The organism is Mycobacterium sp. ML4 (assembly GCF_054515735.1).
The window spans coordinates 172,320-287,662 of the sequence record NZ_JBTNSY010000004.1 but is presented as its reverse complement, the minus strand read 5'-3'; the positions used below and the strand labels follow the sequence as shown (position 1 = coordinate 287,662).

84 protein-coding genes, 3 tRNA genes and 2 pseudogenes (2 of these 89 cut by a window edge) are annotated in these 115,343 nt (G+C 66.5%); 66 read left to right on the top strand and 23 right to left on the bottom strand.

Annotated features, from left to right (window positions below; genetic code table 11):
* The 5 genes from ACX9NE_RS06415 to ACX9NE_RS06395 form a co-directional block, all read left to right on the top strand.
* On the top strand, positions 1-109 hold the 3' portion of the coding sequence (locus ACX9NE_RS06415) for an acetyl/propionyl/methylcrotonyl-CoA carboxylase subunit alpha (protein ID WP_459360646.1). The gene continues 1,886 nt to the left of window position 1, outside the view; only the last 109 of its 1,995 coding nucleotides appear in the window; the start codon falls outside the window, past its left edge; the stop codon is at positions 107-109.
* A gap of 6 nt (positions 110-115) precedes the next feature.
* Entirely contained in the window at positions 116-1,282 is a 1,167-nt protein-coding gene (locus ACX9NE_RS06410; protein ID WP_459360647.1) for an acyl-CoA dehydrogenase family protein, read from the top strand.
* A complete protein-coding gene (locus tag ACX9NE_RS06405) occupies positions 1,279-1,842 on the top strand; it encodes a MaoC family dehydratase (protein ID WP_459360648.1) in 564 nt (187 codons plus the stop codon). Before ACX9NE_RS06410 ends, ACX9NE_RS06405 begins: the two co-directional genes overlap by 4 nt.
* Entirely contained in the window at positions 1,839-2,666 is an 828-nt protein-coding gene (locus tag ACX9NE_RS06400; RefSeq protein WP_459360649.1) for an HpcH/HpaI aldolase/citrate lyase family protein, read from the top strand. The genes ACX9NE_RS06405 and ACX9NE_RS06400 overlap by 4 nt, the downstream gene beginning before the upstream one ends.
* A 144-nt stretch (positions 2,667-2,810) precedes the next feature.
* Positions 2,811-4,697, top strand: coding sequence for a PE family protein (locus tag ACX9NE_RS06395; RefSeq protein WP_459360650.1), 1,887 nt, complete (start codon positions 2,811-2,813; stop codon positions 4,695-4,697).
* A 66-nt stretch (positions 4,698-4,763) separates the two neighbouring features.
* On the opposite strand, the gene ACX9NE_RS06390 is transcribed toward ACX9NE_RS06395, so the two are convergent.
* Positions 4,764-5,924: a hypothetical protein gene (locus ACX9NE_RS06390; RefSeq protein ID WP_459360651.1), complete on the bottom strand. Its 1,161-nt coding sequence runs from the start codon at positions 5,922-5,924 to the stop codon at positions 4,764-4,766.
* A 270-nt stretch (positions 5,925-6,194) separates the two neighbouring features.
* On the bottom strand, positions 6,195-7,421 hold the full coding sequence (locus ACX9NE_RS06385; RefSeq protein WP_459360652.1) for a PucR family transcriptional regulator: 1,227 nt from the start codon (positions 7,419-7,421) through the stop codon (positions 6,195-6,197).
* A gap of 130 nt (positions 7,422-7,551) precedes the next feature.
* On the opposite strand from ACX9NE_RS06385, the gene ACX9NE_RS06380 reads away from it, so the two are divergent.
* The 7 genes from ACX9NE_RS06380 (at position 7,552) to ACX9NE_RS06350 (ending at position 16,989) form a co-directional block, all read left to right on the top strand.
* Complete coding sequence (locus ACX9NE_RS06380) at positions 7,552-9,063, top strand: flavin-containing monooxygenase (protein ID WP_459360653.1); 1,512 nt, start codon at positions 7,552-7,554, stop codon at positions 9,061-9,063.
* 76 nt (positions 9,064-9,139) lie between these two features.
* Complete coding sequence (locus ACX9NE_RS06375) at positions 9,140-9,715, top strand: DoxX family protein (RefSeq protein WP_459360654.1); 576 nt, start codon at positions 9,140-9,142, stop codon at positions 9,713-9,715.
* Positions 9,716-10,352: 637 nt separating this feature from the next.
* A complete protein-coding gene (locus ACX9NE_RS06370) occupies positions 10,353-11,108 on the top strand; it encodes a hypothetical protein (RefSeq protein ID WP_459360655.1) in 756 nt (251 codons plus the stop codon).
* Complete coding sequence (locus ACX9NE_RS06365) at positions 11,105-13,258, top strand: Rv1355c family protein (RefSeq protein ID WP_459360656.1); 2,154 nt, start codon at positions 11,105-11,107, stop codon at positions 13,256-13,258. The genes ACX9NE_RS06370 and ACX9NE_RS06365 overlap by 4 nt, the downstream gene beginning before the upstream one ends.
* A 213-nt stretch (positions 13,259-13,471) precedes the next feature.
* On the top strand, positions 13,472-14,200 hold the full coding sequence (locus ACX9NE_RS06360) for a ZIP family metal transporter (RefSeq protein ID WP_459360657.1): 729 nt from the start codon (positions 13,472-13,474) through the stop codon (positions 14,198-14,200).
* 144 nt (positions 14,201-14,344) lie between these two features.
* Positions 14,345-15,817, top strand: a complete 1,473-nt coding sequence (locus tag ACX9NE_RS06355) for a biotin carboxylase (RefSeq protein WP_459360856.1) — start codon at positions 14,345-14,347, stop codon at positions 15,815-15,817.
* The gene (locus ACX9NE_RS06350; protein ID WP_459360658.1) at positions 15,814-16,989 is read left to right on the top strand and encodes a serine hydrolase domain-containing protein; all 1,176 of its coding nucleotides are present in this window, start codon (positions 15,814-15,816) and stop codon (positions 16,987-16,989) included. Before ACX9NE_RS06355 ends, ACX9NE_RS06350 begins: the two co-directional genes overlap by 4 nt.
* A gap of 213 nt (positions 16,990-17,202) precedes the next feature.
* Here the strand turns inward: ACX9NE_RS06350 and ACX9NE_RS06345 are convergent.
* Positions 17,203-17,276, bottom strand: a tRNA-Arg gene (locus ACX9NE_RS06345).
* Positions 17,277-17,463: 187 nt separating this feature from the next.
* On the opposite strand from ACX9NE_RS06345, the gene lipQ reads away from it, so the two are divergent.
* From lipQ to ACX9NE_RS06300, 9 genes are all read left to right on the top strand, one after another.
* Positions 17,464-18,723 carry an esterase LipQ gene (gene lipQ, locus ACX9NE_RS06340; protein ID WP_459360659.1) on the top strand — a complete coding sequence of 420 codons (1,260 nt, stop codon included), beginning with the start codon at positions 17,464-17,466 and terminating at the stop codon, positions 18,721-18,723.
* A 176-nt stretch (positions 18,724-18,899) separates the two neighbouring features.
* Positions 18,900-20,366 carry a WS/DGAT/MGAT family O-acyltransferase gene (locus ACX9NE_RS06335; RefSeq protein WP_459360660.1) on the top strand — a complete coding sequence of 489 codons (1,467 nt, stop codon included), beginning with the start codon at positions 18,900-18,902 and terminating at the stop codon, positions 20,364-20,366.
* A 77-nt stretch (positions 20,367-20,443) separates the two neighbouring features.
* A complete protein-coding gene (locus ACX9NE_RS06330; protein ID WP_459360857.1) occupies positions 20,444-22,171 on the top strand; it encodes an HAD-IB family hydrolase in 1,728 nt (575 codons plus the stop codon).
* 8 nt (positions 22,172-22,179) lie between these two features.
* Entirely contained in the window at positions 22,180-24,531 is a 2,352-nt protein-coding gene (locus tag ACX9NE_RS06325; protein ID WP_459360661.1) for a glycerol-3-phosphate 1-O-acyltransferase, read from the top strand.
* 128 nt (positions 24,532-24,659) lie between these two features.
* A complete protein-coding gene (locus ACX9NE_RS06320; RefSeq protein WP_459360662.1) occupies positions 24,660-25,136 on the top strand; it encodes a single-stranded DNA-binding protein in 477 nt (158 codons plus the stop codon).
* 64 nt (positions 25,137-25,200) lie between these two features.
* A complete protein-coding gene (gene ettA / locus ACX9NE_RS06315; RefSeq protein ID WP_459360663.1) occupies positions 25,201-26,877 on the top strand; it encodes an energy-dependent translational throttle protein EttA in 1,677 nt (558 codons plus the stop codon).
* Positions 26,878-27,027: 150 nt separating this feature from the next.
* A complete protein-coding gene (locus ACX9NE_RS06310) occupies positions 27,028-31,878 on the top strand; it encodes an NAD-glutamate dehydrogenase (RefSeq protein ID WP_459360664.1) in 4,851 nt (1,616 codons plus the stop codon).
* Positions 31,875-32,288, top strand: coding sequence for an acyl-CoA thioesterase (locus ACX9NE_RS06305; RefSeq protein ID WP_459360665.1), 414 nt, complete (start codon positions 31,875-31,877; stop codon positions 32,286-32,288). The genes ACX9NE_RS06310 and ACX9NE_RS06305 overlap by 4 nt, the downstream gene beginning before the upstream one ends.
* Complete coding sequence (locus tag ACX9NE_RS06300) at positions 32,276-32,938, top strand: hypothetical protein (RefSeq protein ID WP_459360666.1); 663 nt, start codon at positions 32,276-32,278, stop codon at positions 32,936-32,938. The genes ACX9NE_RS06305 and ACX9NE_RS06300 overlap by 13 nt, the downstream gene beginning before the upstream one ends.
* A gap of 22 nt (positions 32,939-32,960) precedes the next feature.
* Here the strand turns inward: ACX9NE_RS06300 and ACX9NE_RS06295 are convergent, their stop codons facing one another.
* The 3 genes from ACX9NE_RS06295 to ACX9NE_RS06285 form a co-directional block, all read right to left on the bottom strand.
* Positions 32,961-33,977 carry an NAD(P)/FAD-dependent oxidoreductase gene (locus ACX9NE_RS06295; RefSeq protein WP_459360858.1) on the bottom strand — a complete coding sequence of 339 codons (1,017 nt, stop codon included), beginning with the start codon at positions 33,975-33,977 and terminating at the stop codon, positions 32,961-32,963.
* A 65-nt stretch (positions 33,978-34,042) separates the two neighbouring features.
* Positions 34,043-35,614, bottom strand: coding sequence for a glycoside hydrolase family 13 protein (locus tag ACX9NE_RS06290; protein WP_459360667.1), 1,572 nt, complete (start codon positions 35,612-35,614; stop codon positions 34,043-34,045).
* Entirely contained in the window at positions 35,614-36,009 is a 396-nt protein-coding gene (locus ACX9NE_RS06285) for a globin (protein WP_459360668.1), read from the bottom strand. Before ACX9NE_RS06285 ends, ACX9NE_RS06290 begins: the two co-directional genes overlap by 1 nt.
* A 131-nt stretch (positions 36,010-36,140) precedes the next feature.
* Here ACX9NE_RS06285 and ACX9NE_RS06280 point away from each other — a divergent pair, with 131 nt between their 5' ends.
* From ACX9NE_RS06280 to ACX9NE_RS06265, 4 genes are all read left to right on the top strand, one after another.
* Positions 36,141-36,788 carry an HNH endonuclease gene (locus ACX9NE_RS06280; protein WP_459360669.1) on the top strand — a complete coding sequence of 216 codons (648 nt, stop codon included), beginning with the start codon at positions 36,141-36,143 and terminating at the stop codon, positions 36,786-36,788.
* Positions 36,789-36,851: 63 nt separating this feature from the next.
* Complete coding sequence (gene ctaJ / locus ACX9NE_RS06275) at positions 36,852-37,076, top strand: aa3-type cytochrome oxidase subunit CtaJ (RefSeq protein WP_459360859.1); 225 nt, start codon at positions 36,852-36,854, stop codon at positions 37,074-37,076.
* Positions 37,063-37,530 carry a DUF5130 domain-containing protein gene (locus ACX9NE_RS06270; protein WP_459360670.1) on the top strand — a complete coding sequence of 156 codons (468 nt, stop codon included), beginning with the start codon at positions 37,063-37,065 and terminating at the stop codon, positions 37,528-37,530. Before ctaJ ends, ACX9NE_RS06270 begins: the two co-directional genes overlap by 14 nt.
* A 160-nt stretch (positions 37,531-37,690) precedes the next feature.
* Positions 37,691-38,413: a hypothetical protein gene (locus ACX9NE_RS06265; RefSeq protein ID WP_459360860.1), complete on the top strand. Its 723-nt coding sequence runs from the start codon at positions 37,691-37,693 to the stop codon at positions 38,411-38,413.
* On the opposite strand, the gene pepN is transcribed toward ACX9NE_RS06265, so the two are convergent.
* A complete protein-coding gene (gene pepN, locus ACX9NE_RS06260) occupies positions 38,404-40,980 on the bottom strand; it encodes an aminopeptidase N (RefSeq protein WP_459360671.1) in 2,577 nt (858 codons plus the stop codon). The genes ACX9NE_RS06265 and pepN overlap by 10 nt on opposite strands.
* Positions 40,981-41,100: 120 nt before the next feature.
* Here pepN and ACX9NE_RS06255 point away from each other — a divergent pair, with 120 nt between their 5' ends.
* The 3 genes from ACX9NE_RS06255 to ACX9NE_RS06245 all read left to right on the top strand — a co-directional run bounded on the left by ACX9NE_RS06255 (position 41,101) and on the right by ACX9NE_RS06245 (position 43,118).
* Positions 41,101-41,724, top strand: coding sequence for an Rv2466c family mycothiol-dependent reductase (locus ACX9NE_RS06255; protein WP_459360672.1), 624 nt, complete (start codon positions 41,101-41,103; stop codon positions 41,722-41,724).
* A 110-nt stretch (positions 41,725-41,834) separates the two neighbouring features.
* Complete coding sequence (locus tag ACX9NE_RS06250; RefSeq protein ID WP_459360673.1) at positions 41,835-42,314, top strand: ribose-5-phosphate isomerase; 480 nt, start codon at positions 41,835-41,837, stop codon at positions 42,312-42,314.
* A gap of 6 nt (positions 42,315-42,320) precedes the next feature.
* On the top strand, positions 42,321-43,118 hold the full coding sequence (locus ACX9NE_RS06245; RefSeq protein ID WP_459360674.1) for an Fpg/Nei family DNA glycosylase: 798 nt from the start codon (positions 42,321-42,323) through the stop codon (positions 43,116-43,118).
* A gap of 91 nt (positions 43,119-43,209) precedes the next feature.
* On the opposite strand, the gene ACX9NE_RS06240 is transcribed toward ACX9NE_RS06245, so the two are convergent.
* Together ACX9NE_RS06240 and ACX9NE_RS06235 are read right to left on the bottom strand one after the other, a co-directional pair.
* Entirely contained in the window at positions 43,210-44,403 is a 1,194-nt protein-coding gene (locus ACX9NE_RS06240) for a serine hydrolase domain-containing protein (protein WP_459360675.1), read from the bottom strand.
* 34 nt (positions 44,404-44,437) lie between these two features.
* Positions 44,438-44,508, bottom strand: a tRNA-Gly gene (locus tag ACX9NE_RS06235).
* Between the two features lie 142 nt (positions 44,509-44,650).
* Here ACX9NE_RS06235 and ACX9NE_RS06230 point away from each other — a divergent pair.
* The 21 genes from ACX9NE_RS06230 to proB all read left to right on the top strand — a co-directional run bounded on the left by ACX9NE_RS06230 (position 44,651) and on the right by proB (position 69,374).
* Positions 44,651-44,727, top strand: a tRNA-Pro gene (locus ACX9NE_RS06230).
* Positions 44,728-44,778: 51 nt separating this feature from the next.
* Positions 44,779-46,287 carry a trigger factor gene (gene tig / locus ACX9NE_RS06225; protein ID WP_459360676.1) on the top strand — a complete coding sequence of 503 codons (1,509 nt, stop codon included), beginning with the start codon at positions 44,779-44,781 and terminating at the stop codon, positions 46,285-46,287.
* 98 nt (positions 46,288-46,385) lie between these two features.
* On the top strand, positions 46,386-46,985 hold the full coding sequence (clpP1, locus tag ACX9NE_RS06220) for an ATP-dependent CLP protease proteolytic subunit ClpP1 (RefSeq protein ID WP_459360677.1): 600 nt from the start codon (positions 46,386-46,388) through the stop codon (positions 46,983-46,985).
* Positions 46,982-47,626 carry an ATP-dependent CLP protease proteolytic subunit ClpP2 gene (gene clpP2 / locus ACX9NE_RS06215; RefSeq protein WP_459360678.1) on the top strand — a complete coding sequence of 215 codons (645 nt, stop codon included), beginning with the start codon at positions 46,982-46,984 and terminating at the stop codon, positions 47,624-47,626. Before clpP1 ends, clpP2 begins: the two co-directional genes overlap by 4 nt.
* Before the next feature lie 343 nt (positions 47,627-47,969).
* Complete coding sequence (gene clpX / locus ACX9NE_RS06210) at positions 47,970-49,250, top strand: ATP-dependent Clp protease ATP-binding subunit ClpX (RefSeq protein WP_459360679.1); 1,281 nt, start codon at positions 47,970-47,972, stop codon at positions 49,248-49,250.
* A gap of 359 nt (positions 49,251-49,609) precedes the next feature.
* Positions 49,610-51,556: a 2-oxoacid:acceptor oxidoreductase subunit alpha gene (locus ACX9NE_RS06205; protein WP_459360680.1), complete on the top strand. Its 1,947-nt coding sequence runs from the start codon at positions 49,610-49,612 to the stop codon at positions 51,554-51,556.
* Between the two features lie 30 nt (positions 51,557-51,586).
* Positions 51,587-52,675: a 2-oxoacid:ferredoxin oxidoreductase subunit beta gene (locus tag ACX9NE_RS06200; protein ID WP_459360681.1), complete on the top strand. Its 1,089-nt coding sequence runs from the start codon at positions 51,587-51,589 to the stop codon at positions 52,673-52,675.
* Positions 52,672-53,277: a molybdenum cofactor guanylyltransferase gene (gene mobA, locus ACX9NE_RS06195; protein ID WP_459360861.1), complete on the top strand. Its 606-nt coding sequence runs from the start codon at positions 52,672-52,674 to the stop codon at positions 53,275-53,277. Before ACX9NE_RS06200 ends, mobA begins: the two co-directional genes overlap by 4 nt.
* Positions 53,278-54,214: 937 nt before the next feature.
* Complete coding sequence (locus tag ACX9NE_RS06190) at positions 54,215-54,787, top strand: transglycosylase family protein (RefSeq protein ID WP_459360682.1); 573 nt, start codon at positions 54,215-54,217, stop codon at positions 54,785-54,787.
* Positions 54,788-54,906: 119 nt separating this feature from the next.
* On the top strand, positions 54,907-56,163 hold the full coding sequence (locus tag ACX9NE_RS06185) for a saccharopine dehydrogenase family protein (protein WP_459360683.1): 1,257 nt from the start codon (positions 54,907-54,909) through the stop codon (positions 56,161-56,163).
* Between the two features lie 101 nt (positions 56,164-56,264).
* Positions 56,265-56,852 (top strand): DUF937 domain-containing protein, encoded by a 588-nt coding sequence (locus tag ACX9NE_RS06180; RefSeq protein WP_459360684.1) that lies wholly within the window; start codon positions 56,265-56,267, stop codon positions 56,850-56,852.
* A gap of 104 nt (positions 56,853-56,956) precedes the next feature.
* A complete protein-coding gene (locus tag ACX9NE_RS06175) occupies positions 56,957-57,598 on the top strand; it encodes a LysM peptidoglycan-binding domain-containing protein (RefSeq protein WP_459360685.1) in 642 nt (213 codons plus the stop codon).
* A 71-nt stretch (positions 57,599-57,669) separates the two neighbouring features.
* Positions 57,670-60,321 (top strand): valine--tRNA ligase, encoded by a 2,652-nt coding sequence (locus ACX9NE_RS06170; RefSeq protein WP_459360686.1) that lies wholly within the window; start codon positions 57,670-57,672, stop codon positions 60,319-60,321.
* Complete coding sequence (gene folC, locus ACX9NE_RS06165) at positions 60,318-61,751, top strand: bifunctional tetrahydrofolate synthase/dihydrofolate synthase (protein WP_459360687.1); 1,434 nt, start codon at positions 60,318-60,320, stop codon at positions 61,749-61,751. Before ACX9NE_RS06170 ends, folC begins: the two co-directional genes overlap by 4 nt.
* Positions 61,748-62,122 carry a DUF4233 domain-containing protein gene (locus tag ACX9NE_RS06160; RefSeq protein ID WP_459360688.1) on the top strand — a complete coding sequence of 125 codons (375 nt, stop codon included), beginning with the start codon at positions 61,748-61,750 and terminating at the stop codon, positions 62,120-62,122. The genes folC and ACX9NE_RS06160 overlap by 4 nt, the downstream gene beginning before the upstream one ends.
* Before the next feature lie 126 nt (positions 62,123-62,248).
* Positions 62,249-62,659, top strand: coding sequence for a nucleoside-diphosphate kinase (gene ndk, locus ACX9NE_RS06155; protein ID WP_459360689.1), 411 nt, complete (start codon positions 62,249-62,251; stop codon positions 62,657-62,659).
* A gap of 317 nt (positions 62,660-62,976) precedes the next feature.
* Positions 62,977-65,973: a ribonuclease E gene (rne, locus tag ACX9NE_RS06150; RefSeq protein WP_459360690.1), complete on the top strand. Its 2,997-nt coding sequence runs from the start codon at positions 62,977-62,979 to the stop codon at positions 65,971-65,973.
* A 192-nt stretch (positions 65,974-66,165) separates the two neighbouring features.
* A complete protein-coding gene (gene rplU / locus ACX9NE_RS06145) occupies positions 66,166-66,477 on the top strand; it encodes a 50S ribosomal protein L21 (protein WP_459360691.1) in 312 nt (103 codons plus the stop codon).
* A 15-nt stretch (positions 66,478-66,492) separates the two neighbouring features.
* Positions 66,493-66,759, top strand: a complete 267-nt coding sequence (gene rpmA, locus ACX9NE_RS06140; protein ID WP_459360692.1) for a 50S ribosomal protein L27 — start codon at positions 66,493-66,495, stop codon at positions 66,757-66,759.
* Positions 66,760-66,810: 51 nt separating this feature from the next.
* Complete coding sequence (gene obgE, locus ACX9NE_RS06135) at positions 66,811-68,268, top strand: GTPase ObgE (protein ID WP_459360693.1); 1,458 nt, start codon at positions 66,811-66,813, stop codon at positions 68,266-68,268.
* Entirely contained in the window at positions 68,268-69,374 is a 1,107-nt protein-coding gene (gene proB, locus ACX9NE_RS06130; RefSeq protein WP_459360694.1) for a glutamate 5-kinase, read from the top strand. Before obgE ends, proB begins: the two co-directional genes overlap by 1 nt.
* On the opposite strand, the gene ACX9NE_RS06125 is transcribed toward proB, so the two are convergent.
* Positions 69,371-70,009, bottom strand: a complete 639-nt coding sequence (locus ACX9NE_RS06125; RefSeq protein ID WP_459360695.1) for a TetR/AcrR family transcriptional regulator — start codon at positions 70,007-70,009, stop codon at positions 69,371-69,373. The genes proB and ACX9NE_RS06125 overlap by 4 nt on opposite strands.
* Positions 70,010-70,104: 95 nt before the next feature.
* On the opposite strand from ACX9NE_RS06125, the gene ACX9NE_RS06120 reads away from it, so the two are divergent.
* Both ACX9NE_RS06120 and ACX9NE_RS06115 read left to right on the top strand, forming a co-directional pair.
* Positions 70,105-71,364, top strand: a complete 1,260-nt coding sequence (locus ACX9NE_RS06120; RefSeq protein WP_459360696.1) for a cytochrome P450 — start codon at positions 70,105-70,107, stop codon at positions 71,362-71,364.
* Between the two features lie 165 nt (positions 71,365-71,529).
* Complete coding sequence (locus ACX9NE_RS06115) at positions 71,530-71,694, top strand: hypothetical protein (protein WP_459360697.1); 165 nt, start codon at positions 71,530-71,532, stop codon at positions 71,692-71,694.
* A 3-nt stretch (positions 71,695-71,697) separates the two neighbouring features.
* Here the strand turns inward: ACX9NE_RS06115 and ACX9NE_RS06110 are convergent, their stop codons facing one another.
* The gene (locus ACX9NE_RS06110; RefSeq protein ID WP_459360698.1) at positions 71,698-73,494 is read right to left on the bottom strand and encodes a PE family protein; all 1,797 of its coding nucleotides are present in this window, start codon (positions 73,492-73,494) and stop codon (positions 71,698-71,700) included.
* A 118-nt stretch (positions 73,495-73,612) separates the two neighbouring features.
* Positions 73,613-74,473, bottom strand: coding sequence for a Sir2 family NAD-dependent protein deacetylase (locus ACX9NE_RS06105; RefSeq protein WP_459360699.1), 861 nt, complete (start codon positions 74,471-74,473; stop codon positions 73,613-73,615).
* 83 nt (positions 74,474-74,556) lie between these two features.
* Here ACX9NE_RS06105 and ACX9NE_RS06100 point away from each other — a divergent pair, with 83 nt between their 5' ends.
* The gene (locus tag ACX9NE_RS06100; RefSeq protein WP_459360700.1) at positions 74,557-76,599 is read left to right on the top strand and encodes an NAD(+) synthase; all 2,043 of its coding nucleotides are present in this window, start codon (positions 74,557-74,559) and stop codon (positions 76,597-76,599) included.
* 10 nt (positions 76,600-76,609) lie between these two features.
* Here ACX9NE_RS06100 and ACX9NE_RS06095 read toward each other — a convergent pair.
* Both ACX9NE_RS06095 and ACX9NE_RS06090 read right to left on the bottom strand, forming a co-directional pair.
* Positions 76,610-77,985, bottom strand: a pseudogene (locus tag ACX9NE_RS06095) (13E12 repeat family protein).
* A gap of 221 nt (positions 77,986-78,206) precedes the next feature.
* Positions 78,207-79,082, bottom strand: a complete 876-nt coding sequence (locus tag ACX9NE_RS06090) for a ribokinase (RefSeq protein ID WP_459360701.1) — start codon at positions 79,080-79,082, stop codon at positions 78,207-78,209.
* A 14-nt stretch (positions 79,083-79,096) separates the two neighbouring features.
* Here ACX9NE_RS06090 and ACX9NE_RS06085 point away from each other — a divergent pair, with 14 nt between their 5' ends.
* The 6 genes from ACX9NE_RS06085 (at position 79,097) to ACX9NE_RS06060 (ending at position 86,859) form a co-directional block, all read left to right on the top strand.
* Positions 79,097-79,411 carry a hypothetical protein gene (locus tag ACX9NE_RS06085; RefSeq protein WP_459360702.1) on the top strand — a complete coding sequence of 105 codons (315 nt, stop codon included), beginning with the start codon at positions 79,097-79,099 and terminating at the stop codon, positions 79,409-79,411.
* 195 nt (positions 79,412-79,606) lie between these two features.
* Positions 79,607-81,787, top strand: a complete 2,181-nt coding sequence (locus ACX9NE_RS06080; protein ID WP_459360703.1) for an adenylate/guanylate cyclase domain-containing protein — start codon at positions 79,607-79,609, stop codon at positions 81,785-81,787.
* Entirely contained in the window at positions 81,787-83,214 is a 1,428-nt protein-coding gene (locus ACX9NE_RS06075; RefSeq protein WP_459360704.1) for a mechanosensitive ion channel family protein, read from the top strand. The genes ACX9NE_RS06080 and ACX9NE_RS06075 overlap by 1 nt, the downstream gene beginning before the upstream one ends.
* A 19-nt stretch (positions 83,215-83,233) precedes the next feature.
* Positions 83,234-84,514, top strand: coding sequence for a glutamate-5-semialdehyde dehydrogenase (locus tag ACX9NE_RS06070; RefSeq protein ID WP_459360705.1), 1,281 nt, complete (start codon positions 83,234-83,236; stop codon positions 84,512-84,514).
* A 24-nt stretch (positions 84,515-84,538) separates the two neighbouring features.
* Positions 84,539-85,414: an AAA family ATPase gene (locus tag ACX9NE_RS06065; protein ID WP_459360706.1), complete on the top strand. Its 876-nt coding sequence runs from the start codon at positions 84,539-84,541 to the stop codon at positions 85,412-85,414.
* Positions 85,414-86,859, top strand: coding sequence for a vWA domain-containing protein (locus ACX9NE_RS06060; RefSeq protein WP_459360707.1), 1,446 nt, complete (start codon positions 85,414-85,416; stop codon positions 86,857-86,859). The genes ACX9NE_RS06065 and ACX9NE_RS06060 overlap by 1 nt, the downstream gene beginning before the upstream one ends.
* Before the next feature lie 74 nt (positions 86,860-86,933).
* On the opposite strand, the gene ACX9NE_RS06055 is transcribed toward ACX9NE_RS06060, so the two are convergent.
* Positions 86,934-87,926, bottom strand: coding sequence for a class I SAM-dependent methyltransferase (locus ACX9NE_RS06055; RefSeq protein ID WP_459360708.1), 993 nt, complete (start codon positions 87,924-87,926; stop codon positions 86,934-86,936).
* 349 nt (positions 87,927-88,275) lie between these two features.
* Between ACX9NE_RS06055 and nadD the strand changes: the two genes are divergently transcribed.
* The 5 genes from nadD to ACX9NE_RS06030 all read left to right on the top strand — a co-directional run bounded on the left by nadD (position 88,276) and on the right by ACX9NE_RS06030 (position 91,679).
* Positions 88,276-88,941 carry a nicotinate-nucleotide adenylyltransferase gene (gene nadD, locus ACX9NE_RS06050; protein ID WP_459360709.1) on the top strand — a complete coding sequence of 222 codons (666 nt, stop codon included), beginning with the start codon at positions 88,276-88,278 and terminating at the stop codon, positions 88,939-88,941.
* On the top strand, positions 88,938-89,321 hold the full coding sequence (gene rsfS, locus ACX9NE_RS06045) for a ribosome silencing factor (RefSeq protein ID WP_459360710.1): 384 nt from the start codon (positions 88,938-88,940) through the stop codon (positions 89,319-89,321). The genes nadD and rsfS overlap by 4 nt, the downstream gene beginning before the upstream one ends.
* Complete coding sequence (gene gpgP, locus ACX9NE_RS06040; RefSeq protein WP_459360711.1) at positions 89,318-89,992, top strand: glucosyl-3-phosphoglycerate phosphatase; 675 nt, start codon at positions 89,318-89,320, stop codon at positions 89,990-89,992. The genes rsfS and gpgP overlap by 4 nt, the downstream gene beginning before the upstream one ends.
* Positions 89,979-90,722, top strand: a complete 744-nt coding sequence (gene octT / locus ACX9NE_RS06035) for a diglucosylglycerate octanoyltransferase (protein ID WP_459360712.1) — start codon at positions 89,979-89,981, stop codon at positions 90,720-90,722. The genes gpgP and octT overlap by 14 nt, the downstream gene beginning before the upstream one ends.
* A gap of 126 nt (positions 90,723-90,848) precedes the next feature.
* Positions 90,849-91,679 (top strand): DegV family protein, encoded by an 831-nt coding sequence (locus ACX9NE_RS06030; protein WP_459360862.1) that lies wholly within the window; start codon positions 90,849-90,851, stop codon positions 91,677-91,679.
* Positions 91,680-91,689: 10 nt separating this feature from the next.
* On the opposite strand, the gene ACX9NE_RS06025 is transcribed toward ACX9NE_RS06030, so the two are convergent.
* The 6 genes from ACX9NE_RS06025 to ACX9NE_RS06000 all read right to left on the bottom strand — a co-directional run bounded on the left by ACX9NE_RS06025 (position 91,690) and on the right by ACX9NE_RS06000 (position 100,443).
* Positions 91,690-93,213: a PecA family PE domain-processing aspartic protease gene (locus tag ACX9NE_RS06025; RefSeq protein ID WP_459360713.1), complete on the bottom strand. Its 1,524-nt coding sequence runs from the start codon at positions 93,211-93,213 to the stop codon at positions 91,690-91,692.
* Between the two features lie 293 nt (positions 93,214-93,506).
* Positions 93,507-93,650 (bottom strand): hypothetical protein, encoded by a 144-nt coding sequence (locus ACX9NE_RS06020; protein WP_459360714.1) that lies wholly within the window; start codon positions 93,648-93,650, stop codon positions 93,507-93,509.
* Positions 93,651-93,708: 58 nt separating this feature from the next.
* The gene (locus ACX9NE_RS06015; RefSeq protein WP_459360715.1) at positions 93,709-94,767 is read right to left on the bottom strand and encodes an NAD(P)H-dependent amine dehydrogenase family protein; all 1,059 of its coding nucleotides are present in this window, start codon (positions 94,765-94,767) and stop codon (positions 93,709-93,711) included.
* 63 nt (positions 94,768-94,830) lie between these two features.
* On the bottom strand, positions 94,831-95,931 hold the full coding sequence (gene pe / locus ACX9NE_RS06010; protein ID WP_459360716.1) for an acyltransferase PE: 1,101 nt from the start codon (positions 95,929-95,931) through the stop codon (positions 94,831-94,833).
* 2 nt (positions 95,932-95,933) lie between these two features.
* Positions 95,934-98,930: an MMPL/RND family transporter gene (locus tag ACX9NE_RS06005; protein WP_459360717.1), complete on the bottom strand. Its 2,997-nt coding sequence runs from the start codon at positions 98,928-98,930 to the stop codon at positions 95,934-95,936.
* 91 nt (positions 98,931-99,021) lie between these two features.
* On the bottom strand, positions 99,022-100,443 hold the full coding sequence (locus ACX9NE_RS06000; RefSeq protein WP_459360718.1) for a condensation domain-containing protein: 1,422 nt from the start codon (positions 100,441-100,443) through the stop codon (positions 99,022-99,024).
* A 243-nt stretch (positions 100,444-100,686) separates the two neighbouring features.
* On the opposite strand from ACX9NE_RS06000, the gene ACX9NE_RS05995 reads away from it, so the two are divergent.
* From ACX9NE_RS05995 to ACX9NE_RS05985, 3 genes and pseudogenes are all read left to right on the top strand, one after another.
* Positions 100,687-111,441: a type I polyketide synthase gene (locus ACX9NE_RS05995; protein ID WP_459370701.1), complete on the top strand. Its 10,755-nt coding sequence runs from the start codon at positions 100,687-100,689 to the stop codon at positions 111,439-111,441.
* Positions 111,442-111,462: 21 nt separating this feature from the next.
* Positions 111,463-111,672 (top strand): annotated as a pseudogene (locus tag ACX9NE_RS05990) (acyl carrier protein); the annotation flags it as partial.
* 174 nt (positions 111,673-111,846) lie between these two features.
* Positions 111,847-113,076 carry a GNAT family N-acetyltransferase gene (locus ACX9NE_RS05985; protein ID WP_459360719.1) on the top strand — a complete coding sequence of 410 codons (1,230 nt, stop codon included), beginning with the start codon at positions 111,847-111,849 and terminating at the stop codon, positions 113,074-113,076.
* 54 nt (positions 113,077-113,130) lie between these two features.
* Here the strand turns inward: ACX9NE_RS05985 and ACX9NE_RS05980 are convergent, their stop codons facing one another.
* Both ACX9NE_RS05980 and ACX9NE_RS05975 read right to left on the bottom strand, forming a co-directional pair.
* Entirely contained in the window at positions 113,131-114,237 is a 1,107-nt protein-coding gene (locus ACX9NE_RS05980) for an acyl-CoA dehydrogenase family protein (protein ID WP_459360720.1), read from the bottom strand.
* 7 nt (positions 114,238-114,244) lie between these two features.
* A protein-coding gene (locus ACX9NE_RS05975; RefSeq protein WP_459360721.1) for an acyl-CoA dehydrogenase family protein crosses the window boundary here: on the bottom strand, positions 114,245-115,343 show its 3' portion. Its footprint extends 59 nt past the window's final position; 1,099 of the gene's 1,158 nt are visible here — the last part of the coding sequence; its start codon lies beyond the right edge, outside the window — the gene reads right to left on this strand; the stop codon is at positions 114,245-114,247.

Genomic DNA, 115,343 nt, shown 5'->3' with positions numbered 1-115,343 from the left:
CTCCGGTCAGGTGGAGGTATTGGTGTCGGTGGGTGACCAGGTGACCGTCGACCAGGTGTTGGCGCGCCTGGTCCCGGACGCCGAAGAAGCAACGGAAAGCAAGGACTAGCAGATCATGACGACAACGATCACAGCAGGGACGCTGCCGAAGGAATACGAGGATCTCCGCGATACGGTTGCCGACTTCGCGCGCAGCGTCGTGGCACCGGTGTCGGCCAAACACGATGAGGAGCACAGCTTCCCGTACGAGGTCGTCGGCAAAATGGGCGAGATGGGGCTGTTCGGCCTGCCGTTCCCGGAGGAGTACGGCGGCATGGGTGGCGACTATTTCGCTCTGGCTCTGGCGCTGGAAGAACTCGGCAAGGTGGACCAGTCGGTGGCCATCACCCTGGAAGCCGCGGTGGGCTTGGGTGCCATGCCGATATTCCGCTTCGGCACCGAAGAACAGAAGCAGCACTGGCTGCCGGACCTGCTGGCCGGGCGTGCACTGGCCGGCTTCGGGCTCACCGAGCCGGGCGCGGGTTCCGATGCCGGCAGCACCCGCACCACTGCCCGCTTCGAGGGCGGCGAATGGATCGTCAACGGCAGCAAGCAATTCATCACCAACTCCGGAACCGACATCACCTCCCTGGTCACCGTGACCGCCGTCACCGGGAGCATCGCCGACGGTAAGAAGGAGATCTCGACCATCATCGTGCCCAACGGCACACCGGGGTTCATCGTCGAACCGGCCTACAGCAAGGTCGGCTGGAACGCGTCGGACACCCACCCGCTGACCTTCGACGACGCTCGGGTCCCGCAGGAGAACCTGCTGGGCACCCGGGGCAAGGGCTACGCCAACTTCCTCTCCATTCTCGACGAGGGCCGCATCGCGATCGCGGCATTGGCGACGGGTGCGGCACAAGGCTGCGTCGACGCGAGCGTCAAGTACGCCAAGGAGCGCCAGTCATTCGGGCAGCCGATCGGCTCCTACCAGGCAATCAGCTTCAAGATCGCACGGATGGAGGCCCGCGCGCACGTGGCCCGCACGGCGTATTACGAAGCTGCGGCAAAGATGTTGGCGGACAAACCCTTCAAGAAGGAAGCGGCGATAGCCAAGATGGTGTCGTCGGAAGCGGCGATGGACAACGCTCGCGACGCCACCCAGATCCACGGTGGCTACGGCTTCATGAACGAGTACCCGGTCGCCCGCCACTACCGGGACAGCAAGATTCTGGAGATTGGCGAAGGCACCACCGAGGTGCAGTTGATGCTGATCGCCCGGTCGCTGGGGCTCTCATGAGCGCCGAAGCGCGCCCAGCATCCGCCGATTGTGAATTTCACGACACAGAATCGGCGCGTCGCGTCGCAGAATCCACACTCGGCGAGCACAAGCGGGTCATCCAGCGCGGCTTGTGGTTTGAGGAGTTCGAAATCGGCACCACCTACCTGCACCGTCCCGGCCGCACCGTCACCGAGGCCGACAACGTCCTGTTCACCACCCTCACGATGAACACCCAGTCACTGCACCTGGACGCCGCCTGGGCCGCCGAACAACCGGGCTTTCGCGGTGAGCGGCTGGTGAACTCGATGTTCACCCTCTCCACGCTGGTCGGGCTTTCCGTCGCGCAGCTCACGCTCGGCACCATCGTTGCCAACCTGGGCTTCTCGGAAGTGTCGTTCCCCAAGCCCGTGTTTCACGGCGACACTCTCTACGCCGAGACGGTGTGTACCGACAAGCGGGAATCGAAAAGCCGCCCCGCAGAAGGCATCGTCACGCTCGAGCACACCGGGCGCAATCAGCACGGCGACGTCGTCGCCAGGGCGGTGCGCACCACGCTGGTGCAGAAGCGTCCATCGTGAGCCTGCGGGACGCCGGTCCGGCCTGGTTGTTCTGCCCGGCCGATCGCCCCGAACGTTTCGCGAAGGCCGCCGCCGCCGCCGATGTGGTGATCCTCGACCTCGAGGACGGCGTTGCGAAACCGGAGAAGCCCGCTGCCCGCCAGGCATTGCGGGATACGCCGCTGGACCCCGCGCGCACGGTGGTGCGGATCAACGCCGCCGGCACCGATGACCAGGCCCGTGATCTCGAGGCTTTGGCGAGCACCGAGTACACGACGGTGATGCTGCCCAAGACCGAATCGTCCACGCAGGTGGCCGCCCTGGCTCCTCGGGAAGTCATCGCTTTGGTGGAGACGGCGCGCGGAGCGTTGTTCGCCGCCGAAATCGCGGCCGCCGACGGCTGCGTGGGGTTGATGTGGGGCGCCGAAGACCTCATCGCCACTCTGGGCGGCAGCTCCAGTAGGCGCGCCGATGGCGGCTATCGCGACGTGGCGCGTCACGTGCGTTCGACTATTCTGTTGGCGGCCAGCGCTTTTGACCGCCTTGCGCTGGACGCCGTGCATCTGGACATCCGCGATGTGGAGGGTTTACAGGCGGAGGCCACCGATGCGGTGACGGTCGGTTTCGATGTGACGGTGTGTATCCATCCCAGCCAGGTCGAGGTCGTGCGCAAGGCTTACCGACCCGCCGACGAGACCCTGGACTGGGCGCGCCGGGTGCTCCGGGCCGCCAAGGCCGAGCGTGGGGTGTTCGCGTTCGAGGGACAGATGGTGGACTCTCCGGTGCTGCGGCACGCGGAAGCGACGCTGCGCCGGGCGGGCGAGTCCGTGCCAACCGGTGGATGATCGCTTACCGGTAGTGAGAAACATCTGAACATCTTTTTCTTGCAGGGCGTGCGTGTACCCCCATAGGCATACGATGCTGGGTGTCGGTGATCTCGGTGCTTGCCGTTGCTCGCCGGGTGACCTGCTCAGGTAAGGAGATTGGGCATGTCTTTTGTGACCGTCGTGTCAGACTCGGTGGCCGCCGTCGCAACCGACCTGGCGAAGGTCGGTTCGGCGATCAACTCGGCCAATGCGGCGGCGACGTCGTCGACCACCGGAGTGGTGGCTGCGGCCGCGGACGAAATATCGGCGGCTATCGCGGCGGTCTTTCGTGCACACGCGGAGGGATACCAGACCCTCAGTAGGCAGGCGGCTGCGTTTCACGAGCAGTTCGTGCGAGCCCTCGCAACGAGTGCGGGTGTGTATACGGCCGCCGAAGCCGCGAATGCGTCACCACTCCAAGCGCTGCAGGACGGTGTTTTCGGCGTGGTGAACGCGCCGGCTCAGGTGCTGCTGGGGCGCCCGCTGATCGGTAACGGAGCCGACGGGACGGCGCCCGGGCAGGCCGGTGGGGCGGGCGGGTTGTTATTCGGTAACGGCGGCAACGGCGCGGCCGGTGCCGTTGGTCAGCCCGGGGGTGCCGGCGGCGCAGCGGGGCTGTGGGGCAATGGCGGTGCGGGCGGCGCCGGCGGTGCCGGCGCACCCGGCGGTGCCGGTGGGTCCGGTGGGTGGTTGTACGGCAACGGCGGTCATGGCGGCACGGGCGGTGTCGGTGTGGCCGGCGTCAACGGCGGTGTCGGGGCGGCGGGGGGCAGCGGCGGCAACGCCGGCTTGATCGGCGCAGGCGGAGACGGCGGTACCGGTGGGGCCGGGGCGGCAGGGACATCCGGGAATCCCATCCCGGGTCCCGCGGCCGGCGCCGGCAACAGCCCAGCGAATGTACTTGGACCTGGTAACCAAACCGGTCCCGCCGGGGGTAACGGCGTCAATGGGTCTGGCCCCACTCCGACTGGCGGTGCCGGCGGCCAGGGCGCCAGCGCGACATCCGCTGCCGGCGTCGCCGTCGTTACCACGGGTGGCGCCGGCGGCAATGCCGGTGCTTCCATCGCGGGTGGAGCCGGCGCTGATGGCGGCGGTGGGGGCACCGCGACGATCGGCAGTTTGTTCAGCTTCGTGAGCGGCACCGCTATCGGCGGTGACGGCGGCAATGGGACCCCAGGGGTGGCCCCGGGCAGCAGTGGCGGCGACGGTGGCGCCGGGGGCAGCGCAACCGCGGCCAACGGCGTCGGCATCACTCGCGGGGGAAACGGCGGCTTCGGCGCATCCGGCGTCACGGGCGTTTCCGGCGGCAACGCTGGTGCGGGAGGGGTGGGCGGGGCCGGCGGCAGCGGCGGCACACTGTTCGGCAACGGCGGCAACGGCGGGCTGGGGGGAGCAGGCGGTGGCGGCGGCAACGGCGCCGCCGGCGGCGGGGGCGGCGTGGGCGGTAATGCCGGCACTGCCGCCGTCAACGGCACCACCAGCTCCTCGGGAATCTCGGCCACTGGCGGTACTGGCGGCAACGGCGGCAACGGCGGCAACGGTGGCAACGGCGGCAACGGCGGGGCAGGCGGCGCGGGCGGTAATGGCGGAGCTGCCGTCGGTCTGTTCGGCAGCGGCGGCAACGGCGGCAGCGCCGGTGCCGGCGGCATCGGGGGGCTGGGTGCTGTCGCTGGGTCGGGCGGTCACGGGGGCACCGGCGGCAACGCGAGCGGCGTAACTGGCGTCTTTCTTTCTGCTGGCGCCGGCGGCGTGGGTGGCGATGCCGGCAACGGCGGGAATGGCGGAAACGGCGGCGCCGGCGGCATTCCCGGCGGCATCGGGGGGCGCGGCGGGCTATTGAGTGGTGCAGCGGGTACCGGCGGTATCGCAGGAGGAGGCGGCGGCGGCGGCACAGGCGGCGCCGCCGGCAATGTAGGCGCGGGCGGCGCGAGCGGCAGCGGCGGGGTCAGCCCTCCACCTGCTCGCAATGGCAACCCCGGCACGCAGGGGGCGAACGGCAATCCCGGATAGCATCGCCGCAGGCGGCGGGTGGAGCACCGAGTATGGGGTTGGCACACCGGGTTCAACCCGGTCTGGTCAACGGACTTGCCGGACCCGGTCGCCGATCTCGATCCTGACCGCGCGGACCGGGGAGTCCTGCGGAGACCTGCCGGTGGCGATCGTCTCGCGGACGGAATACGGTTCCGCGAACTCGTTTTCCAGCATTCTGCTGAGTGACGCGTCGATGAAGTCAAGAGTCCCGGCGTGCTCTGAGCCGGTCCGGGAGTACCCGGTCAACGCCGGATATTCAGCTCTCATAGGAGGGGACGTCCGCAACGTCGCCGCGCGCGAGAATTTCGGTTGCACATCAATCACTTTGACGCGCAGCTTTTCGGCCGGCAGCTCTCCGATCACCTCACCGGTCTCGGGATCGAGAATCGGGTCGCCGGCGTCGGCCAGCACCGCGAAGAGCATATCCGGCGCGATGCCGTGCACCGCGCCGCGATTGAGGATCACCGTGTGCTGGTCTTCCACGCGAGCGACACTGCCACTGATGAAGTCGCCGTCGGCAGCTGCCTGGGCGGGGGCAACACCGCGGCTTTCCTCGACGGTATGGACCGGGCTTGCCGAACCCCACTGGCGCGCCGGGACTTCCGCTATACCCAGGGACAACTCCGTTGCCGTCTTGGCTCGTGCGATCTCGACGAACGCGTCGTCGGCACTGCCGTTCACCAGGTGCCTTTGCGCGGCCGACAGCCGATCGTCGACGTAGCGAACCGACTTGCGCAACTGCAGCGTCGCGTGGACCGCGCTCTGCGTCGTCTGCAACAGGTGCGGGTTGAGCCTTTGTCCGGTGTGCCAGCGCGTTCCGAGGATGCCGATGGCGATGCTCAGTCCGGGCACGAACGCGATGATGCACGCCTGCCCGATGGGATTGCCCGCAAATGCCACGGCCCCGAAAAGGCTTATTGCGGCTAGCCCGCTCAACAGGGCCAGCCTCTGCAGTGGCGTCGGTTTGATCTCGGTGAGTCGCGCGAGCCGCCGGCCGAGACCGGCCACCCACTTACCGAGGTGGGTGAGCCACCGGGCCAGATGTGTCAGCCCGTGGGCGATGTGTCCCGGCAAAGCTGCGAACAGGGATTTCCAGGTCGGCTTGTCCGGCCCGGGTGCGGTAGCTGTCACCGCCGCAGTCTGCTCGGCGGGCGCCGATCGCGCGGCCATACCGAAGTCGTCGGAGGGGGATTCGCCGTCAGCCACCCCGTCATCATCCCACCGCCCGGCCAAACCGGAGTGGCCGACGCGGAAGGTCGCTGGGTGGGTCAGTTACTTCGTGACGTGACTTGAGCGGATTACCCCGATGGCAGCCATCAGCGGCGGAACACTGCCGCCCCAATCCGTTGCCACGGCAACGAAACTCCGGCGCGGTGGTTCCACCGCTGAATGGTTCTGAAATTTTGGGTCCCCCGACCCTGAGAAGAACACTAGCGGTTCGACCCGACCGGCGCTGGAGAATCGCGAAAAAACCCATCAGCGGGGAGCGGTCCGGTCACTTCCCCGCCACCGCAGCACATCGAGCGCGACGGCCACGTTGACGCTGTTGTCGGACAGGGGGCGGGGCAGCAGTTCGTCAGCGCGGGCCAACCGGCGCAGCAAGGTGTTGCGGTGCGTATACAGCCGCCCGGCCGCTCGGGACGCGTTGCATTGCTCGTGGACGAAAATCCGCACGAACTCCTGCAATTCGCTGCCGGCAGCTTCGAGGTTGCCGAGGGCGTGGTGCACGAACTCGGTGGCGCGGTCGGTGTCGGCGGTGATGATCGCTACCAGTTCCACGTCGGTGAACATCGCGACACGCTGTGGTGATCGCAATCGCGCCATCATCTGTTGAGTGGTGAGCGCATCGAAATGGCTGCGACGAAATCCGTCGTTCCCCTCGGCGCACGGACCGATGGCTATCCGGATGTCGGCCATTGCGCCGATCGAATTGCTCAGCGCCGCAGTGTCTATCGACCTAGCCGGTACCCACGCCCACCTCGTTGCCGCGCTGGCAAGAATCGTCAACGGCCGCGCACCGGCGGCCTGTCCGAGTGCCTCGGCCGCCGCATCGAGCCGCGCCATGTCGCCGGCCGGGTCGTCGCTCCAGATCACCGCCGCGGTGTGGGGGCCGGTCAGCGCGTAGCCCAGCCGTGCCTCGGCGCGTTTGCGGGGGATTGGCGCACCGTCGAGGATCAGCGCGACGGTCTCGCGCCGCTCCGCGTGGGTTCCCCGGGTGAGATCGTCAAGCTCCTGGTCGATCTGGGCGGCGATGCCCGCCAGCGTGCCCTCGATGAACGCACTGATCGAACGCGAGCACACATCGAGTAGCTCATGCAGCTCGGCGGGATCAGAGGTGAGCTCGAACGCGATCTCCATCAAGCGACGCCACGCGACGCCTTCGCCCACCCGGTAGGCGTCCAGCGTGAACGCGGTGAGACCACGGCGAGCAACCTCGCGCGCGATGTTCATCGGCTCGGGCCCGGTGTTGGGCGGCACCGGCGCTCCCGGGTCGCGTACGTTGGCCGCTCCCCAGAAGTACAAATTGGCCCGGTTGCTACGGCTGACCGCCGCGGCGAGCTCAGGGTCGGCGGCGATGACGGGACTGGCCGCGAGGACTTCCGCGTCGAGTTCGTCCAGCCACTCGGCGCGCGGATTGACGGTGATCTGGGCGCACTGCCGGATCAGCTCCCTGACCGATTCGGAAGGACGTTTCCACGACATTTAGCGACAGTAACTTGATGGTGCACATTGCACCATACGACGGGTTGGATTGGGCAGATCTCATCTTGGCGACGGCGGCCGGCCACGCGACCATTGAACCCATCAAGCACCAGCGTCAGGAGCCAAGACCATGTCCTACACAGCCGTAGACACCGGCATCGAGTACGTCGATGTCCTCGTCATCGGAGCCGGCATCTCCGGCATCGGTGCCGCGTACTACCTGCAGCGCGAACACCCCAACCGCAGCTACACGATCCTGGAGGCACGCGCCGCCACCGGTGGCACCTGGGACCTGTTCCGCTACCCCGGAATTCGCTCGGACTCCGACCTGCACACCTTCGGCTACGAGTTCAAGCCGTGGCGCGACGAGGACGCCATCGCCACCGCTGACAAGATCCTGGCCTACCTTCGCGAGACAGCCACCGAGAACGGCATCGACCGCAACATCCGGTTCCACCACAAGGTGCTCGGCGCGGCCTGGTCGAGTGCCGATGCCCGGTGGGTCGTCGACGTCGAGCGGACCGATACCGGTGAGCGGTTTCAGCTCAGCGCCAACTGGCTGTTCTGCGCCGGCGGCTACTACCGATACGACGTGGGCTACACGCCGCATTTCGAGGGACGCGAGCGCTTCACCGGGCAGGTCGTGCATCCGCAGCACTGGCCGGAGGACCTGGACTACTCCGGCAAGAAGGTGGTCATCATCGGCAGCGGCGCCACGGCCGTGACGTTGCTGCCGGCGATGGCCGAACGGGCCGGACACGTCACCATGCTGCAGCGTTCACCTACCTACATCATGCCCGTGCCGTCCAAGGACGGCTTCGCCAACGCGGCACAGAAGCTGCTCGGCGGCAAACTCGGCTATGCACTGGCCCGGCGTAAGAACATCATCCGGCAGCGTGCGGTGTACGAGTTCTGCCAGCGGTACCCGGCGCTGGCGAGAAAGGCCATCCGGTACCTCAACGCCAAGCAGCTGCCCGAGGGCTATCCGGTCGACGAGCACTTCAGCCCGACCTACAACCCGTGGGATCAACGGTTGTGTGCGGTGCCGGACTCCGATCTGTTCGCGGCGATCAAGAATGGCAGCGCTTCCGTGGTGACCGATCGGATCACGACGTTCACCGAAAACGGCATCCTGCTGGAGTCCGGCCGCGAACTCGACGCCGACATCATCGTCACCGCGACAGGTCTGAATTTGCAGGCGTTCGGCGGCATCTCGCTCACGGTGGACGGTGAACCGGTCAACATGCCCGAGCACGTGGCCTACAAGGGCATGATGCTTTCGGACGTGCCGAACTTCGCATACGCCATCGGCTACACCAACTCCTCGTGGACGCTGAAGGTCGGCTTGCTGTGCGAGCACCTGTGCCGCCTGCTGACGTACATGGACGCCCACGGCTACGACACCGCACGTCCCGTCCTCGACGACCCGGACATGCCGACCCGTCCGTTGCTGGACTTCGGGGCGGGTTACGTCCAGCGCGCGGTGGACCAGCTACCGCGACAGGGGTCCGGGCAACCGTGGCTGACGTCGATGAGCTACTACACCGACGTGAAGCTGCTGCGCAATGAGGACGTCGTGGACCCGGCACTGAAGCTGACGAGTTCGGCCGACATGCGCAGCCGCGAGGCTGTGCCCGCCTGAGCGGATGTAACCCTCGGTCCTAGAAGTTGGTGGGCTCGCGGTAGGCGGGCCCACCAACGTTGACTGGAGGACCACCGTGACTGTTACCCACGACCAGAAAGCTCTGCCGGCGAAGCTGTGGCACTGGCTCGCCCATCCGCCGACCGACGCATCCGCAGCGACGCTGCTGATCCGGCTGATGGCCGGGGGAGTCTTCCTCTGGGAAGGGATCATAAAGTTCGTGTTCCCGAACCAGGGCGTCGGGCGCTTCACCAAGATCGGCATCCCCTTTCCCGAAGTGAGCGCGAATTTCGTTGGACTGCTTGAGATCGGCGGAGGTGTGCTGCTACTGCTGGGCTTGTTCACCCGGTTGATCAGCATCCCGTTCATCGTCGAGATGATCGTCGCGATGCTGTCGACCAAAATCGTCATGTTCCTGGGGGTGTCGCCGTTGCCCTTGCCGCCGGTGCCTCCTCAGACGGGGTTCTGGGCGGTGCTGCACGAGGTGCGGTCCGAATATGCCCAACTGTTGACCGTGACGTTCCTGCTCATCGTCGGACCCGGAGCATGGTCGCTGGATGCGCTCCTGGCCCGCCGTGGACGTCGCGAGTTGCCGGCACAGCCGCCGGGTGTCCGCAGCGGCGCCGCTTCGAAGGCGTCGGCGGGAGTCTGATCAACGTCTTCAGCGATCCCGGCGGCCAGCTGGCCTGCCGGGATCGTTGTCGTTAAGACACTGGTACAGAGAACCATTGGCCCGTCAACCCGACCGAGGATGCGGCCGGCACTCAGGCTGTCGCCGGCCCGGCCGGACCGCTACCGGCGGATGCAGCCACCGAACCCGTCGTCGGGGCGATTTACTTTGGCCGGCGTCCACCCTGTCCCGCTTGGCGCACTCGAGCCCGGTCCCGTCGGATTGACCAGCACAACCGCGATCGGTCACTATCGATACGGCGTGCAATCGGAAGCGACCTGGTTTCCGGTCCGGAGCACCAGAAAATCAACACCTCAGGCGACCGTGATGAAAAGCCGAACCGTTCGGGCTCCCGATTCGGCGTGCGTCCCAGACTCATTGGGCAGGTGCGCAGAGAGCGTCCCGCCATCAAGTCCGGTGGGCGAAGTTCACCAATCGCAATTGCGGAGCGCACCGGGGAGGAATACGCCGCGGTGAACGAGGGATGCAGCTAGGGTCCCAAACGGGGCCCCGCTTCGGGGACGGGCCCGCCGACCTGCGAGGACCCAGAGAATTCGGGGTAAACCATTTCCGGAAACGGGAAATTCAGACCGTTGTGTCGCGGTCAGATTGGAGCATTATGACCACCGCTGCATATCACGCCGTCGCAACTCTGAAGCCGGAATTACCGGCGAACCTCAGCGTATGGGTTGCTGACGCGCAATGCAGACTTGTGGTATCGCAGCCGTCACTTGATCCTACTTTGTGGATTGAATACCTGCAGGGCGCGCTTCGCAGCTACACCAAACACGGTGTCGAGCGTACTTTAAACCTTGAATCAATCACGGACGGTTCTGATACCCAGTTGTTCTTCGCGGCGGTGGATAATTACGGCCGTGTCGTCGGAGGTGCCAGGGCGGTCGGGCCGCTGGGCTCACCTGATGATTCGCATGCCGTGGTGGAGTGGGAAGGCAGTCCGGGCGCACCCGCCGTGCGCAAGATGATCAGCGATCGGGTGCCGTTCGGTGTCGTGGAGGTCAAGTCCGCCTGGGCCGACGGCGATTCTCCTCAGCGTGATGCGATCGCTACGGCGCTGGCGCGCACGGCATTACCGATCATGAACCTGTTAGGAGTCCAGTTCGTCATGGCGACGGCGGCAGCCCACGTGTTGGACCGTTGGCGTACTTCAGGGGGAGTCGTGGCAGCGGCAATCCCGGCGGTAGCGTATCCAGACGACCGATACCGAACCAAGATGATGTGGTGGGACCGCAGCACGATCGCCAATCATGCTGACTCCAAACAGCTCTCGCGAATGTATATGGAGACAGCCCAGCTCATGCGGGACGCGCGGTCGTCGCAGGGCATGGCCACCGCAACCACAGGAACCTGCCGGTGAGCGGACCGCACGACAGCGATACGCACGAGGTGCTCGTACTGTGCGAAGACGATCCGGACGATCTCCTCGTGCTCGACCGACTACAGTCGGATCCCCACGTCGAGTCCATCGACCGCTTTGCAGCACAGCTCGAAGCCGCGCGCGGCCTGCTTCCGCGTTTGGACCCGGACCTCTTGGGCGAAACCAAGCGATGGGTCTTCTATCCCTGGCGCCGCATCCTGGTGGCCAACCTGGGACCGGGAGCGTTCCATGCCGTGCGCCTGGACAGGAACAGGCACCTCATCACTGCCGAGGAGCAACGGGTACTCAGCACGCTGCGCGTCGGCGTGGTGGGCGTCAGCGCCGGCCATGCGATCGCCTACACCCTCGCGGCAGAAGGTGCCTGCGGCGCACTGCGACTGGCCGATTTCGACGAGCTGGAACTGGCGAACCTGAACCGGGTGCCGGCGAGCGTGTTCGACATCGGGCTCAACAAGGCGATCGTGGCCGCTCGCAGGATCGCCGAGCTGGATCCCTACTTTGCCACCGAGGTCGTGACGTCCGGACTGTCGGCGGATTCGATCCCCGACTTCCTCGATGGACTCGATGTCGTCATCGAGGAATGCGATTCGCTCGACATGAAGGTCTTGCTGCGGCAACTCGCACGCGAGCGTGGTCTGCCCGTGCTGATGGCGACCACCGACCGCGGCCTGGTCGATATCGAACGCTACGACCTCGAACCCCGGCGACCGATACTGCACGGGCTGCTGGGCGACGTCGATGCCGGTCAACTGACCGGACTGACGACCCGGGACAAGGTGCCGTACGTCCTCAACATCCTTGACAGCAAAGAACTCTCGGCACGCGGCGCGGCATCCCTGGTCGAAGTCGGACATACGCTGTCAGGCTGGCCACAACTGGCCGGTGACATCTGGATGGGTGCGGCGACCGTGGCCAATGCGGTCAGACGCATCGGTCTCGGTGAACCGCTCGGCTCCGGCCGGCTGCGGCTCGACGTTGCTGCGGCGCTGGGTGGTCTGGCTGCGCCCGTCACGTCCGAACCGGCGGATGCCGGGGCGCCCGCATCCGCGTCAACGGCCGCGCCCGAGGCCCGCAAGCCCGTCAGTGTGCTCGTGGCCGAGGCGGCGATCAGCGCTCCCTCAGGCGGCAATGCGCAGCCGTGGCATGTTGTGGTGCAAAAGGATTCGCTGACGATCCGGCTTGAGCCGGACCGCACGTCCGGCATGGACATCGGCTTTCGCGGCAGTGCGGTGGCGCTCGGGGCTGCGATGTTCAACGCGCGCGTCGCGGCGGCGGCCCACCAGGTGCTGGGTCCCGCGGAGTTCGATACCACACCGTCGGGCTCACCTTTGCAGGCGACACTGCGCTTCGGGCACGGCGTCGACCCAACTCTGGCCGCTCTGTACGAACCGATGCTGGCGCGGGCCACCAACCGTCACCGCGGCAGGCCCGCCGACGTCGACTCCGCGACGGTCGCGGTGCTGCAGAATGCCGCTGCCGCTGAGGGTGCGCGGCTGGAGTTGTTGTTGTCGCGCGACGGAATCCACCGATGTGCCGCGATTTTGGCCGCTGCCGATCGCATCCGCTATCTCACTCCCAGGCTGCACGAAGAGATGATCTCCGAGCTTCGGTGGCCGGGAGACCCCGCTGCCGACTCCGGCATCGATGTCCAGAGCCTGGAACTGGACCCCAGCCAGGTGCGCGTCCTCGACGTCCTGAAACGTCCCGACGTGATGGCGCAGCTGGCGCAGTGGGACGGCGGTAAGGCGCTCGGATCCGATGTCGCCGAGCGGGTGTCGGCGAGTTCGGCGCTGGCGATCGTCTACGTGGACGGGACCGCGCTCACCGACTTCGCGCGCGGCGGGTCGGCCGCACAAGCGGTCTGGATTTCGGCGCAACAATGCGGGCTGGCGGTCCAACCGGTCTCGCCGATCTTCCTCTACGGCGCCGCCCCAGTAGACCTGCTCAAGGCGTCACCACGTTTCGCGGCGGAGCTGCACCGCTTGCAGGGTGAGTTGCGTGATGTGTTCAAGCCCGGCACCTCGGAGCAGGAGGTGCTGATACTCAGGCTCTTTCACGCCCCACCACCGTCGGTGCGTAGCCGCCGACGGCCAATTCAGCCACCTGAGGGTCGCGAATATCCGCTGTAGTTGGTGTTGACGCCCTGCGTGGCGGTTGCGAATTGCGCTCCGCTGCAACGGGTTAATGACCAGTGAGGTCAAGGCCGGGCCCGGTGGGCAGCCGTGGGCCGGGCGCCACTGCCGGAGTCGCCGCCGGGGTGGCAGGATCTGTGAGCACGGTTGACGTGTAGATCGCTCCTATCGTCAGCTCTGGCGCGCTCGATAGCAGAGAGGGTCCCCTCGGTGGCTGTTCTCGTGGCCCTCGGATCTTTCATCACCACGTTGCTGGGTGGCTACGCGGCACTGCGGATCGGCTCCTACCGTTCTCTGGTGCTCGGGCTCGCGGCCGGGTTGATACTTGGTGCGGTGGGTTTCGACCTGTTACCCGAAGCGTTGACTCCGCAGTTCTGGCGGCTGTTCGGCGTCCCCGCTCCCTTGGTGGCTTTCGTGGGGGGCTTCTTGGTGCTGCATGTCATCGAGCGCAGCGTCGGCATTCATCGCGGCCGGATATCGACCGACAGTGAGGTCGTGGACGCACCGGCTGTCGGACTGCTGGCCGCGTGCGGGCTCGTCGGCCACAGCTTGATGGACGGGGTCGCGATGGGCGCCGCGTTTCAGGCCGGCCCCGGCGTGGGCGCGGTCGTGGCGGTGGCGGTGATCGGCCACGATTTCGCCGACGGCTTCAACACCTACACGGTCACTGCGCTGTACGGAAACGACCGTCGACGGACGATGACGCTGCTCGCGGCCGCCGCGCTCGCACCGGTGGTAGGTGCGGCCCTGACCCTTGCGGTGACGATTCCGCATCGGCTACTCGGTGTATGCCTGGGGTTTTTCGCCGGTTTCCTGATGTATCTGGCAAGTGCCGATCTCTTGCCGCGAGCGCTCACCGGACAGCGAACTCCCACCACGGTGGCGTGCACCGTCGGCGGTGCCCTGTTCATGCTGCTGATCGTGGCTCTGGCGGGCTGACATGTGCGCGCAACACGACCGGCCCGCGTGTGCGCTGTCGAACGCCCCCGTCCACACTTGGGGAATGAAGTTGAGTCGTGCGACCGCAGCCACCCTGACCGCACCGCACAAGCCGGAGCTGTGCCTGAAGTCGGCGCGGCCCGCGTGACGGCGCCCGCCGACGGTGCGCGCCGCCCGCTGAGCGGCCTGTCGGACGTCCGCGCGTTCTTTCACACCAACACCGTGCCGCTGTACTTCATCTCGCCGACTCCGTTCAACCTGCTGGGCATCGACCGCTGGATACGAAACTTCTTCTACCTGACCTATTTCGACTCCTTCGAGGGCACACATTCGCGGGTGTTCGTGCCCCGGCGGCGGGATCGCCGTGATTTCGATTCCATGGGGGACGTGAGCAATCACCTGCTGTCGGATCCCGAGACCCTCGAGTTCATCGCGGGCCGGGGCCCCGGTGGCAAGGCCTGCTTCGTGATGCTCGACAGCGAGACCCAGGTCCTGGCGAAGCAGGCTGGTCTGGAGGTCATGCACCCGCCGGCCGAACTGCGCAACCGCCTGGGTTCCAAGATCGTCATGACCCGCCTGGCCAACGAGGCAGGTGTGCCTAGCGTGCCGCACGCGATCGGGCGGGCCGGCTCCTACGACGAGCTCCTCGCGCTCGCGCAGAACGCCGGGTTGGGCGATGACCTGGTCATCTCGATCGCTTACGGCAACGCAGGCAGCGGAACGTTCTTCGTGCGTGGGCAGCGCGACTGGGACGAGCACGCCGCCGAGTTGACCGCGCAGCCCGAATTCAAGGTCATGAAGCGCATCCGCAATGTCGAGGTGTGCCTGGAAGGCACCGTGACCCGCCACGGGACCGTCATCGGTCCGGCCATGACGAGCTTGGTCGGTTATTCGGAGCTCACCCCGCACCGGGGTAGCTGGTGCGGCAATGACATCTGGCGCGAGGTGCTGCCGCCGGACCAGACGCACGCCGCGCGGCAGATGGTCGCAAAGCTGGGCGACATCCTGAGCCGCGAGGGTTACCGCGGCTACTTCGAGGTGGACCTGTTGCATGACCTGGACACCGGCGAGCTCTACCTCGGTGAGGTGAACCCCCGCTTGAGCGGCGCCAGCCCGATGACAAATCTGACGACCGAGGCCTACGCCGACATGCCGCTGTTCCTCTTCCACCTGCTGGAGTACATGGATGTGGAGTACGAGCTCGATATCGAAGGCATCAACGCGCGCTGGGAGCGTGGCTATGGCGAAGATGAGGTCTGGGGCCAGGTGATCATCACGGAGACATCGCCGGAGGTGGAGCTCTTCACCGCGACGCCGCGCACCGGGGTATGGCGCATCGACGACGACGGCCGCGTCTCCTTTTCGCGCACCGCCAACGACTGGGCCACGCTGCTCGACGGGTCGGAGGCCTTTTACCTGCGGGTCGCCGCGCCCGGTGACTTGCGCTCCGAAGGCGCCCAGCTCGGCGTCCTGGTCACCCGCGGTCATCTGCAGACCGACGATTACCAGCTCACCGAGCGTTGTCGGCGCTGGGTCAACGGCATGAAGGCGAAGTTCGTCTCGACACCGTTGACCCCGGCAATGCCCATCGTGTCGCGGCTCGTCGCACGCGCGTGAGTGTCCCGGCCGGCGTCTCTCTGGACAACTGGCTGTCGCCGCCCCACTCGCACTGGTCGTTCCAGCATGTCGAAGACTTTGTGCCGACCGCGGTGATTTCGCGCGGATCGGGGCCGGTCGCGGTCATGCCCGAAGCCGGCAGCCCGCTGGCTGAGATCCCGTTGATCAGCACTGACGGGTCAGCCACCACGGTAGGCGCGGTGATGGTCGCCACGGCCACCGACGGGTGGGCAGTCGCGCACCGTGGGGTCATGGTGACCGAGGAATACCTCGGCGGCATGAACGCCACGACCCGGCACCTGTTGTTCTCGGTGAGTAAGTCGCTGGTGGCGGCCGTCGCCGGGGCACTGCATGGCGCCGGAGCGCTGGACGTCGACGCGTCGGTCACGACATACGTTCCCGCACTGGCGAATTGCGGCTACTCGGGCGCGACCGTGCGTCAGCTGCTGGACATGAGGTCAGGCATTGCGTTCTCGGAGAACTACGACGACCCGGCCGCGGAGATCCATCTGCTCGACCAGGCGATGGGGTGGGCGCCCAGGAGCCGGCCGGACGCCCCCGCCACACTGCGCGACTTCCTGCTGACCCTGCGGCAGAAGTCGCCGCACGGCGGAGCGTTCGAATACCGCTCGTGCGAAACCGACGTACTCGGCTGGATCTGTGAAGTCGCGGCGGCGCAGCGGATGCCCGCCTTGATGTCGGAGCTGGTGTGGAGCCGGATCGGCGCCCAGGCAGACGCCACCATCGGCATCGATACGACGGGCACCGGGCTGTTCGACGGCGGCATCAGCGCCTGCCTGACCGACATGATCCGGTTCGGCGCGCTGTTCTTGCACGACGGCATGTCGCTGACCGGCGAGCAGGTGGTGTCGCCGGCATGGGTCCGCGACACGCTGCAGGGTGGGCCTGACTCGCGGCAGGCCTTCGCGGTGAACCCCGACAACAACGACATGCCCGGTGGCATGTACCGCAACCAGATGTGGTTCCCCTGCCCGGGCAGCAACCTCGTGCTGTGCCTGGGCATGTGCGGTCAGATGATCTACGTCAACCGCGCGGCCGAGGTGGTCGCCGCCAAGCTGTCCACCCAGGCGCACTCCCACGAGCCGCACATGTTGGATGCGCTGCGCGCATTCGACGCGGTGGCCCAGGAGTTGGCCGCGAGCGCCGGCTAGCCCGCGCGGGCCCGCCCGCTTTCCGCTCTGACCAGCGCATTTCATCGCCGGTACGGCATTGCTTCAGCACCGTTTGACATGAATCGGGCAGGGTATCCCGGCATGCGACTCGCTGAGGAGGAACGTGTTGACCAGGACGGTGTTGCAGACGCCCCCGAATTATGAGCCCCATAGGTCACTTGCGTCACTGCAGATCACAGGCGACGCACTCGGTGCCCCCGGCACGACTCGAACGTGCGACCTAGGGATTAGAAGGCCCTTGCTCTATCCACCTGAGCTACGGAGGCAATGCGCAGGTCAGTCTATCGAAAGGCGAAAAAGCAAGCGGCGCAGGCGACACGACCCGCTCGAAAAGTGTTTGAGTGAGCCGGAAATCGGTTATGGTGTGAGCCTCGACACACGTACAACATCGGCCGGCCATCGGTCGTTAACCGCAACGAGGCGTGTGCCTGACGTCGAGGGGTGTGCTTAGCAATGTGCATTGCCAGTGTGACTTCGCGGTGCTCGCGAGCGGGCGCCGAGGCGTTGCGCCAGGGCGCGCAGCTCGCATCGGATGCCCGGGATACCTACCGGGCCGGGTCGGTGTTGCTGCGCGGGTCGCCCTTCGCCGTCGGGTGGATCGCCGGATGGCTGGCCACCGAGTTCCCGCCGCATGTCCTGACCGGGCACGCGTTGTCCCGGGTCGCACCCCCGTCCATCAACCGGGTTGCAACCACCTGGGCGGCGCAACGCGCGGACCACGCCCTGACCGCGGCCCTGGAGCAATCCTTCGGCCGGGATTTCCGTGACCAGGTGTTCCACCCCACCACCAACCCGGCCCTGAGCGTGCGGCGCGGAATTCTGCCGAAACCCAAGCCCGGCCCGCGCCGCCGCTACGCCGCCAAGACGTCGGACATCTCCTACGGTCCGGGCGGCAGTGAGCATCTGCTCGACATCTGGCGCCGTCCCGACCTGGCCCCCGGTCACCGGGCACCCGTACTCATCCAGGTCCCGGGCGGCGCCTGGAGCGTCAACGGCAAGCGCCCGCAGGCGTACACCTTGATGAGCCGGATGGTCGAACTCGGCTGGATCTGCGTCTCGATCAACTACAGCAAGAGCCCCCGCGCCAAGTTCCCGGCGCACATCATCGACGTGAAGCGCGCCATCGCGTGGGTTCGGGAGAACATCGGCGACTATGGCGGGGATTCCGACTTCATCGCGATCACCGGTGGATCCGCGGGCGGTCACCTGGCCTCCCTGGCGGCGCTCACCCCCAACGATCCGATGTTCCAGCCCGGGTTCGAACGCGCCGACACGACTGTGCAGGCGGCGGCGCCCTACTACGGCGTCTACGATTTCACCGACTTCGACAACATGCACGAGCTGATGCTGCCGTTCCTCGAGCATTTCGTGATGAAGGCCCGTTTCGCAGAGGAGCCGGAACGCTTCGCCGCGGCATCGCCGATCTCCTATGCGCACCGCGACGCACCGCCGTTCTTCCTGTTGCACGGCGACAAGGATCAACTGGCGCCCATCGGCCAGGCCCGCGCCTTCTGCGCCGCCCTGCAGGGCGCCGGCGCACCGACGGTCGCCTACGCCGAGCTCGCCAACGCCCACCACGCCTTCGACATCACGCCGACGGTGCGGTCCCGGTTGGCCGCCGATGCCGTCGCCGACTTCCTGGGTGTGGTCTACGGCAGTCGGGAGAGCGCGCTGATGGGGTCGTTGGCGCTGTCCGCTACTCCTGCCAGCTGAGCGGCCAACGCGCGGGCTGCCACGCGTTGTGCCGGAGAGCATCCTCACTTTCACCACCGCCGCAACCGGACTAGCGTTGGGTTGTCATTCTGGTGGCGGGGCCTGACAGCAGGAGGATTGATCAGCGGTGACAGGGTTGACGTGTCGAGTTGTCCGGCTTCCGGGGGGTTGTCGCCGTGGCTGAGGCCGTGGGGCTGTCTGACGAGCTGGGGCCGGTTGACTATCTGCTACATCGGGGCGAAGCGAATCCACGCACCCGCTCGGGCATCATGGCGCTGGAACTTCTCGACACCACGCCGGACTGGGATCGTTTCCGGTCCCGCTTCGAACACGCTTCCCGCAAGGTGTTGCGGCTGCGGCAGAAGGTGGTGGTACCGACACTGCCGACGGCCGCTCCTCGGTGGGTGGTCGATCCCGATTTCAATCTGGACTTCCATGTACGTCGGGTGCGGGTAGCCGAACCCGGCACGCTGCGCGAGGTGTTCGACCTTGCCGAAGTGATGTTGCAGTCGCCGCTGGACATCTCCCGGCCGCTGTGGACGGCGACTCTGGTCGAAGGCCTGGCCGACGGGAAAGCGGCGACGCTGCTGCACCTGAGCCACGCGGTCACCGACGGAGTGGGCAGCGTCGAGATGTTCGCCGAGATCTACGACCTGGAGCGGGACCCGGCTCCCAGGCCGGTGCCTCCGCAACCCATTCCGCAGGATCTGACCCCGAATGACCTGATGCGTCAAGGCATCAACCATCTCCCGATGGCCATCGTGGGCGGGGCGCTGGGCGCCTTGACCGGTGCCGTGTCGGTGGCCGGCAAAGCCGTGCTGGACCCCTTGTCCACAGTCTCGGGAATCCTCGGCTACGCCACTTCCGGTGCACGGGTGTTGAACCGTGCCGCCGAACCCTCGCCGCTGCTGCGCCGGCGCAGCCTGACCAGTCGCAGCGAAGCGATTGACATCCGCCTTTCCGACCTGCACAAGGCGGCGAAGGCCGGCAGCGGATCCATCAACGACGCCTACCTCGCCGGACTGTGCGGAGCGCTGCGCCGCTACCACGTCGCTCTCGGCGTGCCGATCAGCACGCTGCCGATGGCGGTTCCGGTAAATCTGCGCGCCGAAGGAGATGCGGCCGGCGGGAATCAGTTCACCGGAGTCAACCTCGCCGCGCCGGTCGGCACCGCCGACCCGGTGGCCCGGATCAAAAAGATCCGCGCGCAGATGACGCAACGCCGCGAAGAGCCCGCGATGAACATCATCGGGTCCATGGCGCCGGTGCTCAGCGTGCTGCCCACCGCCGTGCTGGAAGGAATCAGCGGCTCGGTGATCGGCAACGATGTGCAGGCCAGCAACGTCCCGGTATACCCGGGCGACACCTACATCGCCGGTGCAAAGATCACGCGGCAGTACGGCATCGGCCCGTTGCCCGGCGTGGCGATGATGGTGGTGCTGATCTCCCGTGGCGGTTGGTGCACCATCACCGCGCGCTATGACCGGGCGGCGGTGCAAAAGGACGAGTTATTCGCCCGGTGCCTGCTGGAGGGTTTCGATGAGATTCTCGCGCTGGCCGGCGAGCCGCCACCGCACGCGGTGGCGGCGTCGTTCGAACCCGAGCGGGCACGTGCCGCCTCGCGATCGGTGTCAGGATCGTGAGCACTCCAGGCGAGAAAGAGACGGCAACCCCGCAGCAGAACAAGGATTTGCGGTTGCCCGGGTCGGTGGCGGAAATCATGGCCAGTCCACCGGGCCCGAAGGTGGGAGCGTTCTTCGACCTGGACGGCACCCTGGTGGCCGGCTTCACCGCAGTGATCCTCACTCAGGAGCGGCTGCGTCGCCGCGACATGGGCGTGGGCGAGCTGCTGAGCATGATTCAGGGCGCGCTCAACCACACCCTGGGGCGCATCGAATTCGAGGAACTCATCGGCAAGGCATCGATGGCGCTGGCCGGCCGCCTACTGGACGACCTCGACGAGATCGGCGAGCGGTTGTTCCACCAGCGCATCGAGTCCCGGATCTACCCGGAGATGCGGGAACTCGTGCGCGCGCACGTCGCGCGGGGCCACACCGTGGTGCTGAGCTCGTCGGCGCTGACCATTCAGGTCAACCCGGTGGCGCGATTCCTCGGCATCAGCAACACACTCACCAACAAATTCGAGACCAACGAAGACGGATTGCTGACCGGCGGGGTGATCAAGCCGATCCTGTGGGGACCGGGCAAAGCCGCTGCGGTGCAACGGTTTGCGGCTGAACACGACATCGACTTGAAGGACAGCTACTTCTACGCCGACGGTGACGAAGACGTCGCACTGATGTATCTGGTCGGCAATCCGCGGCCGACGAATCCCGAAGGCAAGATGGCGGCGGTCGCCAAGCGGCGCGGCTGGCCGATCCTGAAATTCGACAGCCGTGGCGGGGTGGGGTTACGTCGCCAGATACGCACCCTGGCCGGCTTCAGTTCCATGGTCCCGGTGGCCGCCGGGGCGGTGGGGCTGGGTTTGCTCACCAGAAACCGACGGCGCGGGGTGAACTTTTTCACCTCGAACTTCTCTTCGTTGTTGTTGGCCACCTGCGGTGTGCACCTCAACGTCATCGGCAAGGAGAACCTGACCGCGCAGCGGCCCGCCGTGTTCATCTTCAATCACCGCAACCAGGTTGACCCGATCATCTCCGGTGCGCTGGTCAAGGACAACTGGGTCGGCGTGGGCAAGAAGGAACTGCTGCGCGACCCGATCATGGGCACGATGGGCAAGCTGCTCGACGGCGTGTTCATCGACCGCGACGACCCGGAGTCCGCGGTGGAGATGCTGCACACCGTCGAAGACCGCGCCCGAAACGGCCTGTCGATCGTGATCGCCCCGGAGGGCACCCGGCTGGACACCACCGAGGTCGGCCCCTTCAAGAAGGGGCCGTTCCGGATCGCCATGGCGGTGGGAATTCCCGTCGTTCCCATCGTGATTCGCAATGCTGAGATCATCGCGTCCCGCAACTCGACCACGTTGAACCCGGGCACCGTCGATGTCGCGGTGTTCCCGCCGATTCCGGTCGACGACTGGACGCTGGATACGTTGCCCGAGCGCATCGCCGAGATCCGCCAGCTCTACCTCGACACCTTGGCGGACTGGCCGTATGACGGGCTGCCCGAGGTCGAGCTGTATCGGCGGAAGGGTGGCTCCCCGGCCAGGAAGGCACCGGCCAAGAAAGCCGCTGCGAAGAAAGCTCAAGCGGCCAAGAAGGCGCCCGCCAAGAAGACTCCCGTGAAAAAGGCCGCCGCCGGGAAAAAGGTGCCCGCCAGGAAGACTGCGAAGAAAACGACTGCTGCGACAAAGGCTCCCGCCAAGAAGGCGCCGAAGCCGACGCCGGACGCCACACCGCACGAATCCAGCGTCGACCCGGTCTCCGTATCCGAGCGGCGACAGGCGAACTCAGATCACCCCGACTCGTCGACCTCCCAGCTCTGAGGCCCGCCGTGACCAAGCCGGCCGCCGACACCAGTGCAGTCCTGACTGCCGAGGATTCGCTGGTGCTCGCGTCCATGGACACTCCCGTCGAGATGGAGCTGATCATGGACTGGTTGGGCCAGCAGCGGGCCCGCCTGCCGCAGACCACCTTCGACGTGCTGAAGCTGCCGCCGCGCAATGCGCCACCGGGCGCTCTGACTGCGCTCGTCGAAAAACTTGAGTCCTGCGACGACCGGTCGATCGTGCCGGTCCGTGTCTTCTGGCTGCCCGCCGCCGACCGGGGCAAGGTGGCCAAGGTGGCCGCGCTGCTTCCGGGCCGGGATCCTTACCACCCCAATCAGCGTCAGCAACGGCGCATTTTGCGCACCGAGCCGTGGCGGGCCCGGGTGGTGGCCGGCGAGTCGGCCAGTGTCAGCGAACTTCGCCGGCAATGGCGCGACACCACCGTCGGGGAGAACACGCAGGACTTCGCGCAGTTCGTGACTCGGCGCGCGCTGCTGGCGCTGGCGCGGGCTGAGTACCGGATCCTCGGGCCGCAATACAAATCGCCGCGCTTGGTCAAACCGGAGATGTTGGCGTCAGCCCGATTCCGGGCCGGCTTGGAAAAGATCCCCGGCGCCACTGTCGAGGAAGCCGGCAAGATGCTCGATGAGCTGGCGACCGGGTGGAGCCAGGCATCGGTCGACGTGATCTCGGTGCTCGGTCGGCTGCTCAGTCGCGGGTTCGATCCGGAATTCGATTACGACGAATATCAGGTCGCCGCCATGCGCGCCGCCCTGGAATCTCATCCCGCGGTGTTACTGTTTTCCCACCGGTCTTATATCGACGGTGCGGTGATACCGGTTGCGATGCAGGACAACCGGTTACCGCCGGTTCATGTGTTCGGGGGTATCAACCTATCCTTCGGCGTGATGGGTCCGCTGATGCGCCGGTCGGGAACGATATTCATCCGGCGCAACATCGGCGACAACCGGCTGTACAAGTATGTGCTCAAGGAATACGTCGGCTACATCGTCGAGAAGCGGTTCAACCTGAGCTGGTCGATCGAGGGCACCCGCTCACGGACCGGAAAGATGTTGCCGCCCAAGCTCGGCCTGATGAGCTACGTGGCCGATGCCTATCTGGACGGTCGCAGCGAAGACATTCTGCTGCAAGGAGTTTCGATCTGTTTCGACCAGTTGCACGAAATCGCCGAGTATGCGGCGTACGCACAGGGTGCCGAAAAGACGCCGGAAGGCTTCGGCTGGCTCTACAACTTCATCAAGGCCCAGGGCGAGCGCAACTACGGCAAGATCTATGTCCGCTTCCCCGAAGCGGTGTCGATGCGACAGTATCTCGGGCCACCCAACGGCGCACTGGCCAACGATGACGGCGCTAAACGCCTTGCGCTGCAAAAGATATCGTTCGAGGTAGCGTGGCGGATCCTGCAGTCCACACCGGTGACCGCGACGGGTCTGGTGTCCGCGCTGTTGCTCACCACACGCGGGAGGGCGCTGACGCTCGATCAGTTGCACCACACCCTGCAGGACTCGCTGGATTACCTTGACCGCAAACACACCCCGGTGTCCACCAGCGCCTTGCGCCTGCGCTCGCGCGAGGGGGTACGCGCCGCGGTCGACGCGCTGTCCAACGGGCATCCGGTGACTCGGGTCGACAGCGGCCGGCAGCCGGTCTGGTACATCGCGCCCGCAGACGAACACGCCGCGGCCTTCTACCGGAATTCGGTGATCCACGCGTTTCTGGAGACCTCGATCGTCGAACTGGCACTGGCGCATGCCCGTAACGCCACCGGCGACCGGGTCGAAGCGTTCTGGGCTCAGGCGATGCGGCTGCGCGATCTGCTGAAATTCGACTTCTACTTTGCCGATTCGGCGGCCTTCCGGGCCAATGTCGCCGAAGAGATGGCGTGGCACCAGGATTGGGAAACCCACGTCGCCGCCGGGGGAGACAACATCGAGAAGATGCTGTACGCCAAGCGGCCGCTGATGTCAGACGCCATGCTGCGGGTGTTCTTCGAGGCCTATGAGATCGTCGCCGACGTGCTGCGCGACGTCGAGCCGGATGTCAGCCAGAAGGACCTGACGGATCTGGCGCTCGGGGTCGGTCGCCAATACGTGGCGCAGGGACGGGTGCGCAGCAGCGAATCGGTGTCGACGCTGTTGTTCGCGACCGCGTGGCAGGTGGTCGCCGACCAGGATTTGATTGCGCCGGCTGCCGATCTCGCTGAGCGCCGGATTGCCTTCCGTCGGGAACTGCGCGAAATCCTGCGCGACTTCGGCTATGTCGAGCAGGTCGCCCGTAACCAGTTCGTCGCCCGCGAATTCAAGATGCGGCAGGGCCGATCGCCAGAGCAGTCGTAGCCGGCTGTCCACAGTCGCGGCTTCATCCACAGCCGCACCGGGCACCGCGCCCGCACCGGTGTGTCTCGTCGGTGGAAGCGGGCTCAATGGGTCTCAACACCAGTACGACCCGAGAGAAAGTTGAGCCAATGTTCGAAACATGGATGACCATCGTCGGCCACATCGTCACCGATCCCCAGCGCCGCCGCGTCGGCAACGAAGAACTGATCAAGTTCCGGGTCGCGAGCAATTCCAGGCGACGGACCGCCGACGGCGGATGGGAGCCGGGGAACTCGCTGTTCGTCACGGTCAACTGTTGGGGGCGGCTGGTCACGGGGGTGGGAGCTGCATTGCTGAAGGGCGCGCCCGTGATCGCGGTGGGTCACGTCTACACCAGCGAGTACGAGGACCGCGACGGTAACCGCCGTTCGTCGATGGAGATGCGGGCCACAGCCGTCGGACCGGATCTGGCACGTGCGATCGTGCGTATCGAGAAGCCGAGTTACACCGGTCCGAATCCGGTGGAGGTTCCCGCCGCCGAGGGTGCCGGTGCAGTCGCCGAAGTGGCCGAGCCCGCCGTCGCCGGCAGCACCGACGAGGCCGGAGCGCTGCCACTGTCGGCCTAATGGTCCCGGGCGGTGCATAGGATGGTCCGCGGATATCCAAAGACCAGAAAGGCAACACCGCGGCATGGCTGAGTTCATCTACACGATGAAGAAGGTCCGCAAGGCGCACGGCGACAAGGTGATTCTCGACGACGTGACGTTGAGCTTCTATCCGGGCGCCAAGATCGGCGTCGTCGGCCCCAACGGGGCGGGCAAGTCGAGCGTCTTGCGGATCATGGCCGGACTGGACAAGCCGAACAACGGCGACGCTTTCCTGGCTACCGGAGCGACGGTCGGCATCCTGCAGCAGGAGCCGCCGCTCAACGAGGAGAAGACCGTCCGCGGCAACGTGGAAGAGGGCCTGGGCGAGATCAAGGTCAAGCTCGACCGCTTCAACGAGGTCGCCGAGCTGATGGCCACCGACTACTCCGACGAGTTGATGGAGGAGATGGGCCGGCTGCAGGAGGACCTCGACCATGCCGACGCCTGGGACCTGGATTCCCAGCTGGAGCAGGCCATGGACGCGCTGCGCTGCCCGCCGCCGGACGAACCCGTCTCGACCCTGTCCGGCGGCGAGCGCCGTCGGGTGGCGCTGTGCAAGCTGTTGCTGTCCAAACCGGACCTGCTGCTGCTCGACGAGCCGACCAACCACCTGGACGCCGAGAGCGTGCAGTGGCTCGAGCAGCACCTGGCCAGCTACGCCGGGGCCATCCTGGCGGTCACTCACGACCGCTACTTCCTGGACAACGTGGCCGAATGGATCCTCGAGCTCGACCGCGGCCGCGCCTATCCGTACGAAGGCAATTACTCGACCTACTTGGAGAAGAAGGCCGAGCGGATCTCCGTGCAGGGCCGCAAGGACGCCAAGCTGCAGAAGCGCCTGCAAGAGGAGTTGGCCTGGGTCCGGTCGGGCGCCAAAGCCCGTCAGGCCAAGAGCAAGGCGCGGTTGCAGCGCTACGAGGAGATGGCGGCCGAGGCGGAGAAGTCGCGCAAGCTCGATTTCGAGGAGATTCAGATCCCGGTCGGACCTCGGCTGGGTTCGGTGGTGGTGGAAGTCGAGCACCTCGACAAGGGCTTCGAGGGCCGGACCCTGATCAAAGACCTGTCCTTCACCCTGCCGCGTAACGGCATCGTCGGCGTGATCGGCCCTAACGGTGTCGGTAAGACCACGTTGTTCAAGACCATCGTCGGGCTGGAACAGCCCGACAGTGGCACCGTCAAGGTCGGCGACACCGTCAAGCTGAGCTACGTCGACCAGGCCCGCGCCGGCATCGACCCGAAGAAGACGGTGTGGCAGGTCGTCTCGGACGGGTTGGACTACATCCAGGTCGGGCAATCCGAAGTGCCGTCGCGGGCCTACGTGTCGGCGTTCGGGTTCAAGGGGCCCGATCAGCAGAAGCCCGCGGGAGTGCTCTCCGGTGGTGAGCGCAACAGACTGAATTTGGCATTGACGCTCAAGCAGGGCGGCAACTTGATCCTGCTCGACGAACCGACCAACGACCTCGACGTCGAGACGTTGAGCTCGCTGGAGAACGCGCTGGTCAACTTCCCCGGGTGCGCGGTCGTGATCTCCCACGACCGGTGGTTCCTGGACCGGACCTGCACCCACATCCTGGCGTGGGAAGGCGACGCCGACAACGAAGCCAAATGGTTCTGGTTCGAGGGCAACTTCGGCGCATACGAGGAAAACAAAGTAGAGCGGCTCGGCGCCGAAGCCGCGCGTCCGCACAGGGTGACCCACCGCAAGCTGACACGGGACTAATGTCATTCTCGCCACACGACGACGCGGCCGGAAACGACCGCGACGAAGTGGGAGGCAGTTGAGCACCACCCGCGACGATGCGGCCGGAACAACCGCAGCGACGTGGGGTACGAACCGAGCGGTATCTGTCGCGAGTGGGGAGCAGCCGGAATGACGATCGATCCCGGGGCCAAAGAAGACGTCGCGGCGTGGACCACGTTCACGCACGACGCCGAGATCCCTGACTGGGTGTTCGCGGCCTACCTGAACAGTTACCGAGGCCCGAGGGACGAGGGACGGCAGGGCTCCGGGGATTCCGCCTCGCTGGTCTCTGCCGGTGTGGTGGGGGCGCACTGCCAACTCGCACGACATCGGCCGGCCGGCCAGAGCGCGGTCGCGGTATACCCCGCCGACGACGCTGCCGGCTTCGGACCCGCTTTGCAGGTCGTCACCGACCAGGGCAGCATGCTGATGGATTCGGTCACGGTGCTGCTGCACCGCCTGGGTCTGTCGTACACGGCGATCATGACGCCGGTGTTCGAGGTGCACCGCGACCCGGCGGGCGAGCTGCAGCGCGTCGAACCGAAAGCCGATGACGCGTCGCCTTATGTCGGTGAAGCCTGGATTCACGTGCAGCTCTCGCCGTCGGTCGACCGAAAGGTCCTCGCCGAAGCCGAACGGCTGTTGCCCAAGGTCCTCGCCGACGTGCAACGCGTCGCCACCGACGCGACGGCGCTGATCGACACCCTTGGCGAGGTCGCCGCCGCCATCGACGACGATCCGCACGGCCGCTACACGGCACCGGACCGCCAGGAAGTCGCCGCGTTGCTGCGCTGGCTGAACAAGGGAAATTTCCTCCTGCTGGGCTACCAGCGGACGCGGGTGCACGACGGGTTTGTAGCTGGTGACGGCTCCAGCGGCCTTGGCGTGTTGCGGGCCCGCTCAGGCACCCGGCCCCGGCTCACCGACGAGTCCAAGCTGCTGGTGTTGGCGCAGGCCGCCGTCGGCAGCTACCTGCGCTACGGCGCATACCCCTATGCCATCGCGGTCCGTGAATACGCCGGCGGCAACGGCGGCGCCGGGGGCGGCGAAGTCTACGAGCACCGCTTCGTCGGACTGTTCACTGTCGCGGCGATGAACGCAGACGTGCTGGAGATCCCGATGATCTCGCACCGCGTTCGCGACGCGCTGACCCTGGCCGGCAGCGACCCCAGCCACCCCGGTCAACTGCTGCTCGACGTCATTCAGACCGTCCCGCGCCCCGAATTGTTCACGCTCAGCGCCGAGCGGCTCCTGACCATGGCCAAAGCCGTCGTGGACATGGGTTCGCAACGGCGGGCCCTGTTGTTCCTGCGTGCCGACCGTCTGCAGTTCTTCGTCTCCTGCCTGGTGTATCTACCCCGCGACCGCTACACCACCCCGGTCCGTTTGCAGATCGAGGACATCCTGGTTCGCGAATTCGGTGGAACGCGCCTGGAGTTCACCGCGCGTGTCAGCGAATCCCCATGGGCGCTCATGCATTTCATGGTCCGGCTGCCGGAGGGCTCGGCACCGGGATCCGTCGACATCTCCGAAGCCAACCGCACCCGCATTCAGGCGCTGCTCAGCGAGGCGGCACGGACCTGGGCCGACCGGCTGACCGCCGCGGCGCCGACCGCCGCCGTCAGTTACGCCGATGCCGAACACTATGCGTCCGCGTTCCCCGAGGCGTACAAGCAGGTGGTCAGCCCGGCCGAGGCGATCGATGACATCGCTGTCATCAAGGAACTCAGCGACGACTCGGTCAAGCTGGTGTTCTCCGAAGGCGACGAGCACGGTCTTGCCCAGTTGACCTGGTTCCTCGGCGGTCGCACCGCTTCATTGAGTCAACTGCTCCCGATGCTGCAGAGCATGGGCGTCGTCGTGCTCGAAGAGCGACCGTTCACCGTCATCCGGCCCGACGGGTTGCCGGTGTGGATCTACCAATTCAAGATCCAACCGCACCCCACCATCCCGCAGGCCTCCACGGACGAGGAACGCGAGGCGGGCGCACAACGCTTCGCCGACGCCGTCACCGCGATCTGGCAGGGCCGCGTTGAGATCGACCGCTTCAACGAGCTGGTGATGCGTGCCGGGCTGACCTGGCAGCAGGTGGTGCTGCTGCGCGCCTACGCAAAGTATCTGCGGCAGGCCAACTTCCCTTACAGCCAGTCCTACATCGAGTCGGTGCTCAACGAGCATCCCTCGACGGCACGGTCGCTGGTAGCCCTGTTCGAAGCGCTTTTCGACCCGAGATCGGCGGGCAGCGGCCGCGACGCGCAAGCGGCGGCGGCGGCGGTAGCCGCTGACATCGACGCGCTCGTCAGCCTGGACACCGACCGCATCCTGCGCGCCTTCGCGTCGTTGGTCCAAGCCACGCTGCGCACGAATTACTTTGTGACGCGCGAAGGGTCGGCCCGCAGCCGGGATGTGCTGTCGGTGAAGCTCAATGCGCAGTTGATCGACGAACTTCCGCTGCCGCGTCCGAAGTTCGAGATCTTCATCTATTCGCCCCGCGTGGAAGGCGTGCACCTGCGGTTCGGGCCGGTCGCCCGCGGCGGGCTGCGCTGGTCGGACCGCCGCGACGATTTTCGTACCGAGATCCTGGGTCTGGTCAAGGCCCAGGCGGTCAAGAACGCGGTCATCGTGCCGGTCGGGGCGAAGGGCGGCTTCGTCGTCAAGCGCCCGCCGTTGCCCACCGGCGAGGCTGCCGCGGACCGCGACGCCGCCCGGGCCGAAGGCGTCGCCTGCTACCAGCTGTTCATCTCGGGCCTGCTCGACGTCACCGACAACGTCGATCACGCCACCAAGGCGGTCCACCCGCCGCCGCAAGTGGTGCGCCGTGACGGCGATGACGCCTATCTGGTGGTGGCGGCGGATAAAGGCACCGCCACGTTCTCCGACATCGCCAACGACGTCGCCAAGGCTTACGGCTTCTGGCTCGGTGACGCGTTCGCCTCCGGCGGATCCGTGGGCTACGACCACAAGGCCATGGGCATCACCGCCAAGGGCGCGTGGGAGGCGGTCAAGCGCCATTTCCGGGAGATCGGCGTCGACACCCAGACCGAGGACTTCACCGTCGTCGGGGTCGGCGACATGAGTGGCGACGTCTTCGGCAACGGCATGTTGCTGAGCAAGCACATCAGGCTGGTCGCCGCCTTCGACCACCGGCACATCTTCCTCGACCCCAATCCGGACTCGGCGACCTCCTGGGTGGAGCGGCAGCGGATGTTCAACCTGCCACGGTCGAGCTGGGACGACTACGACAAGTCGCTGATCAGTGCCGGCGGCGGGGTTTACAGCCGCGACCAGAAGGCCATCCCGGTCAGTGCCGAGGTACGCGACGCTCTGGGTATCGACGGCTCGGGGGAAGAGGGGGTCACGGAAATGGCGCCGCCCAACCTGATCCGGGCGATCCTGCAGGCGCCGGTGGACCTGCTGTTCAATGGCGGTATCGGCACCTACATCAAAGCCGAATCCGAGTCCGATGCCGATGTCGGTGACCGCGCCAACGATCCGGTGCGGGTCAACGGGCATCAAGTGCGCGCCAAGGTGATCGGCGAAGGTGGCAACCTCGGGGTGACGGCGCGGGGCCGGGTGGAATTCGATCTGTCGGGCGGCCGGATCAACACCGACGCCATGGACAACTCCGCGGGCGTGGACTGCTCCGACCACGAGGTCAACATCAAGATCCTGATCGACTCGCTGGTGAGCGCCGGCAAGGTCAAGGCCGAGGAACGCACGGCGCTGCTCGAGTCGATGACCGACGAGGTCGGCAAGCTGGTGCTCCACGACAACGAGGACCAGAACGACTTGATGGGCACCAGCCGCGCCAACGCCGCCAGCCTGCTACCGGTACACGCCGACCTGATCAAGTACCTGGTGGCCGAGCGCGGCCTCAACCGCGAACTGGAAGCACTGCCGTCGGAGAAGGAGATCGCCCGGCGCACCGAGGCGGGCCTGGGGCTCACCTCGCCCGAACTGGCGACGCTGATGGCGCACGTCAAGCTGGCGCTCAAAGAAGACCTGCTCAACACCGAGCTGCCCGACCAGGACGTGTTCGCGTCCAGGCTGCCCGCCTACTTCCCGAAGCCGCTGCGGGAACGGTTCACCCCGGAGATCCGCACGCACCAGCTGCGCCGTGAGATCGTCACCACCATGCTGATCAACGACATGGTCGACACGGCCGGCATCAGCTACGCCTTCCGGCTCGCCGAAGACGTCGGTGTCCCGCAGATCCACGCGGTGCGGACCTTTGCCGCCACCGACGCCATCTTCGGTATCGACCACATCTGGCACCGCATCCGCGCCGCGAACCTGCCGGTCGCCCTGTCCGACCGGTTGACCCTGGACACCCGCCGGCTCATCGACCGTGCCGGACGCTGGCTGCTCAACTATCGTCCGCAGCCGCTGGCCGTCGGCGCCGAGATCAACCGGTTCGCCGCCAAGGTCAAGGCGCTGACGCCACGGATGTCGGAGTGGCTGCGCGGGGACGACAAGGCCATCGTTGAGAAGGAAGCCGCGGAGTTCACCGCCCAGGGCGCTCCTGCGGACCTGGCCTACCGCGTAGCGGCGGGGCTGTACCGTTACAGCCTGCTCGACATCATCGATATCGCTGACATCACCGAGATCGACACGGCCGAGGTGGCAGACACCTATTTCGCGTTGATGGATCGTCTCGGCACCGACTCGCTGCTGACCGCGGTGTCGGAGCTGCCGCGCACCGACCGATGGCATTCTTTGGCGCGGTTGGCAATTCGTGACGACATCTACGCTTCGGTGCGGTCTTTGTGCTTCGACGTGCTGGCGGCGGGGGAGCCGGATGAAAGTGGTGAGCAGAAGATCGCGGAGTGGGAACACATCAGCGCATCCCGGGTGGAGCGCGCACGGCGCACGCTCAACGAGATCCGGGAAAGCGGCGCCACAGATCTCGCGACGCTGTCGGTGGCGGCCCGTCAGATCCGCCGCATGACGCGCACCAGCGGACGGGCGTCTCCGGGATGAGCATCGGTTACGTCGCGGCGGTGCCGGTGCGGTGGTCGGACATCGACATGTACCAGCACGTCAACCACGCCACCATGGTCACCATCCTGGAAGAGTCGCGCGTCCCGTTCCTCAGGGAACCCTTCGGCGCCGACATCACCACCATCGGCCTACTGATCGCCGACGTACGGGTGACCTACAAAGACCAGTTGCGCCTCGTCGATTCGCCCCTGCAGGTGACGATCTGGACCAAACGGTTGCGGGCGGTCGACTTCACGCTGGGCTACGAAGTGCGGTCGGTCAACGCCGACCCGCTGTCCAAACCGGCCATCATCGCAGAGTCACAGCTGGCGGCCGTTCACATCGAGGAACAGCGTCTGGTGCGCCTGTCGCCTCATCATCGGGAGTATCTGCAACGGTGGATCAGGTAGCAGAACGGGGACTTTGGCTGTCCGATGCCGCCCACCGGGCGGATCTGGCCGCATTCGTCGATCACGCCCTGCGGCTCGACGACGCCGCGGTCATCCGGATCCGCGCCCGGTCCGCGGGGTTGCTGACGGCGTGGGTGGCAACGGGTTTCGATGTGCTGGCCGCGCGCGTAGTCGTCGGGAGAGTCAGACCTGACGACCTGTCGGCCGCCGCGGACGGGTTGGCGCGCGGGCTGGCCGCGGTCGACGAGGCGGGGTTCATCGACCCTGGTTTCGCGATGGACTCGGCGTGGCGCGGCGGGCTTCCGCCGGAATCCGGCTTCACTCACCTTGACGACGTGCCCGCGAAGCTGATGCTGGACCTGGCCCAACAGGGTGCGGAGCTGGCCAGAGAACACGGTGGTGCGCACGGGCCGCCGGTCTCGCTGCTCGACCAGGAGGTCGTCGAGGTCAGCTCCGGGGACGCGGTGGTGGGCGTGCCGATGCGTTGCGTATTTGCTTTGACGGCAATGGGTTTCCTGCCGCAGTCGGCTGATGCCATCGCCGACGACGAGGTGGTCCGGGTTCGGGTCTCACCGGCCTGGTTGCGCATCGACGCCCGGTTCGGGTCGGTATACCGGCGGCGCGCCCATGCGGCGCTGCTGGTGCGTTGAACCGTTGGAATCATCTCGAGTTCTACGCGCCGTAAACCATCCACAGCGGCAGCACGGAGTTCAGGTAATCCATGAACTTCTTGAGACCCACCCGGTGCTGACCGTAACCGTAGGGGTCTTCGGCGTATTCGGGAAATGCGATGCCGAGCCCGAACAGGCCTGGCGCGATGATGCCGTTCTGCGGGTTGTAATGCAGCGGTCCCCATTGCGGGGTGGCGGGCAGCGTTCTGGGCTCGAAGCCGACGGTGTAGACAGCGTGGTCGCACTCCCGCAGTTTCGCGTCGAACTCGGGACCGCAGACCCAGTACCGTTCCAAGCGGTCCGGATAAACGCCGTCGATGTTCTCCCGCGCCCACCGCGCTGCCCGGCCTTTGAGCCCGGTGTCGTCGAACAGAATCCAATCATCCAGGTAGACAGCGTATTTGAGCGGACTGCGGTAGAAGTTGAGCACCTTCGCGACAGGCAGCCGTAACAGGTGCGGCAGCACGATCATCGTTGAGTGCGAGGAGCCGAAGACGGCGACGGTGGCCCCCTGCAACGGCTGCTGCGCGAGCTGTTCGGGGTCGAGTGCCACGTCGACCGGAATCTCCCGGAGATGCGGGTAGGACAGACTTTTCGGAACGGCGCCGACCGCGAGAACCACGTTCTGCGATTCCACGTCACCGAGTGCGGTCTCGATCCGCCAGCGTCGTTGCGCCAAGTTCAGGGTCGTTGCCGTCGTCTGAACGGTATGCACCCGTTCGCGCAGCTGTCCAGTGATCCACAACAATGGATCGGCGACCAGGGCCAGGGCGCACGTCTCGTCCGGATCGACCTCGTGCAGCGGCAACGCCGGCGCCTCGGAAAATCGAAAGGCCTTGGAGCCGTTGAGGTATTCCAGGAAGGTCCCCGCAATGGTATTGCTCGACACCGACCGCCATTTGCCGCCCAGGTCACCCGCGCTGAAGGCGGGATCGATCCAGGCGATCTTGTCGTCGGGGATTCCGTGATCGAGCAGCCGTCCGACGGCGGCAATGCCCGCGGGTCCCGCTCCGACCACTGTCCATGCGTAGGGCGCCATGCATCACATATAGAGCAGGCGGTGACCAAAAGCGAAACGGCCGGCTACGCCAGCCAGGCGGCGCTGTCGGCCGGTAGCCCGCGACCAACCAGCGGCGCGCTGCTCAGGATCAGCTCTCCCGGCGGCAGCGCGACCGGGCGCGTGCCGGCATTCAGTACGCACGTCACTCCGCCGCGGCGGGTGAACATCAGCACGTCATCGGATGCCGGCCGCCAGTGGATTTCCGCGCCGCTGAATTCGGTGCGGCTCTTGCGCAATCCGAGGGCGGTACGAAAGAACGACAAGGTGGAATCGGGATCCGCCGATTGCCTTTCCACCGTCAGCGATACCCAGTCCGCCGGCATCGGCAACCACGTGTCGGGGTTGGCGGAGAACCCGAAGGGGGGAGCTTCCCCCGACCAGGGCAACGGAACCCGGCACCGGTCGCGGCCGCGCTCGGTGTGTCCCGAGCGTTCCCACGTCGGATCCTGCAGCACCTCGTCGGGCAGATCGACGTCGGGCAGACCCAGTTCTTCGCCGTTGTAGATGAACACCGCACCAGGCAGTGCGAGCATCAGCATCAGCATCGCCTTCGCCCGGCGCAGCCCGATCTCGCCGCCGCCGTACCGGGTGACTTCACGCCCCACGTCGTGGTTGGACAGGGTCCAGGTCGGTGTCGCCTGCTCCAGCGCCGCGGCCTCCAGTGAGTTCTGGACGGCCTCGCGGATCTCCGCGGCGTCGAATTCAGTGCGGGTGAGCCGGAAATTGAAGCCGAGGTGCAATTCGTCGGGGCGCACGTATTCGGCCCATTGGGCGTTGTCGTGCACCCACACCTCACCGACGGTGACCGCCGCGGGGTAGTCGTCCATCACCGCGCGGATGTCGCGGTGGATCGCGTGCACGTGCGGCCTGTTGAATCGCGGATCGTCATCGCGGTGGCGCAGTATCTCGACGTTGGCCTCGGGGGCGTCCGGCAGGCCCGGCGGCTTGGCCATGCCGTGCGCGACGTCGATGCGGAACCCGTCCACTCCGCGTTCCAGCCAGAACCGCAGTGTGTCCTCGAAGTCGTCGAAAATCTCCGGGTTCTCCCAGTTGAGATCGGGTTGTTCGGCGTCGAACAGGTGCAGGTACCACTGGCCGGGCTTGCCGTCCGCTTCGATGACCCGGGTCCAGGCCGGGCCGCCGAACACCGACTCCCAGTTGTTGGGCGGCAGTTCCCCGTCGGGCCCGCGGCCGTCGCGGAAGAAATAGCGGTCGCGCTCGGCGCTGCCCGGCCCGGCCGCCAGCGCGTCCTGAAACCACGGGTGCTGGGAGCTGGAGTGGTTGGGCACCACGTCCATGGTCACCCTGATGCCGCGCGCGTGCGCCGCAGTGATCAGCCGCTCGAAAGCGGCGGTCCCTCCGAACAACGGGTCGATGTCGCGCGGGTCGGCGACGTCGTAGCCGTGGTCGGCCATCGGTGAGACAGTGACCGGATTCAGCCAGATCCCGTCCACGCCAAGCCGTTCCAGGTGGTCCAGGTGGTCGGCCACGCCGTCGAGGTCGCCGACGCCATCCCCGTCGCTGTCGGCGAACGAGCGCGGATACACCTGGTAGAAGACCGCGGACTGCCACCACAGATCGTTTCCGCCGCCCATCAGAAGGCCGAGTTGACGAGGGAATGGGCCGCCATTTCCAGGTACTGCAGCAACTGACGGCGATGCTCGTCGTCCAGCGTCTGGGAATCGACCGAGGCGACCGCGGTGTGCATGCATCGCAGCCAGGCATCCCGCTCGATGGGGGTGATCCGGAACGGCATGTGCCGCATCCGCAGCCGGGGATGGCCGCGGCGGTCCGAATAGGTCCGCGGGCCGCCCCAGTACTGCTCGAGGAACATCCGCAGCCGTTCCTCGGCGCCGCTGAGGTCCTCCTCGGGATACAGGGGACGCAGTATCTCGTCCTCGGCGACCTGCTCGTAGAAGCGGCTCACGATCGCCGCGAAGGTCTCGGCGCCGCCCACGGCATCGTAGAAAGATTCCGGTGTTTGATCCATCGCACTCCATTGTGGTCCACCCGCGCACCGGGCCGCGATCCCTCCGGGTGTTCACCGGATTGACACGGCGTGGCTGACGCAATTGGCGTGCGATCGGCAGAGAATCGTGGTGGACTGTCGGCGGAGGATTTATGGCGCAGCGCAGTAAACGCCGCAGCCACCGCAGTTCCGGTGCCGCGGCAAACGGACCCGGCCCTGCGACCGCGTCGTGCCTGCACAGCGTTGACACCCATCCCCCCAACCGCTCGGAGACCGCATCGATCTGGAGTCGCCGGCGGGTGCTGCTGCTGAACTCCACCTACGAGCCGCTCACCGCTTTGCCGATGCGGCGCGCCATCGTGATGGTGATCTGCGGCAAGGCCGACGTGGTGCACGACGACCCGACGGGGACCTTCATCCACTCCGCGACCCGGTCGATCGCCGTTCCGTCGGTGATACAGCTGCGGTCTTACGTGCGGGTGCCCTACCGGGCCCGCGTCCCGATGACCCGGGCCGCGCTCATGCACCGTGATCGCTTCTGCTGCGCCTATTGCGGGGCCAAAGCCGACACCGTCGACCATGTAGTGCCACGCAGTCGGGGCGGTGACCACTCATGGGAGAACTGCGTCGCGTGTTGCTCGACATGCAATCACCGCAAAGGGGACAAGCTGCTCACCGAGCTCGGGTGGGTCCTGCGGCGCACGCCGGTGCCGCCGACCGGACAGCACTGGCGGCTGCTGTCCACGGTCAAGGAGCTGGACCCGTCGTGGGCGCGATACCTCGGTGAGGGCGCGGCCTGAATTATTGGGTGCTACCTGCGCCGGTTGAGGCTGTCGTGGGATACGGTTTGCGTCGTGAGCATGATGGAGATTCACCTCATCTTTATCGGCATCCCGTTCGGGCTGGCGATCGTCTTCGGGCTAATCTTCCTGACCCGCAAGAGCCCGCACCCGGCGACCTACGACCTGTCACAGAAGTGGACCCACGAGCCCATCCTGTGGGCCGCAACCGATGAGGCGGTCGGCGGTCACGGTCACGGTCACGGATCGGAGTTCACTGTTGGAGGTGGCGCAAGTGGCACGTGGTGAAGTAGCGACAGTCGACCCCGCGGACCTGCCCAGGGGCTGGGTTCTCACAACCAGTGGACGGGTCTCGGGGGTCACCGAGCCCGGTGAACTCTCGGTGCACTACCCGTTCCCGATCAACGACCTCGTCGCCGTGGACGACGCGCTGAAGTATGCATCGCGGGCGTCCAAGGCGCGGTTCGCCGTGTATCTGGGGGACCTGGGCGCCGACACTGCGGCGCGGGCCCGCGAGATTCTGGCGAAGGTCCCGACGCCGAACAACGCGGTGCTGCTTGCCGTATCGCCTAATCAGAGTGCGATCGAGGTGGTCTACGGGGCCGGGGTGCGGGGGCGTGGCGCCGAGTCGGCCGCACCGCTCGGAGTGGCCGCTGCCTCCTCGGCTTTCGAGCAGGGTCACCTGATCGACGGCCTGGTCAGCGCCATCCGGGTACTCAGCTCGGGGATCTCGCCGGCGTAGTGGGAGCCGATCGACGCGCCGAGTCGCCGCGCGCCGAACGTGCAGCCACGGCGAAGTTTCGGGCAGCTTTTCGCCCTGAGTTCACGCTCGACGCGGCCTGGGGGTTGCGTGCTACGTGACGACGGGTCGTTACGAGAGTGCGCTGCGTCGGGCGGATCTACTGACCGGCCCGCCGCCGACGGGCTACGTCAGCAGGTGGCTGGACAACGCCGCACGCCGGTCAGTTGAGCCGCGCGTCGTCGTCGACGTCGCGGGAACGGGTCTCGTCTACTCGCTGGATCTGCTGCAGCGGTGTGAGGAGATCACCGACCGGCACGGTAAGTCGTACTTTCTGATCCCCGCGGGGGCCAGCGGGGCCTACGCTCGGATGGCGGTGCTGCTGACCTATGTCCTCAACGCGGGCACCGACTACGGCACCAACGCCGATTTTGCCGAAACGCCTTACTCCGCCACCGAGGTGTTGCGGATCATGGACCGTCAGCATGCCAACGCCTGGAGCTACGACCGCGATGTGAGGTTCGTCCACCGCAACGGTGGTCGTCTGGTCACCACTCCGCACGGCATCCTGATGGGATCGGGAGGCAACTGGCTTCAGCGACTGTTCAGCCAGCGGCGCGGGACCACCTGGGGTGACATCTTCATGGTCAACTCCGGCCGGGTCGCCGACCCCGCCGCGCTGCTTCGCGACATCATCCAGTCGCGCGGAACGCTCGATCTGGACCGGCTGCTGCACCACGAGGAGCGGCACTCCGCGCAGTGGGCCGCGCTGGGCTACGTTGGCATGCTCCGGTCCTACGGCTGGGAGATGGTGCGCGAGTTGGTCTTTCGCAAGATCAACCGGCTGGAGCTGGCGGCCGGCCTGCGCGACGGCGGCTACTGCTGAGCGTCGAACGTGCGGGCGCGTAATGACCGCTTCACCGCGGCCTGCCCCTCCAGGACGAGTCGGCGCAGCGACGGCGGCACCTCGGGGTCGGCCAGGAACGTGTCGGCCGCCGCGATGGCCTCTTCGGTGATGTCCCAGTAGGGGTACAAGCCGATGACCACCGATTGTGCCACTTCACTGGACCGGCGTTCCCAGACACCGGGGATCGCCGCGAAGTACCGTTCGGTGAACGGCTTGAGCAGCTCCCCTTGCCCCGGCGCTCCGATACCCGCGATGATGGCGCGCCCCATCGCATTGGCCAGGGTGTCGTCCTCGACCACCGTGGTGAACGCGTTCTCCTTGACTCCGAGTTGAGGTCGTGCAGCGGACGCCTGGGCGGCGTGCCGCTTGCCCGCGGCGGTGCGGTCCTGTTGCGCCTCGGCGTCGATGCGCGGCGACTCCGGCCCATCGGCGTCGATCGCGCCGGCGGCCGCCAGCGCGATCACGACCCGCCAGCGCAGGTCGGTGTCGACGTCGAGGCCGGTCAGTCCCTGCTCGGCGGGATCACCGTCGAGCAGCGCCGAGAGCACCTCCACGTGCCGCGGTGACAATACCGACGAGCACAACGCATTGACGAAGGCGAGTTGATGATCCGATCCGGGCTCGGCGCCGCGCGCCAGTTCCAGCAGCCCGTCGGCGAACTGCGGCCAGCCCTGCTCGCGCGCCCAGCCCGGCTCGGCATAAGAACCGACCGCCGTCTGCGCCTGCAGCAGCAGTCGCTGCAGCACCGTCACTTCGGTCTCGGCCAGGATGCCACCGGACACCAGCGCCACGAAGTCGCGGGCGCGCAGTTCGGCCTCGCGCGTCATCTCCCAAGCGGCCGACCACACCAGGGAACGGGGCAGCGGCTCGGCGATGTCGGCGATGCGATCCAGCGCCGTACGTAGCGACTCCGGGTCCAGGCGCAACGAGCAGTAGGTCAGGTCGTCATCGTTGACAAGGATCAGCTTGCCACGCGAAACATCAACCAGCGCAGGAACATCGGTGTTTGGGCTCTCGACGTCCAGCTCTTCGCGGTGGACCCGGACCAGCTTGCCGGACCCGTCGTCATCGTAGATACCGACGGCGATCCGGTGCACCCTGGTCTCGCCCGCACCGGGTGCCGCACCGCTCTGCGTCACCGCGAAGCGGGTGAACTTGCCGTCCCCGTCGACGTCGAAATGCGCGCGCAGGGTGTTGAGCCCGGTGGTTTTCAGCCACTGCTGGCCCCAGTTCGACAGGTCGCGGCCCGACGCCTTCTCCAGGGCGGAGAGCAGGTCGCTGAACGTGGCGTTACCGAATGCGTGAGTGCGGAAGTAGTCCCGCAGCCCGGCCAGGAACTGGTCCAGGCCCACGTAGGCGACCAGTTGCTTGAGCACCGAAGCGCCCTTGGCGTAGGTGATCCCGTCGAAGTTCACCTCCACTGCATGCAGGTCGGGGATGTCCGCGGCGATCGGGTGGGTCGAGGGCATCTGGTCCTGCCGATAGGCCCATGACTTCTCCACAGTCGCAAACGTGGTCCACGCCTCGGTGTATTCGGTCGACTCCGCCTGGCACAGCACCGAGGCGAAGGTGGCGAAGGATTCGTTGAGCCACAGGTCATCCCACCATGTCATGGTGACCAGATCGCCGAACCACATGTGCGCCATCTCGTGCAGCACCGTCTCGGCGCGCCGCTCGTAGGAGGCCCGAGTAACCTTGCTGCGGAAGACATAATCCTCGAGGAACGTGACCGCACCGGCGTTTTCCATTGCGCCGGCGTTGAATTCGGGCACGAACAGCTGGTCGTACTTGCCGAATGCATACGGCAAGCCGAAGTTGTTGTGGTAGAAGCTGAATCCCTGTTTCGTCTCGGTGAACAACCGCTCGGCGTCCATGTAAGGCGCCAGCGAGTTCCGGCAGTAGATGCCCAGTGGGATCTCGCCGTGTTCGTCGCGGTAGGTGTCGTTCCACACGGCGTAGGGGCCGGCAATCAACGCCACCAGGTAGGTGCTCATCCGCGGCGTGGTGGCGAAGGTGTGCACCCCGTTTTCGACGCTCACCGAAGCGCCGTTGGACACCACCTTCCAGTGCGCCGGAGCGGTCACCTTGAGATCGAACGTCGCCTTGAGGTCCGGCTGGTCGAAGCACGCGAACATCCGCTTGGCGTCCGCGGTTTCGAACTGCGAATACAGGTAGGTCTCGTCGTCGACCGGGTCGACGAAGCGGTGCAATCCTTCGCCGGTGTTCGAGTAGCGGCAGTCGGCGTCGATGACGACGACATTGCGGTCGGCCAGTCCCTGCAGGGGGATCCCGGTCGATTCGTCGTAGCCGGAGACGTCGAGATCCTGACCATTGAGGCTGGCGCTGCGGATGGTGTCCGCGGCGATGTCGATGTAGGTGTCCGCACCGGCGAGCGCGTCGAACACCACGGTCGTGGTGGAGCGGAAGGTGCGCTCGCCTGGCGCGCCCGACCCGTCGGTGACGTCGAGATTGATCTGGTAGCTGTGCACGGTGATCAGTGCGGCGCGTTCGACCGCCTGGTCCCGGGTGAGGTTGGGAAGGGCCACGCGCTCCAACATATCGGCCGCCACGTCGGGACGCTCGGCGCGGCGGGAACAGTCTGAGCGCGGCTACGGTTGTGTGTGAGCGGACCGTCCCGTCCCGCCGTCTAGGAGAGGACCGCAGAAATGCCGGAGAACGCCCCCTCGAAGAACAGAGCCGATTTCTGGTTCGACCCACTGTGTCCGTGGTGCTGGATCACCTCGCGCTGGATTCTCGAAGTGGAAAAGGTCCGCGACGTCGAGGTCAACTTTCACGTGATGAGCCTGGCGGTGCTCAACGAGGACCGCGAAGGGCTGCCCGAGCAGTACAAGGAGATGATGGCCAAGGCGTGGGGCCCGGTGCGGGTGGCGATCGCCGCCGAGCAGGCCCACGGCGCCAAGGTGCTCGACCCGCTGTACACCGCGATGGGCACGCGGATTCACAACGAGGGCAACAAGGATCTCGACGAGGTCGTCAAACTGGCGCTGGCCGACGCCGGCCTGCCCGCCGAACTCGCCGACGCTGCAACCAGCACCGATTACGACGAGGCGTTGCGCAAGAGCCACCACGCCGGAATGGACGCGGTGGGTCCTGACGTCGGCACCCCGACCATCCACGTCAACGGAGTGGCGTTCTTCGGACCGGTGATCTCGAAGATTCCGCGCGGGGAGGAAGCCGGCAAATTGTGGGACGCCTCGGTGACATTTGCGTCCTACCCGCACTTCTTCGAGCTCAAGCGGACCCGCACCGAGCCGCCTCAGTACGACTAGTAGCTCGACTGTGAACCGTGCGACGCGACACGCCGCACGTGCGTCGCGTGGTTCACTTTCGGCACCAGGCAGTGCGGGGGCGCCGCCCGCTCTGATGCACAATGTCCGGCATGCGCGTCTACCTGGGTGCCGATCACGCCGGCTACGAGCTCAAGCAAAAGATCATCGAGCACCTGAACAACACCGGGCACGAGCCGATCGACTGCGGTGCTTTCGCCTACGACCCCGAGGACGACTACCCGGCCTTCTGCATCGCCGCGGCTGAGCGGACCGTCGCCGACCCGGACAGCCTGGGCATCGTGCTGGGCGGCTCCGGCAACGGTGAACAGATCGCGGCGAACAAGGTGCCCGGCGCGCGGTGCGCCCTGGCCTGGAGCGTGCAGACCGCGTCGTTGGCCCGCGAACACAACAACGCGCAGCTGATCGGTATCGGCGGCCGGATGCACACCCTTGAGGAGGCGCTGGCCATCGTCGACGCCTTCCTGGCCACGCCGTGGTCGAAAGCCGAACGCCACCAACGTCGTATCGACATCCTCGCCGAATTCGAACGCACCCATCAGGCGCCCCCGGTGCCCGGCGCGCAGAACTGAGAGCCAGTGCCTGAAGGCCACACCCTGCACCGGCTGGCCCGGCTACATCAGAAGCGTTTCGCCGGCGCACCGGTGGCGGTTTCCAGCCCGCAGGGCCGCTTCAGCGATGCCGCCGCCGTGGACGGTTTGGTGCTGCGGCGCGCCACCGCGTGGGGTAAGCACCTCTTCCATCACTACGAGGGCGGCGCGGTGGTGCACGTGCATCTCGGGCTCTACGGCACCTTCGCCGAGTGGGAACGATCCGACCCGGTCCCGGAACCGGTTGGCCAGGTGCGGATGCGCATGATCGGAGCCGAGTACGGCACCGACCTGCGTGGCCCGACGGTATGCGAGCTCATCGACGTCAGTCAGGTCGACGACGTCGTCGCCCGGCTGGGGCCCGACCCGTTGCGCGCCGACGCCGACCCGGCCTGGCCTTGGGCTCGAATCTCTAAGTCGCGCAGGCCGATTGGCGCGTTGTTGATGGACCAGAGCGTGATGGCGGGAGTCGGCAACGTCTACCGCAGCGAGCTACTGTTCCGCCACCACATCGACCCGTACCGGCCTGGGCGGAAGATCTCCGAAACGGAGTTCGCCGCCGCGTGGACCGATCTGGTGGCCCTGATGAAGGTCGGATTAAGGCGCGGCAAGATCGTGGTCGTTCGTCCCGAACACGACCACGGCGCACCGTCGTACGCGCCGGGGCGCCCGCGCACATATGTGTACCGCCGCGCCGGCGATCCGTGCCGGGTATGCGGGGAAACCGTCCGCACGGCGGTGTTGGAAGGCCGCAATGTGTTCTGGTGCCCGAGCTGTCAGACCTGACAGTCCCGCACCTGACGCCGAGGGTGAATTGCGCGCCCGACACGCCGGGACACCGGCGCGAGATTCACTCCCGGCGCGAGGTTGGTACCGGTCAGTCGACCGGGACGCCGAGCGCCCGGTACACCTCGTTGCTCAGGGCGACACTGCGCGGGTCGGCGTTGGCCTTACTCGCGTCGAAGCGGTTCGACACGTAGCTATAACCGATCCGGTGTTCCAGGTCGACGAACGCGAACGAGCCGCCCAGCCCGCCGTGTCCGAAGATGTGTGGGTTAGGTCCGTTGATGCAGCGCTGATTGAGCATGTAGCCAAGACCCCAGCCATGGTCGGCGACTCGCGGTCCGAGCACCAGGTCGGGCTCGAAACCCCCCTGGCACACCCGGACCTGTTCCATGTGTTCACGGCTGAGCAGCTTCTCCTGGGCCAGCGCGTTGTAGAACGTCGCCATCCCCAATGCGGACACCTGCGCGTTTGTGCCCGGGAACTCCAACTGGCGCCACAGGTGCAGGTTCTCGGTGTCGAGATCGTCGTCGGCCAGAAATCCCATCGAGATCGCCATCCCGGCCTTGGGATGCTCGTCGAGGCTCGTCGGATCGCTGGGAGCCTGTAGTTCGGCCAGCAGCTGCCGCCCGGTCGGTTTGTTCACCCGCTCGGCGCAGCGGAGTTGCTCACTCGCAGTCAGTCCGATGTGCACCTCGGCGCCGAGAGGACCCGCGATCTCGGTGCGCAGGTACTGGCCGACGGTGCGGCCGGTGACCCGCCGCAACACCTCGCCGAGGATGAAGCCGAAGGTGGTCATGTGATAGCCCTGCGCGGTGCCCGGCTCCCACCAGGGCTCGGCGATGGCCAGTTGCCCACAGACGTAGTCCCAGTCGCAGAGTTGTTCGGTGGTCAACCGGGTGCGGGGGCCGATCACCCCGGATCGGTGACTCATCACCATGGCCAGGGTGATGGCTTCTTTACCGGCTTGCCCGAACTCGGGCCAGTACCGGGAGATCGGCGCGTGCAGGTCCAGCTCACCACGGTCGGCGAGCTGGTGGATACACGTGGACGTCAGGCCCTTGGTGCCGGACAGCACCGTGGTAAGGGTGTCTTCTCGCCAGGGGCGGGTGGCGGCGGCGTCGGCGTGACCGCCCCACAGATTGACGACGAGATCTCCGTCAACCCAGACGGCGACCGCTGCGCCTACTTCTTCGCGCAGTACGAAATTGCGCTCGAACGCGTCGCGCACTTCGGCGAAGTCCGACGCGCACAAGCCGTGAACGCTGACGCTTTTGCCGTCGCTCATGGCGCCTTTCTGATCGAGCAGAGCGTGAGCTCAGAGCGGGCGACGGGAATCGAACCCGCGTAGCTAGTTTGGAAGACTAGGGCTCTACCATTGAGCTACGCCCGCAAGTGTTAGTCGACCGAGACTGTACGTGGTGGCGGAGATCAAATCTAATCGATGCAGTCATGTGACCGCTCCGTGAACTGTCAGGTCCCCGGAGGTCTCTGCGGGCCCGGCGCTGCCGGGCCGTAGGATCGCGTGGTCAGCGCGGGGTGTAGCGCAGCTTGGTAGCGCATCCGCTTTGGGAGCGGAAGGCCGCAGGTTCAAATCCTGTCACCCCGACCAGCACGCCAGTGCATCGCCGAACGCAGTAAACGACATACTGAGGAGCACGCCGTGAAGAGCACCGTGACGCAGTTGAGCCCCACCCGGGTTCGCATCAACGTGGAGGTGCCGTTCCCAGAACTCGAACCGGATTTTCAGCGGGCGTACAAGGAGCTGGCCAAGCAGATTCGGCTGCCCGGCTTCCGCCCCGGCAAGGCGCCGGCGCGCCTGCTCGAGGCGCGGTTCGGACGCGAGGCGCTACTGGACCAGGTCATCGAGGACGCCGTGCCCAGCCGGTACGGGCAGGCGCTCACCGAGTCCGACGTGCAACCGATCGGCCGGCCCAATATCCAGGTGACCCATAAGGAATACGGTGAGGAGCTGCAATTCTTCGCTGAGGTCGACGTCCGCCCCAAGCTGGAGATTCCCGATCTGGACGCACTAACCGTCTCGGTCGACCCCGTCGAGGTCACCGACGACGAAGTGGACGCCGAACTGCAGTCCCTGCGCGCCCGGTTCGGCACCCTGACCGGGGTGGACCGGCCGGTGCAAACCGGCGACTTCGTCTCGATCGACCTCTCGGCGACGGTCGACGGTGAAGAGGTGCCGAACGCCGCTGCCGAAGGCCTGTCCCACGAGGTGGGCTCCGGCAGGCTGATCGCGGGTCTGGACGACGCGCTCGTCGGGTTGGCGGTCGACGAGTCCAAGGTGTTCACCGCCAAGCTGGCCACCGGCGAACACGCCGGGCAGGACGCCGAGGTCACTGTCACGGTCAAGTCGATCAAGGAACGCGAACTGCCTGAGCCCGACGACGAGTTCGCGCAGCTCGCCAGCGAGTTCGACACCATCGACGAGCTGCGGGCCAGCCTCCGCGAGCAGGTGCGCAACACCAAGCGCGCTCAGCAGGCCGACCAGGTCCGCAACGCCGCGCTGGATGCCCTGCTCGAGCAGGTGGACGTGCCGGTGCCGGATGCCATCGTGCGGTCGCAGGTCGACGAGACGCTGCAGGCGGCGATGAGCGGTCTCAATCAGGACCAGGCCAAGTTCAACGAGGTGCTCGAACAACAGGGCTCCTCGCGCGCGGAGTTCGACGCCGAGGCGCGCCTGGCCGCTGAGAACAACGTCAAGCGTCAGCTGCTACTCGACGCCATCGCCGACCAGCTGGACGTCCAGGTCGGACAGGAAGACCTCACCGAGCGGCTCGTGATGACGTCGCGGCAGTACGGCATCGAACCCCAGCAGCTATTCGCCTACCTGCAGGAGAACAACCAGCTCGCGGCCATGTTCGCTGACGTGCGGCGCGGATTGGCCGTCGCCGCGGTGATCGAGAAGGCGACGGTTATCGACACCGACGGCAACGCCGTCGACACCAGTGAGTTCTTCGGTAAGCGGCACGCGGACCATGACGATGACCATGAGCACGAGCACGAGCACGAGCACGAGCACGAGCACGAGCACGAGCATGAGCACGAGCATGAGCACGAGCATGACCATGACGAGCCTGCCGAACCCGTGGCGTCGAACACCGAATCAGAAACCGAAACAGAAGAGGCCGACACGGCCGATGAACCCACCGCATGACGCTGTGAGCGAACGCGCCCGTTTCAGGGGGTCAAACGGTGGGTCGGGTTGGTTAGTGTCGGTGCAATAAGGAACACGAGAAAGCAGGTAACTCAGTCGTGACTGACATGCGTTCGAACTCGTTGGGTCTCAACCTCACCGACTCCGTCTATGAGCGCTTGCTTTCCGAGCGCATCATCTTCCTGGGCTCGGAGGTGAACGACGAAGTCGCCAACCGGTTGTGTGCGCAGATTCTGCTGCTCGCCGCCGAGGATGCGGACAAAGACATCAACCTCTACATCAACTCCCCGGGCGGATCGATCAGCGCCGGGATGGCCATCTACGACACCATGGTGCTGGCGCCCTGCGACATCGCGACCTACGCCATGGGCATGGCCGCCTCGATGGGGGAGTTCCTGCTGGCGGCGGGCACCAAGGGCAAGCGCTACGCGCTGCCGCACGCCCGCATACTGATGCACCAGCCGCTGGGCGGGGTTACAGGTAGTGCGGCCGACATCGCCATCCAGGCCGAGCAGTTCGCCGTCATCAAGAAAGAGATGTTCCGGCTCAACGCCGAGTTCACCGGCCAGCCCATCGAGCGCATCGAAGCGGACTCCGACCGCGACCGCTGGTTCACCGCGCCGGAAGCCCTTGAGTACGGCTTCGTCGACCACATCATCACTCGCGCCGCCCACATCACCAACGGAGAAGCCCGATGAATCCTCTGCATCCTCAGACCCAACCGCGGGCGCGCTACATCCTCCCGTCGTTCATCGAGCACTCCAGTTTCGGGGTCAAGGAATCCAACCCGTACAACAAGCTGTTCGAGGAGCGCATCATCTTCCTCGGTGTCCAGGTCGACGACGCATCGGCCAACGACATCATGGCGCAGCTACTGGTGCTGGAGTCGCTGGATCCCGACCGCGACATCACCATGTACATCAACTCGCCGGGCGGCGGCTTCACTTCGCTGATGGCTATCTACGACACCATGCAGTACGTGCGGGCCGACATCCAGACCGTGTGCCTCGGTCAGGCGGCCTCGGCCGCCGCGGTGCTGCTGGCCGCCGGCACCCCCGGCAAGCGCATGGCGCTGCCGAACGCGCGGGTGCTGATCCACCAGCCGTCGCTCTCGGGCGTGATCCAGGGGCAGTTCTCCGACCTGGAGATTCAGGCCGCCGAGATCGAGCGGATGCGGACCCTGATGGAGACCACGCTGGCCCGCCACACCGGCAAAGATGCCGCGACGATCCGCAAGGACACCGACCGGGACAAAATCCTCACGGCCGAAGAAGCCAAGGACTACGGCATCATCGACACCGTTTTGGAGTACCGGAAGCTCTCCGCCCAGAACGCCTGACGGCGCGCGTGAATCCGCCGACCAGACGCGAAATCGCCCCGGAACCCGGGTTCCGGGGCGATTTCGCGTCTGCCCGCGGGACAGCTCACGGTAGGGTTGGGGCGTCGTTGGTGTAACGACCGCGACACGCCAGAGACACGTAATGCGCGTCTCGACGAGTGGCGGGCGTGGTCGGGCGATATGTTCATTCACACCAGAAGCGCCACCCGAGTGAAAACGAGCGAATACCAAGGAAGCTATTCGGCGTTAACGGTCGCGACAGGCCGGAACAAACGGGTAGCGTCGTGGAAGACACGCGGCAAGCAAGACGAACGGCGACACAGGAAGTAGGCCCTGAGGCATCATGGCGCGCATCGGAGACGGCGGTGACCTGCTTAAGTGCTCGTTCTGCGGGAAGAGCCAGAAGCAAGTCAAGAAACTCATTGCGGGCCCCGGTGTGTACATCTGCGATGAGTGCATCGACCTCTGCAACGAGATCATCGAAGAAGAGCTCGCCGACGCGGACGATGTGAAGCTCGACGAACTGCCCAAGCCCATCGAGATCCGAGACTTCCTCGAGGGCTACGTCATCGGGCAGGACACCGCCAAGCGGACGCTGGCCGTCGCCGTGTACAACCACTACAAGCGGATCCAGGCGGGCGAGAAGGGCCGCGACTCCCGGTACGAGCCGGTCGAGCTGACGAAGTCCAACATCCTGATGTTGGGACCCACCGGCTGCGGCAAGACCTACCTCGCGCAGACGCTGGCCAAGATGCTCAACGTGCCGTTCGCCATCGCAGACGCCACCGCGCTGACCGAGGCCGGCTACGTCGGTGAGGACGTCGAGAACATTTTGCTCAAGCTCATCCAGGCCGCGGACTACGACGTCAAGCGCGCCGAGACGGGCATCATCTACATTGACGAGGTCGACAAGATCGCCCGCAAGAGCGAGAACCCCTCGATCACGCGTGATGTGTCCGGTGAAGGTGTGCAGCAGGCACTGCTGAAGATCCTGGAAGGCACCCAGGCCTCGGTTCCGCCGCAGGGTGGTCGCAAACACCCGCACCAGGAGTTCATTCAGATCGACACCACCAACGTGCTGTTCATCGTGGCGGGGGCGTTCGCCGGTCTGGAAAAGATCATCTACGAGCGGGTCGGCAAGCGCGGTCTGGGCTTCGGCGCCGAGGTGCGCTCCAAGGCCGAGATCGACACCACCGACCACTTCGCCGAAGTGATGCCCGAGGACTTGATCAAGTTCGGGTTGATTCCGGAGTTCATCGGGCGTCTTCCGGTGGTCGCCTCGGTGACCAACCTCGATAAGGAGTCGCTGGTCAAAATCCTGTCGGAGCCGAAGAACGCGCTGGTCAAGCAGTACACCCGGCTGTTCGAGATGGACGGGGTGGAGCTCGAGTTCACTGACGATGCACTCGATGCGATCGCCGACCAAGCGATCCACCGCGGAACCGGCGCCCGTGGCCTGCGCGCCATCATGGAGGAAGTCCTGCTACCGGTGATGTACGACATCCCGAGCCGGGACGACGTCGCCAAGGTGGTCGTCACCAAGGAGACGGTGCAGGACAACGTGCTGCCTACGATCGTGCCTCGCAAGCCGTCCCGCTCCGAGCGTCGCGACAAGAGCGCCTAGCCCTTCATTTCAATCCGCGAAGCCGACGTGACAGTTCCTGTCGCTGGGGGTGTTCGCCGGTGTGGGCTTCGCCCTGCATCTGATCGCAATGCCGGAAACGGGCTCTCCGCGCTGACGCCCCGACAAAGTGACCAATACCACAGTTTTGCCGATGCTTGCCGCCACCGTCACCCTGACATCGGCTTTTGCCTGCGTACTCGCCGGTAACCAGCATGTCAGGACGGGTGTACACCCTTGAAGAAGTGTCATAATCGGTACCGCCAGTGACATCAAACGTGACAGCGGAGACGGCACTCCGGCGCGCGTAACCTGGAGTGAAGTGGTGTGCCTGCCCGGATACCAAGTTGGAAGGCGGAGACGTGAATCCGAACGGCAACGGCGCCGGGGAAGAGTCTCAGAACGGGTCCACTCGGCAGCGCTTGGAAAATGTCGTCATCCGATTCGCGGGTGACTCCGGCGACGGCATGCAGCTGACCGGTGACCGATTCACTTCGGAGGCGGCGCTTTTCGGCAACGACCTGGCCACCCAGCCCAACTATCCGGCTGAGATCCGCGCTCCCGCCGGCACATTGCCCGGCGTTTCGTCCTTCCAGATCCAGATCGCCGACTACGACATCCTGACCGCCGGCGACCGGCCCGACGTGCTGGTCGCCATGAACCCCGCTGCGCTGAAAGCCAATATCGGTGACCTCCCGCGCGGCGGAATGGTGATTGCGAATTCCGACGAATTCACCAAGCGCAATCTCACCAAAGTCGGTTATGTGACCAACCCACTCGAGTCCGACGAGCTCGAGGAATACGTCGTACACGCGGTGCCGATGACCACGCTCACCCTGGGAGCCGTCGAAGCAATCGGCGCGACGAAGAAGGACGGGCAGCGCGCCAAGAACATGTTCGCCCTCGGCCTGCTGTCGTGGATGTACGGGCGGCCGGTCCAGACCAGCGAGACCTTCATCAGGGAGAAGTTCGCGCGCAAGCCCGACGTCGCCGAGGCCAACGTGCTGGCGCTGAAAGCGGGATGGAATTACGGCGAGACCACCGAGGCCTTCGGCACCACGTACGAAGTGTCCAAGGCCTCGCTACCCGCCGGCGAATACCGGCAGATCTCCGGTAACACCGCACTCGCGTACGGCATCGTCGCAGCCGGCCAACTCGCCAACAAGCAGGTGGTTCTCGGCAGCTATCCCATCACCCCGGCCTCGGACATCCTGCACGAGTTGTCCAAGCACAAGAACTTCAACGTCATCACCTTCCAGGCCGAGGACGAGATCGGCGGAATCTGCGCCGCCATCGGGGCGTCCTACGGCGGCGCACTCGGCGTCACCAGCACGTCGGGTCCGGGTATCTCGCTGAAGTCTGAGGCTATGGGTCTGGCGGTGATGACCGAACTGCCGCTGATCGTCGTCGATGTCCAACGCGGCGGACCGTCCACCGGTCTGCCCACCAAGACCGAGCAGGCCGACCTGCTGCAGGCGCTGTTCGGGCGAAACGGCGAGTCACCGGTGGCGGTATTGGCGCCGCGGTCTCCCGCTGACTGCTTCGACACGGCGCTGGAGGCGGTGCGGATCGCGGTGTCGTACCACACCCCGGTGATCGTGCTGTCCGACGGCGCCATCGCCAACGGCTCCGAGCCGTGGGCCATTCCAGACGTCAGCTCGCTCAAGCCGATCAAGCACATCTTTGCCAAACCGGGTGAACCCTTCGAGCCCTATGCCCGGCACAAGGACACCCTCGCGCGGCAGTTCGCGGTGCCGGGTACCGCGGGTCTCGAACACCGCATCGGAGGCCTGGAAGCGGCAAACGGCTCCGGCGACATCTCCTATGACCCCACCAACCACGATCTGATGGTTCGGATACGCAAAGCCAAGATCGACGGCATCAGCGTTCCGGACCTCGAAGTCGACGACCCCACCGGTGACGCCGAACTGTTGCTGCTCGGATGGGGCAGTTCCTACGGACCAATCGGCGAAGCATGTCGGCGTGCGCGCCGCAGGGGCACCAAGGTAGCGCATGCCCACTTGCGTCACTTGAGCCCGTTCCCGGCGAATCTGGGCGATGTCCTGCACCGCTACCCCAAAGTGGTCTGTCCGGAGATGAACATGGGCCAGCTGGCGATGTTGTTGCGCGCCAAGTACCTCGTCGACGTCAAATCGGTCACGAAGGTCAAGGGTGTGTCGTTCCTGGCAGACGAGATAGGACGGTTCATCCGGGCGGCGCTGGCCGGGAGACTGACCGAGCTGGAGCAGGACAAGACGATCATCGCCAGACTGTCGGCAGCCACCGTGGAAGCGGGGGTCAGCGCGTGAGGCGAGGCACAGTGAGGAGGAGCGGCGCCAATGACTAGCCCGATCGGCAGCGACCTTGGTGTAACTCCCAAGTCGACAAAGAACGACGGCGTGCCCACGCTGTCTGTTGAAGACCAGCCGCAGAAGGGCAAGGACTTCACCAGCGACCAGGAGGTGCGCTGGTGCCCGGGATGCGGCGACTACGTCATCCTCAACACCATCCGCAACTTCTTGCCCGAACTCGGTCTGCGTCGCGAGAATATCGTGTTCATCAGTGGTATCGGCTGCTCCAGCCGGTTCCCTTACTACCTGGAGACATACGGATTCCACTCGATTCACGGTCGGGCACCGGCCATCGCCACGGGGCTGGCGCTGGCGCGCGAGGACTTGTCCGTGTGGGTGGTCACCGGCGACGGCGATGCGTTGTCGATCGGGGGCAACCATCTGATTCACGCGCTGCGCCGCAACGTGAATATCACCATCTTGTTGTTCAACAACCGAATTTACGGACTCACCAAGGGCCAGTACTCGCCGACGTCGGAGATCGGCAAGGTCACCAAGTCGACGCCGATGGGCTCGCTCGACCACCCGTTCAATCCGGTATCGCTGGCACTGGGCGCCGAAGCGACTTTCGTTGGCCGCGCGCTGGATTCAGATCGTGCCGGACTGACGGAAGTACTGCGGGCCGCAGCGCAGCATCGCGGTGCCGCGCTGGTCGAGATCATGCAGGACTGCCCGATCTTCAACGACGGCTCGTTCGACGCGCTCCGCAAGGAGGGCGCCGAAGAGCGGGTGATCAAAGTCCGACAAGGAGAACCGATTGTTTTCGGGGCCAACGGCGAGTACTGCGTGGTGAAATCCGGTTTCGGTCTGGACGTCGCCAAGACCGCCGACGTGGCCCAAGAGGAGATAGTGGTGCACGACGCGCACACCGACGATTCGGCGTACGCGTTCGCGCTGTCCCGGTTGTCGGATCAGAACCTCGACCACATGGTGATGGGTATCTTCCGCGACATCAGCCGACCCACCTACGATGACGCCGCCCGCTCACAGGTAGAGTCCGCCCGAAATTCGATCCCATCGGATCAAGCCGCGTTGCAGTCGCTGCTGCGCGGGCGTGATACCTGGACCGTGGACTGAGGTGGCTAGTGGCTGAGGACGTTTCACTGGCCGGCGTCATCGTCGCCGGCGGCGAATCCCGGCGGATGGGCCGGGACAAGGCCACCCTGCCGGTGCCCGGCGGTACGGGCACGATGGTGGAGCGGGTGGTCGACGTTGTCTCCCAACGTTGTTCACCGGTGTATGTGATGGCGGCGCCGGGACAACCGCTGCCCGCGCTGCCGGTTACCGTCCTGCGCGACGAAGTGCGCGGGCTGGGTCCGCTGCCGGCGACCGGGCGCGGACTGCGGGCGGCCGCGGCGGCCGGGGCGCGCTATGCATTCGTGGCTGCGGTCGATATGCCCTCGCTCACAGTGGATTTGATCGATGAACTCTTCCGTCTTGCCGTTGAGACCAACGCCGAGGTGGTCATGCCCTGGGACGGCCGCAGTCACTACCTGGCCGCCGTATATCGCACGGATCTGGCTGCCCGCATCGACGACCTGGTAGCCGCCGGTGCGCGCAAGATGAGCGACCTGATCGACGCGTCGGATTCTCAGCAGATCGTGCTGACGGACACGGGGGCGCTGGCCAATATCAATACAGTGGACGATCTGCGGGCTCCGGTTCGCCCCGGTCGCTAACCGGCCGATTGGTCATTTCGTCGATACCGGCAAAGTCATTGCGGTTTTTGCCTACGGATGCGGCAGCGATTGATACTTGCATCCGCGGCGTACGCAGTCCGCATTTCCCGACCGTCGGGCCCGGGTGTGCTTTCGTGCCGAAAAAGATTCGGCTTCACCACGCTTTTCAGGCACGACTTGCGCTAGCCGCGCCTCCTGAGATCTGCCCGGACAAGAGTTCACCCCTGGTAATCGTGCGTGAAACTCCTTGTCCATAAGCGCAATTGGTGCACAAATCGCTGTTGTTACCAAATTGGGCGGGATCGCGCGCGGCAATCTTTGCAGGCCGTTGCAATGGTGCGTATTTCGACAGCACTGGCGCCTGAGGCGCACCGAATTATTTGAAACCGCCTTGCCGGCAGCGAGTTTAGCGCATGTGGGCCGCGTCACGTCCCGTCGTACTGCCGCACGTTGTTGTTCGCGCGTCACATAGCGAAGTCGGTGTCCCAGTTCACAATTTGTGCGTGATTCGGCTCACGGAAAGTTTGACGTCGCACTCGATCGAGGCCGGCCTGAAACGCTCGTCTGACCTGCGGCAACCATTACTACGCCGCGTCGTGATCGGCTCGTTATCAGAACGAGATTCCCGTTCGCGCGAGGTGACGAATCCAAATCGTTATCGTACGGTCCTTCTAGCCCGAAAAGAGGGCAGCTAAAGGTAGTTACCACAATTGAATCCACGCAGCCGCGTGTGAGCGGAGCGGGAGACGGGCCCTGGACGGGGAGCCGCCCCGCAGGCGTCGGCCAGCAGCCGCGCCGGGCAGATCAGGCCCTCCGCTGTCGTGCCGAAACGAGACGGCACGCCCTGAAGCGATCTCAGCGTCCCCTGACGCATCAAGCAACACCCAACCCACCTCGGTGGGCTGTCTTCAGCGCGCGCGCAACGAAAGGAATAGTGTTGAAGAACGTCCGCAAGACGCTCATTGTCGCCGCGATTACCGGGACACTCGTGACCGTGCCGACCACCGGCATCGCTCATGCGGATGTCCAGGGCGTGGACCCCAGTGTCGCTCCCGGTTTCGACCCGGGTCTGCCGGCCCCCGACGCGCCGGCTGCGGAGAACGCGGGGTTCGACCCGAACCCGCCGGCCCCGGACGCTCCGCCCGTCGACGCCCCGCCTGCCGACGCGCCGCCGGCCGACGCGCCGCCGGCCCCCGAGTTCGTGGGTTTCGACCCCAACCCGCCGGCCCCGGACGCCCCGCCCGTCGATCAGCCTCCCGCGCCCGCCCCGGTGAAGGCGTACAGCGTCAACTGGGACGCGATCGCCCAGTGTGAGTCCGGTGGTAATTGGTCGATCAGCACCGGCAATGGATACGCCGGTGGCCTGCAGTTCACCTCCGGCACCTGGCGTGCTAACGGTGGCTCGGGCTCGCCGGCCGGCGCCAGCCGCGAGGAGCAGATCCGCGTGGCTGAGAACGTCCTGCACTCGCAGGGCATCGGAGCATGGCCGGTCTGTGGCCGCCGCGGCTGACCAGCTGAAAACCAGATAGGCGCGCACGCGCGCGACGAATGCCGGGTTGTACAGCCCGGCATTCGTCGTTTCCGGGCCGCTCGCAGAGTCGTCGTGGGGCCGGGAGTAGCGTCGGCCGAGTGACTGACACGGCACGTGAGTTCGACATCATCGTCTACGGGGCCACCGGCTTCGTCGGGAAGCTGACCGCCGAATATCTCGCTCGGGCAGCAGGCGACGCCCGAATCGCGTTGGCCGGCAGGTCGACTGATCGCCTGGCGGCGGTGCGCAAGACCCTGGGGCCCGCCGCGCAGGCCTGGCCACTGGTGACCGCCGACGCCACCTCTGAGGCATCGTTGCAGGAGATGGCTGCCCGTACCCGGGTGGTCATCACCACGGTGGGTCCGTACACCCGCTACGGGTTGCCTCTGGTGGCGGCGTGCGCCGCGGCCGGCACCGACTACGCCGACCTGACCGGCGAGGCCAACTTCATGCGCGAGAGCGTGGACCTCTATCACAAGCAGGCGGAGGACACCGGTGCCCGGATCGTGCATGCCTGCGGATTCGACTCCGTACCTTCGGACCTGACCGTCTACGCGCTGTTCCGTGCCGCGCAGGACGATGGCGCGGGCGAGTTGACCGAGACCAACTTCGTGGTCCGGTCCATGCGGGGCGGCGCATCCGGCGGCACCATCGCCTCAGGCGTGGAAATCATGCGCACGGCTGCCGCCGACCCCGAAGCGCGCCGCCAGATGGCCGATCCGTACACCCTGAGCACCGACCGCGGCGCGGAGCCCGAGTTGGGTGCACAACCGGACCTGACGATGCGCCGCGGTAGTGCAATCGCGCCGGAACTGGCCGGCGTGTGGACGGCAGCATTTCCGATGGCGCCGTCCAATACGCGGGTGGTGCGGCGCAGCAACTCACTACTGAATTGGGCTTATGGCCGCCAATTTCGCTACACCGAAACCATGAGTGTGGGCTCGTCGCCGTTGGCGCCCGTCGCCTCGGCCGTCATGACCGGGTTTTCCAACGCCTTCTTTGCCCTTGGCGGTCGTTTCCTGGATCGCGTGCCGCCCAAGCTGTTGGAGCGCGTGCTTCCCAAGTCCGGCAGCGGGCCGAGCGCGACGGCTCGCGAGCGCGGCTACTACAAGGTGGAGACGTACACCACCACCACCTCGGGTGCCCGCTACGTGGCGCGCATGGAGCAGCGCGGAGATCCGGGTTACAAGGCCACCTCCGTGCTGCTGGGGGAGTGCGGTCTGGCCCTGGCCAAGGACCGCGACAAGCTGTCTGACCTGCACGGCGTGCTGACCCCGGCGGCGGCGATGGGCGATGCGTTGTTGGCGCGATTCCCACACGCAGGTATCTCGTTGCAGACCGAGCGGTTAAATTGACGTGCCAGTTAAAATCCGCGTGAGCAAAGGGTGTTGATTCGGTTTGGGTGCGTCTATTGTCGTAGCTGCTCGTCTCCTCCCAGCGACAAAGGTGGGTCACGATGACCGGTCTGGACGATCTCTACGCGCAGATTCCCACCTCGGACATCGCCTCGAAGCTGGGGGCGGAACAGGACGAAGTCGATAAGGCGGTGCACACGCTGGTGCCGGTGCTCCTCAGCGGCTTGCAGCACACGTCGCAGGATCCCGAGCACGCCAGCAAGATCGAGGATGCCGCCAGCGGTCACGCGGCGCGCGGACTGCTCGACGCCGGCGGCGGTCTCGACCAGGTCGACGAGAAGGACGGGCACCAGGCGGTCGCGACACTGTTCGGGGGCAAGGACACCGGCGAAGTCGCCGCCGCACTGGCCGGTGGCGGTGCCGGCAACAGCGATCTGCTCAAGCAATTGCTACCCGTCGTGCTACCAATCGTGTTGGCGTACATCGGAAAACAGCTCAGCTCCGGCGGCCCGGCGGAGAGCACCACATCGCAGCAACGCGGCTCCGGCGGCGGGTTGGGCGATATCCTGGGCAGCATTCTGGGTGGCGGCAACGACAAGTCGCTGGGCGGCATTCTCGGCAGTGTGCTGGGCGGTAAGGGTGGCGGCCTCGGCGACATTCTCGGAGGCCTGCTCGGCGGCAAGAAATAACCGGCGGCACAACAGGATTGCGCTGAGCGCAAGTCTGTCTCAGTCGCGTCGCGATCACTGGTTTTGAGGTCCCGCAAACAATTTAGGTACGGAGAGGAAGACTCATGGCAGACAGGCTCACCGAAGGGCAGAAGCTGGTGAAGGGGGAGTCACTGATCTCCAACAACGGCGCCTACACCCTGACCCTGCAGGACGACGGCAACTTGGTGCTGGCCGTGTGGGGTAAGCCGATCTGGGCCACCGCCACCAACGGTCAGGATGTGGTGCGCGCCGAGGTACAGACCGATGGCAACTTCGTGCTGTACACCGCCGACAAGCCGGTCTGGCACAGCGACACCAAAGGCAAAAAGCAGGTTCAGCTCGTTCTGCAGGACGACCGGAATCTGGTGCTCTACGCGGCCGACGGACCGGCATGGTCGACCAAGACCGAAACCGACGGGCCGCCACCGCCCAACCCCGACGCGCAAGCTGCTCCAGACGATTTCGACGACAAGGGCATCTCGCAGGATGGGCCCGAACCCGCGGAGAACGCTCTTTCCGAACCGCCGGCCGAGCCGGCAACCCAAGCCCCGCCCACCGAACCCGAACCCGCCGCACGCACGTACACGGTCCAGTCTGGTGACACACTGTGGGCAATCGCCGAGCGGTTCTACGGCGACGGCAGCAAGTACCAGGTGATCGCCGACGCCAGCGGAGTGCCAAATCCCGACCTCATTTACCCCGGCCAGGTGCTCACCATCCCGTAATCGCCCGATCTGTTTCACCTGTGGGTTCAGGCCCTTACACGGGCGCGGCCGGCGGTTCCTAGAATTGACCGGTGACCGCCAGCCCCCGCCCCGCCGATGACCAGCTGCCCAAGTCCTGGGATCCGGCCGCGATGGAGGGCGCGATCTACCGGAAGTGGCTGGATGCCGGTTATTTCACCGCCGACCCCGCCAGCACCAAACCGGCGTATTGCATCGTGCTCCCGCCGCCGAACGTGACCGGCAGCCTGCACATGGGTCACGCGCTGGAACACACGATGATGGACGCGCTGACCCGCCGCAAGCGCATGCAGGGTTACGAGGTGCTCTGGCAGCCGGGTATGGACCATGCCGGCATCGCCACCCAGAGCGTGGTGGAAAAGCAGCTGTCGGTTGACGGCAAGACCAAAGAAGATTTCGGCCGAGAGCTATTCGTCGAGAAGGTGTGGGATTGGAAGCGGGAATCCGGTGGCGCGATCGGTGGCCAGATGCGCAGGCTCGGGGATGGCGTGGACTGGAGCCGCGACCGCTTCACCATGGACGAGGGCCTGTCGCGGGCCGTGCGGACCATCTTCAAGCGCCTCTACGACGACGGACTGATCTATCAGGCCGAGCGGCTGGTCAACTGGTCACCGGTGCTCGAGACGGCGATCTCCGACCTCGAGGTCAATTACCAGGATGTCGAAGGCGAGCTGGTGTCGTTCCGGTACGGCTCGCTCGACGACTCGCAACCTCACATCGTGGTCGCGACCACCCGGGTCGAGACCATGTTGGGGGACACCGCCATCGCGGTCCATCCCGACGACGACCGCTACCGCCACCTGGTGGGCACCAGACTGCCGCATCCGTTCGTGGATCGCGAGATGATCGTCGTCGCCGATGAACATGTCGATCCCGAATTCGGCACCGGCGCAGTCAAAGTCACGCCCGCTCATGATCCCAACGACTTCGAGATCGGAATGCGCCACCAGCTGCCGATGCCTTCGATCATGGACGCCAAGGGCAGAATCGCCGACACCGGAACGCAATTCGACGGCATGGACCGGTTCGAGGCCCGCGTCAAGGTGCGCGAAGCACTGGCCGACCAAGGCCGGATAGTCGAGGAGAAGCGTCCCTACCTGCACAGCGTCGGGCACTCCGAGCGCAGCGGGGAACCCATCGAACCGCGGCTGTCGCTGCAGTGGTGGGTCCGGGTGGAATCGATGGCCAAGGCCGCCGGTGACGCGGTCCGCAACGGCGACACCGTGATTCACCCCGCCAGCTTGGAGCCGCGCTGGTTCGCCTGGGTGGACGACATGCACGACTGGTGCATCTCGCGGCAGCTGTGGTGGGGCCACCGCATCCCCATCTGGTACGGGCCCAACGGCGAGATGGTGTGCGTGGGTCCCGATGACACGCCGCCGCAGGGTTGGCGGCAGGACCCCGACGTGCTGGACACCTGGTTCTCCTCGGCGTTGTGGCCGTTCTCCACCCTGGGCTGGCCGGCTAAGACGGCGGCGCTGGAAAAGTTTTATCCGACAAGCGTGCTGGTCACCGGCTACGACATCCTGTTCTTCTGGGTGGCCCGGATGATGATGTTCGGCACCTATGTCGGCGGTGACGACGCCATCACGCTCGACGGCCGTCGCGGTCCCCAGGTGCCCTTTACCGACGTGTTCCTGCACGGACTGATCCGCGACGAGTTCGGCCGCAAGATGAGCAAGTCCAAAGGCAACGTCATCGACCCGCTGGACTGGATCGACACCTTCGGAGCCGACGCGCTGCGTTTCACCCTGGCCCGCGGCGCCAGCCCGGGCGGCGACCTGGCCATCGGCGAGGACGCGGTGCGGGCTTCGCGCAACTTCGGCACCAAACTGTTCAACGCCACCCGGTACGCGCTGATGAACGGCGCCGCCCTGGCGCCGCTGCCGCCACTGGAGCAGCTGACCGAAGCAGATCGCTGGATACTGGGCCGGTTGGAAGAGGTTCGTGCCGAGGTCGATGCCGCCTTCGACGGCTATGAGTTCAGCCGCGCCTGCGAAGCGCTCTACCACTTCGCCTGGGACGAATTCTGCGACTGGTATGTCGAACTGGCTAAAACGCAACTGGCCCAGGGTCTTTCGGCCACCACCGCGGTCCTGGCCGCCGGTCTCGACACCCTGCTGCGGCTACTGCACCCGGTGATCCCGTTCATCAGCGAGGCGCTGTGGCAGGCCCTCACCGCTCAGGAGTCGCTGGTGATCGCGGAATGGCCCAAGTCATCCGGCATCGGGCTGGATGCGGTTGCCGCACAACGCATCACCGATATGCAGAAGCTGGTGACCGAGGTGCGCAGGTTCCGCAGCGATCAGGGTCTGGCCGACCGGCAGAAGGTGCCGGCCCGGCTGCTCGGCGCGGCGGAGGCCGGCCTGAGTAACCAGGTGCCCGCCGTGACGTCATTGGCCTGGCTTACCGCACCGGGCGACGATTTTCGTGCGTCGGCGGCTGTGGAAGTGCGGCTCAGCTCCGGCACGGTGGTGGTCGAACTCGACACCTCGGGCACGATCGACGTGGCCGCCGAACGCCGGCGTCTGGAAAAGGACTTGGCCGCGGCGCACAAGGAGCTGGCATCCACCGCGGCCAAGCTCGGCAACGCGGACTTCCTTGCCAAGGCGCCGCAAGCCGTCGTCGACAAAATCCGGACGCGCCAACAGGTGGCCCGGGAAGAGACCGACCGGATCAGCGCCAAGTTAGCTGCCTTGCAATGACACCGGAATCGCAGGACGGGGGATCGGGCACTCGGCCGACGCCCACCCCGGACGAGGTCGCCGCCCTGCTGCAGGTGGAACATCTGCTGGATCAACGTTGGCCAGAGACCCGCATCGAGCCCAGCCTGACCCGGATCAGCGCACTGATGGACCTGCTCGGGTCACCGCAATTGAGCTACCCGTCGATCCACATCGCCGGAACCAACGGCAAGACCTCGGTGGCGCGGATGATCGACGCACTGGTCACCGCGCTGCAACAGCGCACCGGTCGCACCACCAGCCCGCACCTGCAGTCGGCGGTCGAACGCATCTCGATCGACGGCCAGCCCATCACTCCCGCGCAGTACGTGGACACCTACCGGGAGATCGAGCCGTTCGTGCAGATGGTCGACCAGCAGTCGCAAGCCGGGGGCGGCCCGGCGATGAGCAAGTTCGAGGTGCTCACCGCGATGGCGTTCGCGGCGTTTGCCGATGCCCCGGTCGACGTCGCGGTGGTGGAGGTCGGCATGGGCGGACGGTGGGACGCCACCAACGTGCTCAACGCGCCGGTAGCCGTCATCACCCCGGTAAGCCTCGACCATGTCGAATACCTCGGTGGTGACATAGCGAGCATCGCCGGTGAGAAGGCCGGCATCATCACCCGGGCGCCGGAGGGCGCGCCGGACACCGTCGCGGTGATCGGGCGACAGGTCCCCGAGGCGATGGAAGTGCTGCTCGCCCAGACGGTGCGCGCGGACGCCGCGGTCGCTCGGCAGGACTCGGAGTTCGCGGTGCTCGACCGGCAAGTGGCCATCGGCGGACAGATGCTGCAGTTGCAGGGCCTCGGCGGGGTATATCCGGACATCTTCCTGCCGCTGCACGGAGAACATCAGGCGCACAACGCGGCGCTGGCGCTCGCCGCCGTCGAGGCGTTCTTCGGCGCCGGCGCGCAGCGTCAATTGGACATGGACGCCGTACGCGCCGGTTTCGCCGCCGTGACCAGCCCCGGGCGCTTGGAACGCATGCGTAGCGCCCCGACTGTGTTCATCGACGCCGCGCACAACCCCGCCGGTGCGGCCGCGCTGGCGCAGACCCTGGCCGATGAGTTCGACTTCCACACCCTGGTCGGGGTGGTCGCCGTGCTGGCCGACAAGGATGTGGACGGTATTCTGGCCGCGCTGGAACCGGTGTTCGACTCCGTCGTCGTCACGCACAACGGGTCGCCCCGGGCGCTGGACGTGGAGACGCTGGCTTTGGCGGCCCAGCAGCATTTCGGGCCCGACCGGGTGATCACCGCCGAGAACCTGCGCGACGCTGTCGACGCCGCGACCGCACTGGTCGACGCGGCCGATCAGGAGGGTGAAATGGTCTCCGGCACAGGCATTGTCATCACGGGCTCGGTGGTCACCGCCGGAGCCGCCCGGACACTGTTCGGTCGTGATCCACGATGACCGATGACGCACCACCGCCGCCCGACCCGTGGAAAAGCTTCGCCGCAGTGATGACCGGAGCGCTCATCCTCGAGGTGATCGTGGTGCTGCTGGCGATCCCGGTGGTGGGTGTTGTCGGCGGTGGCCTCGGCGGCGCGTCGCTGAGTTATCTGATCGGGTTCGCCGTGCTGTTGGTGGCGTTGACCGGGCTGCAGCGCCGGCCGTGGGCGATCTGGGTCAACCTCGCCGCGCAGCTGCTACTGGTCGCCGGTTTCCTGGTGTACCCGGCCGTCGGTTTCATGGGGCTGCTGTTCACCGCGGTGTGGGCGCTGATCGCCTATCTTCGCGCCGAGGTTCGGCGGCGGCAGGCCGATTGGCCGGCCAGCCCGTAGGTGCGCCGGGCGCGTCAGCTTTGTCCGTCGCCAAGCCCGCCCGAGGACATTCCGCCGTTCCGGAACCGGATGCGCTCAGCCATCCAGGTTTGGGCGGCGCTGGTCGGCCCTCTACTCTGGTGCACCGTGAGCGAACGGACCCTCGTATTGATCAAGCCCGACGGCGTGGAGCGCCAGTTGATAGGCGAGATTCTCAGTCGCATCGAGCGCAAGGGCCTCACCATTGCGGCGCTGGAGCTCAGGACCGTCGGTGAGGAGTTGGCTCGCCGCCATTACGCCGAACACGACGGCAAACCGTTCTTCGGGTCGTTGCTGGAATTCATCACCTCGGGGCCGGTGGTGGCTGCCGTGGTGGTGGGACCGCGCGCGATTGCGGCGTTTCGCCAACTCGCTGGTGGCACCGATCCGGTGGAAAAGGCCTCGCCCGGGACCATTCGGGGTGATTTCGGTCTGGAAACACAGTTCAACCTGGTGCACGGTTCCGATTCGCCCGAGTCGGCCCAGCGCGAGATAGCACTCTGGTTTCCCGGCATCTGACTCTGCCCACCCCCGGTTTGCCGGCGCTTGCTTGGGGGAGCGCGATCCCCGGAAGTGATATGGGATACTGGCTGCGGGTGAACGTCGTCGAACTGGCGTCGGACACCCGAATGAAGACTTGGGCAAGCGCGACCTCCGCCAGTCCGCGGTGCGGCGCAGCATGTCGGGCCGTCATTCAGTACGGCACCGAGTGGGCTCATCCTGGGCCGCTCGGGGCGAGACCATCACAAGTCCGGGAGAAGTGACCCGGACCCATAGCGAAGCCCTCGCGTGGCCGCGTCGATAGGACGACGCGCCCGGGGGCTTGAGGAGAATACGTGGTAGACGGTGCCCCATCTTCAGACTCAGCAAACGAGCCGACAGAGCGTGAGGACCTGCCTGACCGCCTGAGGGTGCATTCACTGGCCCGGACCCTGGGAACCACCAGCAGGCGGGTGCTGGATGCGCTGGCCGCTCTCGACGGGCGGATCCGCAGCGCACACTCCAGCGTCGACCACGTCGACGCGGTCCGGGTCCGCGACCTGTTGGCGGCCCAGCCCGACCCGGCCGATATCGCCTCGGGAGAACCCGGCGGCGCGGATGCGGATTCCCCGGCCGAACCCGAATCACGGCTGATGCTGGAAACCGTCGAGATTCGCGAGACCCACGCAACAATCGTCGAACGCCCGCACTACATGCCGCTGTTCGTCGCACCCCAGCCGTTGCCGCAGCGGAGCGAAACCGAGGACGACGTCGACGACGATCGGGACACTGATGATTCCGATGACGGTGAGGGCCCCGACTTAAGCTCCGGCGCGGACGACGACGATGAGCAGTCCGACCGGCCCGCCAACAAGCGGCGGCGCCGCGGGCGCAGGGGACGGGGCCGTGGACGCGGTGAACAGAACGGTGCCGAGGGCGATAACCAGCCCGGTGACGACGGCGCCGCCGAGCAACACGGCGCCGACGACTCCGACGAGAGCCCGGACTCCGACGACGCCGAGGACACCGAGAACGGCGACGAGGACAGCGGGTCGGGTGAAGGGGCCAGCCGCCGGCGCCGCCGTCGGAGGCGCCGCAAGACCGGCTCGGGCGAGGACAACGACGACAGTCCGTCACCCGACGACCCGCCCAACACCGTCGTGCACGAGCGGGCACCCCGAAACGGCGGCGGCAAGCACGGTGCCGATAACGAGGCCGACTCCGGTCCCGGTGAGATCAAGGGTATCGACGGCTCGACGCGGCTGGAAGCCAAGCGTCAGCGCCGCCGCGACGGCCGCGACGCGGGCCGGCGCCGCCCACCTGTCCTGACCGAGGCCGAATTCCTGGCCCGGCGCGAGGCAGTGGAGCGGGTGATGGTGGTTCGCGACCGGGTGCGCACCGAACCGCCACACCCCGGCGCGCGCTACACCCAGATCGCGGTGCTCGAAGACGGCATCGTGGTGGAACACTTCGTGACGTCGGCCGCCTCTGCGTCGCTGGTCGGCAATATCTACCTGGGCATCGTGCAGAACGTATTGCCGTCGATGGAAGCCGCATTCGTCGATATCGGCCGCGGCCGTAACGGCGTGCTCTACGCCGGCGAGGTCAACTGGGAGGCCGCCGGCCTGGGCGGAGCCGACCGCAAAATCGAGCAGGCCCTCAAACCCGGCGACGACGTCGTGGTGCAGGTCAGCAAGGATCCGGTCGGGCACAAGGGCGCCCGGCTGACCACTCAGGTGTCGCTGGCCGGGCGGTATCTGGTGTACGTGCCCGGCGCGTCGTCGACCGGGATCAGCCGCAAGCTGCCCGACACCGAACGCCAACGTCTCAAGGAGATCTTGCGCGAGGTGGTGCCGTCCGATGCCGGCGTGATCATCCGCACCGCATCCGAGGGGGTCAAGGAGGAAGACATCCGTGGTGATGTCACCCGGTTGCAGGAGCGCTGGAACCAGATCGACGCCAGGGCCGCCGAGACGAAGCAGAAGGCCGCCGGCGCCGCCGTGGCGCTCTACGAGGAGCCTGACGTCCTGGTCAAGGTCATCCGGGACTTGTTCAACGAGGACTTCTCGGGGCTGATCGTCTCCGGCGACGAGGCCTGGACCACCATCAACCAATACGTGAACTCCGTTGCCCCCGATCTGGTTTCGAAGCTCACCAAATACGAACCGGCCGGTGGCCAGGAGGGGCAGCCCGGGCCGGACGTGTTCGCGGTACATCGCATCGACGAGCAGTTGGCCAAGGCCATGGATCGCAAGGTGTGGCTGCCGTCGGGCGGCACGCTGGTGATCGACCGCACCGAGGCGATGACGGTGATCGACGTCAACACCGGCAAGTTCACCGGGTCCGGCGGCAACCTGGAACAGACGGTTACCAAGAACAACCTCGAGGCGGCCGAGGAGATCGTGCGCCAGCTGAGGTTGCGCGATATCGGCGGCATTGTGGTCATCGATTTCATCGACATGGTCTTGGAGTCCAACCGCGATCTGGTGCTGCGCCGGCTGACCGAGGCGCTGGCTCGCGATCGCACCCGCCATCAGGTGTCCGAGGTGACGTCACTGGGCCTGGTGCAGTTGACCCGCAAGCGGTTGGGAACCGGCCTGATCGAGGCGTTCTCGTCGTCATGCCCGCATTGCTCGGGTCGCGGGATCCTGATGCATGCCGACCCGGTCGACTCGGCGCCGGCCACCGGACGTAAATCTGAGTCGGGCGGACGGCGCAGCAGACGGTCGAAGAAGCCCCGGTCCGAGGAGGCCAACGAGAAGGCCGTGGTCGCCAAGGTCCCGACGCACGCACCGGGCGAGCACCCGATGTTCAAGGCGATGGCCGCTTCGTCGCGCGACGACGAGGAGAACGGCGAATCCGAAGAGGAACTGACCGTCGATACCGACGAGCGGGCCGAATCGCTGGTGGCGCCGGAGTCGGACGGGGCTGAAGAGTTCGAGGACATCTACACCGAAGACACCGAAGACACCGAAGACGAAGACGAAGACGAGGACGAAGACGCCGACGAACTCGACGCCGACGAACTCGACGACGACGAGGACGTGGACGAACTCGAGGACGACGAAGACCTCGACAACGGGGACGAGGACGACAACGGGGACGAGGACCTCGACAACGGGGACGAGGACGACAACGGGGACGAGGACGCCGACGAACTCGACGACGACGAGGGCCTCGACAACGAAGACGAGGACGATAACGAAGACGAGGACGACAGCGAAGACGAGGACGACGACGACACGGATGCCGCTTTCGCGGTCCCGCCGGTGGTGATCGCCGAGGTGTCGGCTCCATCACGCCGGCGGCGCGCCGCCGGACGGCCGGCCGGCCCGCCCATCCACGCCGACTAGACCCCCGGGCCGGTTTGACCGTGTAGGTGCTGGTCACGTACCCTTGGACAGTTGTCGTCAGGGCTCTCGAACGCCAGATGTGACCGATGACAGCGGGCCGGCATCACGCCCGCACCCCAGACCACCACCCGTGCCGGGGCTGACACGCGCGCGAGTGCAGACGAACGACCGGAAGAACAGGCAGGAGCAACGATGGCGACCTACGCAATCGTCAAGACCGGCGGTAAGCAGTACAAGGTTGCCGTTGGCGACGTGGTGAAGGTCGAGAAGCTGGAGTCCGAGCCGGGCTCGAACGTCTCGCTGCCGGTCGCCCTGGTGGTCGACGGCGCCGACGTCACCACCGACGCTCGGGCGCTGGCCAAGGTCGCGGTCACCGGCGAAGTGCTCGAGCACACCAAAGGCCCCAAGATCCGCATCCACAAGTTCAAGAACAAGACCGGCTACCACAAGCGGCAGGGCCACCGTCAGCAACTGACGGTCCTGCGGGTCACTGGTATCAAGTAGTAGGGGCGAGCAGACATGGCACACAAGAAGGGCGCTTCCAGCTCACGAAACGGTCGTGATTCCAACGCGCAGCGGCTCGGCGTGAAGCGGTTCGGCGGTCAGGTCGTCCAGGCCGGGGAAATCCTGGTTCGCCAGCGCGGCACCAAGTTCCACCCGGGCGTCAACGTCGGCCGCGGTGGCGACGACACGTTGTTCGCCAAAGCGGCGGGGGCGGTTCAGTACGGCTTCAAGGGTGGCCGCAAGACCGTCAGCATCGTCGCAGCCGGGCAGACCGCCGACTGAGCGCCCGGGTGTGCCCGACGGCACATCTGTGGCCGATTGAGGGGAAGCCCGATGCCTCGATTCGTCGATCGGGTGGTCATTCACACACGAGCGGGTGCCGGCGGCAATGGCTGCGCATCGGTCCACCGCGAGAAGTTCAAGCCGCTGGGCGGTCCGGACGGCGGTAATGGCGGCCGCGGCGGCAGCATCGTCTTCGTCGTCGATCCTCAGGTGCACACCCTGCTCGACTTCCATTTCCGGCCACACGTCACCGCGCCCTCCGGCAAGCAGGGGATGGGTAACAACCGGGACGGAGCCGCCGGTGCCGACCTGGAAGTCAAGGTCCCCGACGGCACCATGGTCCTCGACGAAAACGGTCGGCTGCTGGCAGACCTGGTCGGTGCCGGCACCCGCTTCGAAGCCGCCGCCGGCGGCCGCGGCGGCCTGGGCAATGCCGCGCTGGCCTCGCGGGCCCGCAAGGCCCCCGGCTTCGCGCTGCTCGGGGAGCCGGGGCAGGAACGCGACCTCACCCTGGAACTGAAGACCGTCGCCGACGTCGGCCTGGTCGGGTTTCCCTCAGCCGGGAAGTCATCGCTGGTGTCGGTGATCTCGGCGGCCAAACCCAAGATCGCCGACTATCCGTTCACGACGCTGGTTCCCAACCTCGGGGTGGTCTCGGCCGGCGAACATGCCTTCACCGTCGCCGACGTGCCCGGCCTGATCCCCGGCGCTTCGGAAGGCCGCGGCCTGGGCCTGGACTTCCTGCGGCATATTGAGCGCTGCGCGGTGCTGGTCCACGTCGTGGACTGCGCCACCGCCGAACCGGGACGCGACCCGATCTCGGACATCGACGCGCTGGAAGCCGAACTCGCGGCCTACACTCCTACGCTGCAGGGCGATGCGGTGCTGGGCGACCTGGCCGAGCGGCCACGGGCGGTGGTGCTCAACAAGATCGACGTACCCGAGGCCCGCGAGCTTGCCGAGTTCGTCCGCGACGAGATCGCCGAGCGGGGTTGGCCGGTGTTCCTGGTGTCGACGGTGACCCGGGAAGGGTTGCAGCCGTTGATCTTCGGCCTGTGGCAGATGGTGTCGGAATACAACGCCGCGCGCCCGGCCGTGATACCTCGGCGCCCGGTGATCCGTCCGGTGCCGGTGGACGACAGCGGATTCACTGTGGCACCCGACGGCGAGGGCGGATTCGTGGTCACCGGCGCGCGGCCGGAACGATGGGTGGGCCAGACCAACTTCGACAACGACGAGGCGGTCGGGTACCTCGCCGACCGGTTGGCCCGCCTCGGCGTGGAGGATGAACTGTTGCGACTGGGCGCTCGCCCCGGCTGCGCGGTGACCATCGGGGACATGACGTTCGACTGGGAGCCGCAAACCCCTGCCGGAGGCCAGGTTCCGTTGACCGGCCGGGGTACCGACGCGCGGCTGGAGCGCAACGACCGGGTGGGCGCGGCCGAGCGCAAGGCCGCGCGGCGGCAGCGCCGGGAGGGGAGACCGGGCCCGTCGGGCGGTGCGGGCTGATGACCAGCGCGCATCGGGAAAGTATCCGGACCGCACGCAGCATCGTGGTCAAGGTCGGCACCACCGCGCTCACGACCGGATCGGGCATGTTCGACGCCGGCCGGCTGGCCGAGCTTGCCGATGCCATCGAAGCACGGATGCAGACGGGCTCCGACGTCGTCATCGTCTCCTCGGGCGCTATCGCCGCCGGACTGGAGCCACTCGGATTGACTCGGAAGCCAAAGGATCTGGCCACCAAGCAAGCCGCGGCCAGCGTCGGGCAGGTCGCGCTGGTGAACTCCTGGAGTGCGGCTTTCGCCCGATATGGCCGCACCGTCGGGCAGGTGCTCCTGACCGCGCACGACATCGCGATGCGGGTGCAGCACAACAACGCCCAGCGCACGCTGGACCGGTTGCGGGCGTTGCGGGCGGTGGCGATCGTCAACGAGAACGACACGGTGGCCACCAACGAGATCCGGTTCGGCGACAACGACCGGCTGTCGGCGCTGGTGGCGCATCTGATCGGCGCGGACGCACTGGTGTTGCTGTCCGACATCGACGGGCTCTACGACTCGGATCCGCGAAAGTCCAAGAACGCCAGGTTCATTCCCGAGGTCACCGGCCCGGCCGATCTGAACGGAGTGGTGGCCGGTCAGAGTAGTCATCTGGGCACCGGCGGCATGGCCTCGAAGATGTCATCGGCCCTGCTGGCTGCCGATGCCGGGGTGCCGGTTTTGCTGGCACCCGCGTCTGATGCCGCGACCGCGCTCAACGACGCGTCGGTGGGCACGGTGTTCGCGCCGCGGGCCGAACGCATGTCGGCGCGCCGGTTCTGGGTCCGCTACGCGGCCGAGTCCACCGGTTCGCTGTCGCTGGACGCGGGCGCCGTACGTGCCGTTATCGGGCAGCGCCGCTCGCTACTGCCAGCGGGCATCACCGCGGTGTCCGGCAGGTTCTTCGGTGGTGATGTGGTCGAACTGTGCGGACCGGACACCACCGTGGTGGCCCGTGGCGTGGTCGCTTATGACGCTGCCGAGTTGGCCACGATCATGGGCCGGTCCACGTCTGATCTTCCAGGCGAGATGCGTCGGCCGGCGGTGCACGCCGATGACCTGGTGGCGGTCTAGTCTCCGGGCTTGAGATACAGTGCGGCCCATATTATTTCGGCTAGCGTATCGGCCAGTTCGGCATCGTGCTCCGGCGACTGACCGGGCAGGACCAGCTGGCAGGAACGTTCGACCATCAGAGTCAGCGCACTGGCGGTGGCGGGTGCCGGTAGCGCGGATCGGATGGAGCCGTCGGCCTGACCGCCGACGATGACCCGCTGCACCCGCTGCGAGATCGCGGTCAGCAGCTCGCGATAGGTCTGAGCGGTCGCGGCGTCATAGCCTGCCATTTCGCTGAGCGCGACCAGCACCGGCTGGTGGCGGCGGTAGCTGGCGATGATGCCGGCAATCGCCGCACGCAGGTCATCGGGATCGCGGCGCTCGGCCACCCCCCACCAGCGTTCGCCGGCGGCGGCGAGATCGCCGAACACCTCGGCGGCCAGCCGGCGCAGCAGATGGCCCTTGTCCTCGAAGTAGATATAGAAGCTGGCCCTGGAGATGCCGGCCTCACCGGCCAGGCGATCGACACTGAGTTCGGTGAAGCTGGCGCCCTCGCTCATCAGCCGTTCAGTGGCGTCGAGGAGCCGGATCTCCATGTTTTCCCGCCGCTGCCGGCGCCCCTGGCGCCCCTGCGGTTTCCGGGTGACCGACGGCATCCGTCGAGCGTAGCCGAGTCTGAGACATATTGACTAGACAATATGTCTAGTCATACAGTCAGGCGCACCAGTCCGAGCATCGATGGAGGGACCGAATGGCAGCGACCTGTGCGGGCGGACGGACGTATGACGCGATCGACCTGTCGTCACCTGAGTTTTGGACCACCACCGCCGAAGTCCGGGAGCGTTCTTTTGCGGTGCTGCGCGCCGAGCGACCGGTGAGCTGGCATTCTCCGGTGAAAGACACCTTGATGGACGACCCCGACGACCCGGGTTACTGGGCGGTCACCCGACGCTCCGACATTGTCGCGGTCAGCCGCAACAACGACGTTTTCCGGTCCGGCAAGGGAGTGATGTTCGCCAGCATCCCCGAAGACCTGCTCGAAGCCTCCCAGTCCTTCCTGGCGATGGACCCGCCGCGACACACCAAGCTACGCAAACTGGTCAGCGCTGCATTCACGCCCAGGCAGGTGCGCCGCATCGAGGAATCCATCCAGGCCAACGCCAAGACCATCGTCGCGGAGTTGCGGGAAGCCGGCAGCGGCGTCGACTTCGTCGAACATTGCGCCAAGGAGCTGCCCATCCGGACTCTGTCGGACATGGTGGGGATTCCCGAATCCGAACGGCAGCAGGTGGCTCATGCCGCGGATGCGCTGGTGTCCTGGGCCGACCCGGAGTACCTCGGCGGCCGCGAACCACTGCAGGTGGTGTTCGAGAACCAGATGTACCTGCACCAGGTCGCCGGCCGACTCGCCGCCCGGCGGCGCGAGGATCCGGGTGACGATCTGTTCAGTGCACTGGTGAACGCCGAGGTGGACGGTGACCGGCTCTCCGATGCCGATGTCGCCGCGTTCTTCGTGCTGCTGTCAGTAGCCGGCAACGACACCACCCGGCAGACCGCCAGCCACGCGTTGCGGGCGCTCACCGACTTCCCCGCCGAAAAAGCTTGGTTGAAAGCGTCTTTCGAGGAACGGATTGGGACGGCGGTCGAGGAATTCGTTCGCTGGGCGACCCCGGTGATGACCTTTCGCCGAACCGCTGCAACGGATTTCGAGCTGCGCGGGCAGCAGATCCGGGCGGGGGACAAGGTGGTCATGTTCTACGCAGCCGGCAACCGCGACGACGAGGCGTTCGACGAGCCCGGTCGTTTTGACCTGAGTCGCAGCCCGAATCCGCACGTGGGTTTCGGTGGCGGGGGCGTACACTTCTGCCTCGGCGCTCACGTTGCCCGGGCCCAGCTGCGCGCCCTCTTCGGCGAACTACTGGCCCAGCTTCCGGGCATCCAGGCGGGCGAACCGGTCTACGTACCGGGCAATTTCATTCACGCGATCCGCAGCATGCCCTGCACTTTCTGACGACTCGGGTTCGACAGGACTACAGTCGCGGACGCTCGTGGCGCACTGTGCGCCGGCGATCGTTTTGAGAAATCGTTGAGATTCCGCAGAGGATCCGCACAGGCGCCTCCGAAAAGCTCTTCGTATCAGCGAAGTCAGCCAGATTCGGAGAACATCATGTGGGCGTTGACGACATCCAACGGCATGCGGGTCGACAACATCGAGCGGGAGCAGGACGCGCGGCAGGCGGTATACATGCTGGGTCAACCCCGCATGATCGGCCCCTACTCCTGGCAGGTGGTCGACAACCGGGGGCGGCAGTTCGTCGCCGAGGTCAGAAGGGCGCGCTGAGCTTCACCCGTTCTGGCCGGAGGCGCCCTTGCCACCGGCGGTGCCATCGGAGCCCGAGAGGCCGTCCGTTGTTGACCCGTCCCCGCCGGCACCGGCGGTTCCGAACCCTCCACCGCCGCCACCGGCCCCGCCGGCGCCGCCCGCAGCGGGGCTGCCACTGGCGCCGCCCTGACCCAGCAGGAACCCGCCCGGACCGCCAACGCCGCTGGCGCCACTGAGTCCGCCGTCGCCGCCGGTACCTCCCGTGCCGCCGTCGCCGCCGTCGCCGCCGTTGCCGCCGACGCCAGTTCCGGTGGCAGCACCAACACCCCCGCCGCCCGCGTTGCCTCCGGCGCCGCCGACGCCTCCGGTACCTCCGGAACCGCCCATACCGGCGTTTCCGCCGTGACCACCGTTGCCTATCAACCCGGCGGCACCGCCGGTTCCGCCCACACCCCCGGTGCCTCCGGCACCCCCGGTACCGCCGGTGCCACCGTCACCACCGCTGCCGCCGTCACCGCCCCTTGCCTCGAACACCGGACCGGCGGCGTCGCCGCCTCTGCCGGCACCGGCGCCGTGGCCGCCGAGCGCGCCAGTGCCTCCGATCCCGCCGGTACCGCCGGATCCGCCGTCACCGCCGTTGCCGATCAGGAAGCCGCCACGACCACCACCCCCGCCGGCGCCCCCGCCACCGCCTACTCCACCAGAGGCTCCGGTGCCGCCGTCACCACCAGAACCGCCGTCACCTCCGGTGGTCAGGACAGAAGCAGTCGCTTTGGTGATCGCCGATCCGCCCTGGCCGCCAGCGCCACCGGAACCACCGAACGCGATCCCCACCGTCCCGTCACCGCCGGAACCCGCTGTGGCAGCACCGAACTCGGCAGTGGCTCGACCACCATCGCCGCCTGCCCCGCCGAAGCCGCCGACGCCGCCGTTTCCGCCGTTACCGGCGGTCGCATCCCCGGTGCCCGCGGCGGAGGCGTTGCCGCCCACGCCGCCGGTGCCTCCAACGGCGGCGAAGGCACCGTCGGCGCCACTTTGTCCGCTGGTGGCAATCGCATCGCCGGTGCTCGTCACACTGACACCCTTGGTTCCGGTGGCCGCCTGGCCGTTGATGGGGGAGTTGACCCCGTTTGCGCCGGCCACACCGGTACCGCCGTGGCCGCCGGCGCCGCCGTTGCCGAACAGCAGGGCATTTCCGCCGCTGCCGCCGGCGGCCCCGGTCCCGCCCATCCCACCGGCGCCGCCGTTGCCGAACAGCAACCCGCCGGTGCCGCCGTTCCCGCCGACCGCTCCGGCCCCACCCGCCCCGCCGTTTCCTCCGTTTCCGATCAACCCGGCTGCGCCACCGTTACCGCCCGCCTGGCCGGCCACACCGTTGCCGCCATTGCCGCCGTTGCCGAACAACAACCCGCCGGCGCCACCGGACTGTCCCGGGCCGCCGTTGGCGCCGTCGCCGATCAGTGGGCGCCCCAGCAGTGCCACGGTGGGCCCATTGACCACGCCCAGCAAACCCTGCTCGAGAGCCTGCAATGGCGATGCACTGGCGGCCTCCGCGCTCGCATACGCAGCGCCTGTATCGCCCAGGGCGTGGACGAACTGTGCATGAAACGCCGACATCTGCTTACCGAGCGTTTGATAGGCCTGGCCGTGCAGGGAGAACAGTGCCGCGATGGCTTCTGACACCTCGTCAGCGCCTGCAGCCAACACCCGCGTGGTCGGGGCGGCCGCAGCGGTGGCCGCATTGAGGACCTTGCCGAGGCTCCCCAAATCACATGTTGCTGAGGCGAACTCTTCGGGGACCGCCAACAGGTACGACATCGCACTCCTTGCCGCCGTTACCCCCGGGGAAGGCGATTCTAACCAGACGAGTGCGGCGGCCGGTGCGGGTTCAACAAATTCTGCGCCGCAGAGGAATTGGATCCCAATCGCGCAACATCTAGCTGGCCGAGGCCCGCTCGACAACAGACGTCGGGCCAGCTCCGGCCAACTCGGCGGACAGCAGCGTCAGTATCTCTGAACATCCGCCGTCAACCGTCACGGCGGCCAGCGCGTCAGCGCGGGTGCGGCCACGGTTGACGATCGCCACTGGGACGCCGTTGGCGGCGGCGTGGCGCACGAACCGGTATCCGGAGAAGACCGTCAGTGACGAACCGGCAACAAGAAGGGCCTGCGCCTGGTCGACGAGTGAATACGCGTCAGCCACAACATTTTTCGGGACGCTCTCGCCGAAGTAAACGATGTCGGGCTTGAGCATGCCGCCGCACCGCGGGCAGTCGAGGTAGCGGAACGACGCGGTATCGGCGACGACGGCGTCCGCGTCCGGAGCCACCGCCAGACCGCCTACGGCTTCGGACCGTTCGATGAAGCCAGGGTTGAGCGCCTCGAGCTGCTCGGCCAGCACGGCCCGACGCATCGTGAATCCGCATTCCAGGCACACCACGCGGTCGTAGGCGCCGTGCAGGTTGACGACGTTGGTGCTGCCGGCCTTGGTGTGCAGTAGGTCCACGTTCTGGGTGATCACCCCGGTCACCACTCCCGCGCGTTCCAGGGCGGCCAGCGCCCGGTGTCCGGCATTGGGCTGGCGGTTGTCCATGTGTCGCCAGCCCAGATGGTTTCGTGCCCAGTACCGCTGTCGGAATAGCGGGTCGGTGGTGAACTGGCGAATTGTCATCGGGTTGCTGGGCGGCGAGTCAGGTCCGCGGTAATCGGGTATGCCGGAGTCCGTGGAAAGGCCCGCGCCCGTGAGCACCGCGACCCGGCGACCGGACAGCAGCGCGATGAGTTCGGGAGATTCCACTCCATCGAGCCTAAGCACTAGTTGGCACCCCGTCACCCGACCTCGACGTCGGAAATGCGACAGTAACGCGAGAATGGAGGGCGATGAGCTTCTACTCCGCATACCGGCACGGGTTCGTGCGCGTGGCCGCGTGCACGCACCACACCTCGATCGGGGACCCGGCCGCCAATGCCGCATCGGTTCTGGGCTTGGCGCGTCAATGTCACGACGACGGCGTGGCCCTGGCGGTTTTCCCGGAATTGACATTGTGTGGGTATTCCATCGAGGACATCCTGTTGCAGGACGCCTTGCTCGACGCGGTGGAGGAGGCGCTGAGTCAGGTCGTGACGGCGTCTGCCGACCTGCTTCCCGTTCTTGTCGTCGGAGCCCCGCTGCGGCACCTGCACCGGATCTACAACACCGCGGTGGTCATCCATCGAGGGGCCGTGCTAGGTGTGGTCCCGAAGTCCTATCTGCCGACCTATCGCGAATTCTATGAGTACCGCCAGATCGCGCCGGGGGACGGTGAGCGTGGCACCATCCGGATCGCGGACGAGGACGTTCCCTTCGGCCCCGACTTGTTGTTCAGCGCGTCGGACCTGCCGGACTTCGTGCTGCACGTCGAGATCTGCGAAGACATGTTCGTGCCGGTGCCGCCCAGCGCCGAGGCGGCCCTGGCCGGGGCCACCGTGCTGGCGAACCTGTCCGGCAGCCCGATCACCATCGGCAGGGCCGAGGACCGCTGCCTGCTCGCCCGCTCGGCATCGGCGCGGTGTCTGGCCGCCTACGTGTATGCCGCTGCGGGCCCGGGCGAGTCGACGACGGACCTGGCGTGGGACGGCCAGACCATGATCTGGGAGAACGGCACCGAACTGGCGTCCTCGGAGCGCTTCCCCACGGGCGAGCGCCGCTCGGTCGCCGATATCGACACCGGATTGCTGCGCTCCGAGCGGTTGCGGATGGGCACATTCGACGACAATCGGCGCCACCACCGAGCGGTCACGGATACTTTCCGGCGCATCGGATTCCGCGTCGACCCGCCCGACGGCGACATCGGCCTGCTGCGCAATATTGAACGTTTCCCGTTCGTGCCGTCCAATCGCGAACGGCTGGAACAGGATTGCTACGAGGCCTACAACATCCAGGTTGCCGGGCTGGAGCAGCGGTTGCGGGCACTGGATTATCCGAAGGTGGTCATCGGTGTCTCCGGAGGGCTGGACTCGACCCACGCGTTGATCGTCGCAGCTAAGGCGATGGACCGGGAGGGCCGGCCGCGCGGTGACATCCTGGGTTTCACCCTGCCGGGTTTCGCTACCGGTGACCACACCAAGAACAACGCCATCAAGTTGGGTGAGGCACTGGGCATCACGTTCGAGGAAATCGACATCCGCGAGACCGCCACGCGGATGTTCGAGGAGATCGGGCACCCGTTCGCGCGTGGCGAGGAGGTGTATGACGTCACGTTCGAGAATGTGCAGGCCGGTCTGCGCACCGATTACTTGTTCCGGTTGGCGAACCAGCGGGGCGGGATCGTGCTGGGCACCGGGGATCTGTCGGAGCTGGCGCTGGGCTGGTCGACATACGGTGTCGGCGACCAGATGTCGCATTACAACGTCAACGGCGGGGTTCCCAAGACACTGATTCAGCATTTGATTCGGTGGGTCATCTCCTCGGGCCAGTTCGAGAAGAATGTCACCGACGTGCTGCAGTCCGTAGTGGACACCGAGATCACCCCTGAACTGGTCCCGGCCGGGGAGGAAGAGGAACTGCAGAGCAGCGAGGCCAAGGTCGGACCTTATGCGCTGCAGGACTTCTCGTTGTTCCAAGTGTTGCGGCGTGGCTTCCAGCCGTCCAAGATCGCGTTTCTGGCCTGGCATGCGTGGAGCGACCCGGACCGCGGCGAGTGGCCGCCCGGCTTCCCGGAAAGCAACCGACCGACGTACTCGCTGCCGGAGATCCGGCACTGGCTTCAGGTTTTCGTGCAGCGGTTCTATTCGTTCAGCCAGTTCAAGCGCTCGGCATTGCCCAACGGTCCCAAGGTTTCTCATGGTGGGTCGCTCTCGCCGCGTGGGGACTGGCGCGCACCGTCGGACATGTCCGCGCGGATATGGCTCGAAGAGATCGAGCGTGAGGTGCCCGAAGGCTGACGTCCCGACGTCAATCGGGTTCGTCGTCGTCGTCGGGTGCGAGCAGCTTTTCGGGGTGGTGGAAGGTATTGATTCGCGGTTGGCCGTGATCCAAGTGCGGCGGTGGGAGCCATTCGGTGTGGCCGTGGGTGTTGGTGCGGGTGGTCCAGCCTTTTTCGGCGAGGCGGTTATCGGGGCCGTAGGCCCCCAAAAGCAGATGTGAGGTCGGCGATGTCGGTGTAGTGGGTGGTGGTCCACCCGGAGACGTGGTGGGCCTGGGAGTGATAGGCCGGGGTGTCGCAGCCGGGTCGGGTGCAGCCCCCGTCTTTGGCCAGCAGCATCATTCGCTGCGCCCGGTTGGCGAAGCGGTGGGGGTGAAATAGCGCCAACGGTTTGGCGCCGTCGAAGACCGCTAGATAGTGGTGGGCTCGGGCGGCCCAGCGGATCAGTGTCGGTAGCGGGATGCGGGTGCCGCCGCCGGTGCGGGCCCGCCCGGCGCCGTCCTCGAGGTCCTGCAGGGTGGTGGTGACGATGACGCTGACGGGTAGGCCGTGGTGGGTGCCCAGGGTGCCGGCGGCGAGCAGTTCCCGGATGGCGGTGAGCAGCGCGTCGTGCTGGCGTTGGGGTTGGCTGCGGGTGTCGCGGCGGGCGGTCTGCTCATCGGGGGTGCCGTCGATGACCGGCTTCTCGTCCTTAGGGTTGCACGCTCCGGGGGCGGCCAGTTTCGCCCAGGCGGCTTCGATCAGGGCGCGCAGTTCGGGGGTGATCAGCCCGGTGATGCGTGACATGCCGTCGTAGTCCTGGGTGCCCATCGCCAGGGCGCGTTGGCGGGCGCGTTGCTGCTCGGTGTAGTCGCCGTCGGGGTGCAGCAACGCCATCACCTCGTGGGCGTACGTGGCTACCTGTTCGGGGCGAAAGTCGCAGGCCTTGGCGGCCAAATCTTTTTCGGCGGCCTCGCGGGTGCCCGGGTCCACGCTGGTGGGTAGGTGGGCGAGGAAGTCGCGGATCACCGTCACGTGCGCGTCGCCGATGCGGCCCGCGTGTTGGGCGGCGGCGGTGGCGGTCAACAACGGCGCCAACACTTCCCCGGTGAGTGCCCGGCGCGGGCCCAGGTTCCCCGGCTTCGGCGATGCGCCGGTTGGCGTCGGCTTTGGTGATCCGCAGCCGCTCGGCCAGCGCCGCACCGAGTTTGCCGCCGAGTTCTTCCTCGCAGGACTGGGCGGCCAACTGGTTGATCAACCCATGCCGCGGGGTGCGTAACCGGCGCTGCACGGTCTCCAACCGCTCCAACGCCCGCATCCACTCCCGCGTGGTGAACACATCAAAACTCAACGCACCCAACCGCTCCGCCACCGCATCGAGGGCATCGAAGACCGCCACGATCTCCTCACGCGAACTGACGGCCATACCCCAAATTCTACGAAGGAGCACTGACAAGGCCGGCCCGCCGCGGAATCGAAACCTGTTGATATCAACGGCTATATCACACTCCGCAGCCGAGCACGACCTTGCTCGCGTTACTGAGCGAACCGCGGGGCGTCTGACCCTGGCGGCGGAACGGCAAATCGAACCGCAGCCGATAGCAAAGGCAATTTCCGCGTTCCGCGGGCAGGTCCGCTCCGACCGCGTCAATCGCGAGATGGACCCGAGACCGCGTCGTCGATAGCGACCGCGTCCGGCGCGCAGTTACCGGCTCCGCGCACCAGCGTCGCCAGCGCGCCGGCCACGCAGGCCCGCCGCAACGCCGCACGCCGGCAGTCGGCGGACCCCGATCGAGCGGGCCAGCTCGCGGCCAGGACCCCCGCGAAGACGTCACCGGCTCCGGTGGTGTCCACCGCTGTCACGGCGGGGGCGGGCACCTCGAACTCGCCGTCGGCGCCCAGGTACCGGGCGCCGCGCGCCCCTAGGGTGATCGCCAAATGCGCGGGGCGCCAGGGCCAGAAGACAGCCTCATGTTCGTTCACGATCACCACGTCAGCGACGCCGGCGAGTTCGGCCAAGGCGTCATCGCCCTGCAACGCGGGCGACGCGTTGACCATTACGACAGCTCCGGCGGACCGGGCGTGCCGGGCCGCCGCTAACGCCGCGGGCAACGGAATCTCCAACTGGGTCAACATCACGTCGCAGTCCGCTACCGACGACGCAGACACCGATAGCGCGCCGTTGGCACCGGGGGCCACCACGACGGTGTTCTCGCCGCCGACGTCGACAACGATGACCGCTGTCCCGCTGGGGCCGTGCCGACGAACGGTGGCATCCACTCCGACGCCGGCAGCCCGCAGGTGAGCCAGCAACTGGTCACCGGCCGAGTCGTCACCGACCGCTCCGACGAACTGCACCTGGGCGCCGGCACGTGCTGCCGCCACCGCCTGATTGCCGCCCTTACCGCCGGGTGCGTACGTCAACGATGACGCCAGCACCGTCTCACCCGGACGCGGCAGATCGGCGACCTCCAGCGTCAGGTCCCAGTTGATGCTGCCTACCACGCAAACCCGGGTGGACATGTCATCGACAGTAGATGCCGGCCGAGTACCGCGAGCGCAAGCAACAGCATGGCGGCGCGCCGGGGTGCTGCGCGTCGGCGGCGCAACTGCTCGCATCCGGTCAGCGGGTGCAGGGTGTGCTCTGGTCCTTCGCCGCGACCGGAATTATGTTGCGAGGCTTGGGCAGAGAGGCGACGGCCATGCCGGAACTTCTCGACGCCCCGCAGTACGTCGTCGAGATGAGCTTCGCGTCCCCCACCTGGCACCGATCATCGGCCGAAGCGCCCAATCGATACCAGGAGGCCACGTGCCCTACCTCGCGGTCGACCTCGAAGTTCCTTGTGCCGTAGATCCTTCAGGCCCGGTGCACCGGTTCGTCGTGGATTGGGAGCGCGTCAGCCACTGATTGAAGGCATCACCATACGGTCAAATCCCGGATACGCGGCGGCGTCACTTTTTCCCAAAACGCCGATATCACCCAATCGGGGAGCTAGTCTCACCGTGATCGGGGACCCGTGACAGACCGGTGGCAGAAGGGAAGCCGATTGACGTCGGGTGAGCCAACAGAGTCGGACCCGGAGGCTGAAACTCCTCCGGGCAAAAGGCGCGTCCGTAGGCTTCTGCCGAGCATCCGGTTCCGGATCAGCATTCAGTCGAAGATCCTGGTGGCGCTGCTGCTGTCGAGCATCCTTTCGGTGGCTGTCATCGGCTTCATCGGTGCCATTTCCGGGCGCAACGCGCTGCGTGAAGTCGAGTCGGAGCGACTGATCGAGTTGCGCGAGTCACAGAAGCGGCAGATCGAGGCGTTGTTCCGCGAGGTGACGAATTCGCTGATCGTTTACAGCGGCGGATTCAGCGTCGATCAGGCGGTGATCGCCCTGTCGGCCGGCTTCAATCAGTTGAACACTGCGACGATCACCGGTCCCCAGCAGCAGGCGCTGGCGAACTATTACGAAAACGAGATGATCAAGCCCATTCAGCGGGTGACCGGCGAAGAGCTCGATCTGAATGCGGTGCTGCCGAAAACCAGCGCCGAGAGATACCTGCAGGCCAACTACACCGCGGTGACCAGACCGAACACAGATCCACCGGTGGACGCCGGTGACGGCAGCGCCTGGTCGGCTGCCAATGCCCGCTTCGATTTCTATATGCGCAGTATCGTCACCCGTTTCAACTACCGGGACGCGCTGCTCTTCGACATGGATGGCAACGTCGTCTACTCGGTGGACAAGGGACCCGACCTGGGCACCAACATTCTGGTCGGTCCCTACCGCGAATCGAATCTGCGTCAGGCGTACTTGAAAGCGTTGCGCTCCAACGACGTTGAATTCGTCTGGATCACCGACTTCGAACCCTATCAGCCGCAGCTCGACGTGCCGACGGCCTGGGTTGTTTCGCCCGTCGGCCTGGACGGCAGATTCGACGGCGTGATGGCGCTGCCGGTTCCGATCGCCAAGATCAACTACATCATGACCGCCAATAGACAATGGCAAGCCGCCGGCATGGGCGCGGCCACCGAAACGTATCTGGCCGGCCCGGACGGTTTGATGCGCTCTGATTCGCGGCTCTTCCTGGAAGACCCGAAAGAATATCGACGCGAGGTGATTGCCGCCGGGACGGCTCCCGATGTCGCGGATCGGGCTCTGAGGCTGGGTGGCACGACCCTGGTCCAACCTATTCGCAGCGCCGGCCTTCATGCCGCGCAGCGCGGCGAGACCGGGGTGACCATCGGCACCGATTACACGGGCAACAAAGAACTGGAGGCCTACGCCCCACTGAATGTGCCGAACTCCGACCTGCAATGGTCGATCCTGGCGACTCGAGACGACTCCGACGCCTTCGCGCGGCTGGGTAGGTTCAGCAAGACCCTCGCGGTGGCCGTCGCAGCGATGATCTTCGCCGTCTGCGTGGCATCCATGCTCATCGCCCAGGCGGCGGTGCGGCCGCTGCGGCGTCTGGAAACGGGCGCGCAGAAGATCAGCTCCGGCGACTACGAGGTCAACATTCCCATCACCTCGCGTGACGAAATCGGCGATCTCACTGGTGCTTTCAACGAGATGAGCCGGAATCTGGCGATCAAGGAAGAACTGCTCAACGAGCAGCGCAGGGAGAATGATCGCCTGCTGCTGGCGCTCATGCCGGAGTCGGTCGTCCAGCGCTACCGCGGGGGCGAGGCCACCATCGCGCAGCAACATCAGGACGTCGCCATCATCTACGCCGACATGGTGGGGCTGGACGAGATCTCGAACCAAGTTCCAGGCGATGAACTGGTCGGCATCGTCGACGACCTGTTCCGCCAATTCGATTCGGCGGCCGAAGCCCTTGGCGTCGAACGGATCCGCACCTTCCACAACGGGTACCTCGCCAGCTGCGGGGTGGTCACGCCGCGACTGGACAGCGTTCATCGCAGCGTCGAATTCGCGCTCGAAATGCGGCGCATCATCGAGCGTTTCAACAACCAGAGCCGCCACGTGCTGGCTCTCCGGATCGGCATCAACACCGGAAACGTCGTCAGTGGACTGGTGGGCAAATCCGGACTCGTCTTCGACATGTGGGGCGCCGCGGTCAGTCTGGCGTACCAGATGCACAGTGGTGCACCGCAACCGGGTATCTATGTCGCGTCGCAGGTGTACGAGGCGATGCGCGACACCCGTCAGTTCACGCCGGCCGGCACGATTTCGGTCGGCGGCGTCGAGCAGACCATCTACCGGTTGGTTGAGCGGTAATGAACGTCTTTCGTTCGGAGTGGTTCTACTGGGCAATCGGTGTAGCGATCGGCTTCCCGATCGGCTTGATCCTGCTCACCGAACTGCACCACGTCCTCACCCGCAGGGGCAGCCGGCTGATCCGGCAGGTAAGTGTGCTGCGCAACTGGTTGTTGCCCCTGGGGGCGCTGTTGGTGCTGCTGGTGAAAGCCTCGCAGATTCCGGCAGGGGAGGTGCCGGTCCGCATCCTCACCACCTTGTTCGGCTTCCTGGTGCTGGAGCTGCTGTTGTCCGGGCTCAACGCGACCGTCTTCGAGGGCGCCCCCGAAGACAGCTGGCGAAAGAGGCTCCCGGCGATCTTTCTCGATGTCGGCCGCTTCGGGCTGATCGGAGTCGGGCTAGCCGTCATCCTTTCTTATATCTGGGGTGTACGCGTCGGCGGCGTGTTCACCGCACTGGGCATTACCTCGGTGGTCATCGGCCTGATGCTGCAGAATTCCGTCGGTCAGATCGTGTCGGGCCTGTTCATGCTCTTCGAGCAGCCGTTCCGGATCAACGACTGGCTGGACACGCAGACGGCCCGGGGGAGGGTCATCGAAGTGAATTGGCGGGCCGTGCACATCCAAACCGGCAGTGGATTGCGGATCATGCCGAACTCGATGTTGGCGACCACGGCGTTCACGAATCTCAGCCGGCCGCCCGGTCCGCACAAGGTCTCGATCACCACCACCTTCGCCACGGCGGATCCGCCGGACCGGGTATGCACCATGCTGACCCAGGTGGCCAGCGCACTTCCGTTGGTCAAGCCTGGGACCACGCCGACATCGGTCGCCCTGGGCGGTGGTGAGTACCGCACTACGATCAGGGTCAACTCGCCGGCCGACGAGGGCGCCACGCAGTCGACGTTCGTGCGTTGGATCTGGTACGCCGCGCGCCGGTGCGAACTGCACCTGGACGGCGAAACCGACGACTTCTCGACGCCCGAACGCGTGATGAAGGCGTTGCGCACAGTGGTCGCAAGTGAGCTGCGACTGACCCTCGCCGACCAGCAGTTCCTCGCTCCGTACGCCAAGATCGTTCGTTACGGCGCCGAGGAGGTCGTGCAGTATGCCGGGTCGGTGCCTACCGCGATGACGTTCATCGTGGCCGGCAGGGTGCAGCTGACCGTGACGGACCACGACGGGGCCATCGTTCCGTTCGACACCCTCAAAGAAGGCTCGTTCATCGGCATCACGGCGCTGACCCGGCAACCGAACGTGGCCGGTGCCCATGCCCTCGAAGAAGTGACCGCCCTCGAGATCGATCGCGAGCACCTCGAGAAGATCGTGATGGACAAGCCCACGCTGTTGCAGGATCTGGGCCGGTTGATCGACGAGCGGCAGAACAAGGCACGACTGACCCGTCGTGAGCGCGTCGGTGCGACGACGCGGTCGCGCCAGGCCGGCTAAAGCCCGATACCCTGGGCTGATGAGTCTGCAAGCACCGGCCCGCGGCGGCGCTACCGAGCAGCAGAGCCCCGATCTGCGTCAAGAGGTGCACGAGGCGGCCCGCCGCGCCCGTGTCGCCGCCCGGATCCTGGCCTCGATCCCGACGGTGGTCAAAGACCGCGCGCTGCATGCCGCCGCCGACGCACTGCTGGCCCATGCCGACCACATACTGGCCGCCAACGCCGAAGACCTGGACGCGGCACGGACCGCCGGCACACCGGCGGCCATGCTCGACCGGTTGGCACTGAACCCGCAGCGCGTCGACGGCATCGCGGCCGGCCTGCGGCAGGTCGCCGGCCTGCCCGACCCGGTCGGAGAGGTGCTGCGCGGCTCCACCCTGCCCAACGGACTGCAGCTGCGCCAACAGCGTGTTCCGCTCGGCGTGGTGGGAATGATTTACGAGGGCCGTCCCAACGTCACCGTCGACGCGTTCGGGCTGACGCTCAAGTCGGGCAACGCCGCGCTGCTGCGGGGCAGCTCCTCGGCGGCCAAGTCCAATGAGGCGCTGGTGACGGTGCTGCGCGGGGCTCTGACGAGTCAGGATCTGCCCGCCGACGCCGTTCAGTTGCTGTCCTCGGCCGACCGCTCCACCGTTACTCACCTGATCCAGGCCCGCGGCCTGGTGGACGTGGCGATACCGCGCGGCGGAGCGGGGTTGATCGACGCGGTGGTGCGCGACGCGCAGATACCGACCATCGAGACCGGTGTCGGTAACTGCCACGTCTACGTGCACGAAGCCGCCGACCTGGACGTTGCCGAGCGGATCCTGCTGAACTCCAAGACCCGGCGGCCCAGCGTGTGCAACGCCGCCGAGACCCTGCTGGTCGATGCGGCGATCGCCGGGGAAGCGATGCCGCGGCTGTTGAACGCGCTGGAGCAGGCCGGTGTCACCGTGCACCTGGACCCTGGCGAGGACGACCTGCGCCGCGAGTACCTGGCGATGGACATCGCGGTCGCGGTGGTGGACGGAGTGGACGCCGCCGTCGCGCATATCAACGAGTACGGCACCGGTCACACCGAAGCCATCGTGACAACGAATCTCGCAGCGGCCCAACGCTTTACCGAACAAGTTGATGCTGCGGCGGTGATGGTCAACGCATCCACCGCGTTCACCGACGGCGAGCAGTTCGGCTTCGGCGCCGAGATCGGAATCTCCACCCAGAAACTGCACGCCCGGGGCCCGATGGGACTGCCGGAACTCACTTCGACCAAGTGGATCGTGTGGGGCTCGCCCGTTACCGGCCACACCCGCCCGGCCTGACGCCTCGACTGAAGGAGCTCTCCCATGAGCGTGCCCGCACGGCCCGCGCCGTTGTTCGCCGACATCGCCGACGTGTCGCGCCGGCTTGCCGAGACCGGCTACCTGCCCGACACCGCCACGGCCACCGCGGTCTTCCTCGCCGACCGGCTCGGCAAGCCGTTGCTGGTGGAAGGACCCGCGGGCGTCGGTAAGACCGAACTCGCCCGCGCCGTCGCCCAGGCCACCGGCTCGGGCCTGGTCCGGTTGCAGTGCTACGAGGGTGTCGACGAGGCGCGCGCACTCTACGAGTGGAACCACGCCAAGCAGATCCTGCGTATTCAGGCCGGATCGGGGGACTGGGAGTCCACCAAGGATGACGTGTTCAGTGAGGAGTTCCTGCTGCAGCGTCCCCTGCTCACCGCGATCCGGCGCACCGAACCCACCGTGCTGTTGATCGACGAAACCGACAAGGCGGACATCGAGATCGAGGGCCTGCTGCTGGAGGTGCTCTCCGACTTCGCGGTGACCGTGCCCGAACTTGGCACCATCACCGCAACCCGTACCCCGCTGGTGGTGTTGACCTCCAACGCGACGCGGGAATTGTCCGAGGCGCTCAAACGCCGCTGCCTGTTCCTGCACATCGACTTCCCGAGTCCGGAGCTCGAGCGCCGCATTCTGCTGTCTCGGGTCCCCGAACTGCCCGAGCATCTGGCCGAGGAGTTGGTGCGCATCATCGGCGTGCTGCGCGGGATGCAACTCAAGAAGGTGCCGTCCATCGCCGAGACCATCGATTGGGGACGCACCCTGCTGGCGCTCGGCATGGACACCATCGACGACGCCGTTGTCGCCGCCACACTCGGCGTGGTCCTCAAACATCAGTCCGATCAGCAACGTGCGACCGGCGAGTTGAGGCTGAACTGATGGCCACCCGGCGCATCCGTCCCTCGCGGCCGCTGGCCCCGCACGGGTTGCCCGGGCATCTCGTGGGGTTCGTGGAAGCCCTTCGCGCAAGTGGGATTTCGGTGGGGCCGTCGGAGACGGTGGACGCCGGCCGGGTGATGGCCACGCTGGGCCTGGAGGACCGGACGGTGCTGCGGGAGGGTCTGGCCTGCGCGGTGCTGCGCCGCCCCGATCACCGCGACACCTACGATGCGATGTTCGACCTGTGGTTCCCGGCGGCGCTGGGGGCTCGCGTGGCGGTGTCGGACACCGAAGAAGGCGAGGCCGATCCTGACGGGTTGCCGCCCGACGATGTCGAGGCGATGCGGCAGATGCTGCTGGACCTGCTGGCCGACAACCCGGACCTCGCCGACATGGATGAGCGGCTGGTGCGGATGATCGCCCGGATCGTGGAGGCCTACGGCAAGTACAACTCCAGCCGCGGCCCGTCGTTCTCGTCGTATCAGGCGCTCAAGGCCATGGCGCTGGACGAACTGGAAGGCAAACTGTTGGCGGGCCTGCTCGCGCCGTACGGCGACGAGCCTTCGCCCAGCCAGGAACAGATCGCTAAAGCCATTGCGGCGCAGAAGATTTCGCAGCTGCGGAGGATGGTGGACGCGGAGACCAAGCGGCGCACGGCCGAACAGCTGGGACGCGAACACGTTCAGATGTACGGTATCCCGAAACTTTCCGAGAACGTCGAGTTCTTGCGTGCATCCGGCGACCAGCTACGGCAGATGCGCCGCGTGGTGGCACCCCTGGCACGCACCCTGGCCACCCGGCTGGCGGCGCGGCGCCGTCGGTCCCGGGCGGGGTCGATCGACCTGCGCAAGACGCTGCGCAAGTCGATGTCCACCGGGGGCGTGCCGATCGATGTGGTGTTGAAGAAGCCCCGTCCGGCCCGCCCGGAGTTGGTGGTGCTATGCGACGTGTCGGGTTCGGTCGCCGGGTTCAGTCACTTCACTTTGTTGCTCGTTCACGCTCTGCGCCAGCAATTCTCGCGGGTGCGGGTGTTCGCCTTCATCGACACCACTGACGAGGTGACGCACATGTTCGGGCCCGAGGCCGACCTGGCGGTGGCAATCCAGCGGATCACCCGGGAAGCCGGAGTGTACGCCCGCGACGGACACTCCGACTACGGCAACGCGTTCGTCTCGTTCGTGCAAGCGAATCCGAATGTGCTGTCGCCGCGTAGCTCCCTGCTGGTGCTGGGTGACGGCCGCACCAATTACCGCAACCCGGCCGTCGATGTGCTCGCCGACATGGTGAACGCCTCCCGGCATGCACACTGGCTCAACCCGGAGCCCCGACATTTGTGGGGCAGCGGGGATTCCGCGGTGCCTCGATATGAGGAAGTCATCACGATGCATGAATGCCGCTCGGCCAAACAGCTGGCCACGGTCATCGACGCGCTGCTGCCGGTGTAACTCCCTCGCCGAGCAGACGCAAAGTCGCACAAATCGCCCGCGATTCGTGCGACTTTGCGTCTGCTCGCCGAGCTTCAGTGGGTCTTGCGAAAGACCAGCCAGCGCAAATCGATCGGGCTCTTTTCGCGTTCGACAGGGAAGGCATCGAGACCTTGGGCCCAGTTTTCGTACCAGCTGGTGGGTGGCCACGATTCGGCCGGTAGGTGCGCCTTCTCGTAGTCATAGACCGAGTCGTCCGCGACGAGCTCCAGCGGCAGTCCTTCCGCCGCGGCGGACATTTCCTTTCGCGTGAACGTGGCGGTGTACGTGTGCTGCGCGAATTCGCGCGCTGCGTCATCGAGCTCGTAGCCGTCGCGCGTCAGGAAGGTGTTGAACACCAACTTCGCTCCGGAGGCCAGGCACTGCGCGGCGAGCTCGAACATGTTCCGCAGCTGGCGGGTCGTCCGAAAGTCGGGTAGGACTTCCGAGAGTAAAATCAGCTGGTAGTCCTGGCGCAGGTCCTCCGTGGTTTCGAAGACATTGCGCACGATGATCCGCACGTCGAGACCTTCCTGACGGGCCTGCGAGCGGATGATCTCGGCGAATTTAGGCGTGAGCTCTACCACGTCGACCGGATGTCCACGTCGTGCCAGCGGCAAGGCATTGCGCCCGGTGCCGGCTCCGATGTCGAGAATCCGAAACGAGCGGGGATCGATGGCCTCGCCGGCCAGCGCGCACACCCGAGCGTCCGGTTCGGTCCCGAACAGCGGTGGCTCCCGGGTGGCGACCCAGTTGTCGTAAGCCTCGGCGACGGTGAACCACCGCGCGTTGACCTGGTAGTGCAGTGTGGGCCCTACCGGAGCGTTGTAGGTGATGACAACGTTCGAACGCTGCGAGATGGAGAAGGCCTCGGCCAGCTGACTCTGCAGGACGCTGCGCAGGTGCGCGAGTTCCTCGTCATTGAACTGCCGCCCTACTCCCGCGAATATGCGGCTGCACATCTCGACGTACTCGTCGAGCATGCTCGGCACCGCCGGCAGCGATATTTCGCCGGTAACCACGGAACGGCTGTAAAAGCGCCGCTTCATGGCGTCTTTCCACTCTTGAGTCTGGTCTATTGCCGGCAGCGAACCCTCCACAGGACCCTTCTACAGGATCTTCGGCTTCGGCATGTGGCTATGGGGAAAAGAAGCCAAAAAGACTTCAATTCATTTTCTGGACCGGCCGGACGAGGCCACATCGTTGCGCGGCGCGAACCGGCGGTTTAGACGGGTTCGAGGCGTTCGCTCACCCGTGTGCGATGGAGGATTCGCGAGCTTGTATGTGACCCGTGGCGTCCGATTGCCGGACAATTGATCATGGGTCCGTTTACGTTCAAGCGGGCGTTGCGCGAACCTGGGAGATACCGTTTTCGCTGGTCAAGTAAGCTGGCGAACCATGCAAACGCGGGTGCGCAGGCTGGGGGTGATGGGCGGGACGTTCGATCCCATCCATTACGGCCACCTGGTGGCAGCCAGCGAAGTCGCGCACAAGTTCGCCCTCGACGAAGTCGTGTTCGTGCCCAGCGGCCAGCCCTGGCAGAAGGACCGGCAGGTGTCGCCCGCCGAGGACCGGTATCTGATGACCGTCATCGCTACCGCGTCCAATCCCCGCTTTTCGGTCAGCCGGGTCGACGTCGATCGCGGTGGCCCCACGTACACCAGGGACACGCTGCGGGACCTGCAGAGTCTCAACGCGGACTCCGAGCTGTACTTCATCACCGGTGCCGACGCTCTGGCATCCATCCTGACCTGGCATGGCTGGGAAGAAATGTTCGAGCTGGCGCGTTTCATAGGTGTCAGCCGCCCGGGCTATGAGTTGAGGCACGACCATATCACCGACGTACTCGGCGAGTTGCCGCAGGACGCGTTGACGCTGGTGGAGATCCCCGCGCTGGCCATCTCCTCGACCGACTGCCGACAGCGCGCACAGAATCGCAGGCCACTGTGGTACCTGATGCCAGACGGCGTCGTGCAGTACGTCTCCAAACGACACCTCTACCGCACCCCCGAGAGGAGCGAGAACCAGGCCGCCCCGAGCGTGGGCGCCAGGAACAACACATGAGCGCAAATCAGGAAGCGATCGACATGGCCGCGGTGGCCGCGGCCGCGGCGGCATCGAAATTGGCCGACGACGTGCTCGTCATCGACGTCTCCGGCCAACTCGTCATCACCGACTGCTTCGTCATCGCCTCGGCATCCAACGAGCGGCAGGTCAACGCCATCGTCGATGAGGTCGAGGAGAAGATGCGTCAGGCCGGCTACAAGCCCGCTCGCCGGGAGGGCGCACGCGAAGGTCGCTGGACACTGCTGGACTATCGCGACATCGTGGTGCACATCCAGCACCAGGACGACCGGAATTTCTACGCGCTGGACCGGTTGTGGAGCGACTGCCCCGTGGTGCCCGTCGAACTCGCGGACCGGCGTGACGGGACGACACGATGAGAGCGCGCCGCCTGGTGATGCTGAGGCACGGGCAGACCGACTACAACCTCGGCAGCCGAATGCAGGGTCAGCTCGACACGGATTTGAGCGACCTGGGCCGCGCCCAGGCGGGCGCGGCCGCCGAGGTGCTGGGCAAATTGCAGCCGCTGATGATCGTCTCCTCGGATCTGCGGCGGGCGTTCGACACGGCCACCAGGCTGGGCGAGCAGACGGGGCTGCCGGTCCACGTGGATGCGCGGTTGCGCGAGACCCATCTGGGTGATTGGCAGGGCATGACGCACACCCAGATCGACGCGGAGGTACCGGGCGCGCGGCTGGCCTGGCGGGAGAACGCCGGCTGGGCACCGCACGGCGGCGAAAGCAGAGTGGACGTGGCCGCCAGGAGCGTGCCCGTGGTGGCCGAACTGGTTGCCGCCGCACCGGAGTGGGGCGGGGCGGGCGAGCCGGAGCGACCGGTCGTGCTGGTGGCTCACGGTGGTCTGATCGCCGCGCTGTCGGCCGCGCTGCTGAAGATCCCGGTCGCCAACTGGCCGATCCTGGGCGGTATGGGCAACTGCAGTTGGGTTCAACTGAGCGGTCATTCCGAGGATGACGCCGCCAGTTTTCAGGAGATCCGCTGGCGGCTGGACGTGTGGAACGCTTCGGCGCAGGTGTCCAATGACGTCCTCTGAGTTCGCGGGCAAACCGACGCTGCTGATCTTCGCCGACTCGTTGTCCTACTACGGGCCCACCGGCGGTCTGCCCTCCGACGATCCGCGGATCTGGCCCAACATTGTTGGCGCTCAACTGGGTTGGGATGTGGAGCTGATCGGCCGGATCGGCTGGACCTGTAGAGACGTCTGGTGGGCGGCCACCCAGGATCCACGAGCGTGGGCTGCGCTGCCGAAGGCGGGCGCCGTGATCTTCGCCACCAGCGGCATGGATTCGTTGCCGTCGGTGTGGCCCACCGCGATGCGGGAGCTCATCCGCTACGTGCGCCCTCCGTGGTTGCGGCGCTGGGTGCGGGAGGGCTACGGCTGGCTGCAACCCCGGCTGTCACCGGTGGCCAGGTCCGCACTGCCCCCGCAACTGACCGCGTATTACCTCGAAAAAACACGCGGCGCCATCGATTTCAATCGTCCTGGTATCCCGGTCGTAGCGTCGTTGCCGTCGGTGCACATCGCCGATACCTATGGCAGGGCGCACCACGGGCGCGAAGGTACGGTCGCGGCGATCACGCAATGGGCCGAGCAACAGGATATTCCGTTGGTCGATCTGAAAGCTGCTGTCGCTGAGGAGATTATGAACGGGCGCGGCAATCCGGACGGCATCCATTGGAACTTCGAAGCTCATCAGTGCGTCGCCGAGCTGATGCTGAAGGCACTCGCCGAGGCCGGAGTATCTCACGAGAAAACGCGTTGACGATGCCGCACGCCGGCGTCAACGCTGTGGGGGCATGCCCCCACCAATGGGAGGTGCCCTCACCCGCTTGCGGGGGACGAAGCGATGAGGTGGGGGCACTACCCGCGAGCGGGGGAGAGCGGCGCCTTGACCGTCGTCGTCGTTACCGATAGCTCGTCGCGCCTACCGGCGGAACTGCGCGAGAAGTGGGCGATCCGCGAAGTGCCGCTGCATATCCTGCTCGACGGAGCTGACCTGCGCGACGGGGTGGATGACGTTCCCGGCGACGTCCACAAACGCCACGCCACCACCGCAGCCGCCTCCCCGGCCGAGCTGTGTGCCGCCTATCGTCAGGCGTTGACGGACAGCGCCGGCGATGGGGTTGTGGCGGTTCATCTTTCGTCCGGGCTGTCGGGAACCTACCGCACGGCCGAACGGACGGCCGCCGAGTTCGGCCCCGCGGTCCGGGTGATCGATTCCCAATCCGCGGCGATGGGAACCGGTTTCGTGGCGCTGACCGCTGCCCGGGCCGCCGCAGAGGGAGCCGATGTGGACACCGTCGCGCGCACCGCGGCGGCGGCGGTTCAGCGTACCCACGCCTACATGGTGGCGCACCGCTTGGACAACCTGCGTCGCAGCGGCCGCATCGGCGGCGCGAAGGCATGGTTGGGCACCGCGCTGGCGCTCAAACCGCTGCTGCACATTGACGGCGGTAAACTTGTTCTGGCACAACGTGTTCGAACATCCAAAGGAGCAATTGCGGCGATGGTGGACCAGGTCTGCGAGGCCGTGGGGGAGCGCCAGGCGGCGTTGGCGGTCCATCACGTCGCCCACCCCAATGGCGCGCGCGAGGTGGCGGGCGCGCTGGCCGACCGACTACCGCAGTGTGAACCCGCGATCGTGACTCCGTTGGGTCCGGTGCTCGCGCTGCACGTCGGCGACGGGGCACTGGCCGTCTGCCTGCAACTGGCCGAATGACCTTGGCGCGTCAGATCTGTCGGTCGAAGACCGTCGTACCTATCGCGTCGTTGTTCCAGACGTAAATGGGCAGTTGTGAGAATGGATAAGACCCGGTATTGAACACGTAGTAGTTGTTCGCCGTCGCTGACGGCACCACGAACGGAGTGTTCGCCGTGGTGACGGTCTGTGTGTAGAGCGGTACCCCGTTGATGGTGGAGACGGTGATGACCGTTCCCGCCGGCAGGTGGTTGCCGACCGAGAGGCCCGGCACCAACGCTTGGGGTACGGCGCCCAGTTCTCCGCCGGAATCGATGAACGCGCCGACAGTCTGCGGCAATTGGTTGTTGATCTGCACTTGCACAACGGTTTTCGGAGCCCCATCCATCTCGACGAGGGGCGGCAGCGGGTTGGGCCCGAACTCCAGCATGCCGCGAGGCAGGTTGATCAACACGCCCTGATTCATGTTCGTCGGTAAGGCGGCGTTCACCGGGGTGTGGAACGGAAACCCGTCGTTGGGGCCCACGCCCAGGTAGACAGGAATCGATGAAAGTGCGATGACGTTGCCGGTGGCGTCGTGCGCGGACGTTGCGACGCCGACAGTGGTTGGCGCGGTGGTGATTCCGTTACCCAAATTGACGGTCGTCGTGTACGTGTCGTAGTTGACGAAAAGCGCGCCGCCGTAGCTGACGCGGCCTGAGGGGCCTTTCGGTCCGAGAGTCGCCAGGTTGACGTACGGCGGCGTTACCACCAGACCGGTGGCGCCGGAGTCGACGGTGACAGGCAAACTCGGACCGCCGCCGACCGAGATGTTCACGATCGGGCTGCCGTATGCGCCTGGATGGATCAGCGTCTGATTGGGCCCCAGGGCCGTGCTGATTCCGGCGGTACCGGGCTGTCCGAGCAGGCCGCCACGGCCGCCGGCACCGCCGACGCCGCCGGGTCCGCTGGCACCGCCGGTGCCGCCGTCGCCGATCAGGCCGGCGGGTCCGCCGGCACCCCCGGGCATGCCGCCGTAGAGGTTGAGACCACCGGTGCCGCCGTTGCCGATCAGGAAACCGCCGGGGCCGCCCGCACCACCCGCGAAGCCGTACCGCACGCTGACGCCGCCGGTGCCGCCGTTGCCGAACAACCAGCCGCCGGCCCTGCCCGCTGTTCCCACGCCTTGAGCGTTCGTATAGCCGTTGGCGCCGTCGCCGAACAGCGGGCGCCCGGTGACTTGCAGGACCGGGTCGTTGACGAGGTGTGACCCGGTGGAGGCCAGATACTGGGTGACGGCGATCTCCGCGGCCACATATTCACGCGCGGATTCCAGCAACCTGGTCAGGAACTGTTCGTAGGACGTGGTGAATTGCCCGGCCGCGGCCTGATACTGCCGGCCGTGCTCGGCAAACAAGGTGGCAATCGCCTGGGAGACTTCATCGGCGCTTGCGGCCGCCAGCTCGCCGGTGGGAAGCGCCGCGGAGAGATTGATCGACTTCACCGCCGACCCCAGATTCTCGAGGTCGGTCGTCGCTGATGCGAACACATCCGGGGATACCAGCACCAATGCCATATCAGCCCCCTAGGCACCACACGGCGTATACCGCAGCGTGGTCGAAACTCTAGCACCGAGCCGTTGCTGGGCAGCAAGAATTCGCTTGTTGGGGCGCAATAACCCCGGTGCTGCTGCTCTTGCCGCTTTGCCGCCGGGCCCGCATCACAGCGCCTGGACGGTGCGTCGAATCACCGGCGCGCACGAGTGACTGTCGCCGTTCGCCGACGAGGAACGTACGTAGTTTCGGCGTCGGCGAAGATCAGCCGCCTCGCGGATTTCATCGCGGCAACGATTTCGCCGGAGCGGATACATTATCGCAGCCGCGCGGACGCACTCTTCGCGGCCACCGGAACCACCGCCCCCAGCAACGTCGCGATCGACGGCATCGCCAGCGTGCGCACGGTCGGGGTGTCAAGCAGCAGGCCGGTCAGTGCGTCGAATGCCGTGCCCGACATGCTAAACCTCAGTGCCGCCAGCGTTCCCCGGGCGCCGATCGTGTGCATGATGACCAAGTCAGGGTGCGATCCTGCCGGTGACCGGCGGCAGATCGGCGAGCGTCACGATGCCCGGGCGGGCGGCGACCACGGCGGGAACGGCGTTGGTGACCGGCATCGCGGTGTAGATCATGCCCAGGCCCATGAAGCCGGGTTCGGTCCAGTCCTTCGGCGGCAGGCAGTGCAGCACCGTACGCATGTTGGGCAGGCCGAACACCTGGATCACGTGACCGTGCTCGAGTGGCTTGGGCGGCACAACATGATCGCCCATGGTCCAGTTGAATCCGACGCTGACCACATTGCGGTCGCCCTGCCAGCCGCGGTGGTATCCGTGGACGCCCCCGACGGTCCCGGCCGGGATTTTCATGAAGCCCAGGTCGGTGTCGCCGGTGGCTGCGGTGAAGGTGACGTCGAAGGTCATCCGATCCAGGCGGGCGCCGATAGCGTCGGCCATCATCGCGGCCGACTCGGCGAACACCTCGCTTTCCCGCCGCACGCTCTCGGCCAGTCCCGGGGTGTCGGGGTCTTGCGAGAAGCCCATTGCCGTCTGGGTTCCCGCCGACTCGTAGGCCGAGCAGTCGACCGACTCGGTGATGCGAATTTCGTCGACGCGTTCGCAGGACGCCGACAACACCATGCCGACCATGTTCGTCATACCCGGGTGCGCGCCGCTGCCGAAGATGGTCGACCCGCCGCGTTCGCACGCCGCGATGACGCGCTCGCGGTCCCGTGATGTCAGCTTGCCGCCGGTGATCCACGCCGCGCTGGTGCACACGTTCACCCCGGATTCCAGCAGGCGCTCCAGCTCATCGATATTGGGCCACAACGGGTTATAGCAGCACGCGTCGGCGCCCAGGGCGAGCAGCGCATCGATGTCGTTGGTGGCATGTACGCCGGTGGGCTGCGGCCAGCCCGCCAGCTCGGCGGCGTCGACGCCGACCTTCTCCGCCCCGTGCGCGTAGACGCCGACCAGCTCCATGTCGGGCCGGCCGATGATGGCGTGCAACGAGCGGCGCCCGATGTTCCCCGTGGTCCACTGGATCACGCGCAGGGGGCGCTGCGGGGCGGTTGTGGTCATCGGGTGCTCCTTTGCGCCGGTGCGGTCGGACCCATTATGTGCACCCGGCCCGTCCCCGCCGGGTTACGGGTGGTTGCCCTGGTTGAGCACCGCCGTGGCACCGGACAGAATCTGCGAAAGCGGATCGGCGCCGCCGCCGAACGTGGCCTGCGTCGCCGGTGCGGTGACGGCCGCCGGGTCATAACCTCGAACCGGGTCCACCTGGATCGGAGCGGTGAGCGGATCGTCATTGCGCGAGTAACCGGCGTTGACCATCGGCAACAGCACCGCGTCGAGTTCGTTCAGCGTCTGCTCCGGTACCCCCAGATACTGGAACGGCAACACCAGCGGCAGATGCCTCTCGGGTATCAAATACGTCGTCGTCGTCGCACCCCGGGAATTCACCGACGTCCGGATGTTCTGCGGTGGCACCATGCTCGGATTGGTGAACGCCACCGCGGTGTGGCCGGTCGCGAGGCCCACGAGGGTGTTGGCCAGCGAGATCAGATTGTCCGGCCGGTCGGGGAAGTCGGCGATGGAGTCGTAGGCGGACACGAACATCCGGGTGTCGTACTGGCTCTCGACAGGAGGCGGTACCTGGTAGTCGAGGGCGGGTACGACGCCGCCGACCGGAAACATCGCGGTCAGGAAACTCTGGCCGAAGGCGTGGCGGGCGATTGGATCGCCAAAGGTGTTGAACACCAGTTCATTCGGTGCGGGGGCGGCCGGATCGTAGGCGAGCCGGGCCTGCAGCGCGTCGAGCACGAGGGCGCCCTCGGACAAGCCGACCACCTGGCCGGGACCGCTTCGGCTGATCGCCGCCGCCAGGTTGTCCGCGCCGACGTTCACGGACTCGCCGACGCTGGGTCCGTCCACGCCCAGGCCCGGGAAGTACTCATCGAGCCGGCCGATGCCCGGAAAGAGGCGCCCCAGGACATGCCCCTGAACCTGCCCCGCGGGGTAATCGACGATCTGGCGGTGCCGGGTGGGCAGCCACTCCGCACCCTCGCGGCGGATGTACTCGTCGTAGGGAATTCCCAGAACGTGAGCGCCGCCCAGCGCATAGGCGATCTCGTTGGTCAACGGATCGGCCGGGGGGTCGTCGGCGTGCGCCACGCCGGCGTGCAAACATGTTGCGGCGCTGAGGGTTGCGGCCATGGCCAGTCCCGCGAGCAGCTTCTTCATTCTTACTCCTCGCCTCTCGGGCTCAGTCTGCCACGGCTGGGTTGTCCGGGCCTGCCCGGCCACCAGCTGGCGCGCCCCACCAGCGCGGCCATCGCGGGCACGGTGATGGTGCGTACGAGGAAGGTGTCCAACAGGATTCCCACACCGATCACGAACCCGCCCTGGACCACGGTAACGATGCTGGAAAACAGCAGACCGGCCACCGACGCGGCGAAGATCAGACCCGCGGCGGTGATGACACCGCCGGTCGAAGTCAGCGTGCGAATGATCCCGTATCGCATGCTGCGCGGTGACTCGTCCCGCATTCGTGAGATGAGCAGCATGTTGTAGTCGGCGCCCACCGCGACCAGCACCACGAAGGCCAGGGGCGGCACGCTCCAGTGCAGGTGCTGGCCGAGCATCACCTGGAACACCAGAACACCGATGCCGACTGCGGACAAATACGAAAGCACAACGGAGCACACCAGATACAACGGTGCGACGACGGCCCGCAGCAACGCGATCAAGGTCAGCAGCACCACGATGAGCGTGACGGCGATGATGAAACGGATGTCGTGCTCGTAGTAGTTGCGGGTGTCGCGCAAGGTCACCGGATAACCCGCCAGCGAGATCTTGGCGTCCGCCAGCGCGGTGTTCGGCTGGGCTCCCCGGGCGGCATCGGTGATGGCGTTGACCTGATCCATCGCTTCGGCGCTGAACGGATTGAGCTTGGTCTGGACCAGGTACCGCACCGAGCGCCCATCGGGGGAGATGAACATTTTGGCGGCCTTCTTGAACTCGTCCAGATGCAGCAGCTGGGGCGGAATGTTGAATCCCGCCATGGACGGATCTGCCGCATCCTGTTTCATCGCCAGCAGGAATGCCGACGCGTCACTGAGCCCGGCGCCGAGTTCTCTGACCCGCTCGACGAGTTCCGCCACGCCGTCCGCGACCTGGCGGCTTCCGCTGGCGACGCGGTCGGCGCCCTGCTGAACGTTGTTGATGCCCGTCTGCATGCCGCCGGGTTGATCGAGCCCCATCGAATGCATGACCCTCACGACAGCGGCCAGGGCCCTCCGCAGGCGGTCCACAGTCGCGTTGAGGGTCTGCCTGTCCGGCATGGTCTGCAATTGCCGGGCCAGATCGTTGATCTGGTCCAGACTGCCGTCGTTGCGGGCGCTGACCAGGCGCTCGAACTGGTCGCGGGTGGCGGTGCAGGAGGGGTCGGCGTTGCACACCGGGTTGCCCTGCAGCGCCGCGAGCACCGGTCCGATCCAGGCGAACATGTCCCGGACGGCCCAGACGTTCAGGCCGAGCGAATTGCCCAGCGTGTTGATGCTGTTGACCAGCTTGGCGGCGGTTTCGACCTCCCGGACCAGTGTGTCCCCGCCGTATTGGCCTTTCAGCGAGGTCATGATGTCGGTGACACCCTCGATGCTGGCGACGATCTGGCTGACCTGGCTACGCACTCCGCTGAGGTTGTCAGCCAGCGAATCGGCACCGCCCACCAGGCGGTCGAGATCTTCGGTCCGGTGGTTGATCAGGTCGGACGCCGCACCGAGGCGGGCGCCGATCGCGCCGGCCTGGTACGTGGCACGCAGCTGATCGGGCACCGATCCGGTGGGCCGGGTGACGCCGCTGACCAGCGCGATATTCGGCAGCTGACTGACCCGCTCGGCCATCTGTTCCAAGTCCGCCAGGGCCCGTGGGGTGCGCAGGTCGTGCGGCGACTGGACCAGGATGTACTCGGGAATGGACTGGTTGACCGGGAAATGGCGTTCCAGCGCTGCGTATCCGATCGAACTCGGTGCCGACGCCGGCACCACCTTGCGATCGTCGTAGTTGTAGCGCACCAGGCCCGCGCAGCTCGCCAGAATCACCAGCACCAGCAGGCTGGCCACCAGATGCGCCTTCGGCCGGCGCACGATGCGAATGCCCGAACGCCGCCACATCCGGGCGGTCAACTCCCGTCGCGGCCTGACCCAGCCTCGTGGGCCCGCGATGACCAGGATGGCCGGCAGCAGCGTGATCGCGGCGAGGAATGCGACGCCGATCCCGATGGCTGACGACACGCCCACGCTGGAGAACACGCCCATCCGGGAGAAGCTGATGCCCAGGAACGTGATGCCGACCGTGGCGGCCGAGGCGGCGATGACCTTTCCGATCGAGAACAGCGCCCGCCGCACCGCTTCCTCGAAGTCGGCGCCCTGTCGCAGATAGTCGTGATACCGGCTGATGAGGAAGACGGCATAATCGGTCCCCGCGCCGGCGACCATGGCGCTGAGAAAGACGATCGACTGGTTGGACACGCCCATTCCGCTCAGCGTGGAAAGACCTGCTACCGCGCCCTGCGCGATCAGCAGGGACAATCCGATCGCGGTCAACGGCAACAACATGGTGACCGGATTGCGATAGACCACCAGCAGGACGAGCAACACCAGCACGGCGATGGCGATCTCGATCGGCATGCGATCCCGTTCGCCCGCGGCGGTCAGGTCGGCGACAGTGGCCGCGGGTCCGGTGAGTTCCGCCTTGAGCGGTGTCCCGGCCAGGCTGTGCGCCACGACGTCGGAGACCCGGTTGAACGCGGCGTGGGCCCGCGGCGTGCCCAGCTCGCCGGCCAGCCCGACCGGGACCACCCAGGCCTTCTGGTCTTTGCTGGTCAACACCGGGCGCAGGACCGGCGTGGCGGCGAAATCCTGCAGCATCAATACATCCCGCGAATCCTGGCGCAGCGCGTCCACCAGTTTGCGGTACGCGGCCTCGTCGGCGGGTTTGAGCCCACCGTCGTCGGTCAGGACCACCAGCAGCAGGTCTTCGGAGTTGGACTCGTGAAACGCTTCGGTCATGTTCCGGGCCGCCACGGCCGACGGCGCATCGCTGGGCAGGATCGCCAGCGGATGCCGCTGCGCCATCTCGTTCAGGTGGGGCAAGGTCAGCGGCGCCGCGACCGCGATCACGGCCCACAGCCCGATCACGATCCACGGCCACCGCACCACGAAGTCGGCTAGCCGTCGCACGGCCACTCCGGCGTTCTGGCCAACCGCGCAATCACGTGGCGCCGCATATTCATGGAGCTCTCATAATCACCGAGCATCGAATGGGTCCACCCTACGCAACGCGTCCCCAATGGCCGCTGTCGGCGACCCGGGTGCACACCGACTTCATTGCTGTCATATAGCGGGCAATTGATTTTCGGGCGACCGGGTTCTCCGGAAACATCACGGCCATCACCGTGCCCTCGCCGTACCGGAATATATAAATGGTGAGTTGGTACGAATACCGTCCGTCGGAGTAGATCCCGATATTGTTCGCGTAACCCAACTCCGCGGCCGCGAGTACGGCATTGAGCGGTGCGGCGTCGCCGTGCAGGAAGTTGGTCACCGGAAAGTTCGGGCGCGGTTTGCTCAGCCAGGGCGCCAATTCCAGGACCCGGTAATAGGGCGTCTTCGCCATGTCCAGGCCGGCATCGAACGAAGCCTGGGCGGCCCAGGCGGCCTCACCGAAGGAAGCGGCGGCGATCGGGACCGTGATCGGGATCAGGCCGGTGAACCAGCCCTGGGTCATGAAGTTGTCCGAACTGCTGCGTGCGTCTCTGGGGGTGAGGCCGAAGTATGTCGCGGCTCCGGTGAATTCATGTTCCACCTGAGCGATGCAGGCGAACAGGCCTCCGACGAAGCGGGCCCCGGCTGCCGTGCAGGCCGACTCGAACCGAGCAGTCTGGGCCACGTCCATCAACGTTTCGGTCACCATGTGACTGTCACCCGGCTGCATGGGGTTACCGAGCGGAAGCGGAAATTCAGGCAGCGTGCCGCCATTGTTCTCGGCGAAGTCGATCCACGTCCGCACCTGCGGCGAGTCCAGTGTCAACGCTGTGGTGTAGGAGCGCTCGCGGACGCAATAGTCGTCGAAGCTGCCCGCATCGGGAAGTGCGAGCGACTCGTCGCCCGAGGTGAACGCCGCGTACATGGCGTGTGATTCGAGCATCGTGATGCCGATCAGGGTCGCGTCTCCGTGGACGTGGTCCACGCTGGCATAAAAAGTGAATGAGTCTTCGCTCTGGATGATTCCGAAGCTGAAGCAACCCCACTCGAGCGGACTCGGGATGGAGACCACATGCTCATGGACTTCGGCCTGGCTCATCGGGCCGTGATCGGTCGGCGTGAATTCCACGTCAGCGGGATTCCTGATGGTGCGTCTGACGAAGTCGCCGGCGCCGGTGTGCTCGAACCAGCTGCGGTAGGTGTCATGCCTGCGCAGGTAAGTGTTGAGCGCGGAATTCATCGCGCGGATATCGCACTGTCCGGGCACTTCACAGGTCGCTATGATTTGTCGTGAATAGTCCAGGCCCGCACTTGTCCGCTCGTGATAACCGCGAAGATGCTGGGCTTGCATGTAGCTGACCGGTACCGAACTCACCGGCGCTTGCCGGGCATTTTCTCTGGCCGATATTGGCGGGTGCCAGGACGTCACGGAGCCGGGATGCAACGCCCAGTCATCGATCGAGCCGATCGTGATTTTCCCGATTCGCAATATTCCCCCTTGCTGTAGATCGGCGGCAGTTCGGCCACGCCGGTCCCGGGTTCAAGATAACTTGTTTTCGTGAGCGCCGTCGCAGGCATACGTCGATTCGCGGCCAGGGCCCGCCTCGGTGGCGCGCTGGGGCGGGCGCGGGCGACCTAAGCTTTGGTACTTAGCGTTTCGGCCCCTGCCAGGGGCCAAGGGGGCCGGCTCGAGGGGTCGAGTATCGCCGGCCGAAGCAGAGAGGACAACTTGATGGGGACCGTCGATGATCTGACGGAGCGGGGATCGAGTTTCGCGATCGTTGGCTACGCGGTGCGCCTGCCGGGTGCCGACGATGCCGACGCGTTCTGGGATGTGCTGGTTCAGGGTCGGGACGCGGTGTCCGAGGTACCGCGGGATCGCTGGGATGTGGAGGAGTTTTTCGACCCGGATCCTGATGCGCCGGGGAAGGTGGTGACCCGCCGGGCGGGTTTCGTCGACGACGTGGTGGGATTCGACGCGCCGTTTTTCGGAGTGTCGGCGCGGGAAGCCCGGTTGATGGATCCACAGCACCGGCTGCTGCTCGAGACTGCGTGGCGTGCGGTGGAGCACTCCGGGACCGCACCGACATCGCTGGCGGGCAGCAATACCGGTGTTTTCATAGGCTTGTCGACCCATGACTACCTGGGGATGGCCTCCGACGAGCTGAGCTACGCCGAGATCGAGGCGTACATGGCGATCGGGACGGCCGCGGCCGCGGCGGCGGGCCGGATCAGCTACCGGCTGGGGCTGCAGGGTCCGGCGGTCACAGTGGACACGGCGTGCAGTTCGTCGCTGGTCGCGATTCACCAGGCCTGTCAGGCGCTCCGCCTGGGTGAGTGCGATCTGGCGCTGGCCGGCGGTGCCAACGTGCTGCTGAGTCCGGCGACCATGATCACGTTCTCCTCGGCGCACATGCTGGCGCCCGACGGCCGGTGCAAGACCTTCGACGCGGCCGCGGACGGTTATGTGCGCGGTGAGGGCTGCGGGGTGATCGTCATCAAGCGCCTCAAGGACGCCGTGCGCGACGGTGACCGGATCCGGGCGGTGATCCGGGGCAGCGCGATCAACCAGGACGGCGCATCGGGTGGTCTCACCGTGCCCAATGGCGTCGCTCAGCAGCGCGTCATCGCCGAGGCGCTGTCGCGGTCCGGAGTCGCCGCGGCGGACGTCGGATATCTGGAGGCGCACGGGACAGGGACGTCGCTGGGTGATCCGATCGAAGTTCAGGCCGCCGCGGCGGTCTACGGCGAGGGCCGCGTGCCGGAGCGGCCACTGCTGATCGGCTCGGTGAAGACGAATATCGGACACCTGGAAGCGGCCGCGGGGATCGCCGGTGTCGTCAAGGTGATCCTTGCCCTGGAACATGAGTTGCTGCCCAGGCACCTGAATTTCCGGCATCCGTCGCCGCATATTCCCTGGGACCGGCTAGCGGTGCAGGTCCTCAAGGATGCCGCCGACTGGAAACGCGACACCCGGCCGCGCATCGCGGGAGTCAGCTCGTTCGGGTTCTCCGGGACGAACGCGCACGTCATCCTCGAGGAAGCGCCGCAGCAGGCGATCGGGGGTAGCGATGTCGGGGACCGGCGGTTGCGCGTGCTCCCGTTGTCGGCACGCACGCCCGCCGCTTTGACGAAGATCGCCGAGCAGTACCGCGCGTGGCTCGACGAGCATCCGGAAGCCACCGTGTCGGACGTGTGCTTCACCGCCGGGGTGGGCCGGACCCACTTCGAGCACCGCGCCGCGTTGGTGGTGAACTCGGCCGAGTCCGCTCGTGAGTTGCTCGGCGCGCTCGCCGACGACCGCCCGGCACCGGGGTTGGTTCGAGGTGTGTGTGCCGACACCCCGAAGACGGCATGGTTGTTCACCGGTCAGGGCAGCCAATTCGCCGGCATGGCCCGCGAATTGTTCGACACCGAGCCACTTTTCGCCGAGACGCTGCAACGGAGCGCGGCAGCGGCCGCCGATGTGCTCGAAAGACCCTTGCTGGACGTCATTTTCGACACGGACGGACCGGACAGCGAAGAGGCGCTGCGGCAGACCTCCTACGCACAGTCCGCGTTGTTCGCGGTGGAGATGGGCCTGGCCCGGCTCTGGCAGTCCTGGGGCTTCGAACCCGATGTGGTGCTCGGTCACAGCGTCGGCGAGTACGCGGCGGCCTGCGTCGCCGGTGTGTTCAGCCTCGAAGACGGCGCGGTGCTACTCGCCGAGCGCGGCCGCCTTTTCGGCAGTCTGCCCCGCGGCGGACGGATGGTCGCGGTGTTCGCCGACGCGGAGCGGGTCGAGAGCCTTGCCGACCGATTCCCCAGTCTTTCGGTGGCGGCCTACAACGGCGCCAACACCGTGTTGTCGGGACCGGCGCAGGATCTGGAATCGGCCGTGGCCCCGTTGACCGCCGACGGTGTGCGCTGCGACTGGCTGGACACCAGCCATGCGTTTCACTCGGCGCTGCTGGACCCGGTGCTCGACGAATTCGAATCGTATGCAAGCCGTTTCGACTTTCGCCCCCCGCAGCGCATCCTGGTGTCCAACCGCACCGGTGCCGCAGTGGGCCGCAACATGCGGCTGGACGCGGGTTACTGGCGTCGCCATGCACGCCAACCGGTCGAATTCGCCAAGAATGTGCACACACTCGCCGAGCTGGGCTGCAAAGTGTTGTTGGAGATCGGCCCGCAACCGGTGCTGACCGCCGCGGCTCTGCGTGCATGGCCCGACCCCGCGACCGCGCCGCGGGCGATCGCCTCGATGCGCCGCAAGGGCGGTGATCAACGACAGATCACCGAAGCCCTGGCCGACGCCTACGTCGTCGGACACCTGCCGGACTTCGGCGCGGTCGTGCACGGATCGGCGCACAAGCTCGACCTGCCCACCTACCCGTTCCAGCATCGTCGGTACTGGTTCCGGGACACGGCGGCTCGGCCCAGCGATCAGGCCCGCCACAGCGATGCCGTGCGCACCGAGGCCGTCCGGCTGCTCGAGGACGATCGCATCGAGGAACTGGCCGCGCTGCTGGATGGCGCGGGCGGCGATCAGCACACCGTAGATGTGCTGAAAAAGCTTGCCGCGCAACATAATCAGCAGCGCGCGACGCAGGCCATCGCCGATGACCGCTACGGAATCCGCTGGGAGAAGGCGGCCGGCGCGGAGTTCGGCTCCGGGACCGCGCACGACCTGTCCTGGCTCGTCATCGCTGACGACCCGGACGGGATCGCGCCCCTGATCGACGTGCTCAGGGCACGTGGGCAGGCGCACCGGATCATCGGGCTGCCTGCGTCGGATGCCGACGAGGAACGACTCGAGGCGGTGCTGCGCGAGGCGGCGGGTGATCACACGGTGCCTCGGATTCTGATGTGCGCTGCCCTGGAATCCGACACCGCGCCGTCGATGCGGTCGCTGCTGCGGATGCAACACCGGGTCCTGGGCGGAACACGGCGGCTCTTGCGCGCCGCGGCCGGCACTGAACTTCGCAGTCCGATCTGGCTGATCACGGCAGGCGCACAACGGGTTACCGATACCGACACGGTGTCGCCGGTGCAGACCTGCCTGTGGGGCTTCGGCCGGGCCGCCTCCCTCGAGCATCCCCAGGTGTGGGGCGGGCTGGCGGATCTGTCGGCCGGCAGTGCCCGGGAGTGGTCGCGGTTGATCGATGTGGCGGCGGCGCCACCCCGCAGCTCGGGGATGACAGAAGACCAAGTCGCCGTGCGGGACGAAGCGGTGTATGTTGCGCGTCTGGTCCGGCGCGCGGGACAGCCGAACCCGACACCGCCGGTGCTCCGGGCCGACGCGACCTACCTGGTGACGGGTGGACTTGGGTCGGTCGGGCTCGAAATTGCCGCGTACCTGGCCGGGCACGGCGCCGGGCACCTGGTGCTGGTCAGCCGTCGCTCACCCGCCGCGCCGGCGCAACGGCGCATCGATGCGCTGCAGCAGCAGACCGGTTGTGAGATCCGGACCGTTGCGGCCGACGTCGCCAACCCGCACAACGTCGCGCGTCTGCTGGCCACCGTGCAGTCGGAGTTGCCGCCCCTGGCCGGCATCGTGCACGCCGCGGGAGAGATCGGCAGCACCGCGCTGCGCACCCTGGACGACGCCGAGTTGGACCGCGTCTTCGCCGGAAAGGTTTGGGGCGCCTGGAATCTGAGTGAAGCAACGGCCGACGTCGCACTGGACTTCTTCATCAGCACCTCCTCGATCGCCTCGGTATGGGGCAGCTTCGGCCAGACGGCCTACGGCGCGGCGAACGCCTTCCTGGACGGGTTGGCCTGGCGGTTGGGCGAACGGGGCTACCGCAGCGTCAACTTCGGTCCCTGGATGTCGGAGTCGGGCGGGATGGCCGATGCCGATGCCCGTGCGCAGCTGAACCGGCGCGGCGTGCGGACTCTGTTGCCCCACGATGCACTGGCCGGGATGGCCGAGCTGTTGGTCGCGCCGTCACCGCAGGGCGTGGTGGCCCGGATCGACTGGACCCGCTTCTTGCCGCTCTACCAGCAGGCCGGAAGGCGGGGGTTCCTGGCGGAACTCGAGCGCGAGCTGCCCGACTCCATGCCGGAAACCGCGGCGCCGGGGACTACCCGGCTGGTCGAGCAGCTCACCGCCGCCCCCGTGCAGCGGCGCCGGAAACTCGTCGTGGACTATCTGCGCGAGGTGGTCGCCGAGGTGACGCGGATCGACGCTGCCGAGATCCGCGACGAAGCAGGATTCTTCGATCTCGGCATGGACTCGCTGATGGCTGTGGAATTGCGGCGCCGGGTCGAGCACGGGGTCGGTAGAGCACTGCCGGCCACCCTGGCGATGGACTATCCGCGGCTGGTCGACGTCGCGGATTATCTGATCAGCGACGTGCTGCGGCTCGGCGTGCCCGCGAAGTCCGAGACGCCGGCACCGTCGACCCCGGTGACGACCAGCGCGGTCGATGAGCCGATCGCGATCGTCGCGGTCGCCTGCCGCTTTCCGGGCGCCGCTGATCCCGAGGCCTACTGGGAGCTGTTGGCCGGCGGGGTCGATGCGATCCGGGAGATCCCCGATGACCGCTTCGACGTCGACGAGTATTTCGACCCCGACCCTGAGACGCCGGGCAAGATCTACAGCCGTTGCGGGGGATACCTGGACGAGATCAGCGGTTTCGATCCCGAGTTCTTCGGGATCTCGCCGCGCGAAGCCGTGTGGATGGACCCGCAGCAGCGGTTGATGCTCGAAATCGCCTGGGAAGGCCTGGAACGGGCCGGCTATTCGCCGGCTTCGTTGCGCGGCAGCCGAAGCGGCATCTTCGTCGGGGTGGCGGCCAACGAGTATTCACACCTGCTGACCGCCGAGTCGGTCGACTCTCTCGAGGCGCATTTCATCACCGGCAACGCACTCAACGCCATCGCGGGCCGGGTCGCCTTCGCACTCGGGCTGGAGGGACCGGCCGTGGCGGTGGACACCGCCTGCAGCTCCTCGCTGGTGGCAGTGCATGAAGCGTGCCAGGCACTGCGCTCGGGGGACTGCGATCTGGTCTTGGCCGGCGGCGTGAACGTGCTGCTGAGCCCGGCATCACTGATCGCAGCCTCACGCGCCAGGATGTTGTCCCCGCAGGGGCGGTGCAAGACATTCGATGCCGCCGCGGACGGCTATGTACGCAGCGAGGGCTGCGGCATCCTGGTGCTCAAGAGGCTCAGCGACGCGGTGCGCGACGGAGACCGGATCCAAGCGGTCATCCGGGGCAGCGCAATCAACCAGGACGGCGCTTCCAGTGGCTTGACGGTACCCAACGGCGGTGCGCAGCAACGGCTTATCGCCGCAGCACTGGCCCGGGCCCAGGTCGCCGGCAGCGACGTCGATTACCTCGAGGCGCACGGTACCGGCACGTCGCTGGGTGACCCGATCGAAGTGCAGGCCGCCGCCGCGGCCTACGGCACCGGCCGCGACCCGAACCACCCGCTGCTGATGGGATCGGTGAAGACCAACATCGGCCACCTGGAGTCGGCCGCCGGGGTCGCCGGCCTGATCAAGATCGTGCTGTCCCTGCAGCACCGGGTCCTGCCGCAGAACCTGCACTTCGAGAACCCCTCGCCGCATATTCCCTGGGATTCGCTACCGGTCCGGGTCGTCGATCAGGCGATGCCGTGGCAGGCCAACGGCCGGCCCCGCCGCGCCGGTGTGAGTTCGTTCGGGTTCACCGGTACCAACGCGCACGTTCTGATCGAGGAGGCGCCCACTGGTGAAGTCGTCACGGCCGGTGAGGACGGCGCACCCCTCGGCTCGGTCGGTGTGTTGCCGCTCTCGGCGCGCTCGGAGCAGGCTCTGGTGGCGTTGGCGCAGCGGTGGGCCGCCTGGCTGGATGCTCATCCGGACACCGACATCGACGACCTCTGCTTCACCGCGGGGGTGGGACGCTCGCATTTCGAACACCGGGGCGCGCTGGTTTTGGATTCCGGGAGTGCAACGGTACCGGACGCCCGCGACCTGCTGACCGAGCTGGCCGCAAACCGGTTGCGTCCGGGTGTGGTTCGTGGGGTGTGCGGCGACCCGCCGACGACGGCGTGGTTGTTCACCGGGCAGGGCAGCCAGTACCCGGGTATGGCACGCGAATTGTTCGACACAGAGCCGGTTTTCGCCGAAACGGTGCAGCGGTGCGCGGACGCGATCAAGGGCATGCTGCCGCGCCCGCTGCCGGACGTGCTATCGGGCACCGACCGGAATGCCGGAGAAGCCCTGCGTCACACCTCATTTGCCCAGCCCGCACTGTTCGCGCTCGAAATGGGTCTGGCCCGGCTGTGGCAGTCGTGGGGCATCGAGCCCGACGTGGTGCTCGGACACAGCGTTGGCCAGTACGCGGCGGCGTGTGTGGCCGGGGTGTTCAGCCTGGAAGACGGCGCGCGGCTGATGGCCGAGCGCGGCCGGCTGTTCGGCAGCCTGCCAGAGGGCGGTCGCATGGCTGCGGTCTTCGCCGACGCGCGGCGGGTGGAAGAGGTGGCCGCCCGTTTCCCGCGGGTATCGGTCGCGGCGTACAACGGGCCGAACACGGTGCTGTCCGGTCCGGGCACCGATCTGGAACGGATCGTCGCCACGTTCAACGACGACGGGGTGCGCTGCACGTGGCTCGACACCAGCCATGCGTTCCATTCGGCGCTGCTGGAGCCGGTCCTCGACGAATTCGAGGCGTACGCGGCGCGGCTGCCGTTCTCCGTCCCGGCGCTGCCGCTGGTATGCAACCGCACCGGCGCGGTCCTCACCTCGGAAACCCCACTGGACGGCCGATATTGGCGCCGGCATTCCCGGCAGCCGGTGCAGTTCGCCGACAGTGTCCGGACAGTGGCGCAACTGGGTTGCTCGGTGTTGATGGAGATCGGGCCGCAGCCGATCCTGACCGCGGCCGCCGTGCAGGTCTGGCCGGAACACGCCGCTGCGCCACGCGCCATCGCGTCGCTGCGCAAGGGTGCCGACGCCCGCCGTCAAATCTCAGAGGCCCTGGCCGCGGCGTACGTCGCCGGGCATCGGCCGAACTTCGCCGCCCGCCATCACCGCCCGGGTCACCGACTCGAACTGCCCACCTACCCCTTCCAGCGCCGCACCTTCTGGCCCAGGACCTCCGGCATCGCGACCGACGGGACGGTGGTGTCCGGGATCCTGGGTAGCGCAAAGGATCTCGCATCCGGCGATGCCGTCTACACCAGCCGGTTGTCGGTCAAATCCCAGCCGTGGTTGTCCGATCACGTGATCTACGGCACCGTGGTCGTACCGGGCGCGACGTACGCGGCGATGGCGCTGGCTGCCGTCGGTCCGCCGGCGCACGTCCGCGACGTCTTCTTCTATGAGCCGATCATCCTGCCCGACAAGAGTTCTCGGGAGGTACAGCTCACCCTGCATCCGCTCGAGGACGGCGGCGGCTGGACGTTTCGGGTGCATAGCCGTCCCTATGGCGTGCGCGAGGCGGAATGGTCGTTGAACGCCGACGGCACCGTGGTCAGCGGTGTCGAGGATGAGCCGTTAGCCGGGGAGCCGGATTCCGTGGATGCGGCCATTGAGCGGTTGAGCCGCGCCCAGACGCAGCAGCTGTTCGACACGTTCGCCGACATGGAGCTGGCGTGGGGTCCCACCTGGTCGACATCGCTGAAATCGTTGTGGGTCGGCGACGGTGAGGCGATCGGCGATGTCGTCATCGGTGACGAACTCGCCGAGCAACTCGGCAGCGAGCCGATCCATCCGGTACTGCTGGACCTGTGCACCGGCGTCGCGTTCCCGGCGTTCCCGGCGTTGCTGGCGGCCGAACACGGGGTCGCGGATCTGTTCCTGCCGCTGCGGTACGGACGGGTGTCGCTGGCCGAGCGGATGCCACGGCGGTTCTACTGCCGCGCACGCTGGCACGAGGGCGGGTTGGACAGCGAAACGCAGGTCTTCGACCTCGATTTCGTGGACCGAGACGGTCGCCAGCTGGGCGGAATTCGTGAGTTCACCGTCAAACGCGCGCCCCGGGAGGCGCTGCTGCGCGGGCTCGGCGGCGACGCCACCCGGCTGCTGTACACCCTCGGCTGGCACGAGGTGCCGCCGCCGGCGTCCGGTGCCGACGACACCGGGAACGCCGCCGCCTGGGTGGTCGCCGGATTCGATGAGCTGGCGGATGTGCTGCCGGAGTGCCTGCGTGCCAACGGGTCTGTCGATCCGGAGCAATGGCTGCAGCTGTTCGCCCAGACGCAGGAGCGCGGGACGCCGATCTCCGGCCTGGTGTGGCGCAGCAGCCGGCGCCCGGACAACGAGGAGACGAGCGCGGAATTCGCCGCGCGGCTGGAGGGCGAGGTCGACAGGCTGCTGACCGTGCTGCGCACGCTGCTTGAGCAGCAGGACCTGAAACTGCCCGGCGGGCTGTGGATCGTCACCGAGCGGGCCGTGGCGACCGAACCCGGCGAGCCGGTCGACCCCGCGCAGGCCTCGTTGTGGGGGCTGGGGCGCACCGTCATCGCCGAGCAGCCGCCGTTGCGGTGCAGACTGGTGGACCTCGACGGGTCCGACGACGCCGTGCAATGGTTCGCCCAAGTGCTGGCGGCACCGGCTTCGCCGGTCGCCGAGCCCGAACTCGCCCTGCGGCAAGGCAAGTTCCTGGTGTCGCGGCTGCTGCCGTGGGCGCGCGGCGGCCATCTGGGGGTGCCCCGCGCGACCGATTACGTCCTGGCCCCGACCGAGCGCGGCGCTATCGACAACCTTCGTCTGGCCCCAGCCGACGTGACAGCTCCGGCCGCGGGCCAGGTGCAGATCCGGGTCGAGGCCGCCGGTCTCAACTTTCGCGATGTGCTCAACGTGCTGGGTCTGTACCCGGGTGACCCGGGGCCGATCGGCGGGGACTTCTCGGGCATCGTCACCGAATTGGGTTCGGACGTCACCGGAATGGAGGTCGGCCAGCGCGTCTTCGGTTTCATGCAGGGAGCGTTCGCGAGCAGGGTCAACGTGCCGGCACAGTTGGTGGCGCCGGTGCCCAAAGGCCTGGACGCGATAGCCGCCGCAAGCATCCCCGCGGCAGCCCTGACCGCACGCCTGGCCTTCGACTGGGCCAAGCTGCGGACGGGGGATCGGGTGCTCGTCCACGCCGCCAGCGGCGGCGTCGGGCTGGCGGCAGTACAGTTGGCGCGTCAATGCGGTGCGACAGTGTTCGCCACCGCCAGCACCTACAAACGTGCCGCGCTGCGCAAGCTCGGTGTGGAGTACGTATACGACTCGCGTACAACCGATTTCGCGGATCAGATTTTGGCCGACACCGACGGCGCCGGAGTGGACGTGGTGCTCAACAGCCTGACCAACGAGGGCTTCGTCGAGGCGACGGTGCGGGCAACGGCGCGCAATGGGCGATTCGCCGAGATCGCCAAGCGGGACATCTGGACACCCGAACAAATGGCGGCAGCGCGGCCGGACATCGGCTACGAGATCGTGGCGCTGGACGGCACCATCATGACGGACCCGGAGCACATTCAGCGCCTGCTATGCGAGGTTTCCGACGGGCTGGGCAGCGGGTCGTGGGAACCGCTGCACGCCGAGATCTATCCGCTCACGGAGGCCAAGGCGGCGTTTCGCCGCATGCAGCAGGCGCGGCACGTCGGCAAGATCGTTCTGCGGATGCCCAATCCGCTTGCGCCGCGCGCTGATCGGACCTATCTGATCACCGGCGGTCTGGGTGCGCTCGGTCTGCACACCGCGTCCTACCTTGCTCAGCTGGGCGCCGGCAACATCGTGCTGACCGGCCGGCACCTGCCGGACGCGGAGGCGCAACGAGCAATCGACACGATCACCGAACGCCACCGGTGTCGGATCCACGTCTTCGGGGCCGATGTAGGCGACGAGTCTCAGGTCGCAGACCTGCTCGACCGGATCCGCGCGGAGTTGCCGCCGCTGGCGGGCGTGGCACACCTGGCGGGTCTTCTCGACGACGGGCTGCTTCCCCAGCAGAACCTGAGGCGATTCCGGACGACGTTGGCGCCCAAGGCCTTTGCGGCGTGGCACCTGCACCGGTTGACCAGGAACGATGATCTGGAGTTCTTCATCATGTACTCCTCGGTCTCCAGCGTTCTCGGTTCGCCGGGGCAAGCCAACTATGCCGCCGCCAATGCACTGCTGGACGGGCTCGTCGCCGACCGCAACGCGCAGGGCCTGACCGCGACCAGCGTCAACTGGGGTCCCTGGGCCAAGGGCGGGATGGCCGCCTCGCACGCCGCGCGCGTCAATCTCGGTGCGCAAGGCCTGATTCCGCTGGAACCGACGGCCGCGCTCAGCGCGCTCGGCGAGATCGTCACCGAAGGTACCGGGCAGGCCACCGTGATCAAGGCCAACTGGCAGCGTGCGGCGAAGATGCTCGGCGGTTCTCGGCCACCGATACTCGACCACGTACTGCCCAGTGCTGCAGCGACGACCCAGGGCGACAGCGAACTGCTGCGCCAGTTGCACGACGTTCCGGAGGGACAGCGGGCGGACTTCCTGACCGAGTATCTGCAGCAGGAGGTGCAGAGCTTCCTGCGACTCGCTTAACCGCCCGCCGCGACGAGCCGGTTCCTGGACCTCGGAACCGATTCACTGATGGCGGTCGAACTGCGCAACCGGTTGTTGGGGCAGTTCGGTGGCAAGCTGACGATCAGTGCCACCGCGGTTTTCGACTATCCGACCATCAGGGCACTGGCGGAGTATCTGGCCGAGCAGCTGCCTGAGCTGATCGCGCAGTCCGAGCCGGCCGCGGCCGAGCCCGAGGCCGAGGCCGGCTAGTCGAGTTCGGGGTCCGGCCATCACCCATCCCCGGCGCGACCGCGGAAGAATGCTCCGGCGGTCCGCCGGTCTGCACGCAAACACGGATCCGCGCGTGCCTTCGGTGGCATTTATGCGCGCCAAGCCTGATGGCGTCAAGAGTCCGGAATATTCAGATGCACTCGCGGGGCGGGTGTGCCACAGTCAGATCCTGTGTCCGTATCGCTCACGCCCGCGTTACCCGCACCGTTGAGGCTGCATAGCCCGGCCGATGACGATTGGCCGCGGATGTACTTCCTCGCCGCCAACAGTTTCTCGGACTTTATCGGACCCGATGCGACGAACAGCTTGCGGAAATTGATACCCCACGATGGCGCTGTCGTGGTGCGAGCCGGTGATGACGCTGTCGGTATGGCCGTGTACCTGGATCTGCGGCTAACGGTTCCCGGCGGTGCAGTGCTGCCAACCGCGGGTCTGAGTTTCGTCGCGGTTGCACCGACGTATCGCCGACGTGGGCTGCTGCGCGCGATGTGCACCGAATTGCATCGGCGCATGGCCGATTCGGGTTATCCGCTGGCCGCCCTGCACGCGAGCGAGGGGGGGATCTATGGGCGGTTCGGCTACGGGCCTGCCACCATCTTGCATGAGCTCACTATCGATCGGCGCTTCGTCCAGTGGCACGCCGACGCGCCGGCCGCGGGTTCCCAAAAAGTCAGGCTCGTCCCGCCGACGGAGCACGTCGGCGCATTCGAAGAAATCTACGAGCGTTGGCGACGGCTGGTGCCTGGCGGGTTGGTGCGGCCCCAAGTGCTTTGGGAACAGTTGCTGGCCCAGCGGCCGACTGCGTCGAGCGGTTCAGCGAATTCTTTTGGGCTGCTCCATCCGGACGGTTATGCGATCTACCGAGTCGACACCGTCGATCACAAGCTGGCGCGCGTCGACGAACTCAGGGCAGTCACTTCAGACGCTCGAGTCGGGTTGTGGCGGGCACTGCTGGGGCTGGACTCGGTCGAGCGGGTCAGCATCCTCACCCATCCGCAGGACCCGCTGCCCTTCCTGCTCACCGACCCGCGGTTGGCCAAAACCACCTGGCGGCAGGACGGTTTGTGGATCCGGATTGCGGACGTGCAGACCGTCCTCGAGGCGCGCACCTACGGTGCCGATCTCTCTACCGTGCTGGCGGTGAGCGGCGCGGGCAGATTCGCGCTGGAAATCCGTAACGGCCGTGCCTGTTGCACGCCGACTGACGCGCCGGCCCAGATCGAAATGGCGCGTGACGCTTTGGGGACCGTCTACTTGGGGGCACACCGGGCATCCACGCTGGCCGCGGCGAACCGGATACGCACCACAGACGCTGACTTGATCGGCCGGTTCGACGCGGCGTTTGTCAGCGATGTCCCGGCGGAGACCGCCTTCGAGTTTTAAAGCCGTTTCCGTGTCACGGTATACGCGGGGTGTCCGACAGCGCGTCCACGATTGTCAGAGCTTGGCCAGGTCGTAGTCGCCGATGTGGTCGATAAGCACCCGTAACTGATCCTGCGTGGAACCCAGTGTGTGATCGATCGCGGTGAGCCGGGCCGTGTAATGACCCACCGGGTATTCGGCGGTCATACCGATACCGCCGTGCAGCTGGATTGCTTCCTGTCCGATGTGCCGGCCCGAGCGGCCGATCTGCAGCTTGGCGCGCGCGGCGATCACCGGGTCGTAATTGCCGTCAGCGATCGACATCGCGGCGTACAGATTCATGCTGCGCGCCATTTCCAATGACACGTACATGTCGGCGGCCCGCTGAGTCAGTGTCTGAAACTTGTTCAGGGTCACGCCGAATTGCTTGCGCGCCTTGAGATAATCGGTCGTCAGCCGCAGCGCCTCCTCCATCGCGCCCATCGCCTCGGCGCACAGCGCTGATTGGATCCGGATGATGGCATTGGCGATGGGCTGAGAAACGTCCGTCGCGTCGCCCAACGGCTCGGCGGGCGCCTCATCCAGATCGATCTGGGCGCCGCGCTGACCGTCGAAAGTACGGAACGGCGTGCGCGTGACGTCCTCGGCGTCGACCAGGAACAAGCCGGTTCCGCCGTCCGGCAGCGCCGCGCTGACCACCAGTGTCTCGGCGCAGTCACCGGCCAGCACCGGGTTCTTGCGTCCGCTGACCGTCCACGAATCACCTTGCTGCACAGCGTGAGTGGCCGGTCGTACCGACCCACCGCGCTGACCCGGCTCCAGGTGGGCGAAGGCCAGCAGCCGCTGCCCCGCGGCGACCTCGTCCAACAATTCATTTTGCGCGTCGTTGCCGAGTTCGGCGATCAACGAACCGGGCGCAAGCGCGGCGTGCACGATCGGTTCGGGCGCCAGCCGGCGTCCAACCTCGATGAGCACCGCCATGATCTCGATCTGCCCGGCCTCCTCGGTATCGAACCCGAGGCCCAGGATCCCGATCTCCGCCAGCTGATTCCACACCTCCCGGCTCCAGCCCGGATCGGTGTCGATCGCCTTGTTGCGGCTTTCGGCATCGTAGCTTCGCGACAACAGTTCCCGGGTGGTGTCGCGCAGCAGCGTCTGCTCTTCGCTCAGCTGAAAGTCCATGACAGCCTCACAATCCGAGAATGGTCGAGGAGATGATCGTGCGCTGAACTTCGTTGCTGCCGCCATAGATCGAGGTCTTGCGGTAGTTCAGGTAAGTGGGAGCGCTGGACTGCGCCCACTGCGGGGATGCGATTGCATCTCCGCCCACCGGCAGCGCGTCGGGGCCGGCCGCCTCGACCAGCAGCTCGGTGGCGAGTTGTTGCAGTTGACTGCCGCGCAGCTTGAGCACTGATGAGGCCGGGTTGGGTTTGCCGCCGGCAGAACTCGACACCACCCGGGCCTGAGTGAGTTCCAGTGCCAGCACCTCGTTCTCGGCTTCGGCCAGCCGCGCGGCGAACAGCGGGTCATTCAGCACGCCGGTCTCGGCGGCGTGTCGCTTCACCTCGGCGAGCCGCACCTTGGTGCGGCCCACCTGGGCGATGCCGGTGCGTTCGTTGCCCAGCAGGAACTTGGCATAGGTCCAACCCTGGTTCTCTTCTCCGACAAGCTGATCGGCGGGCACCCGGACATCGGAGAAGAACACTTCGTTGACTTCGACGCTGCCGTCGATCAGCTTGATCGGCCGCAGCGTGATGCCGGGGGTGTCCATCGACATCAACAGAAATGAGATGCCGGCCTGACGCTTGGGTGCCTGCGGGTCGGTGCGCACCAGGCAGAAGATCCAGTCGGCGTACTGGCCCAGCGTCGTCCATGTCTTCTGCCCGTTGACGACATAGCTGTCGCCGTCGCGGACCGCGGTGGTACGCAACGAGGCCAGGTCCGATCCCGCTTCGGGCTCGGAGAAGCCCTGGCACCACCAGATGTCCAGGCTGGCCGTCGGCGGCAGGAAACGCTCCTTGGTCTCCTGCGACCCGAACTCGGCGATCACCGGGCCGACCATCTTCGTGTTGAAGTTGAGCGGTTCCATGACGCTGTTCAATTGCATCTCGTCGGTCCAGATCTGGAACTGGGTGGGGGTCCAGTCTTTTCCGCCCCATTCCACGGGCCAGTTCGGTACCGCGAGCCCGTGCTCGTGCAGCAGCTTGTGGTTGTCGACGATCTCATCGCGGGTCAGATGCACACCCTCGCGGACCTTGTCCCGGATCTCGGACGGGACCTTGGTGGTG

Bases quoted from the DNA above. Each gene is read 5' to 3' on its own strand.
- ACX9NE_RS06410 (WP_459360647.1), top strand. From the start codon at position 116: ATGACGACAACGATCACAGCAGGGACGCTGCCGAAGGAATACGAGGAT.
- ACX9NE_RS06405 (WP_459360648.1), top strand. From the start codon at position 1,279: ATGAGCGCCGAAGCGCGCCCAGCATCCGCCGATTGTGAATTTCACGAC.
- ACX9NE_RS06395 (WP_459360650.1), top strand. From the start codon at position 2,811: ATGTCTTTTGTGACCGTCGTGTCAGACTCGGTGGCCGCCGTCGCAACC.
- ACX9NE_RS06385 (WP_459360652.1), bottom strand. From the start codon at position 7,421: ATGTCGTGGAAACGTCCTTCCGAATCGGTCAGGGAGCTGATCCGGCAG.
- ACX9NE_RS06380 (WP_459360653.1), top strand. From the start codon at position 7,552: ATGTCCTACACAGCCGTAGACACCGGCATCGAGTACGTCGATGTCCTC.
- ACX9NE_RS06370 (WP_459360655.1), top strand. From the start codon at position 10,353: ATGACCACCGCTGCATATCACGCCGTCGCAACTCTGAAGCCGGAATTA.
- lipQ (WP_459360659.1), top strand. From the start codon at position 17,464: ATGTGCATTGCCAGTGTGACTTCGCGGTGCTCGCGAGCGGGCGCCGAG.
- ACX9NE_RS06330 (WP_459360857.1), top strand. From the start codon at position 20,444: ATGGCCAGTCCACCGGGCCCGAAGGTGGGAGCGTTCTTCGACCTGGAC.
- ACX9NE_RS06320 (WP_459360662.1), top strand. From the start codon at position 24,660: ATGTTCGAAACATGGATGACCATCGTCGGCCACATCGTCACCGATCCC.
- ettA (WP_459360663.1), top strand. From the start codon at position 25,201: ATGGCTGAGTTCATCTACACGATGAAGAAGGTCCGCAAGGCGCACGGC.
- ACX9NE_RS06310 (WP_459360664.1), top strand. From the start codon at position 27,028: ATGACGATCGATCCCGGGGCCAAAGAAGACGTCGCGGCGTGGACCACG.
- ACX9NE_RS06305 (WP_459360665.1), top strand. From the start codon at position 31,875: ATGAGCATCGGTTACGTCGCGGCGGTGCCGGTGCGGTGGTCGGACATC.
- ACX9NE_RS06290 (WP_459360667.1), bottom strand. From the start codon at position 35,614: ATGGGCGGCGGAAACGATCTGTGGTGGCAGTCCGCGGTCTTCTACCAG.
- ACX9NE_RS06285 (WP_459360668.1), bottom strand. From the start codon at position 36,009: ATGGATCAAACACCGGAATCTTTCTACGATGCCGTGGGCGGCGCCGAG.
- ACX9NE_RS06280 (WP_459360669.1), top strand. From the start codon at position 36,141: ATGGCGCAGCGCAGTAAACGCCGCAGCCACCGCAGTTCCGGTGCCGCG.
- ctaJ (WP_459360859.1), top strand. From the start codon at position 36,852: ATGGAGATTCACCTCATCTTTATCGGCATCCCGTTCGGGCTGGCGATC.
- ACX9NE_RS06255 (WP_459360672.1), top strand. From the start codon at position 41,101: ATGCCGGAGAACGCCCCCTCGAAGAACAGAGCCGATTTCTGGTTCGAC.
- ACX9NE_RS06250 (WP_459360673.1), top strand. From the start codon at position 41,835: ATGCGCGTCTACCTGGGTGCCGATCACGCCGGCTACGAGCTCAAGCAA.
- ACX9NE_RS06240 (WP_459360675.1), bottom strand. From the start codon at position 44,403: ATGAGCGACGGCAAAAGCGTCAGCGTTCACGGCTTGTGCGCGTCGGAC.
- clpP2 (WP_459360678.1), top strand. From the start codon at position 46,982: ATGAATCCTCTGCATCCTCAGACCCAACCGCGGGCGCGCTACATCCTC.
- clpX (WP_459360679.1), top strand. From the start codon at position 47,970: ATGGCGCGCATCGGAGACGGCGGTGACCTGCTTAAGTGCTCGTTCTGC.
- ACX9NE_RS06200 (WP_459360681.1), top strand. From the start codon at position 51,587: ATGACTAGCCCGATCGGCAGCGACCTTGGTGTAACTCCCAAGTCGACA.
- ACX9NE_RS06180 (WP_459360684.1), top strand. From the start codon at position 56,265: ATGACCGGTCTGGACGATCTCTACGCGCAGATTCCCACCTCGGACATC.
- ACX9NE_RS06175 (WP_459360685.1), top strand. From the start codon at position 56,957: ATGGCAGACAGGCTCACCGAAGGGCAGAAGCTGGTGAAGGGGGAGTCA.
- folC (WP_459360687.1), top strand. From the start codon at position 60,318: ATGACACCGGAATCGCAGGACGGGGGATCGGGCACTCGGCCGACGCCC.
- ACX9NE_RS06160 (WP_459360688.1), top strand. From the start codon at position 61,748: ATGACCGATGACGCACCACCGCCGCCCGACCCGTGGAAAAGCTTCGCC.
- rplU (WP_459360691.1), top strand. From the start codon at position 66,166: ATGGCGACCTACGCAATCGTCAAGACCGGCGGTAAGCAGTACAAGGTT.
- rpmA (WP_459360692.1), top strand. From the start codon at position 66,493: ATGGCACACAAGAAGGGCGCTTCCAGCTCACGAAACGGTCGTGATTCC.
- obgE (WP_459360693.1), top strand. From the start codon at position 66,811: ATGCCTCGATTCGTCGATCGGGTGGTCATTCACACACGAGCGGGTGCC.
- proB (WP_459360694.1), top strand. From the start codon at position 68,268: ATGACCAGCGCGCATCGGGAAAGTATCCGGACCGCACGCAGCATCGTG.
- ACX9NE_RS06125 (WP_459360695.1), bottom strand. From the start codon at position 70,009: ATGCCGTCGGTCACCCGGAAACCGCAGGGGCGCCAGGGGCGCCGGCAG.
- ACX9NE_RS06120 (WP_459360696.1), top strand. From the start codon at position 70,105: ATGGCAGCGACCTGTGCGGGCGGACGGACGTATGACGCGATCGACCTG.
- ACX9NE_RS06110 (WP_459360698.1), bottom strand. From the start codon at position 73,494: ATGTCGTACCTGTTGGCGGTCCCCGAAGAGTTCGCCTCAGCAACATGT.
- ACX9NE_RS06100 (WP_459360700.1), top strand. From the start codon at position 74,557: ATGAGCTTCTACTCCGCATACCGGCACGGGTTCGTGCGCGTGGCCGCG.
- ACX9NE_RS06090 (WP_459360701.1), bottom strand. From the start codon at position 79,082: ATGTCCACCCGGGTTTGCGTGGTAGGCAGCATCAACTGGGACCTGACG.
- ACX9NE_RS06085 (WP_459360702.1), top strand. From the start codon at position 79,097: ATGCCGGCCGAGTACCGCGAGCGCAAGCAACAGCATGGCGGCGCGCCG.
- ACX9NE_RS06075 (WP_459360704.1), top strand. From the start codon at position 81,787: ATGAACGTCTTTCGTTCGGAGTGGTTCTACTGGGCAATCGGTGTAGCG.
- ACX9NE_RS06070 (WP_459360705.1), top strand. From the start codon at position 83,234: ATGAGTCTGCAAGCACCGGCCCGCGGCGGCGCTACCGAGCAGCAGAGC.
- ACX9NE_RS06065 (WP_459360706.1), top strand. From the start codon at position 84,539: ATGAGCGTGCCCGCACGGCCCGCGCCGTTGTTCGCCGACATCGCCGAC.
- ACX9NE_RS06060 (WP_459360707.1), top strand. From the start codon at position 85,414: ATGGCCACCCGGCGCATCCGTCCCTCGCGGCCGCTGGCCCCGCACGGG.
- ACX9NE_RS06055 (WP_459360708.1), bottom strand. From the start codon at position 87,926: ATGAAGCGGCGCTTTTACAGCCGTTCCGTGGTTACCGGCGAAATATCG.
- nadD (WP_459360709.1), top strand. From the start codon at position 88,276: ATGCAAACGCGGGTGCGCAGGCTGGGGGTGATGGGCGGGACGTTCGAT.
- rsfS (WP_459360710.1), top strand. From the start codon at position 88,938: ATGAGCGCAAATCAGGAAGCGATCGACATGGCCGCGGTGGCCGCGGCC.
- gpgP (WP_459360711.1), top strand. From the start codon at position 89,318: ATGAGAGCGCGCCGCCTGGTGATGCTGAGGCACGGGCAGACCGACTAC.
- octT (WP_459360712.1), top strand. From the start codon at position 89,979: ATGACGTCCTCTGAGTTCGCGGGCAAACCGACGCTGCTGATCTTCGCC.
- ACX9NE_RS06025 (WP_459360713.1), bottom strand. From the start codon at position 93,213: ATGGCATTGGTGCTGGTATCCCCGGATGTGTTCGCATCAGCGACGACC.
- ACX9NE_RS06020 (WP_459360714.1), bottom strand. From the start codon at position 93,650: ATGTCGGGCACGGCATTCGACGCACTGACCGGCCTGCTGCTTGACACC.
- ACX9NE_RS06015 (WP_459360715.1), bottom strand. From the start codon at position 94,767: ATGACCACAACCGCCCCGCAGCGCCCCCTGCGCGTGATCCAGTGGACC.
- pe (WP_459360716.1), bottom strand. From the start codon at position 95,931: ATGAAGAAGCTGCTCGCGGGACTGGCCATGGCCGCAACCCTCAGCGCC.
- ACX9NE_RS05995 (WP_459370701.1), top strand. From the start codon at position 100,687: ATGGGGACCGTCGATGATCTGACGGAGCGGGGATCGAGTTTCGCGATC.
- ACX9NE_RS05980 (WP_459360720.1), bottom strand. From the start codon at position 114,237: ATGGACTTTCAGCTGAGCGAAGAGCAGACGCTGCTGCGCGACACCACC.